The organism is Sporosarcina sp. FSL K6-5500 (genome assembly GCF_038005665.1).
Taxonomy (GTDB): domain Bacteria; phylum Bacillota; class Bacilli; order Bacillales_A; family Planococcaceae; genus Sporosarcina; species Sporosarcina psychrophila.
The window spans coordinates 3,028,358-3,143,700 of record NZ_JBBOTP010000001.1 but is presented as its reverse complement, the minus strand read 5'-3'; the positions used below and the strand labels follow the sequence as shown (position 1 = coordinate 3,143,700).

Here is a 115,343-nt window from a genome sequence, read left to right as displayed (position 1 = left end):
GTAAGGCCCCAAGAATTGTGTATGAATAACAGCAGAAATTCAAACAAAAAGAGCTAACTCGGAATTTTTCATTTCCTTGTTAGCTCTTTCCATTATAATAATCGTTTGTCTATTTCTTCATCATTGAATTTAAAACCAAGTAGTGTATTCATTTTCACTTTTGCTTTATTTTTTATATCTTCATCAATATAAGAAATCACTTTAAATACGGCTGCGGCTATGACCCCGGCATCATCCACCAGTCCGACTACTGGTATGAAATCTGGAATGAGATCGATCGGGAAAATCAGATAGCTGAGTGCACCGACAATAATCATCTTTGTCGATTTGGGAACCTCAGGACTTTTTGCAACGTAGAAAAGAAGCAAGCTATAATAGACTGTTGTCTTCCCCGCCAGTTTCCCGTATTTCATCATTTTTCCCCAAAACTTTTCGTCTGAATAATGGTTTTCTGTTTCCGGCATACTGGACTCCGGATCAAAGTTCTTCAATTTATTTTCGTACTCTTTTTGTTTTTTCATCATATTGAAACCTCCTCAATCGCTGCTCATTACATTAATTCTACACGGAACGACCCTATGTGTCATTCTATAGCTCCAGGATCCCACCCGTAGTTTCTATATAAGTTGGATATATGAATAAACAGCGAAGGCGACTTTCAAGGGACCTTCTATCGCCACAGCGGATTCAATAAACTTCATTATTTCAATATATGTATGGTACAACTTCCGAATTAAAAAAGGCTTTGTTTTATTCTTACAAGCCATTATTTCGACTTTCCTAACTCAATTGAACATATGATGTACTACTCTATTGAGAAGGGAAGGACGTATCCAGTGGATTTACCAGTATCAATTGCAACAAAAAGACTGCCCCACGCCTCAAAGGATGTTAAAGTATATTACCCTGTTGTTACCCAATTACCAAATCCCAATGCGCAAAGTACTATTAACCATGCCATCATAACCACTCTGAACAAAATACTAGTCGAACAAAGTTTTTACGAGAAAGACCTCGTGGAATTACTTGCCAACTTCGAGTTAAAGAACAATCAACGCGGTATCCTTAGTTTGAATCTCATCGTCTATTCGTTTACAGGCGGTGCACACGGGATGACTATCGTTAAATCACTGACCTTTGATACAAAAACCGGTAAACAATACGAGTTGAAGGATTTATTCAAAAAGGGTAGCAACTACGAGAAAAAACTGTCGGATATCATAAATCAGCGGATCAAAGACTGGAATATTGAGTTGCTTGAACCATTCAAAGGAATCCGTAGTGACCAGGATTTCTATATCGCTGACACTTCTCTCGTTATTTATTTCCAGCTTTATGAAATCACGCCATACTATTGGGGCTTCCCCTACTTCCCGATTCCAATTCTAGATCTAGCCGATATAATAAAACCCGATGGTCCACTTGACCGGATGATGGCATTCACTTAATAAAGTTAATCTTCAATCAGAGGGGGGGTTCTTCCCCCCACTGATTGTTAGTTTAACCATTCGGGCTTTTACGGGCAGTTGATCCCCCACTTATTCTTCTTGTGTCCTTGAATACTTGAAGTGGGGGTCTTACTGCCCGTTAATGCGGGATAAATCCATAAGAAAACCAAAAATAAAGCCAATTGCCGAAACTTTGATTCTGTTTCGGCAATTGGTTTTATTTCTTATTTATTTCTCTTAACCCGGTACCACCCAAAAATCGCAATCAATCCAGCTATAAAAACAACTCCACCACCAATTAAGACGGTTGATTTCCCATTATCAACAGATTTCACATCTTGTGTTGGAACTTGGCCTTGGCCTAAAATAGCAATATCTTCAGCAGCATTTCCAAGCTCTGTCGTTGGATCGCAAATTATACTCGTAAGCGATTCATCCCCGTACATATCAGATAGCCTAGCATATACCAAATATTCTTCGCCAACGACAAATGCTATGCCGCAATCTCCATCACTACTCCCTGTCGCAATAGCAACTTCCGTTTCATTAATTCCCTTCCATGTTTCTTTCACATTAAATAGGACCGTTTTCCCACGCCTGCCTAACAGCCCGTTATTGTCCTTTATTCCGATAACTTCTCCGCTGAAGACTGCTTGCGAACGTGAATATCCTTTATCTACTGAAGGCTTCATTACACATGAGCAAGCAGCCACAGGTACAGGTTTCAAAAAAAGTGTAAGTAGTAGGACTAAACATAGTAACGGAAACAAACCAAATTTCTTTTTCATAAAAACCCTCCTCGTATTCTTATTAGTCCGTTTTGCTGGTGGCAAAGTTACAACTTATCTAATCAGGTCAAAAACCAACCCCAATACATTCCACCCCCGATACCCCTCTCATATATTAGCTATAGAGTTTTACTTTTTAATCAAATCAAATAGAAAATCATTTTTTGTTCCCCTTCATTAACCGAGAAATAAGTATTTACTCATTGTTCTCGGATGAATAAACTCTAGAACTAATGATATATATGATTATTATTACTATTTATAGCAACTACAAAATATTTCCCCGGAAATAAAGTTCTTCATCAAACCATTCAGCCAAAATCACTAAATACATAAAAACATTTACTTTAAAATAAAGTTAATCTTCAATCAGAGGGGGGGCTCTTCATCCCCCACTGATTGTTAGTATAACCATTCGGGCTTTTACGGGCAGTTGAACCCCCACTTATTCTTCTCGTGTCCTTAAATACTTGAAGTGGGGGTCTTACTGCCCGTTAATGCGGGATAAAATCAGAACACAAGAATCTTTATTATCAATAATGTCGCATTTACATTACCGTATAATCAATTTAAGTATGCATATGCGTTGAGTAACCCAAGTTATCCAATAATGACTAATTAATTTTATGATTAAACCACAGATGCTTTTAAATCGCTTTGGTTCGACCGACTACTGCACCGTTATAGGGAATTCTTATTGCGTAGGGTAGTCGACCTCCGTCGCTCCTAAAAGTGACAGTTACACTAAGCTCTAAACCATTTGGGAAGGAGTGAATAACCACTTTCCTCTCCATAAAGGAGCAATTTTGTCTGCCCCTTCTTTATAGCATTTCCTTTTCTGATGTAAGCCAGTTACACTTTCTATATAGCGTCACACTGTTACTAAAGCGGTGGAGCGGACGGAAGTTTCCAAATCATTTCCAGCTACAATTAACCCGTGGTAAAGGTGTTGCTATTATTTCGGCCAAAAAGAGCCGGAAATGTACAAGTCTACTGTAGACTCTCGTTCCTTATGTAAGAATATGGTTAATCAACAAAATTGATAGATTTGAGTAATATAAAGCATTTCCGAAAGGATGAAGAAGAATGAAGCGTACACTTGTAATGAGTGATATTCATGGCGAATTAGAAATGTTTGAACGTTTATTATCCGATGTGGAGTACGATTCTAATCACGATCAACTCATTCTGTTAGGTGATTATGTAGACCGTGGGCCAAACTCGAGAAAGGTACTTGATAAGGTTATCGAGCTGAAATCAGAAGGAGCCCTTGTCCTAAAAGGAAATCATGAAGACTTGATGATCAAAGCCTTGACGACAAACGAGGAACGAGCTTGGAAACATTGGATCAATCGATGTGGCGGTAGCAAAACCTTAGAAAGTTACGGTCTCAACGAAAGTGAGTTTATGATGCAAGATGCAGAGGTATTTGTTAAACCTGTATTGAATTCCAAAATATTGGACAAACACCTTGAATTCATTCAAAATCTGGATCACATTATCGAACGTGACGATTATGTTTTCGTCCATGCAGGCGTTCACCCTACACAACCAATTGCTGAAACAGATCCCTATATATTGATGTGGATCCGCGAAGAGTTCCACACAGGTTATGATGGAGACAGGACAGTCGTCTTCGGTCATACGCCAACTAAAATTTTTCATGAGGATGCGGAAAATCATACTATTTACTTCGGAGATAACCGGATTATTGGTATCGATGGTGGAGCTGTCTACGGCGGGCAATTAAATTGCTTAGAATTACCGAAACGAAAAGTTCATTACGTTAAATGATATACTGTTTACAAATACATACTAAGGAGATCCTCCATGACAATCAAAAAGTATGAAGAACTAGTCTCAAATCGAATTTTCATAGGTGGCGTAGATGCAATTGATGATCTTCTTGCGAATGAAAAAATTGATATTATCTTTGATTTACGTGCAGAAGTAAAAGTTCCACTTTCAAATAATAAAAGTGTACATCAGCCTATTGTTGACGATACCCAGCAACAAGACGCGTCCATTCAAGCTGCTGTAAAAGAAATAACCGATGCATATAAGGCTGGGAAAAATGTGTATTTTCACTGTAATACTGGTCGGGGTAGAGCAGGAACCATTGCCACTGCTACATTATTGGAATTGGGACTAGCGGATTCCGTGGATGAAGCCGAACAGAAAGCGAAAGAAATCAAACCGGCTATTAATATTAAGCCCCAATTTAAAGATGCACTCAAAAGAATTTACGAGAAGTAATTAGATGATAAAAATCACAAAAAATGCCTGACCCTAAAATATGATAGGGCAGGCATTTTTGTGTTATTTTAATTCACTTCTTCTGCTGATTCCTTCTTTTGGATGAAGGCATAATTGATTTTTCCTTCTCAGCTTTCTTCTTCACTGCACGTTCGATCCTCTCAAAACTTCTTATGTCGGCCGGTCTGACCGTAATTGGTTCTTTCTTCAACAATTTGCCCATTCCGATTACAAGTAAAAGGAGAAGAACCGTGAAAGGCAATGCAGCAATAAGTGAAGCAGATTGCAATGCATCCAACCCGCCGGCATATAACAGCACTGCCGCTATCGCTGACATTAGGATTCCCCAAACCATTTTCACAATCAAGGGTGGCATCAAACTCCCCTTCGTTGTCATACTCGCCAGGATGTACGTTGCCGAATCCGCAGATGTCACCAAGAATGTAAAAATCAATAAGATTGCCAAAGCGGACATGAGACCAGTGAATGGCATATGTCTAAACGTCTCGAAAATTGCAGAAGTGACATCAGCGTTAACAGCTTCCGCTATCTTTGTACCGTTGTTCAAATCACTATAAAGTGCTGTCCCGCCCAATGTTGCAATCCACATGCATGCAAACACCGGCGGAATGACCATTACCCCGATGATGAATTCTCGAATCGTTCTACCTTTGGATACACGTGCAACGAACGCCCCAACAAAAGGCGACCATGCGATTGTCCACGCCCAATAGAATATCGTCCAATCCCTGACCCATGTCCCACCTTGATAAGGCTGTAAACGCAAACTGTATTGAATGAAATTCGTTATGTAATCACCGATTGCCAGTGTAAAGGTTTCAAGGATGAATACCTTTGGACCCACGATGAAAAAGAACACAAGCATCGCTATTGCCATTCCTAAGTTAAAGTTCCCTAAATAACGGATTCCTTTATTCAACCCTGAAGCTGCCGACAGCATGTAGCAAATAAAAACGATAATTATAATAATTAACTGTATGCTGAATGTACTTTTAATGTTAAATACAGATTCCAGACCACCAGCCATCTGCAAAATACCGAGCCCAAGCGAAGTGGCAATCCCCATGACTGTAGCAATGACTGCAAAAGAATCAATACCTATCTTCAACTTTTTATTCGATCCTAGCAACGGCTCCAAAGCTGTGGAAATGAGACCATCTTTTTTCTTTCGAAATTGTAAAAACCCGATAACCAAGCCAACAATACCGAAGATAGCCCATTGAGAAATACCCCAGTGGAAAAATGAGTAACCCATTGCAACCCGTGCCGCTTGTTCTGAATGCGGTTCTATGCCTCCAATCGGTGAAGCGAAATAGTGGCTCATCGGTTCCGCTACACCCCAAAAAACGAGCCCTACTCCGAAACCAGCCGAAAATAACATCCCAATCCATGTGAAAAACGGATAATCCGGCCGTTCTTCATCGCCGCCAATCCTGATTGCTCCATACTTACTGATCGCCAGACCAGCTAAAAATATCACTATGATGAAAACAACCAGCAAGTAGAACCAGCCAAAATTCACTGTTGTAAAGTCGTATAATTTATCTGCTACATTTCCAAACTTTTCCGGTAATACCGCCCCCGCAACTACAAGAAACAAGATAACTGTTGCTGAAATTGAGAATACCGGATTTCTCCAAAACTTCCTATCCAAAGAAAACCGACCCCTATTAAATTAGTTAATAACTATATACCCTAAACTACTTCCAATTAAATCGCAAATGAACACTTAAATTTTTTAAAAAGTAATAAGTGCCCTTCCCTTGTTTATCACGATTTGCAGCAAACAAAAAAACATGAATCCCTATGTTAAGGATTCATGTTTCTTTTTCCGATGGATAACCATATAAAGGATAAGGACAGCAAACGCAAGTGCACCCGACACCAAGTAAACGGATTCATATCCGAAATGGAGAGCAATTAGCCCAAGTACAAATGACCCTATCGCAAGGCCCGAATCAAAAAACGTGAAGAATGTAGCGGTCGCATATCCACTTCTCTCATGTTTTGTTGATTGTACTGCAAGTGTCTGGAAGCTCGGAACAAGTGCACCATAACCAAATCCAACAAATGCTCCCGCAATTAAAAAGGATATTGCAGAATCCATGTTTGCCAAAAGGACAAGACCGATAGCAAAAAATATAAACCCGGGTATTATTACATATTGGGGCCCCTTTTCATCGAAGAGCCTACCAGTAAACGGGCGAGTTAATAGCATAACTGCCGCAAACACGAGGAAGAAGGAACTCGCCAATGCTAGGAGTCCTTTTTCCTGTGCATAAATGGATAGGTACGATAAGACACTCGCATAAGACAATGCTATCAAACTTCCAAGGAATGCCACTGGCACTGCCCGTTTTTCAAACAGGTCGCCAAATGACAATTTGCTTTTCACATCATTTTTCACTGGAATAACGCCGGCTGGTGCAGATAGAGATGTTAACACGCCGACAATCATTAATATACTCAGCACGACAAACAATACATCGAATGAATAGGATTGAATGACAGCCAACGCAATTAATGGACCGAGAACAACAGCTAAATTTGTCGACATCGAAAAATAGCCCAGGCCTGCTCCTCTTCGCGTGATCGGCACAATATCTGCCGCAATTGAAAGTGTCGCCGTCGTAATAATACTAAACCAGATCCCCTGTACAAAACGCAACACTAAAAGTCCCGCAAACGGTTGGATAAAATAATAAAGGACTGTACATATCAAATAGAGGGCAAGACCAATCCATAACATTTTTCGTTTTCCTGCAATATCTAAAATTTTCCCTGTAAACGGTCTGACAACAATTGCGGAAAGTAAAAATACTGTCATCAGTAATCCCGCCTCTTCATCTGTTCGGTTCAACACCCCGATTGCATAAAGCGGCAGAGTAGTTACAAGGCCATAAAATACGATAAATACAGATATATTAGTAAAAAACAAACTGACGAATGGTTTTGTCCAAATAGGTTCTTTTTTTTCCAAATTACTCACTTCTTTCATTGTCGAGCTTTTTCAATAATCCTCTTAGTATTACCTGTTCTTCATTTGACAAACCTTTTAAAAATTCATTTTCAAAATGAATAATCGAGGCCTCAATCATAGGAAACTTGGCTACTGCTTCTTCCGAAAGGCGGACTACCTTTTCCCTACGATCCTTCCCTACGTATGTCTTCAGCCATCCTAATTCCTCCAATCGACTCACAGTTCGTGTTATCGTTGGAGCTTCCACATTCAAATACTTCCATATATTTGTTAATATCATTTCCTCATGTTGATGAACACAGTAAAGCACTGTCCATTGTGATGCGAACAGATCATATTCTTTAAGCACTAGATTTAATTCTTTACTTAATAATCGTGTTTTTTGAAATACTTCATGGAATAATGGATTCATATCTTCAACTCCTTTATTTACTTAGGTAACTATTATATTATACTTCGGAATTCGAAACTTGTAAAGAAACAGAACTCAATAAAACAGGCAATCCCTCCTATGGGGATTGCCTGTTTTATCACATTGAGATGTTTCGTGGACCTTTCCATTTCATAGAGACAAATATTGTAATTACAAGAACGATTAGTCCCAAAATAAATGGATACAAAATATGCACGTCAAACAGAAGCCCAGCAAGAAGTGGTCCAAGGACGTTTCCAATGCTCATATATGCATTGTTCATTCCCATCGCAAATCCTTGCTCATTCCCCGCCAACTTAGATATGAGTGTCGTCAGTACAGGCCTCAGTATAGAAGTCGAGAGGAAAATAATCATCGTAACACCGAAAAACATAATATAACTCGGCACAAAGATGGACAGCAAAAATCCAAGTGCCGCAAGAGCAAGGAAAATGTTCAACACGACTGCTTCACCAAATTTGCGAACAATCCAATCAACAGCAAATAGTTGAATGATTACACTGATGATACCTGTTGAAGTTACTAATACAGCAATATCTTTCGGAGTGGCTCCGAACACATTATCTACAAAAAGGCCGAGAACTGATTCATATGCCATTAACCCAAAGCTCATGACAAGCGTGATAACTAAAGGGATAAAGTACGGTTTGTTAAATGACTGTGCAATTTCTTTTACCATTGGCTCAGGTTTTTCATTAGGCACTTCGATTTTCGTATCCATGCTTTCTTCCAACATGAATGCTGAAAAAGCAACGGCTGCGAGTCCTACTATCGCAGATATAAGCAGTGGCATTTTCAAACCAAAATCAGCTAAAAATCCTCCGATTCCAGGACCAATAACAATCCCAAGTGACATTGAAGCAGAAATGAAACTGTTACCTTTGGCACGCTGATCCATTGTTGTGATATCTGCCACGTAAGCAAAAATCGCCGGGATTAATAACGCTGCTCCAACGCCGCCAATAACACGGGATAGATATAACACACCTATCGAATCTGAAAAGTAAAAAACGAACATGGACAGGGCCAAACCGCTAAGTCCTGAAATAATCATTATTCTACGTCCATAGCGATCCGTCCATTTCCCTGCAATTGGTGACATTACAAGCTGTGCTCCCGCAAATATGGCAATCATCAAGCCCGCTGCCGTTCCACCTTGGCCAATTGACAAAAGATAGGCCGGTAATATAGGTATTATAATTCCGAAACTTCCTACTGCAATAAACATATTAATCATTAATATTAGCATTTTCTTTCTTTGGTCTTTGGACAATTTTTACAACCTACTTTCAAATTTAAGCCGACTCCATATTATAATATGGATTGAATGTAAAAGCCAACTCAAAAAACTATTTATTTTCACCATACAATTATTCAAATAGCTGAGCATTTAAGTCCAAACCATAACAATGAACAAGTATTGAATGCAATTGCCCTCTATGATGGTATAGGTGGGCTGTTGTTTCTACTAGCCACTCATACCGGGAGTAGGTCACCCCCCAATATGAAGTTATTTCCATGTGCAACTCTTCTTCATTAAACTCCATAAATCTCTCTTGTAAAAAAGTATAATTACTCAATAATGCCTCTTTAATTTCCTCTTTCGAAATCAATGAAACTGTTGAATAAAATGTAGCCATTTCTTCTTGGTTTGCACCATCAGCAATATAAAAATCCGCTCTACATATTGTGGCAATATGCTCTAATAACTCACCAACGGAATGTTTTGCAGCTGTTGGTCTTTGTTGTAAGTCATGCTCTTCTAAGCAATCTACTAGTTCAACAAGGGAATCAATCGCAACCCTTATTTGATGCAACGCATATCTACAATAATTGTTCATTTTGTCACCTTAATCCGCAGTTTCTGCTGTTAATTTTTGATCGCGCGGTAGCGCCAACCCTACAAGTCCAATAATAGGGAGGAATGAAACAATGATCATCGTAGGATGAATACCAATACTATCCATCATTATTCCGATGATAACCGAACCAATTGCTCCCATACCAAATGCCAGTCCAACAGTCAGCCCTGCCATCGTTCCAATTTTGCTTGGTACTAGCTCTTGTGCATAAACAACTGTCACCGAAAAGCTTAGCATAATGAAAAAACCAATTAACATCAGTAACACTGCCACAGCCCATAATGGAACATATGGAAGTATTAAGCATAACGGTATCGGCACTGCGAGCGAAAGTACAATGACATTTTTTCTTCCAAGCTTGTCTGCCATCGGTCCGCCAAAAAATGTGCCGACTGCCCCAAGTGCCAAAAACAGGAATATATAGAGTAATCCTTCTTTATCTGATACCTCATATTTATCCATCAAATGAAATATGAAAAAGCTTGTAATATTCGTAACGTAAAATGAACGGGCGAAGATGATGACAAGAAGTAAACCAAGTGCTATCCCTATTTTCTTTTTCGTTAAGTTACCAATCGATGAGAGAAGGACTTTCTTACGATTGTTTAACTTCTCCTGTTCCAACTGCTTTTTATACCAGGCAGATATTTTCATCAATATAAAAATACCAAGTGCTGCAACAAGCAAAAATAACGCTGCCGATTTTTGACCATACGGAACTAATATGAACGCACCAATCAACGGTGCAAGTGCCTGTCCCGAGTTTCCACCCACTTGATAGATGGATTGGGAAAGTCCACGCTTCGATCCTGCAGCCATAAAAGAGACTCGTGATCCTTCAGGGTGAAAAACGGCGGAACCAAATCCAAGTAACATGACGGAAACGATTAATAACCAGTAGGTTGGAGCAAAAGCGAGCCCCCCTATTCCAATAAGCGAAAACATCATTCCGAATGGAAGCGCATAAGGTTTTGGCTTCCGGTCACTTATATAACCGATGACTGGTTGTAAGACTGATGCCACCATATTCAAAGCAAAAAAAATGAATCCAAGTTGGGTAAAGCTAAACCCCCTCTCTTTTACAAGAACAGGAAACATTGCTGGAATCACAGCTTGAAGCGTATCGTTTAACAAATGGCAAGCACCAATTGCAAACATAATTGGATAAACAGGATTTCCTAATGCAGATGATTCTTTTACTGTGGTCATTTGATTCTCACACTCTTTCCCTGACAGTAGTAACTTAATAGACCAAGTATATCGCATTTTCCGAACACTTGAATGTTTAATATAGCGAAAACAATGATTTTATCTACTCATGTCGATATACTTATTAAGTAGCTATTTAGTATGGATAGAAAGAGGCGATCTTTTTGAATATACACGACGCGATTAAGACACGGAGAACTATTCCGCTAGTCAGTGATCAAGCTGTACCAGCAAATCTTATTGAACAAATTATTGAGGCGGGAACTTATGCGCCGAATCATCATAAAACCGAACCTTGGCGTTTCTATGTACTTCAAGGCGATGGCAGAATGAAATTAGGTAAAGTGCTTCGTGAGATAACGATTTCTCAACAGGAAGATCCTCTTTCGGAAAGTAGTATCGTAAAAATTGAACGAAGTGAACGGAATCCGCTGCGTGCACCTGTCATCATCGCGGTCGGAGTGGAGCCAAGTGAAAAAGAAAATGTTATTTTGAAAGAAGAGTATGCTACTGTCAGTACCAGTGTCCAAAATATGCTATTAACCGCACATGCTCTCGGTCTTGGTGCAATCTGGCGAACAGGTGCAATCTGTTACCATCCAAAAGTAAGTGATTTTTTCGGACTATCTACTAAAGGTGAGATTGTTGCATTTATCTACCTAGGATATCCTGAAATTGAACCGAAACCGTTTAAAAGGACCGATTTTAAAGAGTTCACAACTTGGATTAATTAACTAAAACACGCTCATCAAATTTACTTTGATGAGCGTGTTTTAGTTAATATAATTTTTATACTTGATATACTTAGTATACCTGCATATAATAAAGTTATCGAAAGAAGAGGTGATACTTATGAAGGTTTGTCCTTATTTGGAATCGTGCTTTGAAATATTAGGCAGGCGTTGGAATGGTCTCATCGTCCATTACTTATCGAATTGCCCAAACTTTACGGCACACTTTTCTGATATGAAACGTGATTTGAATGATATTACCCCACGGTCCTTATCATTAAAGCTAACTGAACTCGCCAATTATGGCTTGGTTGTGAAAGTAGTAACAGAAGGCACCCCCGTCACCATTTCATATCATCTATCCGACAAAGGACAGCAGTTAGCAATTGCCCTCCAACCTGTCCATAAGTGGGCACAAGAAAATATCGATTTGGAACTGACAATTACAAAATAAAGAAATGAGGAATTAGAATGAAAAACAATATGATATGCGATTTAGAAACTGGCGTATGCGGACCTGGTGGAGAAACAGAAATGCAATTCATCGATCTCTCAACACCTAAAAAGAAGGTCGACTTATATTACGTAACGGATCCAATTTGTTCCCATTGTTGGGCACTGGAACCCGTTCTCCGAAAATTTGAGGCGCAATATGGCCAATACGTCAACATGCATACATTGATGGGTGGATTATTGGAAAACTGGAACGGCTTTGCAGACACTGCAAATGGCATCAATAGTCCTGCCGATGTCGCTGAGCATTGGAGAGAAGTCGGTGAGCATTCTCGTATGCCGATTGACGGGACTCTTTGGCATGATAATCCGATCGAATCTTCCTTCATTCCTTCTCGTGTATTTAAAGTGATTCATAAGCAAAGTCCCGAAATCGCCAATATATTTTTACGCCGCGCACGCGAAGCCCTCTTCGCTTTCAATCAAAACATTGCGCAAGATGACATATTAATCGATCTTGTCAATAAAGTTGGCCTTAGTGGAGTAGAAATCGTCAAACAATCGAAACTGCCGGAAGCTGAAACTTCATTGCAAGAAGACTTTCAACTCGTTCATCAACTAGGCGTCCGTGGATTCCCAACTATCGTCATGTTGAATGAAGAGAAAAAAGGCGTCAAGATTGTCGGTGCACGAGCACTTGAACAATACACGGAGGCACTTCAACAAATGCTGCCCGGGGAAATTTTGCAACCAAAACAACAATCAAGTTTGCAGTCACTTATCCAACAAGAAAAACTGTTGTTCTCACGTGAAATCGAAGAATTTTATGCAATTAAAGAACAAGATGTTAAAGCATTCGTAAGTGATCAATTGGTCAATACCGATTATAAAACGAAGGAAGTTCTTGGCGAAAAATATATTTCGATCATCGGTTAATGTATACGATGGCAAGCTAGGCATATCCTGTCCGGCATGCCATCGTTTTTCATTACACGTCATTCAATGATTCTAATAACCCAGACTACTGTAGAATAGAATTTATCATACAGATATAAGGAGGATTATGATATGAACATATTAATCGTCGGAGCAGGAGCAATTGGCGGATATTTTGGAGGTAGGCTCTTGGAAAAAGGAGAGAACGTTACTTTCCTTGTACGAGCAAAGCGCAAAGAAATGCTTGAAAAATCTGGCTTAAAAATTGAAAGTGTCAACGGGAATGCTAAGCTCGCCCCGCGAATGATTACATCAAAGGATATTGGGGATAAATTCGATTTGATCCTCATTTCTACAAAGTCCTATCACCTTACCCAAGCAATCAATGATATACGTCCATTTGTAAAAGAGGACACGATTATTCTCCCCCTCTTGAATGGCGTCGGGCATCTCGAACAACTAATCAAAGCTTTCGGAGAAGATGCCGTCATCGGTGGTCTTTGCTTCATCGAAACGACACTTGACGAACATGGAACCATATTACAAAAAAGTCCGATCCATCAGCTTATTTACGGCGAAAGATCTGGGGAGATCACACCTCGTATGGAAAAACTGAAAGCTGCTTTTGAAGGGGCCAACGCTTCATGTGTGCTAAGTGAGCAAATCAATCAGGAAATGTGGCATAAATATTTGTTCATCACTGCACTATCCGGTATTACATCACTGATGGAGTCACCCATAGGACCAATTATGGAGTTGGAAACCGGGCGGAATACTGTTGCTTCACTGTTGGAAGAACTCGGCGCAATTATGAAGAAAATCAATGCACCGATACATGATACTATCACGCAAGAACTGTATACCAAAATTAGTGATATGCCATACCTTATGAAATCCTCGATGCAGCGAGATATAGAAAAATCCCTTCCGCTAGAATCCGATCATCTGCATGGTTTATTATTGCAACACGCGAATACACATGACGTCCCAACCCCGATACTGGAAACGATTTATACGAAGTTAAAGATTTACGAAAAAGAAAAATGACAGAAACAAGACCGGGTGAATGGAAACCCGGTCTTGTTTTGTATGTCCCCTTTCGTTATTCAACTCTAAACTGTGGTCAAATCATTCACATACATATCGATTATTTCTGGATTGCTTTGAAAAACATATCCGCCGGACTTATTTTCCACCGACAATTTGGCAACACTTTAATATACACATACAAGGGCGGAAGGGATTGAATACTTTCATGTTTGCTTTGAATGGAGATACTTTACTTTATTATTTTCCTCTCCTATTAGTTTTAGTTACGTTTGAATTGTCGCTATCAGTTTATAAATCCAGTGATTCACAATGGACTACCAAGCTCGCGGCCGGAAATTTCTTTGTTAATCTTCTATGGATTGCTCTCCTTTTATCTATTGTATTTAATCCTAATTTGTTCACTCCTGAATTTGTACCGTATATGGTGGAAATCTACGACAGTACTGCTGAGAAAATCACTTTAATAATAAACTTAAGTAAGACTGCCATCGTATTAGCGGTCATTGTGACAAATTCAATTGATGTTCACAATGCGTTCAATAATATCGGAGTTAAAGAAGAAACGTAACAGAAGTATATTAATAAAAAGTGATACGGAGTTTGAAATGGATTCTTATTACAACACGTGCTTAAGATTGAAACCCCAGTCCTACTACTGAGAACAATTTACACAAAACCGAAGACTTTCTAAAGGAATGCTGACAGAAACAAGACCGAGTGAAATGTACACTTGGTCTTGTTTCTGTCTTCTCTTTAATCACAATGAAGAATACGTATTTTCATTGCCCTTTTCTATGCATTTGCGGATTTTAATACAATCAGACTTGTTGTAATACCAACCATAATCACTGTCGTAAACGACAAGACTAGATGAACAGAAGGTATTAATAAGCTTCCCATTGTGACAATCAATATATCAATGCAAAAGATCATAACACCTGGATTAATGGACAGTTTCCTTGCAATCATTTGTGCTAGTAAATCGGTTCCCCCAATACTAATATCAAGGCGAAGCATGATACCCACCCCAACACCGATAAATATCCCTCCACATATTGCACTTATTAGAGGACTAGTTACCAATTCCCTTCCGATCATATTCAATGGATATAATAAATCCATGATTAGGGATGAAAGCAACATGCCATGGATTCCGTTGTAAAAAAAAGAACGGTAATACTTCCAAGCAAGCATAAAGATTGGGATGCTTACGATAAGAAATGTAAGCCCCACTTTGACACCCATCGCATAATGGATAATTAGACTGATACCAATCGCACCACCATCCAACAACCCAAATGGAACAAGAAATAAATTTACACCGATCGCGACTAATAAACTTCCGATAAATAGCGTTAGCGCCTTTTGTAAAATGTACACAGGACCCCACCTATTTCAAATACTTTATAGATGTATATGCCTGTCTCAAGCATTTCTTCACTCAGTTACGACAATTCGTTATAGTAAAAAACGTAAACAGGAATTAAATCCTTCTTAATTGAGCAGAGTGTGGATGAGATCCCTGTTCAAAACGTATTGTCCTACGATTTACTATGCACACGTTTCATCATATTAAAGAGGAGGTTATCAATTGTCAGACGATCTATTCAATAACAAATTGAATGAAGAACAAGAAGATACATTGACGAATAGACAGGGACATCCTGTTACAAACAACCAGAATCTAAGAACAGTCGGCAATCGAGGTCCTGCTGTTTTAGAAAACTATGATTTTCTAGAAAAAATCAGCCACTTCGACAGAGAACGTATTCCTGAACGTGTTGTCCATGCACGTGGTGCAGGCGCGCATGGCTATTTCGAAGCCTATGGAACAGCTGGTGACGAACCCGTTTCCAAGTATACACGCGCAAAACTTTTTCAGGTAAAAGGCAAACAGACGCCTGTATTCGTCCGCTTTTCATCCGTTATTCATGGTGGACACTCGCCTGAAACACTTCGTGACCCTCGTGGATTTGCTGTGAAATTTTATACAGAGGACGGTAACTGGGATCTCGTTGGAAATAATTTAAAAATATTCTTTATCCGTGATGCGATCAAGTTCCCCGATATGATTCATGCTTTTAAACCAGATCCGATTACGAATATTCAAGACGGCGAACGCTTTTTCGACTTTTGCGCCAGCTCTCCCGAATCGTTCCATATGGTGACATTTGTTTATTCGCCCTGGGGCATCCCTGCCAATTACCGCATGATGCAAGGCTCCGGTGTCAATACGTATAAATGGGTGAACCAAGAAGGCGTTGCAGTACTTGTCAAGTATCATTGGGAACCGAAACAAGGTATTAAAAACTTAACCCAACAACAAGCAAGTGAAATCCAAGGGACAAGTTTTAATCATGCGACACAAGATTTACATGACGCGATCAAAGAAGGTGATTATCCTGAATGGGAGTTGCTTGTCCAAATTATGAGTGACGACGAACATCCAGAACTCGATTTCGACCCGCTCGATGATACGAAATTATGGCCTGAAGATCTGTTCCCATGGTTACCTGTCGGAAAGATGACCTTAAACAAAAACCCTGAAGATTACTTCACTGAAGTTGAACAAGTAGCATTCGGTACAGGTGTGCTTGTCGATGGTCTTGATTTCTCTGATGATAAAATGCTTCAAGGACGGACTTTCTCCTATTCCGATACGCAGCGTCATCGCGTTGGCGCCAACTATTTACAGCTACCCATCAATTCTCCCAAAAAACGGGTAGCAACGAATCAGAGTGGCGGACAGATGCAATATAAACTTGACAGAGCTCCGGGTCAGAATCCTCATATTAACTACGAGCCATCGATCTTAGGCGGTTTAAAAGAGGCTGAACAAGACGGAATAGAATACACTCCTTATATTGAAGGTAAACTTGTGCGAGAGTCCATTGACCGACAAAGCAATACAAAACAAGCCGGAGACACGTATCGCAATTTTGAAGAATGGGAACGAGCAGATTTAATTTCAAACTTGGTGTCAGACCTTTCAAATTGTGACCCACGTATTCAAGTTAAAATGATAGCTCTTGCGGATGAGGCGGATGAAGAATACGGACGTCGTTTACGAGAAGGCTTGGCACAAGCCTCAACAAAAGGATCGAGTCAGAAGCCCCTCGGAAATAGAGATGGCGATAAAGCCCCTGATGAAGCAGTGGCGAAAGGTCATGACGCCGATCCATATTAATAAAACAGCTCACTCAATGGAGTAAATCCATCTAAGTGAGCTGTTTTATTCTACTGAACTTGAATTAGTAAGCTTTGCTTATCGTGTACCTACATTTTAAAAGTATCGAAATACTTTTCTTACCGATCTACTCTTTTAAAATAAAGATAAATTTTCTCTAATTTTTTTGTTTGTTTTCCTTTTAAACTTTCCATATTACCAAATTCAAAAAACTTCACTCTTTTGATTCCTACAAAACTAAACAGCGCTTTTTTCATCAATATTTTATGTGCATTATTCAACCAGAGAAGTGGATATTTTGTAGGGCCCTTCATAGTCGATACACATACAACTGACTTTCCTTTCAAAAGTCCTTCTGGTAGTAGTCCCTTCTTATCCCTGTAAGCAAAATTCGCAGAAAATAATTGATCAATGTATCCCATAAGCATTGCTGGAGGTCTTCCCCACCAGATTGGATAGACAAAGACAATCTTATCAGCCCAAGTAATTTGTGTTCTATATTTTTCAATGCGAGGATCACGATACATATCACGTCTTCGTTTATGTTCACTAAACACTAGGAGTGGATCAAATTTTTCTTCATATAAATCTAATACCTGTAACTCCTTTATGTTCGGATTTTCATTACTTCCTTTGATAATTTTTTGTAAAAATGCATAATTTAAACTTTTGTGATTTGGATATGTGTATATAACTAGCGCTTTCATAACGCACCCCTTTTACTTATCATATGACAAGTAAATAATAGCACTCTCTTCTTTTTGTTGTCAAATGATAATTGTATTAGGACAATGTTTTTGATATCTTGTGAGTAAGAGGTGAGAATTATGGACAAAAAAGCTCTTTTTTATAAATGTGTATCATTTACAACTTCTGTTCATCGCGTGACACACGAATTAACCAAAAATACCAAATCAGATTCCGTCACACCAGTTCAATATAATATTCTTGAGTATATAGCCGTTAGTCAACCTGTTACTCCTAGTGAAATCAGTGATTGTCAGCATATATCTATGCCAAACACGAGCCGTGAACTGAAAAAATTAAGCGAAAAAAATCTAATCGAAAAATCAAGTGATACCGAAGATCGACGAAAACAATATATTCGCCTCTCAGAAGATGGGGAAACCATGATGAACGAGTCTTTTGCATGTGTAGAATTTCGTTTCCTAGATCGAATACAAAATGCTTCAAATGAAGATTTAGATGCTATTAACCAAGCATTAGATATTCTTCAAAAAAAACTATTTTATTAATAGACATGAACTACGGTTTAATCCTCTCAGAGGTAATGGGAGAACAAATAATGGATTAAACAAAACGATTCACCTGGCATAAAATTGGGGGATCGTTTTTTAATAGTATACAAGCACACGTGTTGATAACCAAAATAAACCAAAAAACAACTTAATCAAACACTAGACGTCCCGAGTACGGTTGCTTTTAGATCGCTTTGGATTGAATGACTCCTATACAGGACCGAGATATCTTGATCTATAGGATGCGCATGGTGGTCGTTCATCCGTCGCCCTCCAAAGGCACAAGTACACGAAGTACTAAAGCTTTTTGGGACGAAAGAAATTCAACAGACGTGGTATAGAAGATGAATTTTTCATATTAAAACTTGGCAGATTCCGATATATATCATAGATCATCCGTGTTTAAGTAACAGATTAATTCGTTTCAATTATTTCTTTAATGATTGTCGCTAAAATATCCGCTGCTCTAAATTCTTCTTCCAATGTATTGTCTATCCCGCCTATATTCATTAATACTGACTCACCAATGAGATCCTGATTGTAAGTACTTTGTGCCTTACCATTCTTAACTATTACCCCTCTCGAAATTCCAGGGTATTTTTGCTCAATTATAGCGTGTAGTAGTTCTGCGAAATCCACATTTTCATCGTAATTCTTGCTTGTTCGAGACACTATTAACGCCACCTTTGCATATTCTTTTCCATTAGCGATGAAGGTGCTATCTTTTCTTGCTATGGAATCCCTGTGAATATCAAATACCATCTTTACAAATCTCAATGATTCTGTCTTCCAAGTTTTCTGCATCAAGCAAATATATCCCCCCTCATTTTGTCATACAACCATTATTCGTTTAAGCTACCGAAAAGGTTACATGTTTTTTTGAAAAGTTCCTCCAACTACTAGTGTTGATTTTCTCCTTTAACGAGTAGAGTGTATTTCTATGTTAGATAGCTAAAAATGATCTGTTAATAGAGATTAAGATACATGATAGAAATACATTCCAGCGTTTAAAGTAAATTTATCAAACAATTTCGATGAAGGGTTTCACTATATTTAATGAAATGAAAACCGTCAAATCCACTTTAGCACTGTCTAAACTTAGGGCTTCGGCATCCCCTTTCAAGTCTATTTTCATTTACTTCTTTAATTACAAAGAAGTTCCATCTATTTCCTTCTTTTTATTTCACATCAAAAAATATCTTTGTTACACTATATTAATAGAAAGTTCTATTTGGGGGTACTCAATATGAAATTGTTCATCAAAAAAGTTAAGCCTATTCTACTACATCCAACCACCCTGATTTTGACCTTACTTTTCTTAAAAGTGATCGCATTTCGTGTCGTCGTTTTTCATAACAAATCTGTCTTCCATATTGCACTCATTGAATTTCCACTATGGGCATTCTTACTTTCACTCATCGTACTCATCGTAAAGAAACGGACATGGACCGGCATCTTCGTATTCAATACGATATTGTCTGTATTATTTATCGCCATTATTTACTACACGCGTTACTTTTCAACAATTCCATCCTATTATGACTTACAGCAACTTTATCAATCGAATTCTGTAGGAGGGACAGTCGGTCTTCTAAGCAAGCCCTATGATTTCCTCTTTTTCCTGGACCTACTATTTATCCTTCCAATTGCATATTACTATAATGCCAAAAAAATAAAATCTTCAGCTAAAGTAACTAGACAATTAGCGATTCTATTTGGAAGTATTGGTCTTATTACAACACTACTAGCTTTTAGGCAACCACTTATTGACGTTTCATATTTCGCAAAAGAGAACGGCTATTTACAATCGCAAGCGGTGCAAGTTTTCACGCGGAGCTTCGGTATCGCGCTAGCTTCTGATGTTAATTTATCAGAACAAGACGTGGAGAAACTCAAAGGGAATGACTACGTTCCCGCAAATGAGCATAATTCCTACGGTATTGCTAAGGATCGTCATGTATTCGTCATTCAGGTCGAGTCATTACAAGGCTTTGTGATCAATAGAAAAGTGAACGGACAAGAAATTACACCCTATTTAAATGCCTTATTGAAAGATAGTACATATTTCGATAACGTATACCAACAAATCGGGGCGGGCAACACTTCTGACGCCGAGTGGCTTATGCACACGTCCATTTACCCTGAAGGTATGGATCCGACTGTCAATGTCATTAATGGAAAGCCAGTCCCTTCTCTACCTCGAACTTTACAAAGGAATGGCTATGGTACAGCCACTTATCATGCCGATGACATTACCTATTGGAATCGTGAAAAACTATATCCAGCACTCGGTTTTGACTACGTTTATACCAACAAAGAAATTCCAGCAGAACAAGAAATAGGATTTGGACCTGCGGATGAAGTACTGTTCGATTTTGCTACTAAACAACTGCCCATGCAATTTAAGAAACATGAAAAAATATATTCAAACATCATTACACTGACAAGCCATACACCGTTTGAAATGCCTGAAGATCTTCAATATCTAGTATTACCGGATAGTTATGACAGCACATATGTCGGCAATTATCTTCAATCAGTCCGCTATACAGATGAGCAAATCGGAATATTCATTGATACATTAAAAGAGGCGGGCTTATATGATAATTCGTTGATTCTAGTCTACGGGGATCATTCGGGTGTTCACGGGGCTCCTGTCACAAAAGATGATGAGGCTATTCTTTTAGATCTACTCGACCATCCTTATAACCTACAAGACCGTTTTATCGTGCCGGTCATTTTTTCAGGAGGCGGACTTTTCTCCGGAGAAACGATTAGCCACTTAGGCGGACAAATTGATCTGATGCCTACATTATTAAATTTACTCGGAATAGAACATGATGCACAGATGATAGGTCACGATTTATTTCATTACGAAAACAATTTACTTGGCATGCGTTACCACCTGCCAGGCAGCTCCTTCATAAACGATGACACATTGTATGTCGCACCAAGCGCTAAATTACCTGCTATCCTCTACAACTTGGAAACCATGAAAGAGAAATCTCGGACAAATAAAACACAACAATCTATCGACAACGCCTTAAAAATCATGCAACAATCCGATCAAATCTTAAAATCGTATAGCAATCGAAAATAATAGAAAACGGGTTATCTTTAACGAAAGATAACCCGTTTTTTCATTCTCTATCCTCAAAGAAAACAATGCGATTGCTAAATGGATCAATAACTGTCAGTTCCTTCGTTTGCCATGGAGTTGTTTCAAGACCTGGACGTGCGAAGTTATATTCTTTCGAGTGAAGCACTGCATGGAAGCTTTCGATATCTTCAATCTCTATCCGAATAGCAGCCCCCGGACTACAATCCCCGTGATGCTCTGATAGATGAATGATACAATTTCCGTTTGAAACCTGCATATACAACGGCAAATTATCCTCGAATCGATGCTCCCAATCTAATTTAAATCCCAAATAGTCAACGTAAAATTCTTTTGCTTTCTTCACATCGAATATACGGAGAATCGGTGTGACACGTTTACCATTCATATAATACACTCCTCGCTAATCCATAAAGACATTTAATATTACTATATATGTTGAACAAATGAATACGGCGTATGCGCTTTACAAGGGCTTTTGGGAGGCCCCTGAAAAAGCATTAGTACTTGGAATGGTTTAGAATTCCCACTAATATCGCTTCGACGCTTTGTGGATGCCTCCCGCGATAAGCCTGAAAGAAGACCACTTGGGAGGGATTGAACTGCATCCCTCCTTAGTCTTATCGCTCCGGCTACCACGAAGTCGCGCCTGCGCTGGATGGTCTATGTGAGAAAGAGCTTTTCATTATCTACGATGAAATCTGCAAGCTGGGGCACGTCTTTATTGACTATAAGTAGTATCAACTAGTAATCAACTTATAATCTCAGCATATACATCTCGAAATTACATTTCTCTCGATAATGAACACCCTAGCGCAGGCGCGGTAAAGGGGTCGCTGAAGCCGTAAGACTGGGTGCGAAGCGCTAATCCAGGCTTACGGCGAAAGGCATCCCCAAAGCGCCAAGCGTTCTACAATCCAGACCCCGAATTAATACTCTCTTATTTTGAGCGCAACGTCAGATTCAATAGGATTCTTTAATTCAACATATATAGACTACTTCTATATAAATGAAGCTCCGTCTGACAATCGGACGGAGCTCCACATGTATTTAGTTACTTTATAAAGTTAATCTTCAATCAGAGGGGGTTCTGATCCCCCTCCGATTCTTCTTGTGTCCTTAAAGACTCGATGTCGGAGTCTTACTGCCCGTTAATGCGGGATAAATTTCTTAAAAGCAAGTACTGCATTATGCCCGCCAAAACCAAAGCCATTTGAAATCGCATAGTTTATCTCCATTTTCACAGCTTCATTTGGAACATAATTCAAGTCGCATTCTTCATCTGGATTTTCGTAATTGATAGTAGGTGGTGCAATATCTTCCAGTATACTTTTAAGCGTTATGATTGCTTCAACCCCACCTGCCGCACCAAATAGATGTCCTGTCATCGATTTGGTTGAGCTTACCTTTAACTGATAGGCATGAGAACCAAAAGTAGCTTTAATGGCTTTCGTTTCTGATTTATCGCCCTCTGGTGTGCTCGTTCCATGCGCATTAATGTAATCAATATCAGTCGGATTAAGTCGTGCCATTCCTAAAGCTAATTTCATCGCTCTTGCTGCTCCATCAAAATCCGGGGATGTAATATGATAGGCGTCTGTTGTTGAACCGTAACCCACGATTTCGCCCAGGATGGTTGCTCCCCGTTTTTTAGCATGATCATACTCTTCAAGTACTAAAATTCCTGCGCCTTCCGACATAACAAAGCCATCACGCTCACGATCGAAAGGGCGGCTCGCCTTTTCAGGTGAATCATTTAAAGTAGACATGGCTCTCATTCTTGAGAAACCAGCAAAAGATAATGGATTTATTGAAGCTTCTGCTCCCCCCGCTACGATAGCATCGGAATAACCATGTAAAATATTCAAGTATGCTTCACCTATTGCGTGGTTACCTGTTGCACAGGCAGAAACTGGCGAAAAGCTCGGACCTTTAAAACCATATTTAATAGCTATAATACCTGCCGCCATATTACTAATCATCATTGGTGCCATAAATGGAGAGACCTTTCTTACGCCTCTTTCTAGTAAATGTTTATGATTTTCGAGTACAGTGTCAATTCCACCAATTCCAGATCCAACGTAAACGCCTATTCGCTCCTTATTAACGGTGTCCGAATTGAGTGCTGATTGGTCTAACGCTTGTTTTGCCGCTGCATAAGCGTACTGCGCAAACAAATCATATTTCCCCAATTCTTTTTTATCAAAGTATTCTTCCGCTGGAAAGTCCTTTATACGCCCAGCAATCTGTGTGTTAATTTCTTTGAATTCATCGTCCTCAATTTTTCCAATCCCAGATTTACCTTCTTTAATATGATTCCAAAACGTATCTACATCATTTCCTAGTGGCGATACGACTCCATATCCCGTTACAACAACTCGACGTTCCATATACTAATACCTCCCATAAAATCGTCATGTATTCACATATTCCTAACTCCATCATTTCCATTTACAAGCAGTTTTAATTGATCAATTACTATTGAATACAAATATTCTCCTACTACACGTCTATATTGTAGCGCACCTTTAATACTCGATATTAGAAGAGCGGCTAATGCCCCTGTATCATGTGTTAGTTTTCCTTCTTCCTTTAAAACATCAAGAAGCTTTTTTAAATAGTCTATTTCCATTTGACTCAATTGTTGTACACTCTCTTGCATAGCGATCGGTAAAAAGTTATAGTCTGCTTGTAAAGATGATATCGGGCAAACTTCATTGTTACCAATCTGATTAGCTCTTCTTGAAATAAACTCCCATGGTTTATCTTCACTGTTTATTTGAGCTTGATCAATGTTCAAATAAGATTTTTCCAGACCTTCTTTTAACTTTATACAAACGGCTAGACCTAAATCCTCTTTCTTCATGAAGTGATAATGAATGCTAGCTTTCGTTACACCAAGTTCCTTAGCCAAGTCGTCATAACTAAAAGACAAATAGCCCTTTTCTCGAATATTTCTAAGTGCTAGCTCAATGATTTGTGATTTTCTATTTTCCATAACCAAATACTAACTTACTAATAGGTAAGTGTCAATTGACTCTAGTTCTTACACCATATATTACAAAATCGAGTAGAGTGAACGAATCAGAAATTTGATTCGTTCGTCCCTCTCACACCACCGTACATACGGATCCGTATACGGCGGTTCAATAATTTGAGTGTACAAACTGGTACTTCACGGATATATCCATATATCCGAGTTGTGCCAGTTTTCTATCTGTTAAAGACCTATGAAGGATATAACTGGAAGAAATCCTCCAGTAACCCTTTCGGGTATTTGACCATTCAAAGGCTTTTCGCTCTTCGGTACCTAGTTGAATTAGATTTTTACATTTCGTTCGTGGGTTTTTCCACTGTTTCCAAATGTATTGCCTGATTCGTCGTTTCAACCAACCGTTTAATTCATTCATAAAGCTTTTCATTTCACCAATACCGTAGTAGTTTATCCACCCCGTCATTAGCTGCTTGATTTGCTTGAATAGAACTTCAATGCTTCTCCCTCTGTTCCGCTTTGTTATTTTCTTCAACTTTTGCTTCACAGTAGATTTCGCCTTTTGATGTGGTCGAATTTTGACGCCGTTTTTAGTTGCCAATAGGCAGAACCCTAGAAACTTTCGTTTCAGTGGACTTCCTACCGCACTTTTCTCACGATTTACGGTTAATTTTAGTTCGCCTTCAAGGAAGTTGGTTGAACTCTCCATCACTCGATAACCTGCCCGTCTACTTTTGACGTAAATATTGCAGTCATCCGCATAACGGACGAATTTGTGCCCACGTGTTGTGAGGAGTTTATCGAATTCATTCAAGTAAATATTACTTAATAGCGGCGATAAGTTCCCCCCTTGCGGGGTTCCTTCTTCGGATGCTTGAAATAAACCGTTTACCATAATACCGCTTTTGAGATATTGGCGGATAAGACGTAAAACACGCTTATCTTGAACCTTTTCCTCAATATAGTGCATAAGTTTATCGTGGTTTACTGTGTCAAAATAAGCTTTCATATCCATATCTACAACATATTTGTATCCTTGTTCGTAGTACGACTTCGCTAGGGTGATAGCTTGATGTGCACTACGCTTTGGACGAAACCCAAAGCTATTATCGGAGAACGTAGGGTCAAAAATGGGTTGTAAGACTTGATTGATTGCTTGTTGAATCATCCGGTCGATTACAGTTGGAATTCCTAGTTTTCTTACACCACCGTCTGGTTTAGGAATTTCAACCCGCAACACGGGTTGCGGGCGGTAAGTTCCGTTATGTAATTTCACTAGTAATTCTTCCCTGTGCTCCTTCAAGTATGGGAGTAGCTGGTCATAGGTTATACCATCTGAGCCTGCGGCTCCCTTATTTCTGACAACTTGTAGGTAAGCTTGATTGAGATTATTCCTTGAGAGGATTTTCTCAAACAGATGTACACCATTTTGATTGTTCAGTTCACCATGGAAATTACTATGCACTCCGTCATACCCTTCATGTTCCACATTATCTCTCTGACGGTAGCTAGGTTTCCCTATTTTCTGCGGTTTTCGCAATTTCCACACCTCCTTGTATCCTCAAAATTATTATTGTTCAGTCCTTCATGTCCTGTCAGTGAACACTACTATGACCTCTGCTGACTTCTTACGATTCATCTTCATGTCACCACAGAGATTGCACTGGTTCGTTATCATTTAACTTGCACTGTGCCCTCGTAAGACCTCCCCCGGTAAGAGCGAATACTTTCCTCCCATGTAACTGCTAGATTTACTGTATAGGTTTCGGGCAGTATTGGACTTCGGTTTGTCATGCAACCTTATCCGACCTAATTCAGCCTTCTATCTAGTTTCTGTTCGTCAGTTCAGGAGTTTGCGTCCGACTTCCTTCAGCCACTACCTCACGATAGCCACCTTGTCTTTCGCTAACAGTTCCTACTGCCAAGCCTGTAGTGGACTTTCACCACCGAGTATTCGCCCATGCAGGGCGCACATGAAAAGCCCCTATCTAGGTTAAGATAGGGGTTTAGTTTATTTAAAAATCAAAGTTATCCGGATCTGGACCCACTCGGTGATTCTGATTCAAACTATCAATCCGTTTCATATCATCCGCTGTTAATTCAAAATCAAAAACTGTTGAATTTTCAGCAATACGATGTTCTTTCGTGGATTTCGGAATTGTAATAACGCCATTTTGTAGATCCCAGCGTAAAATAACTTGGGCAATTGATTTACCATATTTATCGGCGATTTCCTGAAGATCTGTGTTGTCGAGTAATTGTCCTGCCATGAGTGGAGACCATGCTTCCAATTGAATATCCTGTTTTCGGCAAAAATCACTCAATTCTTTCTGCGTCAAACGTGGATGGTACTCCACTTGGTTCACCATTGGTTTAATTTCCGCATCCTTCATCAAATCCTCAAGATGATGAATTTGGAAATTACTTACGCCAATTGCTTTAACCCGTCCTTCTTTATAAAGTGTTTCTAGCGCTCTCCATGCCTCTTTATATTTTCCTGCCACTGGCCAATGAATAAGGTATAGATCTAAATAGTCTAAACCTAGTTTCGTTAAGCTCTCTTCATAAGCTGCAATTGTTGATGCGTAGCCCAACTCTGAATTCCAAACTTTTGATGTGATAAATAAATCTTCTCGCGCAATACCTGTTTCTTTAACTGCCTCACGAATACCTTGTCCTACGCCAACTTCATTGCCGTAAATCGCCGCTGTATCGACACTGCGATAGCCATGTGTAATCGCAGTTTTCACCGCATTTATTAATTCTTGACCCTCTTCCACTTTAAATACACCAAGGCCAAGCCAAGGCATTTTCACACCGTTATGCAACATTGTTGTCGATTGTAAGTTTTTCATTATTTATGTCCTCCTATTTTTTAATTAAAGTTGTGTTGCAGATTATACGTTTCCAATCACCCCCTTTAGGTTAGATTAATCCTTTGCTGATCTTTTCTTTCTAGCGCCCGACTGACGCCTGTTAGTATGGCTGCAATCAGTACCATTGCCCCCCCGATCCAAGCCGTATGAATGAGCCCAATCGAATCAGTAACCACTCCACCTACGTAGGCCCCCATCGCGATCCCCGCATTAAATGCAGCTATGTTCATAGCGGAAGCAACATCTACTGCACTTGGGACAAAACGTTCAGCTAACATGACGACATACACTTGAAGTCCTGAAACGTTCATGAATGCAAACAATCCCATGAAAAGAATTGTTACTAAACCCACGACCTTAAATGGTGCCGTAAATGTTAATATGAAAAGCACAATCGCTTGCGCAATAAACATATAGAACAGCGAGCCAATCGGGTTTTTATTTGACAGCTTCCCACCAATCATATTACCAATTGCAATCGCAATTCCGTAAACAAGTAAGATGATCACGATGGTTCCTTGTTTAAATCCTGTTATCGTCTGAAGCAACGGAGATAAGTACGTGAATACAACAAATGTTCCTCCGTATCCCAGTGCTGTAATTGTCAATACTAGCAATATCCGGCTATTTGTTATGAGCTTAACTTGATCTCGAATCGTTGTTGGAGTACTTTGACGTAAATCGGATGGAACAAGAATACTATTCGCAATAAACCCTATAATCCCTATCACTACGATTGCCACAAAGGCAAAGCGCCAACCAAACTGTTGTCCAATAAATGTCCCAAATGGAACTCCTGTAATAGTAGCAACCGTAAGTCCTGTAAACATGATTGAAATCGCACTTGCTCTGCGATTCTCTGGAACTAAATCAGCAGCGATTGTCGACCCAATTGACATAAACACACCATGTGCAAACGCTGAAATGACACGGGCCATAAGCAAAACCGTAACACTTGTTGCACCCGCCGCAATCCCGTTTCCTATGATAAAGACTATCATAATCCATAATAACAATGTTTTCCGTGGCATTCTTGAAGTGAGCGATGTTAAAATTGGAGCACCTATCATTACACCTAACGCGTACAGGGAAACAGTTAGTCCTGCAGTCGTCACCGATATATCTAAGTCTTGGGAAATCAGAGGCAAAAGCCCAACACTAATAAATTCTGTTGTTCCGATTGCAAATGCACTAACAGCTAATGCAAGTAGTGCAAACATACTTCTCTTTTTATCTAAAGTCACTTTTTTCATCCTTTCTTTTCCTTTGTTGTATGATTGAATTTACAAAGACCACAATGAATACCTCGTACAATTCATCTGCAAATGTTAGTATGAGTCACAGGGATTAAAAAGAAAAGTACGCACTTTTAAGTACTATAGGTACCAAAAAGTTATATAGGTACTTTTAAGTACCCATTAGTAAGGAGGATGAGCATGACAAAAAAGAAGTATAATATATCCGTTGAAGCGACATTAGAAGTGATCGGTGGAAAATGGAAATGTGTCATTCTATGCCATCTGACACATGGTAAAAAACGTACAAGTGAATTGAAACGTCTTATGCCAGATATCACGCAAAAAATGCTCACGCAACAATTACGTGAGCTAGAAGCAGATGGCGTTATTAACCGGATTGCTTACAACCAGGTTCCACCGAAAGTAGAATATGAATTGAGTGAATACGGTTTAAGCTTGGAGAGTATATTAGATTCGCTATGCGCTTGGGGGAACGTACATATTATGAAAGTATATGGAGATAAGTTTTCCGTCCTAGAAGAGGGCATTTTAAACGATAAACTAAAGTGATAATCCATATTAATTGAGCGTAGGTCCCTTAATAGGGGAAATCAAAGCGGATTTTAAAGAAGCACTGGTGTCTACCCCTTTATGCAGAAAAGAGTGCCTCTCACAATTGTTTGTGAGAGGTGTTTTTGCTTACTTCACCTTATACAAGCCGAACCATCATTATGAAAGAGTAAAGTTCTTTACTGCATTTCATATAATTTGTTAAATAAACCAACTGCTGCCACCGCCCCGTTAGCTGAATAAGAAATATTACTATTGGTACACTAAATTACCTGTTAGTTGAATAAGAACAGAAACACTTACATAACAATCGCGCCCGCTTGCGGAACAACTTTATCGACGTGATTACATATTTCACTGGCAGGATGTCAAAATCCATCAATTATTGGCCCGATAACTAGTAATTACCCATAATTTATTTGATTTTCTCCGCCAACTCTAAAATAATTCCCTCTGGCCCACTGCAGTAGCATAACTTATAACTTTCTTCATAGTGTAGTATCTCACTAAAGATTTTCGTACCTTTCTTTTTCAACTTGGCAACAACAGCTTCAATATCTTCAACAGCAAAGGCAATATGCCGAATACCCGGGGTATTTGCAAAAGGTTGCTGAATTTCTCTTTCATCTGACGGATTATAAAATTTGATTAGCTCTATCCATACTTGACCGTCTGGTGTCCCTAATCCTACACATGCTACTTTAACGTCATTAAGCCCAAATACCTGATTTATCAACTCTCCTTCCATTTCCCATTCCCCTTGCACCTCAAGGCCAAAATCGAGAAAAAAATCTTTAGCGGCAGTGAGATCATTTACGATTACACCCACATGATCTATTCTATGGATTTTCAAATCTCATACCTCCTTTGTTCCTGTTATTTTGCAATATCTTGTATTCTTGATAAGTTTGTTTGTAATTCTAATTCGCTAAAAACAGAAAATATCCTTGTTCAATAAACTGGACTGATTGTTCAACTAACTTGCTTCTTTAGTTCAAGAAGGAAAGCTTTACAGTTGTTCCACTAACCACCCGTTAGTTTAAGTGAAATTCTTCATGTAGTTAAAAAAGTGACGCTATAATTAATTCTAAACATTAATTTTAACCGTATATAACGTTCTCTAAGTGAATAAATAGCTAATTCCAAAAAAACCGAAATATTATTAGCGATACAAATGATAAAAAGGTAATTAAAAGTGATGATAAAATAAAAGTATGTTGAATAGGGTAACTTATTTTTTCTTTCATTGTAGTTACTCATCATACAAATATCAGCAAAAACCTCATTGTTTTCTCATTGAACTAAATAATCAAATATCAACAGCGTAAATTAAACAGAGCTTTTTCACTAAGAATAAAACTGCCATGTTATAAGTAAAAAGATTAATATAACAATAGTAACGATTGATAGAAGATAAATAGCCCTCTGTAATTTCATTAGAGTTGCCTTTTTCCAATTAACTAGAATGAAAATAATAAAAACAACACTTAAAATAGTTAAAACATAATTAGCAACTATTTGTGGGAATACTTCAAAATATCCTCGATCACTATTACTCAACATCCTAATTACTAATAAAATTATATTTACGATAAATGCTGTACCAACAATATTTAATAGGTAAACCCATTTTCTTATTTTTATAGAAGGTTTTTTTCTTCTCCGATTCAAAATACTGATTACGATTAAAACGAATGGGGAAGCAATAAAGTATACTAAACAATAAATGAATAATACAGCACTTATTGTTAACCAAAATATATTTTTATCTAAAGGGAGATAATCTGAAATCGATGTAGAAATTTGTTTAACTTCACCATCCTCTATAGAAAAATAAAGAACATTTGTAAGAATAAACATAGTACTACCTTTTGTCATTTTATAAACATTTGGATATGTTTGGACGTAATTAGCTTTCATACCTACCAAACTTACTTCAATTTCGTTCGCATTTAGTGATTTCACTGTAAGTGGTAGTAAATAGTAATACAAATTTAAAAATCCACTTTTCATTCTGCGAGTAGTAAGATACGTTCCTTCTGTGATTTGTGAGTTTGGTAAGTCCGCCAATTTTACTCCATCTATCTCTTTTTCTCCAACCAATTCCTTTGTCAGTCCATAGGAAATATCAGACTCTGAAGCTTGATTCGTTAATATTATTACTGCAAAGTTATCTTCAGGGACGATATGAAAATTACTTGAAAAGGAAACTGTATTTCCACCATGTGTTAATCCTTTAAACTTTCCATCATACTCCCAAAAACCATGTGCGATACCAGGGACATTTTCATTAATAGCATAACTTTGCGAAAGCATTGTAACTAGCGTATTTTCATCCTCAAACAAAACGTTTTCATTTTCGGATTGTGGCATAAGTGCCATTGCAAACTTAGCTAAATCTGGTGCTGTTCCATTTATTTCACCGCTAGGATACATGGACATATAGTACGGTGTCGATAGTTTGAAATCTCCTTCTTCAATAAGCTCATATCCATTTACTTTGTTTTTTGTTATCTGCCCATTTCTCCCTGAAGACAAATATGAAGTTGAATCTAGAATACCTAATTTTTGAAATATATGTTCATCAACATATTCATTAAAGTCTTGTTCTGTAATTAATTGAACTATATATGCAGCTAGAGAAGTTGAATAATTAGAATAAGCAACGACTTTACCTGGACGATATACTTGGTTTGGCTCAGCAATTTTCAATCCTTCTTCTAAAGATTTTACACGGTATTCGGTAGCATATCCCGTGTCAAAAATATTTTCCTCAAATCCTGCAGTGTGATTCATCAAATCCAACATAGTGATAGGGTCATCATATGTTAGTTTTGTTAAAAATCCTTTTGGTAAATATCTGTTTATATCTTCATCTAAATCTATTTTTCCTTGTTCGACTAATTGCATGACCGACACCCAGACAAACAATTTACTTACTGAACCCCATTCAAAAACAGCAGTATTCGGATTTATTTTAATTTGGTTTTCAATATCTCCATAACCATATCCTTTTGATAAAACAACTTTATTATCTTTCAAAATAACAATGCTCGCACCCGCAGTTGTTTCACCAATATATTCATGTGCATAATCGTCTACGAAACGTTCTACATCGGATATTGAAATTCCAGATGGTGTTGTAAGTTCATTAGCATAAATTGTTTCGGTAAAAAACAAAGATAAAGCTATTATTAATATAATGGAAATTTTTTTATTCATGCGGCACCCCCTTGTAACCGCTATACTAAAATAGACAGTTTTCGCTCGAATACCTTGAACACTTTCGCCAACAATCATGCCATCTAGTAAGCTAGGATTATTAGTTTACTGGAGGTAAGGACTTGGAGGAAAAGTTAGTGTTATACATCGAGATTCAGCAACTATACAAACGGAAAATGAAGATTGCACAGATTGCAAAACATTTGAAAGTAACGCGTGGAACTGTTTATAAGTATTTGAATATGTCATTTGAGGAAGCACAAGAATATTTGGGGAATCCTTTGAAGAAACCTAAGAAATTGGATCCCTACAAGGATTGGGTTGTCGCATGGCTAGAAGAATACCCACATTTAAGTGCAGCACAAATTCAAGATTGGTTAATCGAGCGCTATCCTGATTTGGTAATCGGAGAAAGCACAGTTCGTACCTATGTAAAAGAGATCCGTGAGATTTATCAAATTGAGAAAAAAGCGATTGTTAGGCAATATGAGGCCGTTCCTGAACAGCCGATGGGCAAACAGATACAGGTGGATTGGGGAGAAACAAGACAGAAAACGACGACGAAAAAAGAAGTGAAATTATACTTCATTGCCTTTGTTTTAGCACATTCGCGGTATAAGTACATGGAGTGGCAAGACCGACCTTTCACTACGAAGGATGCCATTCGTTGTCATGAAAATGCCTTTCGCTTTTTTGGTGGTCGTACGGAAGAAATTGTGTATGACCAAGATCACTTACTATCAGTCAGCGAAAACGCTGGGGATATCGTGTTAACAGCAGAATTCCAAGCGTATGTAAAAGATCAAAAGTTCCGTGTTCATTTATGTCGAAAAGCCGATCCTGAATCAAAAGGAATGATTGAAAATGTAGTGAAATACATAAAGGGAAATTTCGCAGACAGCCGTGTTTTTAAAGATATTGAGGACTGGAATGAACGTGCGCTCCAGTGGTTGGAACGCACAGGAAATAAAAATGTGCATAACACAACAAAAAAGAGCCCAGTCGAAGTGTTTCTCGTCGAAAAGCAACACTTAGAACCAGTCTCTTCACTACTTTCAAATGAAAGTACACATGCATGTATTATAACAAGAAATGTAGGCAAGGACAATACGATTCGCTTTGCGTCCAACCGTTACTCAGTTCCATTAGGAACTTATGGAGTATCACCAGAGAATCAGGTTGTTTTAGACATACAAGGTGAGCAACAAGATACGTTGGTTATTCGTAAGCAGTCAAACGGTGAAGTGCTGGCCGAACATCAAATTAGTAGCGAAAAAGGAAAGCTTATTCAAAATCGTAATCATACCCGAGACCGTTCTAAAGGAATTGAAGAGTTAAAGAAAACCGTCATTTCATATTTTGAAGAACAAGAAGACGCATTGATGTATGTGGACGAAATTTGTATGAAATACGTGCGTTATCGTAGAGATCAATTAATAATTCTACAAAAGGTGATTAAAGAAGAACCCGAATGGATTGATTCAGCACTTCAAAAGTGTATGCGTGAAAAATTATATAGTGCGAATGACTTTAGAGACGTAGTGCGTTACTTGAAGCAATCGAATCTAGAGGAATCAGCCCTACTCCATGAGCAACAGAATGTTTCGATGACTCCAACGAATATTCAAGTAGAAACACGCCCCTTAGAAACGTATACACGAATTCTAGGAGGGATTGTCTCATGAATAAAACGGTGAAAGACTTACAAAATCATTTTCGTCAGCTACGGCTTTCAGAAACGGCAGAGGAGCTCCCGCAGCTCCTTCGCGAAGCTGAAAAAGAATCATGGACTTACTTAGAATTTTTGGAAGCTATCACATCATTTGAGCTAGGCAAACGCGAGGAAAAAAGTATAGGACGTCGTATTAAATGGGCGCGCTTCCCCTACATTAAAACGTTACAAGAATTTCAAGTAGAGGAGCAAACAGCTCTTACATCTCGTCAACTGACACAGTTACAAGAGTTCAGCTGGTTAGAGCAGCAATACAACTTAATCTTATTAGGCCCACCTGGTGTTGGCAAAACATTTCTAGCGATAGGGTTAGGCTTAGAGGCTATTCATAAAGGGTTCCAAGTGTACTTTGTGACAATGGGAGAATTAATTCAGCTTCTGAAAACCCAAGAATTTGCGCATAAATCGCAGGTTCAAATGAAACGACTTCAAACATCTGATTTAGTGATTATTGATGATTTAATGTACATGGCAATGGATCAGCGTGAGGCAAATCTATTCTTCCAGCTCATCAATTATCTATACGAACGAAGTTCGATTATTCTAACGTCGAATAAGAGCCCAGAACAATGGACGGAGTTAATGGGGGATCAAGGGATTATGACAGCCATTCTAGATCGGCTGTTACATCGTGTCGAAGTGATTCACATGAATAGTGATAGCTATCGAATGAAAAATAGGCAGCATATATTTTAAGCAAAAGTGTTCATTTCAAACGAGCAGAAACTGTCGTTTTGACCTTGACGGTTACACCCCTTACAATAGGATATATTAGCCAGTTATGGAATAGTGTAACCGTCAAGTAGAATTGAGCAGTTTTCACAAATTAAGTTTGATCAATTTTCCACAATTAAGTTTGAGCACTTACTTCGGGAAACAAAGTCTTTCTGTACTTCATACGCATACTTTCTTCGTCTTCTCCGAAGGAAATCACCTCACTTCGATGTAGAAGGCGATCCAATATAGCGGTTGTCAGTGAGGTATCTCCTAAAAATTTACCCCATTCATTTGGACCCTTATTCGAAGTTAATATAAATGCGGTTTTATCATACATGTCATATATAAACTGGAAAAACAGGCTTGCTTCCTTTGGATCTACAGTCATATACATAACATCATCAATAATTATTAAATCTGATGTTGTAATACGTTTATAGCGTGTCTTTGATTTACTAACGTAATCACGGCTTTTTAAAATATATATTAGTTCTCCCATTGAAACGAAGGTCACTTGATATCCATGTTCAATAGCCAAAGTGCCTAGTCCTACGGACAAATGTGTTTTGCCTGTCCCAGGTGGGCCCATTAGAATTAGGGTAAACATCTCTTCAATCCAATTTAAATCTTTTAATAATTTAAACTGTCTATCGCCAATCGCATTTTGTTCTTCCAGTCGATAATCTGCCAGTGTTTTTGGATAGGGAAAGTCTGCCCATTGCATTAGTCGATGAATGGTCTTTTTTTCTCTGCACACCATTTCATGGGTAAGGAGTTCATTAATAAACTCGTGATAAGTCCAACTGCCCGATTCTGCATTACGCAAAAGAGCGGGAAGCTCTTTTGCGGTTTCAGCGAGTCTCAGGGTTCTACATTTTTCTTGTAATAGTTCAATAGGAGAGGTCATGACCTTTTACCCCCAGATAATAAATCGGTGTAGTAATCTTCTGATCGTTCTGCTGCCTTATATTCTTGATATTTTGGTGAATTGGTACTTACTTCTTTTACTTGCGTCTGTGATTCTTTATGTAGCGTGAAAGCGACATCTCTGAAGTCATTAGCACTAATCATATGCAAAGTTTTCACAGTTTCCAGCGCTTCATTTATATGCTCTGGATGATTTCGAATGACCATTTGTAATACTTTCAACTGGTCTAATAAGTGTCTTGGATACTTCTTATTCAATTCATCTAAAAACCAACAAATCAATTCTTTATTAGAAAACCTAATCACAATTTCGTCTCTCAATAGCGTTTTCTTTGGACTTGGTTTCTTATGATGAGTTGGATCATAAACTAACTGTCCTTTCGAACTACAGAGTAAATGTCTCGCGATTATTGCTCCAGATGTCTGTAATCGAATATTTAGGTGGTCATCTGCGGTTACTTCTAAATATGCCATGTTTTTAGTTTTCGCATCGTACGTACCTGTAGGTACGGAATAACGATTGGATTCAAAGCGTATGACATTGTCCTTTTGAATTGTTCTTGTTATACTTTCTATTAGGGAATTCTCGAAAGAGAATTTTGAAGAGACTTTTCTTAAGTGCAGTTTTTCGACTGTATGCACTTCAGAAGGTCTTTTTTTTGTATTATGATGCACTTTGTAGTTTCCGGTTCTCTCAAGCCATTGAATGGCTTGTTGATTCCACAAATGGATGTCTTGAAATTCACGATTCTTCATGAAGTTATGCTTCACGAACTTGACGACTTGTTCTATTTTCCCTTTTGATTCGGGATCGCTTTTTCTACATAAATAAATAGAAAATTTTCTTAGTTTACGGTAATTATCAAATTCCTTGGTAAATAATAAGTCACCCGCATTTTCACTTACAGCTAGTAAAGCATCTTGGTCATATACCATTTCTTCAGGCATGCCTCCAAAAAACTCAAAAGCATTTTCATGACAGCGGACTAAATCTCTTGTATGGAAATGTCTATCTAAGAATTCAATGTACTTATACCTAGAATTGGATAATACAAACCCAATAAAATAAAGCCTTCTTCTCATTCCGTCATTACAAGTCACCAAATCTTGACCGAAATCTACTTGTGCTTGAAAACCCATCGGACTATCCGGAACTGCTTCATAAACTCTTTGTTCAGACACTTTCGGTATATGGTATGCAGTACGTAACTCATTCACATAATTCCTAGTAGTATTCTCCACAATATTATCTTCATTCAACCCCTGATTCTCTTTCAACCAGTCGTAGACCTGGGCACTACTCATATCAGGGTATTTCTTCAACCATCCAACAATGACATCCCTGTAGGGATCCAACTTCTTTTTACGTGATTGTAAGGAGACTAAATAATCCTCAAATTCTTCAGATGTACTCTTTAGATATTTAGAAACGGTATTTCTTGAAATGTCCAACTTTCTCGCAATTGCCGACTTAGAAAAGCCCATTTCGGATAACTCGCAGATTTTCATATAAACCATGATTTTCTTCACTCCAGTTTCCTCACTTCCTTTTACACGTTTAGTATAAAGGAAGTGAATTATTTAGAGGGAAACTGCTCAATCTTATTTGTGGAAAACTGCTCACTTTAGTTTATCGTTTACAAATAGACGGTATTTCATATAAAAAATTATATAATGATTTTAGGTTGTTGCGTTAGAGGACGGTTTTTTCGAAACGATTTAGTGGATATGCTTTTATTAAACCTTCCCACAGACAACTAGATAAATAAAAAGACCGTCATTAGACGATCTGCTGTTGTTCAACTAAAGCAACCCGTTATTTTAATAAAAAATATTGTAATACTACTAAAATAACTTCCCTATTCAGTTAGATAGTTCCCTAATTCGAGTCTGCTTTTTCTTTCTTTCCAATGCTATACCCAAGTACAATACCTAAGATAAGGGAAATTAATACATCCATTTCAAAACCTTTTGTTATCAAACTTAATACTACCGCTGTCACAACTGCCCCTAAGATTGCTAATAATAAATTTTTCACAAATCGCCCTCCCTCAACCGCGTAGGTTTAAATTGTTTTAATATTATAATTTTATACTAACATTTATTTATTATAGTTGAAATGTATTATTCAACTATACTGCTCCTTATGTTGAATAATAAAAGGGTGCTTAACCCCTAATTGAAGTAGAGCACCCGTTAGCCATACATGTAGCGCAAAATCAGCGCTACATCACAGAGGATGAAAATATATGCAGAACGGGTATTGGATACTACGGCTTGTGAAGAAGGTCGATGAACTATGGTGCCATTGAGCCCATCCGTTAGTCGGACTCCAACGACCACGGTGCGTCACAGACTGTTGCCCCAATACGGGTAGCACTTATGGGAGATTAATCCTACTCTGGTTATTGCACCAGCCTGCCTTTATTCTCTGAAGAATGGAGTTGGTTTCTGATTAACTTTCAACTTAATATAATCATTTTGAAGGCTCAGCCTTTTTTTAAAAAAACTTTTTCCGAGCTTTTTTTGTTATACAGTTTTATAGATTTTGACCGTTTTTTAATTTTCATGGGAGTCCAATAAATCATTTATTTCTTATGAACTTTTACATAAACACTTCCAAATATTTCATCTCCTTTATAGGCATCTAACTTCCACATTCCACTTTTAGGGAGCATCATATTTGTTGGAGAGTGCTGATCTGCACCATTATTAGGACTAAGATTAGAATTATCTCTTTTTGGTACAATTATTATTTCCTCATCACTGTTTTCGTGAGTTCCTAAAACCTTAAAGTCACCAATTAACTCATCTTTATTTCCCCAAAAGTGCCACATATATTTTTGTACTTTGTTTGGATAAAATCTGATACCTTCACTATCATCGTAAATAAAACCCAAACGTCCCTCTTCCCCAATCATTGTGTAATTGTCTGATTCAAATAGAGGACTTTCATTCCAATTGTGTTGAATAACTTCTTCTTTTATCTGCTCTTCGTCATTACATCCTGCAATTACTAACGACAAAATTACTGTGCAGATTAAAATTAATCTTTTTTTGAACATAAACATACCCCTCCATCTTTTCATGTTTATTCCAGCTAAACTTCAAGTATCATTCATTGAACTAGTCGAGTAGAAGGAAACCTCTCTACCTTGCGATAGATTGTGTTCCTCCCCCCTGACAGAACCATGCTTGCGCTATTTACGCACACGGCTCCTCCTAGTCACTATTTAAAAAATATAGCTAATCTCTTTCGCTCAGATTTTTCTAATTCAGCTATCCTTACTAGTTTTGTTTCCATTTAATATCCCTACCTCAGTGTGTAGTAAATGTGTCCCTAGTAAGGGTGATAACTTGGTAGCAGCCTTTCCTCCATCGGCATTACCCAACTTCATTAGTACTACGCTGCTATCCGACTCCCTACAACGGCATTTGGCTTCCCTGCTTATTATTGCTTGTACACCATACTCATCTATAAGCAGGAAAGACCGGTAGGGTCTCCCGAGTTGCCGTATCATATCAATGTATGACGTGCCAAGGTCTCTGACTCCAGAGAGGTTTTATCCTTCTTGCCTTTAACGGAGGATAAAATGTAGCTTTCTGCCGCAGGTAAGGCATCAGCCCTCTCGAATGACTAACATTATGGAGCTCAATCCCTTCAACCAGTTGGCTTTCGGCCCGCCACCTAACTGTCTACGCTTAAAGGCTACTTTACCAGTAGCCCTCCAAGACTCGCTACGAGTGAATGGCTAGTTCTTTCTCGACGGGAATCCCACCCGCTATATGATACGACCTAGGCTCGGCCGCACAAGCACCACGTTAGTACAATAAGAAAAAATATTCTCTTTTTTACCAATTGATTAATTACGTTGTCGATACTTCCCAAGTGTTAGATGTTCCCACTCTTTATAAAGTTGCTCTTTCGAAAGTATCTTCCAAGGATTAAACATCGTTTGTCCATGTTTATTGAAATATAATTCTTCCCCAATATAATAAGCTGCATGTTGAATGATAGCATTTTCATCTTTCCAAATTACAATGTCCGCTTGGTGTAGTCCTTCATCTAGAAACTCCTCATAGTGATACTGTTTCAATTTTTCAAGAAATGTTTTTTGATGTATCCATTCATATATAAACCACTCTTGTTTCCCTTTTGAAATAGCAAACAAAACTGCTGCTAAACAATTTGCACCTTGAAAATGACCAAAGGTATTGGCAAATGGTTTTAGAAAACTAGGTAAGGACTTTGGTGATTCCTCATATTCTCCCTTATCCCACCATTCATAAACCACTGTTGTAAGTAACTGTTCTTTAAATGACTCGTCAAGCTTTTCCCACATGGAACGCTGAATGACAACGTGCCCATTCACCACATAACTTGAAGGTATTCTTTCTGTCTCATGTATAAATGTAACAGGTAGTACAAGCCCTCTTTCACTTAGCACTTGTGAATTTAAAATTAATTGTTTTTCCTCTTCAGATATGCTTTCAATCCATTCTTTTTCAGCTATGATTACGTATTGAGCGTTCTTTATATTCCAGTACTCATAACCATTTACATAATTTACTTGTCCATACGTACTGTGATTATAAAACTCATCTATTGGCATTAATAACACATCTGTAAAGTCAATTTCATTATTAAGAAGTTCTTTCGTTATGAAAAATAAGTCTTTTTCTGGTACATAACTATCCATCCATGAAAGTAAGTCCTTTTTTGTCGGTTTTATTTTCATTATGTATTCCTCCAAGTTAAGTTTAACTGCACATTGTTTGAATAACTCTACTTACATTAACTATTATATCTCTGCAATTGAAATTCCTTTTCATGTTCTACCTCCTCATATGAGACTATGTTCAATGAAATAGAACAAAAATCCTTGTTCTACTAAACTGCCCTGTTAGTTAAACAAGACGGGATTTTTACCGCGTATAATGTTCTCTAAAAATTAATTTATACTTCGGCTTAAAATCAATTTCAATTGTTTGTGTGATGAAATCGTCATTCAGAAGCATTAACAGTACACTTGATAGGTCTTTTTTATCTGCTGTTATTTCAAATTTATCAACTCGCTTTAAATCCATGAGTGATATCAATTGATTGGGAGCCCGTTGGGTTACTTGTATTTTTACTTCACCGTAAGAAGGAGAGAGTGTAACAATGAAGTCTTCCTCCCCATTAGAAAATCGATATGTTGCTCTATTATAAAAAAAATCTAATGAAGTGGTATCTAACAATGTAGGTTCACACTCAAACAACGAAAGTAAATCGTTTTCTTCTGGATATCCATGCACTTATAATCGTCACCTTTCTACTCCATATTTAACATTTCCTTATTCCAGTAACCTGCCCCGTTAGTAAAATCACTTATTATGTCTATAATTCTATTAAATCGGTAATAATCCCTTTAATCTTACTTTTTAGGGGGAATGGAATTGTTACTGTCAAAAGCATGGTCTTCGTTTGAAGCTGATAAACGAATAGAGGGTTTTTCGCCACAAACATTGAAGGCCTCTCAGTTACAGTCTTTGCTACTAATTGGTTATTTTAAGGATGTAGAGATGGAATTTCTTGATACAAATCAACTGAAGGAATATCTTGCTATATCGGGCAAGCATTTAAAACCAGCCAGTCTTTCACATCGTATCCGCTTTATGAAATCGTTTTTTCGTTGGTCTCATGAAGAAGGATACATGAGTAAGAATCCAACTTCCAGGATTAAAGAACCCAAAGTAGGTAAGCGGATACCCAAGTATTTAACCGAACGGGAGATTGAACACCTTCGTGAATCCTGTCATTCCCCAATGGAAAAAGCGATTTTTGAATTCATGTTTTCTACCGGTTGTCGAATTGGAGAAATAGTTGCGATAGAAAAGAACCATATTAATTGGTCTAATCAATCTGCGATCGTAAGAGGAAAAGGGGATAAGGAAAGGGAAATTTATTTTAATACACGTTGCGACATATGGCTTAAACGCTATATTGAAAGCCGTAATGACAATAATTCTGCTATCTTCGTGACAGCAAGGCAGCCACATAAAATGAGTGTCGCCCAAATGCGATACATCATCAAGCGGATTTCAAATCCTGCTGAAATCAATAAAGGGATTCATCCACACCACTTTAGACATAGCTATGCAACTCATTTGTTGAATAATGGAGCTCCTAATGAAGTCATACAAAGTCTTATGGGGCATGAGAAAAGTGAAACTACAAGGATATACGCTCAATTAAGCGGAAGGTTAAGGAAAGAGTATTATCAGAAGTACTTTTAAATGTAAAAGGAGCAACGTCTTAAAAGACGTTGCACTACTTGACTAAAGCACTCCGTTAGTGCAATAAGCGACATTAAAATAAATCACCCATACTTGCTACTATTCCAATAAATGAAAGGGCGAACACTAACAATATCAATAAAGTTATAATAGGGGCTATCTTCTTCAGAAAGCCTTCTTCTTTGTTTTTAAACGCCGAATAGCTAAGTGTCAGACTAAGAACACCCGCGATAATGGAAGTGAAAAATAATATTTTTAGAAGTACAACCAGCGAGCCTTCAGGCTCTTTTGGTGCAATTGCATAAGAAGTAAGAATAGTTATTGCACAAATAATACTTAATACGGCAGACCACTTGCTATATTTTTTATTCATTGTGTTCCCCCTAATTTTCTAAATCATACCATTTATTTGATTTCAGTATCTTAATTAATATGAAAGTCTTTTGAACTAAACTGTCCCGTTAGGCATACATGTAGCGCAAAATCAGCGCTACACCACAGAGGATGAAAATGTGTACAGAACAGGTATTGGATACTACGGCTGGCGAAGAAGGTCGATGAACTATGGTGCCATTGAGCCCATCCTTTAATCTGACTCCAACGACCACGGTGCATAACAGACTGTCGCACTCTATACGAGTAGCACTCACGGGAGATTAGTCCTACTCTGGTTATTGCACAAGCTTGCATTTATTCTATGAAGAATGGAGTTGGTTATTGATTAAATTTTAACTTAATATAAACATTTTGAAGGCTTAGCCTTATTTTTAAAAATTTTTCTGAGCGTTTTTTAATTTTCATGGGAGTTGAACAACTAGGTTCCCAACACACCAATAGAAAGTGTATCAAAAAAGCAAAACGAAAAATCGTTTTGCTTTTTTGATATTAGACCGTCTTGTATTTTGTAAGCATTGAAATAGCTGTGCCAATAAGCGAACCAATTATAATGCTAATAAACATAAAGAAAAAACTCATTGATGCCCAGCCGTTGTCCATTTTGAAAAAGCTTACGACAGCGATTACAAACGATATTCCTGTTAATAAAACGCTAGGTATCCAATACTTGGGATAACTCTTTTTTCGAAGAATAGATGATGAAATGGTAACTATGATGAGTGTAACTAAAGTTATATAAAGAAAAATTTGCAATAATTTTCTCTCCCTCAGGAATTATTTGAACGTAAAATTCCCTATTATCCCTTTAATATACATTAAAATCGTAATGAATTAAACTAATATCCGATAAATCATAATTAATAGTAAATAATACAATGAAAAATGACCCGTTAGCCATACATGTATTGCAAAATAAACGCTACACCACAGTGAATGAAAAGGTGAAGTTCTTATTGAACTAAACTGCTTCGTTAGTATAATTATGTCATCAAATTAATTTCGTTAAATTCTACCGACGATAGCATAGAGAAATGCAATAAATAAAACGCCTAATGAAATGGAAAGTAACGAGATATACTTAATAAACCCTTTTTCTTTCTTAAAGAAAGCAACGATACCAAGTATTATGCCTGTTAAATAGACACCAAATCCAATGAATATTCCCCACCAACCCAAAATAGTAATATTAATCGGTGGGAAAGTCATATATGCAACAAAAATTCCAACGACAACTAAAATGATGGAATACTCACTAAACTTACTTTCCATTTTTTCGCCCCATTTCGTTCTATCTATTTGTTCACCCTATTTAGTCTTTTAATTATTCAACTAACCTCCCCGTTAGTCTGACTCCAACGACCATGGTGCATCACAGACTGTCGCACTCTATACGAGTAGCACTCATGGGAGATTAATCCTACTCTGGTTATTGCACCAGCCTTACCTATATTCTCTGAAGAATGGAGTTGACTCTGATTTACCTATCATCTCAATATAATCATTCTGAAGGCTCAGCGTTTTTTAATTTTCATGGGAGTTGAGTATTATCTTCTTATTACCAATAGTGTTTTCTCGAATATTGAGATGTTATTGATATCAATGTTATTAAGGTTGATAGTTTGGTCAAAATCATAATTTCTTTCTTCTTCCTCTTCTCCAACCCAACAAGTATATAACTCGCAATAATCTCCTTCTTCAATGTATCCATTTAAAAGGTCACATAATGCAAGGAAACTCTCTTTTGCTTCTTTGTTACTTTTTTAAAGTAAGGGTCTTGGTTGTCAGCATCACTGGGTTCTCTTGATAGAACTTTATAATTACTTCACAATTTGCCAATGCTAAGTGTTCTGTAAGCATTCGTGCAAATTCACCGAGTATTTTTCTATGTCCATCTTTAACAGATTCATCAGAGAAATATGTAGCAGAGAAATAGTTTGCACGCTGGTCATCTTCTTCATAAATTAAATATGGAATTTCAAAATCATCAAATGTGGCAGGTCGAACTTCATCTAAAATGGCTAAAGAATAATGTTGACCGCTAACACGAACATCCCGCACTTCAAAGTCCCCTAATCTAATTTTACGTCCCCTTTTAATTTATTTGACTGAGATCAACCTACAAACCACCGAATTGAACGCTGAACGACCTTGCATACGCCATGCACACCAGGTTAACATAACACTCATTCACGGAAGTAGTTGACTCCATTACTCAATAAGAAAAACTGCCATGTAAAGGCAGCCGATTGTGGAAAATGGTTTATTGTCGTCTCACCCAAAAATTCACGACCACCTAGAAAACAACTCGATTTCATAGTGTTTTAAATCAGCTTTAGACAATTTAGCTTTTAAATACTTTTCAACTTCAGGTATATCATTTTTATCATATACATCTATCGATATAACCGGATCAGTATCACCAATTGAATAACTTTGTACTTCATACGTATCCCATAATGAGTTCATAACCTGCTCTGTACTATATGGCTTTTGTTGCGTGTACCAAAATACCACAGACATTACAATAACACTCGTTAAAATTAGTGCTCCGAATTTTCTTTTAACACCCATTTTTTCACCTCCATCATTTGTTTATCACAATCTTGCCCGTTAGCCATAAATGTAGCGCAAAGTCAGCGCTACACCACTAGAGGATGAAAATATATTCAGAACGAGTATTGGATACTACGGCTGGCGAAGAAGGTCGATGAACTATGGTGCCATAAAGCCCATCCGTTAGTCTGACTCCAACGACCACGGTGCATCACAGACTGTCGCACTCTATACGAGTAGCACACATGGGAGATTAATCCTACTCTGGTTATTACACCAGCCTGCCTTTATTCTAGGAAGAATGGAGTTGGTTACTGATTAACTTTCAAATTAATATAATCATTTTGAAGGCTCAGCTTTTTTAAAAAAACTTTTTCTGTTTTTTTTGTTATGCCATTTTATAGATTTTGAGCGTTTTTTAATTTTCATGGGAGTTTAATAAGCGTTCAAGGCATTTACTCAATCAACTTTACTTTTCATACTTTTTATTTAACTCTTCCTTTATATACGATGCCATTTCAATTGGAATTTCAATAACATCTTGAATTAACACTTCCCCCTTTTCAGACGTAACAGGCATTAAGTGTACAAGCAACGTTTTACCATTATCAAAAGTGACTAAAGTAAAACTGTTTATTTCTGCACTACTAGTTGCAGTGCTTCTCACAGTTTCATACATCTCGTTTATACTATCTTCATCGTACCCTTCTTGTACTAAGGATTGAAACTGTGCGTAATTATCTTCAAGTGCATGTTGTTTCATTAAAGAAGAAGTATTTAAAGGACTATATGGCTCCCAAGCCTTATTATCATCCTCACTACATCCAGTTAGGAATATTGTAAGAAACAGCAATAAAAGGACACATGATTTATTCATATATACACCCCTTAAGTATTATTCAACTATCCTGACCTTCAATTCTCCCCACAATTTCGATTGTAATTAAACATTCTGGCCCGATTGTTGAACATAAGTTAAACAACACTCTTCAACTAACCTGCTGCGTTAGATCAATAAGAAAAAAGCTTCCTAAGAAGCCCCTGTTGTTCAACTAAGCACCCGTTAGTTCAACAGGTACGAACTTTCATTATGTAGTAAACAATGTTCCACTTAATGCTTCAATATACCTTTTTGCAGACTTTTGTACAGATTCATTTGCATCTTCTTTTATAATTCGATGAAAAGCGTCATACAGTCTATCAAACTTCAATCCTTTTACCAAGGAGGAAATTTCTTGAACTTTAGATGCGGGCAGTGGAATGAAGTTAGGATAACTATACATAAAACTTACCCATTGACGGTCAGCAACCACTCGGATAACATCACCCGTTAGTAAAATCCCTTGTTGATTGTTGCCGTCTTTCCATTCCAAAACAGCTCCACCTCTAAAGTGTCCTCCTAAACGATGTAGAACGATTCCTTTATGTAATTCAAGAGAGTCTCCTGACCAAAATATGATTTTATCACTTGGTCTCATAACCCATTCTTTGTCATCCTCATGGATATAAATAGGTACATCAAATGCTTCTGCCCATTCCACTTGAGTTGAATAATAGTGAGGATGAGATAATGCTACGGCTTGTATGCCTCCTAATTTATCGATATACTCAATTGTTTGTTTATCCAAATACGCAATACAATCCCATAAGACATTGAATCCTACAGTTTGGATTAAATAAGCTGTTTGCCCAATTGCAAAATTGGGTTTTGTAGCAATACTGTACAAACCATTTGCTTCTAAAAGAATTTCATTTATAAATTCTTTCGATTGTTGCATATTATCTAAAGTTGTCCAGGATTGACCAAAAGAACTAACATATTGTCTCCCCTCTGTACAAATTAGGCATTGTTCAGGCACATCAATTGAACTTTCATATTGAACCCCGCAAGTTTTGCAAATATATTTATTCAAGACCAAACACCCTTCCTGGACTTATCTTAACATTCAATGATATTTAATAATAGAGAATTATTCGGATATAACAGACCCACTCTCGTATCAACCTAAGTAAATCCATTGAAACCAATATTACTATCAATAACATATTAGCAAAAAAGTTAATAATTTTGGCTTATTTTATAATTTTCTACTTAAACTAACCTCCCCGATAGACATACATGTAGCGCAATATCATCGCTACACCACAGAGGATGAAAATGTGTACAGAACGGGTATAGATTGGGACGGCTGGCGAAGAAGGTCGATGAACTATGGTGCCATTGTGCCCCACCCGTTAGTCTGACCCAACGACCACGGTGCATCACAGACTGTCGCACTCTATATGAGTAGCACTCATGGGAGATTAATCCTACTCTGGTTATTGCACCAGCCTGCCTTTATTCTAGGAAGAATGGAGTTGGTTACTGATTAACTTTCAACTTAATATAATCATTTTGAAGGCTTAGTTTTTTTTATTATGCCATTTTATAGATTTTGAACGTTTTTTAATTTTCATGGGAGTTGAACAAGGAACTCGATCACTGAACGGGTTTGTATAGGCCATGCACAGCAGGTTAACATAACGCCGGTTCACGGCAGTAGTTAACTCCATTACGCAATAAGGAAAAGCTGCTCTGAAAAGGCAACCGATTCTTGTTTAACTAAAGCACCCGTTAGTTTGGAATCTACTATTGCTAAAACGTGACATTATCCATTTTTATTTACATATTTAACAAGCAAAAACAAAATTATTATAACAAGAACTAATGAAAAGACAATAGCCAGTATACTATCTTTACCAAATAAAGAATTTAACACAACATCAAAGGATGGAACACCTAACGCATAAAGTAAAGGTAATAAAAAAAGAGTCACTGCTACCCCTGCAATAAATGCAATAACATAGTTTTTCTTTTTCATTAAAACCCCTCCTTGAATAGAAACTTTTCTTCAACTCATCTGCCCCTTTAGTTCAATAAGAAAAAAGGCTTTACTCCTTCTTGAAGTAGTCGAGTAGAAGGGAACCTCTCTACCTTACGGTAGATTGTGTTCCTCCCCCCTCACAGAACCGTGCTTGCGCTATTTACGCACACGGCTCCTCCAAGTCACCATTCACAAAATGTAGCTAATCTTCTTTCTTAAGTCATATATATTCACCTTAACTCTTGGTGAAGGTAACGGATATCTATGAAGAAAGAGCCTGAATTTATCCCAAGTAAAGGATTTCCTCTGACTTCTCCTGTTGAGCCATTTAAACAGTAAATATTGGATTTTGTCTTGAAATTTGTTAACACTTGGCGTGTTATCCGTGATGCAATAGTAGTTATAATAACCTACAAGCGAGCGTTTAAATCTATCCATAATCATATGAATATCTTTATTTCTGTTTTTCTTTAACCATTCTTTAGTTTCCCTTAGTTTTCCCTGGAGTTTCTTCCTGCTTGTCTTCCGTTTCACTCGAAAGTATCCTCGTTTACTCTCCCCACAATAATGTGTAAAACCGAGAAAATCAAAGGTTGCTGGTTTTCTATTTCCCTTTTGTTTTGCATCTTTCTCCGCAAACCTCCCGAAGGGAATAATTTTGGTTTTATCCTCCGCTACTTCTAAGTTAAACTTCTGTAATCTCACCTTTAATGATTGAAAGAATTCCTCCGCTTCGCTTTTATATTGGAAGCAACAAACAAAATCATCTGCATATCTAACTATGTATGCTTGTCCTTTACACTGTTTCCTAACCCTCTTCTCAAACCATAGATCCAGGACATAATGGAGGTATAGATTGGCCAGTATCGGAGATATGACTCCACCTTGCGGTGTGCCTTTATCTGTCTTGTATTTCTTTCCTTCCTCCATATACCCGCCTTTAAGAAACCTACCAATTATTCTAAGTAGGTTAGGGTCAGTAATTCGCAGTTTTAAGAACTCCATCATCCATATGTGGTCAACGTTGTCGAAGAATCCTTTGATATCTACATCTACTACATAATTTACTGATCTCTTTTCAATATAATGATTTAATACCTTCAAAGCATCGTGGCAATTACGATTTGGACGGAACCCAAAAGAGCAGTCTAGAAAATCATTTTCATAGATGGCATTTAGTATTTTTGTAATGCCCTTCTGAACAATCTTATCTTCATGTTCCGGTATACCCAATGGTCTTTTCTTACTGGAGTTAAGCTTAGGAATGTACATTCTTCTTACCGGAACAGGATGATAACTTTTGCTTTTAAGCCTACTTACTAAGTCCACTATATTTTCCTCTAGTGTTTCACTGTATTGCTCTTTAGTTGTGCCATTAATCCCAGTTGCTTTCTTATTAGGTAATTCAAAATGACATTGAGCCAGAGATTCCTTATTTAGTAAATGTGCAAGAGACGTAACTTTCATTCCCGGATCAGATTTTGCTAATTCTGCTATCCTTAGTAGTTTTGTTTCCATTTAATATCCCTACCTCTGTGTGTAGTAAATGTGTCCCTAGTAAGGGTGATAACTTGGTAGCAGCCTTTCCTCCATCGGCATTACCCAACTTCATTGGTACTACGCTGCTATCCGACTCCCTACAACAGCATTTGGTTTCCTTGCTTATTATCGCTTGTACACCATACTCTTCTATAAAGAAAAGACCGGTAGGGTCTCCCGAGTTGCCGTATCATATCAATGTGTAACGTGCCAAGGTCTCTGACTCCAGAGAGGTTTTATCCTTCTTGCCTTTAACGACGGATAAAATGTAGCTTTCTGCTGTGCTTAAGGCATCAGCCCTCTCGATTTACTAACATTATGGAGCTCAATCCCTTCAACCAGTTGGCTTTCGGCCCGCTACCTAACTGTCTACGCTTAAAGGCTACTGTTACCAGTAGCCCTTCAAGACTCGCTACGAGTGAATGGCTAGTTCTTTCTCGACGGGAATCCCACCCGCTATATGATACGACCTAGGCTCGGCCGCACAAGCACCACGTTAGTTGAAGATAGATTGTACTTTTAGAGCTACTTCTTTAGGTTTAACGTCAAGGATTGATAGTTTTTCTATATCTACCCATATAGGCAAATAGGTACCTCTATCTCTATTTTCATTGGTGTATTCTTCACCTAGTCCAGTACCAAAAGCTCCTTCGACAATTTCAGCTAAGAAAAAGTATTGTGTACCGTTAAACTCAACCTTTGCAAAGCATTCATTAACATTGACTTTTACACCTAATTCCTCAAATGCTTCTCTTTTTGCCCCTGCTTCAGGATTTTCACCTTCTTCAATTCCACCACCAGGAAAAACATAGTAAACAGAACCGTTCCTAATTCTTTTAATCAGTCCAACCTTGTTATTTTCTACAAGCACAACCGAACCTCTATCTCTCACAAATTATCCTCCTTTATTGCATACACTTTATTCAACTAACCTGCCCCTTTAGTTGAAGTGGTATGTCAACACTAAATCAAACGATATTATTAAGGGCTATTTTTTTATAAGCAACTGGACTTAGGTAGCCTAATTTACTGTGCGTACGGATATTATTGTACCAATTGACATAATCGAATAGTTCAAGAGACAGCTGGTCAAGGGTTTGGTAGTGCGTTCCGTTGATTAATTCTGTTTTTAAAATCTTAAATGTTGCCTCTGCCACCGCATTATCATAAGGATTCCCCTTATGGCTAAGTGATCTTTTAATTTTGTATCCACTTAATAATTCATCAATACCAACGTTTTTAAATTCAGAACCACGATCTGTATGAAATAAGTTCACATTTCCCAATGGGGATTTAACGGAATCGAAGGCACGCTGAACAAGAGCAGCGTCTTTTTGTGCTCCGACGCTCCACCCTACAATTTCACGATTGTATAGATCGATTAAGAAACAAACGTAACTCCAGCGGTATCCTACTTTTACGTATGTTAAGTCGCTTACTAACACGGACATCTCTTTGTCCACTTCAAATTCTCGATTTAATACGTTTCGAACAGATTCTTCATTTGGTCTTGTCGCCATTGGTTTATAGGAAGGTTTGGTGTATTTTGATTGAAGTCCAAGTTCGCTCATCAATCTTCCAATTCGGCGTCTCGAGATTGTAAGGCCTTCTGTCTCTTTATCTAGTTCTATTTTTAGTTTCCGAGTACCATAAACGTGTCGGTTTTCATTGAAAACCTTAGCGATCTTTTCTTTTAATACGCGTTCTTCTTCCTGCTTTACTTGTTCTTTTTGAGCGGATACTTCAGTGTCATAATAGAAGGTGCTACGCGCAATTTTTAGGACTTTGCACATTGCTGATACCGAATAGTTGTGACGGTTTTGTTGAATCACATCTATTTTCGTCCCATGATCAGCGCTGCTTGCTTTAAAATATCTACTTCCATTTCTAGTTGCTTATTTCTCTTCCGTAAGGCAATCAATTCCTGTTCCTCCGGAGATTGATTATCTTTCTCTAAGAAAGAACCAGACTGCCTAAATTGTGTAATCCACCTATCAAGAGCAGATGCGGTTAATTCATATTCTTTGACAATATCTTGTCGGCTTTTTCCGTTTTCATATAGGGCTACCACTTGTTTTTTGAAATCTGTAGAAAACGTTCTTCTTTTTACGGACATAGTAGATCTCCTCACTTCTTGTGTATTATTCTACTAGCCCTTAATTTAATTGTCCAACTAAGTGTAACCTATCCAGAAGAAGAAAAGAGAGACGCATGTTAAACAATCGCACTCGATTGTTTAACAAAGACAAAGTGATCATCTGGGTCCCACACGTGCTGCTCATCAGCAATGTATCCACGCAACCATAGGTCTCCCTTAATGCGTCTGAGATAGAAGCCTTTAGGGAAATTTTCTTCATCGTTAAGTGTCTCCGAGGCTACTGTGATGGATCCATTTGGGGCTTGATGTTGCCGAGAAGGTTTGCCTTCAGGTTGATCCAGATATCCGAGTCTCAGATAAGGTCCAAGCTCTAACGGACACAATTCTAAACCAAGGTGATTTGCTCTTTCGAAGATTTTGGTTAAAGTGTCTCCCTTCGGTAAACCAAGGTCACGTACGGTGAGCTCAACTGTCTCTAAAGAGAACGTTTTAGCAGAAGTTGTAAAATAATCATCTGTGAATAGCTTTTCTCCTAATTCATTCATCAAAATAGAATATTGTTGCATTTTCTGCATTAGTTGCGATTTAGTAAGACCACCTACTTCTACCGTTCTTGCAATGGACAGACATTCAGGATATATTTCCTTATTTTTGATGTTCATTTATTGTCCCCCTTCTAAGTCTTCCATTACATATAAATATATTCCGTTAAATGGCCCGATTGTTGAACACAAGTTAAACAACACTATTCAACTAACCTGCTTCGTTAGTTCAATAAGAAAAAGAGCCTCCTAAGAAGTGCCTGTTGTTGAATTAAGCACCCGTTAGTTTAATAAGAGCATAGACGCTTATTAAACAATCGCACCCGATTGCGGAAAGAAGAAATCTTAAGAAACTGGACTTCTTTAGTAAATAAAACTAGTTCAAACGACTTTGAATTTAACAAAATACGGTACGAATAAAGAGCCAATACTAAGTATTGCGAGTCCTACACCCAGCGTAGCAAAAAAGTTATTAAAAGGTGAAAAGAAAATAATGAAAAGAAGCATTGGCAAACCAGTAAGCGACACAAAAATCAACCTGCCTGGAATAGTTATTTCATGTTCCACACCACAATTATCACATTTAACTGGTTTATATACCCAACCCAAAAACGCTTTGTAAATTTTACTCCAGCTGAAAGACATATTACAATTTTGACATTTCCGCAATATGAACACCCCTTATTCGGCATTATGGTCCGTTTGTTGAACAAAGGTTAAACAATACTCTTAAACTAACCTGCCCCTTTACTTTAATACGTTTGAAACGAATTAAAGTTCCAATTTTGATTATATTTTCCATATGAAAATTTCAAAAGTCCATTTTTTCTTATTGAACTAAACTGCCCCTTTAGTTGAATAAGAAAAAAGAGCTGCCCAAGCAACCCCATGATCTTTAACTAAGCGCCCGTTAGTTGAAGAATATCTTTATGAATTTGTAGTAAATTTTAAATGTTTATCACCTAAGATAATAATGTTTATATTCCATCTTGGGTGCATTACTAAATTATTGTTTTCATCAAATTCTAAAGCCATATGAATTTCATCATCTTCAGCTGTAAGAATAGCCATTCTTTTATTTTCAATATCTATATACGGTTTTAAACTTTCTACCATTTCTATTTTCCAATCAAAAAAGTTCATTATTACACCTCCATTTTTCATAACTATATCAATATTACCTATAAAAATATTTTAGCCAGGTCTTATTGAACTAACCTGCCCTGTTAGTTGAACAAGGAATGTATATTGCATGCACACGAGGTTGACATAACGCCAATTCACGGAAGTAGTTACCTCCATTACGCAATAAGAAAAATACTTTACTCAATAAGAAATAGTCCGCAGTAGACACCTACTGCGGACTATTTCTTAGGTTTATCATTACATCATATTTGGAATAAATACTTTCATGAATAGGAAGTAGCCTAGAGCACCAACGACTAAGGCAATAAGTATTATTACAATCGGTAAAGATTTAGTTTTCATAGTTTCCCACCTCACCTAAATTTTAACAGGGAAGGTTCTGTATTGATACTATATTGTTAAGATTGACTATGCTGGCGGGTTAGTTGAAGAAAGAATTCGAACGCTGAACGAGTTTGTATGCTGCATGCACTGTAGGTTTACATAACACCGATTCACGGAAGTAGTTAACTCCATTACGCAATAACAAAAGCTGCGCTGTAAAGGCAGCTTTTAAATTAAACCCGTTAGTTTAAGTGAATCTTTTCACATTTTTAAAAGCTTATTTAGTACAGGAGCTATTTCTTATTCTGCCTCAGCTCCATTTGAATACAGTTCTTTCTCTACTTGTATCCATGCTTTTAAACCACTTCTTTCTGGGTATGATTCGATATAATGCTTGTTCTCTTCTAATAAATCAATAGCCTTTGCTGTTAAACGAGCAGGATTTAAATAAAACCTTTCATTCACTCTCAATACTCTTTCTACATATCCTTTTTGTTCAAGGAAAAGGATGAAATTCTCAAACTCTATTTGAGTTAATCCATAATCAGATGCACTAGGGATAAAAGCTTTCTCGTGGATTTCTTTTAAAACACTATAACCTACTCTCATCTATACAAGCCCCCTTAAAACAATAATTTCTGTAAAAAATGCGTTAATCTTTCTTAAATCAACGCACACAGTTAGCTTAGCAAGAAACATTATTAAGTTCCTTAAGTAAAAACTCCATAATCTTTTTAGCAACGGGATTCACTCCATGAGATCCCACAAAATAGCGATTCGATTACTGAGTGGGCTTGTATCCTCTATACACAGCAGGTTTACATAACGTCAGTTCACGGAAGTAGTTAACTCCATTACGCAATAAGAAAAAGCCACCCTGTGAAGGCAGCCGATTGTGAAAGTGGTAGTTATGACTTTTGAATAAAATAAGGTCCAAGCCCTGTTTCATGCGTTATAATAAATGTCCAATTATTTTCCGAATCCATAACATAGATGTCACTGAAATTAAGATCCCAGCGATCGTATGGCAAATCTTTCACTTTAAGATTTATAGCATTTTGAACTAAAAACGCTTCATTCGTGAATTCATAAAAGATTGTGCATTGATTCTTTTTTTGCCTTTCAAATGCTTTTATGGCCACTTCCTTTTCGAGGCATTCTGTTTTTTCATAACTACAAAGGTGCCATAAAAATGAATTCAAATATATTTCTTTTTGTTCCTCTTTTGTTAGATGACCAGCAAAGTTTTCAAGCCACTCACCTCGTAAATAGCGTCCCCACTTCGGTATTTCCAACACCTTTAATTCTTTATTTTGCATTCACTTTAACCTCTCTCGCAAATATCAAATGCTAATTACCAAGCTTGCCCAATTTTAGACCTTCTTGTATTTCTTGTTCACCTAATGCACCTTAATATATATTTTTTCATCTAAGTACTCTCAATCCTGGGATAGGTACATCAGATTACTTAAACTTAAATTAGAAATATCAAACCCAGAATTTATTACATTTAAGATTTTTTCGTAATCTTCTACCTCTAAATCTAACGGAAACTCCTCAAATAACTCTGGATTAACAGTATAATTTACTTTCAATGCACAAAAGTCTTTTCTATCCACTAAACCACACGCAAATTCCCGGAAAATTTCTTGATCATCTTCGTTTAAAGTTTCGTCTGACAATACATCAATTTTAATTAGATTTCGATACTCTTCAATATCTTCTAGATCTATATATTTATATGGATCTAATTTCATTTCCTCTTTACCTAAGGGTCTTCTTAAATCTTCAATAATTAAATATCCCATAGATAAACCACTTTTAAATAATAAATAGATCTCCAAGTCTCTCAATCTAATTTCTCTATTATATGAAATCATAATACACCCCCTATGTTAACTTATTATATTTCATGGAAGGATTTAAACAGTCTTGTATGCTACATGCACACCAGGTTAACATAACGTCACTTCACGGAAGTAGTTAACTCAATACGAAAAAGCTGCCCTAGAAAGGCAGCCGAATCTTCGTTAAAGCATCCGTTACTTAAAAATCGCGCCATTTATTGTGGTACTCATCAAGTGAAATGTTAAGCTTTCAGAATGCAATCATCTTGAATCTTATTAATAAAAAATTCATGTTCTTCATCTACACTTATAACTATTTGGTTACCAAGTGTTATTTTCATTGGAAAAATTTTAGATTTCTTTTCTGAGAACAACCATTTTCTATCTATGCTTGTTAAAAGAATAAAAACGCCATTATTACTATCTTGCATGAAGCTTAAAGAAGAATTAGTAACTGGATCATTGTCACTATCAAAAATGTTAATTTCTTTAAATTGTTTACCGACCATTGGTGCATCTTTTACAGTTAAACCAATTTCACTGATATTCAAAATGCTATTTACTGAAAATGAAGATTCGCTATTTGGATTCTCATTAGATCGAGCAATGAGTTCGACTATATTTCCTGCTGGGTCTTCAAAATAGCAAGCCTGTGCAGGCCAAAATGAAAAATATGCCTCGTCTTCTCCGTCTTCTAATAAAAGCGTTGTTTTTCCTTTCAACCATTCCTTTGCTTCCTGAAATTGATTGGCGGGAATATTAAATGCAAAATGATAATACGGTTCCCCTGCCACTTTTTCATTAGTAAATTCTAAAATACTTGTTCCTATTTGAATTTGAAATCCATTTGGATTCTCCCCACAAATTGAAAAACCTAATTGTTGCGTATAAAATTCTTTCATCATTTCTAATTTATTTGTTTGTAAAGACAGTAACTTTATTTCCATAATAATATCCCCCTTATAAATATCTGCCTTTGTATGAAGAAATTCCACCCTTTACTTAGCTAACTTGATATCAAAATTGAAAACACTTACAAATAATAAGATTATTTGTAAGTTTCATTTAAATTGCACGTGATATTTTTGCATCTACAACTAATCTGTCCGTTAGTTGAACCAAAAACTTGAATAGCTCCACGGAATCAAGCCTGAACAAGCTTGTATACGCCATGCACACCAGGTTGACATAACACCAATTCACGGAAGTAGTTAACTCCATTACGCAATAAGAAAAAGCCACCAAGGCAGCCGATTGTTGAACTAAAGCACCCCGTTAGTTGAGTGAAAACGCTAATTTTTTTCTACCTTTTTCACATAGTCAATTAAAAAAAGCTTTTCAGTAATTTGATGCTGTCCCACTTTTCTATATCCTAATTTCTCGTAAAAATGATGGTTTCTTGTGTTTAAATAGGGTGTATCTAAACCCCATTCAATAGCAGAAGGGAACTCACTTTCAATCAGTTCCATAATCTTGCTTCCAAGACCTTTATTTTGATATTCGTTAGATAAAAAAATTCTATTTAAACGGTATTTGTTTTCTTTTAAATCACGAACATCTGCCCCACCAATAATCACGTCTCCAAGCCAAATGGTGTAATGAAAGAAGGCTTCAATTTTCCTAAGTAATCTTTCAATAGATTCATTGACTGGGTTGGTGTCGTAGTCTTCATACCTTTTTAAGTCCTCCGCAAAAGCTTCAGTTTGTATTTCTAAAAGTCGTCGTGCTTCAACTTCTTTGCTTCTCTTGATAGTTAAGTCCATTAACTTTACCTGCTTTCAATTTATTGTTCTAACCTGCCTTGTTTTTTGAACGACTGAATAGTCAGTCGTTTGGTATAGTTTAACACATTTACAAATACTGGTGTATCGTGACGATATAGAGGATTGGTACTTGAATTAACAGCTATGTAATCTATGACTTCTTGTTGCCTAAGGGACTGAATAGCAATGCATACAAGGCGGTAGAGTGATTGAGCTTTTCTATGTGTGTGCTGAATGTACCTCAACGTCACCTTATCGAAAATCAATCACCGTTAACGCAGGCGAGAAGCCCGATGTGAAAGCGACAAAAGGATTTAATGCTATGAGGTCATTAGAAGGTAAATAGAAGCGAGATAGCAAGAATCCTTCTAAGGAGAAGAAGCAACTAAAGGCAGTTGCAATGGAGCATAGAGAGCCTTTAGCTGATATGTATTTGGAACATTGTGAGGAACTGTTTAGCGTATTCCAAGAGCCTTCAATCGCTTCACAGGAGCTTGTATTGCCTGTGTGGTTAGAACAGGTTGATTCAATGCAACCACTAGCATGTGAGTGTGTAAGAGCATAACAAAAGGACTTGTATATATGAAGATTAATCATAAACGCAAGTCCTATTCTTATTAAACTAGTCGAGTAGAAGGGAACCTCTCTACCTTGCGGTAGATTGTGTTCCTCCCCCCTCACAGAACCGTGCTTGCGCTATTTACGCACACGGCTCCTCCTAGTCACCATTCACAAAATATAGCTAATCTCTTTCGCTCAGATTTTGCTAATTCTGCTATCCTTACTAGTTTTGTTTCCATTTAGTATCCCTACCTCTGTGTGTAGTAAATGTGTCCCTAGTAAGGGTGATAACTTGGTAGCAGCCTTTCCTCCATCGGCATTACCCAACTTCATTGGTACTACGCTGCTATCCGACTCCCTACAACGGCATTTGGCTTCCTTACTTATTATCGCTTGTACACCATACTCTTCTATAAGAAGAAAAGACCGGTAGGGCCTCCCGAGTTGCCGTATCATATCAATGTGTGACGTGCCAAGGTCTCTGACTCCAGAGAGGTTTTATCCTTCTTGCCTTTAACGATGGATAAAATGTAGCTTTCTGCTGTGCTTAAGGCATCAGCCCTCTCGATTCACTAACATTATGGAGCTCAATCCCTTCAACCATTTGGCTTTCGGCCCGCCACCTAACTGTCTACGCTTAAAGGCTACTGTTACCAGTAGCCCTCCAAGACTCGCTACGAGTGAATGGCTAGTTCTTTCTCGACGGGAATCCCACCCGCTATATGATACGACCTAGGCTCGGCCGCACAAGCACCCGTTAGTTCAATAAGAATGCCAGTTTTTCAAAGTGTTTTGACACATCGTTTGTATTGGTAATAGGTAAAAAATGATAACTATTGGGAATACGTTCTACAGTCGCATAATTATTTGATATTAGAAAACTATTTATTTTTTCTTCTTCCGAGTTATCTTTTCCTTGATCAGCTAGTAACAACAAAACAGGAAATTCCTTAGTTTGCTGAATACAATAGTTTGTTTCCACAACAGCTTTTGAGAGAGTGTTTAATGCATTCACGTTACTATGATGAACATAAACTCCGTCTTTTCGAATAAAGTTTTTAAGTAAATAATTTTCAAACAATTCTTTACTGCTAGATGGTAGCTTATCCATTGAATCAACTTGTTGTTTAATAGCCTTCTGTAAATCCTCGAGCTTTTCTATGATAGGAAGTTCAATTTCACCTATTTCAATTTCTTTGTAGTCTCCAATAAAATAATAACCTCCGTCCATCAATGTTAAAGAATGAACAGATTCAGGATATTTTTTATAATAGCTTTGTATAATCCATACCCCAATTGAATTCCCTATAAAATGAGCTTTTGAAACTGATAATTTATCTAATAGATTATTTATATCAACTACATATTTTTCAATCGAAAAGTCTTCATGGAAAGTATAGTTATTATGCCCTGGTAGATCAATTGCAAGAAAACGGAATTCCTTTAAACTTTCTGCTAATGCTTCAAAAATTTCCTTTCGTTCACCAAGTGCTGGTATAGCGATAATGGTTTCTCTTGTATTTTCTTGATTGTACTCTACATATTGTAACATTTAGTATGCCCCCTTTATGTCCCACGGTTTTGATAATTCCCAGGTTAATAACTATTTCGGCGCTCTTCCGATAACACCTGCTTATTGAACTAACCTGCCCCTTTAGTTTAAGTACAATTTTTCACAATCTCAACTAAACACTAACATAAATATCCAAACTCCTTTAAGGTGATGTTCAATTAAATGGCCCTTTCATGAAGAAAGACGCCCTTTTCATTTCAGAAAAGCTCCCTATTGTTGAAGATTGTTATTAAAAAAACCGTAAACCTTTAGTTGAATAAAAAACACAATATCGAAAAAATTCTTCTACCTTATCGTTCCATTCATCGAATTTTGATTTGCTAATAAATTAAATAAAAAGTTGTTTCATTTAGAATTCATATCAAAGATTAGACGTGGTAAACTGAATCTATGGTGTAATTTTGAAAGTAGGTTCTTCAATGGAATTTGTCATCTTTTTTATGATTGGAATTATAGGTAATGTTGTCGGTACATTGGTTGGAGGAGGGGGACTGATTAGCTTACCCACTATGTTACTTATGGGGTTACCCGTGCATTCAGCAATCGGTGCAAACAAGGTTTCCAATACTGTCAGTTCACTCTCAAGCTTTCTTGTCATATTAAAGAGAAAAGAAGTTTCCTCGAAAGAAGCATTATTAGTCCTAATGTTTTGTCTTGGAGGAGGTATTTTAGGTGGACTCATTGCTTCCTTTTTAAGCGGAAGTACCCTAACGATTATTGCAATCATTTTATTAAGCTTTGCATTTGTAACTTCCTTCATGAATACAGGTAATTTTGATGGAACTGAACAGTTTCATGCAAATAAAAAATCAGGAACTGCACTAATTGGTATAGGAATGTATGACGGAATGTTTGGGCCAGGAAGCAGTACACTTGCGATGTATTTATATGCAAGCCAAAAAATTGCCTATATCCGAGCAATTGGCTTAGCAAGAGTTGGGGTTTTTGCAAGTTGCTTTGGTTCTGCCATCACTTACATATCAACGGGTAAAATTTTCTGGCCACTTACCATAGCATTAATGCTTGGATCCATTATTGGTGCACAGTTCGGAGTAAGATTAGCTCATAAATTAAAAACGGAACATGTAAAACCACTTCTTAGATTAGTAACAGTTCTATTAATCTTACAAATGATTGTAGATTACTTTAATTTTTAAAAGTATCTTTTTTGAAGATACTAATTGAATTACAATTCTAACCAGGCAAACAAGACGTCCATCACATTTTTGGATCGACGCCTCCTCCTTGATTTAAGATAATATTTAAAGGGGTTCTAAAAAAAAATTAAAATTCTATTCAATTTATTCTTCAACTATCCTGCCCCGTTAGATCAAGAAGAAAAAAGGCTTTACTCCTTCTTGAAGTAAAGCATCCGTTAGTTTAATAATATTGCTTCTGATTAACATTTGGAAATTTATTATTATAAATTTTGTTCCAAATTTTTAAGGCACTTGGATAACAATTCTTAATTGAAGGTATTCTACTTCTACTCCTCGAAAACATTTCATCAAAGACCTCATGTATCACTACAGCTAATTTTTCAACAGATGCAGTTGGTAATAGCGATACAATGCGACTTATTTCTGGATCATATTCATCCTCAGATGAGAAACTTAAAAAGTTCATCGGGTCCCAATCATTAATTACTTCTTTTACAATTTGGTAGTGGTTCATAATATCCCTCTTTTAATATTTATTTTTAATGATTTATTCTACAACTTTATTTATCTAAGCTGCCCCCTTAGGTGAAGATGAAAAGCAATAGCTGTGTCAAACCTAGCCTATAAAACTTGTTCTTGTTCAAGACAATCCGTTAGGTGAATAAGGTTTCGTTGAATTGTTGAGCAGGTATCGAATTCGTTAGACTATTGCATTTTTAAACAAAGATGCAAGGTTTTCTACTAGTTGAGCTTTAGTGAGATCATCGTGATATATACGATAAACTCTTGTCTCGTCTGAGTTTAGTTTGACATATATAGGGTCGCCGCTACCGTGCGAGCAACTAGCTAGAAAAACGTATCCATCTTTTAACGCAGATATTCCAGGTTCAAATTCAGTGCTTTCTTCAATTATGTCGTCAACACCACCACATATCATATAAGTAATTCCGTCATAATCCTCATCTGGCTCATCTTCTTGGACCCCAAACTCCGTATCAATTAAAGGAACGGTTGTATAAAGTTCGATATACCAATTTGGTAACTTTATCTTCAATTCTTTTTCTAATTTTGCTATGTCACTTCCGCTTACTGTTTTACCAACAAAATCGGGATATTTCTTCTTAATTCTATCGATCAGTCTTCTGGCTTCCAAAGTAATTTCATTATTCGTCACAATTTAATACCCCCATAAAGACTTCACTTAATTCAATGTGTATGCACACATGTTTACATGCAATTTTAAAGTCAGTGACTTTTATTCAGCTCTTTTCGTTTGAGCATTAAACTATCATAACCAAAGACTTAAAAGTTCCTGATTAAACTAGACTGCTCCGTTTGTTCTAGAAGAAAAAAGAGCTGCCTAGGAACCCTTTGGTCTTCAACTAAACCAGCATCCGATAGTTTAAATACCTTCTCATTTACAAATCATCATAAGTAAATCCCGTTACAGAGAAATTGCCATACTTGATTACATCTAGCACCTGGTCAAGCAATCTCGTTCTAGCTTGCTAAACACGTAGTCTTGCATCACGACAAAAAATATACCTTTACAATTTCCACACCAAAATATCATTCCAATTATTTCTATAAATTCAGTTTACACTCAACTACTTCAATAAGTAAGTCCTTTTCAATGAAACACCCCTTTAGATAAACATCTAAAGGGGTAAAACGTCGCATCTTTTTTATAAACATCGCGGGTTTATTTTTAATCCACAGCGGCATCGTAACATAGAATTATGTTAAAAAATTCCACTAAAGCAAATTCTACTTTAGAGGACATTTAGTATGGATTTTTTTCATACTACACTTAATGATTTGTTTATTGATAACATAATTAAATCCATCTACCTACAATCGGATAATTGTACTTTTCGTCATTCAGTGCTTTTACAATTGCTATGATCGGCACAATTAACCACATTAAACCAAATCCAATTAGCAATGGAATCCCGATAATTACAATAATAAGTATCGTAGAAACAACAATCAATGCTCCCATGACCAGTTGGAATAAGATTGCTTGTATCGCCATCCTTTTGACCTCTAAATCATCAATAACTAGATAAATGATAAACGGTACCAAAAATGGCATAAAGAAAGCACTGGCATGAATTAACACTTTTAATCCTTTATTCTCCATATAATAACCCTCCCAATCTTTTTCAAGTATTTTATTATACGAATAATCGGGAGAGAAAATTCATTTATTTCAGCTGAAGCTTGTCGTACAATTCATTGATTTTATCCATATCCACTTTTTCATGCACTTCATCTGACACACTATATTTTTCTTTTAGCGTTAAAATCCGCTTTACACTCTCATTAAGCCGCTCTTCTGTGATTTCCCCTGTTTCAATAGCCTTAATGAACGCATTCAAAGTATTTAGTTGAACTTCATAATCGCGAACTACAAGTAGCTGATCACTTCCCGCGATGAAGGACTGAACTGCCGCTTCTGGGATTGTATAGTCATTCGCAATCGCCCCCATCGTCAGATCATCCGTTATGATGACACCTTCAAATTTCATTTCGTTGCGAAGTAATCCCGTGATAATAGCTTTAGACATTGAGGATGGATAATCAGGGTCAAGTGCTGGAAATAAAATATGAGCGACCATTACAGCATCGGCACCTTCTTCAATTGCCTTTTGAAATGGAACTAGCTCTACGTTACGAAGTGCTTCCAAAGTTGTTTCCACTTTTGGCAACGCCTTATGTGAATCAACAACCGTATCGCCGTGCCCCGGAAAATGTTTAACGACAGGAATAATGTCATTGTCCATCATTCCATGCATCGTCGATATGCCTAGCTTAGCGACTTGATAGGGATCCGATCCGAATGAGCGATTCCCAATAACTGGATTTCTCGGGTTACTATTAACATCCAATACAGGAGCAAAGTTCATGTTATAACCGAATTCGTTAAGCACTCCAGCTAAATAGGTGCCTGCGCGGTAACTCACCGATTCATCATTGAGTTTACCAATTTGCGCACTTGTGGGCAGTTTAGGGATACCGACGGGCAGTCTGGAAACACGTCCTCCTTCTTCATCGACAGATAGGAATAGAGGGATTTTATTATGTTCATTTGCTTTTTTAATTCCATTAATCAGCTGTAGCATTTCATTTGTTGTCGCTACATTTCTTCCCATAATAATAACCCCACCAACATGATAATTACGGATGAGGTTATCCATCTCACTAGAAAACGAGGTACCTTCAACGCCAATCACTAGTAATTGCCCGACCTTTTCTTCCAATGTCATTTGGTCAACCATTTCTTCTACCTTTGATAAAACAATCTCCTCCTTTTTGGGTGGTTCTGTAATCGGCGAGTTTGTTACATCTGTTTCTTTATCCTTATTTTTTTGTGTAAATTGAGAACATCCCGACATTAATAAAGTACAACAAGCGACGAGAAAAATGAACTTATAATTACGATTCACTGTCACTCCCCTTTTCTTATTACTTCATTTCCACCGATCAATCGCAGCTTCAATATTACTAAGCGACACTGATCCCTTCTGCATAGGGGGTGGGCAAGATTTATTGTATTCAGCTATTTTCTCGTTTGCTTTTTCTATTCGTAATTCCAACTCTGCTGCAGCATCTGCACGTTGAATAGCTGTAATTGCGATTAATTCATCGCGAATTTCATGCTGTAGATTTAACCAATGTGGTTTATATCCGGCATCTTTAGCGATTCGCTGAAAATGCTGGAACGTATCACCCGAAAAGTACTCTTGTGATAACGGTTTCCCATGGCCCGCTAAATTATCCATGCCGCCTTTTTTGGTATATTCTTTTAAAATATCCCCGATTAGATCGTTGTATGGTGGGTTTAATTTATCGTTGCTCATACCCATTCACTCCCCCTCCTTTATATTTTTATAATTTCATTTTTTCCAGATGTATAATCCAGTTTCATTTGTTCCAATTCGATTTTCATCTTTTCAGTTTCCATGATAAAGTTTTGCTGTTTTAGTTTTTCTAGTTCAATCTCATCCCTCATGAATTCCCCTTTAATTTTCACGATTCTTCTTTGATGATCCGTAATAATAGCAATGATTGGCACACTCATCACAAGCCCAACAATAATAACTCCCTCTAGCATTTCAATCGCCCCTTAGTCATGTAATTAATTCAATTGTACATTATTGCAATTGTCTGTCATACAATTTCAATTCATTTTGTTTAACTTTCATAGGCTACGATGCGAATAGTTGGGTATACTTCCATAATACATTGCAGGAAATGGGGTTATCCAATTGAAGTTCACACTTGAGGAAGCCGTTAAAAATTATGCACTCCCGTTTCAATCTGATGCGGATCTTTCAACAATAATCGAAGCCATAGGTGATGCAAAAATCGTCTTATTAGGAGAAGCAAGCCATGGGACATCAGAATTCTACACAGTCCGGGCTAAGCTGTCCAAAATGCTAATTGAACAGAAAGGGTTTTCAGCCATCGCGGTCGAAGGTGATTGGCCGTCCGCTCAGCATGTTAATCGCTATATAAAAGGATATAGCGAAAGTAAAGATGATGCACACGAAGTTTTGAAAGCTTTCGGCAGATGGCCGACGTGGATGTGGGCTAATGAAGAGGTTGCGGAGTTTGTCGACTGGTTGAAAATGCATAATGACAAGAGGATTCCCGATCAAAAAATCGGATTTTACGGAATCGATATGTATAGTCTCTGGGAATCGATGGAGGAAATTATCCGTTACTTAACAGAATTCAATCCCGCGGGTGCCGATCTTGAACTAGCTAAAAAGGCTTTTTCCTGCTTCGAACCTTTCAACGGTATGCCAGACCATTATGCAATTTCCACAGCTCACTTTTCACAAGTTTGCATTGACGAAGTGAGTGATTTATTATCGTCCATTCGCTCGCACAATAAACACTATAAAGACGATCAGGAAACCACTTTAAATTTAAAAGTGAATGCACTCGTAACTAAAAATGCCGAAAAATATTACCGTGCCATGCTCCAAGACAACGCACTTTCCTGGAATATTCGTGATGAACATATGGTTGAAGCGATTAATGAAGTAATGAATCATTATGGAGAAAATGCAAAGATCATCGTTTGGGAACATAATACGCATATCGGAGACGCCCGTGCAACAACAATGCAGGAGGACGGAATGCTCAACGTCGGTCAATTACTGCGAGAACAATTTATGAAAGAAGATGTCTATGCAGTAGGATTCGGAACGCATCGGGGCACCGTCATCGCGGCTGAACAATGGGGAGTACCTTTCGAGAAAATAGAAGTCCCTCCTGCTCGTCAACATTCATGGGAAGATTTAGTACACAAGTCTGGCGCTTTCAATAAACTATTCGTTTTCAATGAAGATAACCGACACTATTTCACCAGCTGGATTGGCCATAGAGCAATTGGGGTCGTCTACAACCCTGAATACGAGAAATTTGGAAACTATGTACCAACTCAAATCGGAAATCGATATGATGCTTTTATATTTATTGATCAAACAAAAGCACTGGAACCGCTGAATCTAGGGGTAACGGTTACTGATATATGACATTATGATAGCGGAAGAATAAAAATCGTGGTTGATGAATTAATCACGATTTTTATTTCCATTTTAATAGTGTAGTTGCTGAACCCAATTTAATTAGTTTTCTCTTTGATTGTTTTCAACAATATCTTTAAATATTGCTACTTTATTGTTCCAAAACTGTTCGTAGAAAGTAAGCCGTGTTTGCAATTTCCGCAGTGGCTCTCCAAACGATAGACATTTTCACGTCCCATTTTTCGTGCAACAACGAGTTCGGTTTCATATCATCTATTATTTTATAATTCATAAAAAAGCTGACTGCACATAGCAATCAGCTTTTCACATTTATTTACTCCATTACTTATTTGCGAATGTTGCTGGCATGATAACAGCAACGACTTCTCCTGTTGCAACAACTGTGTCATCCGCAAATACTTCAACAGATACCTTAAACTTCTTCGGATGAATTTCTTCCACTTTTCCAACCGCTTTTAACAAAGTACCTTGTTTAGTTGGTTTCATATAATTCACGTTTAATGACGCTGTGACGAAACGTGGTGGTTCTTCTCCACTGCCTGGCTCATGCCCATTTTTCCGGTGCAATGCAAGTGCGGCCGAACCAGTCCCATGACAATCGACAAATGATGCGATTAGACCGCCATAAACAAATCCTGGTATCGCAATATGCTTCGGTGACGGTTCATAATAGGTTACAGTTTCTTCCCCTTGCCACCACGTTCGGAAATGGTAACCATCTTCATTTAAGCGCCCACAACCAAAACACCAAGCGAAATCTTCCGGATAGTCATCTTGAATTGCATGTACTACTTCATTATTCATATCCCTTTTCCCCCATTCCACATTCCTACGTCATCATTATAACATTCCGACAATCTATTCATCCTCTAAAATATCTTTCAGAAACTTTTCACGATGATCCAGGAAATATTTTGTGATCTGATAGTGCTCAGTCATTTCATATTCGGTTTCCTTTATTTCTCCATCATCAAAACTCAAGATTGTCGCATCAGGATAGCCTAAAATTATGGGCGAATGCGTTGCAATGATGAACTGGCAATTTTCTTCCCGGACAAGATCATGCATAATACGCAGAAACGACAGCTGCCTTTGCGGTGATAATGCGGCTTCCGGCTCATCGAGTAAGTAAATTGCCTTTCCATTGAATCGATTTAGAAATAGTGACAGAAATGATTCACCATGAGACTGATGATGAAGTGATCTCCCTCCGTAAGCATGATAGGAGCCATCGGGTTCTTTTGCCATTTCATCAACGTGTGAAGCAAAATGATAAAAAGATTCAGCCCGTAAAAAGAATCCGTTCGTCACTTTCGGCATCCATGACAAGCGAAGATAATCACTTAATGCACTTTCAGACTCATCTACTGCATATGTATTGTTTCTACCGCCACCCGCCGAATTAAACCCGCATAAATCCGCAACTCCCTCAAGTAATGTCGATTTCCCTGAACCATTTTCCCCAACAAAAAATGTAACACTATTCGTTAAATCCAACTCCGTTAGCGACTGAATTGAGGGTATAGAAAATGGATACTCCTCCTTTGAAAGTGACTCTTTATGAAGAAGCGTTATTTTTTTCAAAAACATTTGATTATAACCCCTTTCTACTAATTTCCCCGTGTGATTCTGCATAGATTATTAATGTACAAGCATGATCCCGTACATCTTCATCCGCGTATACTAAAGAAATGAATTACAGGAGGAATAGAACATGAAAATAAGAGCACTATTATCGATTGGCATTATGATTATAGGCACATATGCAATGACTCAACTTTTCCTAGGCTACGACAAGAAAGAGGTTACGAAGGTTCTTGGCACCACGGAATCTCAGTTTAGTGTAATGACCTTTTCGGAACCATCCCTTTCAGGTTCCTCCCCCAAAATTTGGAATATAAGTGATGAATCTGAAATTGAAAGCTTACTTGAATTCCTTCAAGATTATCATGTCCGAAAATTAAAACCTGAAAAAATTAATAAGGTTGATGATATCAATCAGTTCATTATTAATTTAACAGATAGTAATGGAGACAACTTTAGCATTATTGTAAATGAAGATCTAATCATCCAAAACTCTTCACTCTATTACGAAGTAGTTGACGGTCCACTAGATGTGGATTGGATTGTTCATTTTCTCATCAGCAATAAAATTTAACCTATCCAATACAGGGGGCAAGATAGTCATTCTATTCTTGTCCTTTTTAAAAAGACAATAAAATATAAGTTTTCTCCTTGAGCATTGTTTAGACTCAAGCGCTTTTCTTATATGTTTATTTAAGTTGATCAATCAAAAAAATAGCTATCATTAATATGAACAAAAGAAATATGGTATAGATTTGTAGAATCCATTGTTTTGAAGGTTTATTGAATTACCAATCCATAAATCCTCTCACCATAGATACTAAAATCAGATAAGGTCCAAAAAAATAAACAAAGTTAAAATTTTCATACTTTGTAGCTAGAGTCACGGAGCCCATGATAGAACTAATAACAAAACCAATCATCAGGATTGCCAACGCGAAAAATTGAAGACTTTTTGCGCGATCATCCATAGTATTTGTCTTCTTTGTTATATGCAGCTTTCTTTTCAGAAATCGCTCTCCCAGCCACACTGCGATAATTAACACAATACCAATGATAATTAGTTCTTTCACTTTTTCTTGTACCCCATTCTTGAAATGAACTATTATAGTGAACAAATGATTCGAAGGCACCTAACTTCATAGCGAAATCAATTGGTTTCATTATTTCAACATATATAGACTGATACTCTTAACTAATTTGTTGTTCTATATTTATACTTACGTCTATATTCCTTAGAAGTTTCACATTTCGTATATACTTATGGGAAGAGTATTTTAAAGGAGCTAACTAACATGGAATTTAAAAACATCGATGAACAAGTCATTCAAAAATATCAACAAGATGAGCAGCTAATGATTCGGTTGTTTGTACAATGGTGTGCTAATAATGAAGTGAACCCGCATGAGTTATATAGCCGTGCATACCCAGACCAACAAGAAAATGAGACGATGAAGAAAATAGTTGAGGAAGCTAAATTTGAAGAAGAAATCGACATTGATAACGAAACAATGCTGGATGTCCTACAACTTTTCGGCAATGATGATCTTGCTTTTATCCTAACAGATGAAATCGAACGTCTTTCAAAAAAGCAAAAATAACACATACTATCTGAAAGTTGTCAAAAAAGGGATTTGTTTTTTTACTTTTACCCTATTCTACTATATACTATTATTTAGTTCGACATCCGTAATAAAAGGGAGAGATTAGATTGGTAAAGAGTATGCCGCTGCGTTCAGAAGTAAAGACAGAAGAAACATGGAATCTGCAAGACCTTTTCAAAACAGAAGAGGAATATGATGCTGCGATAATTGAATTGGTAAAAGAAGTCGATGCATTTGCCGAAAAATTCAATGGCAACATTAGAGATGCTAAATCAGTAATAGAGGCATTGGAAGGCTTTGCGGCTGTTTATGAAAAAGTGGTTCCTGTTGGCACGTATACGAGTTTGTCATCAAGTACAGACCAAACGGATGACGAAGCACAAATGCGCTCAAGCAAGTTTGGTTCCACTGCCGCGAAAATAAACAGCAAACTATCATTCGTCAACAGTCAACTTTCTGAATTACCCATTGATGTTTTGGAAGATGCAATGAAACAGTCAGGTGATTTTAAAAATTACTTGGAGAAATTGATTCGCAAAAAAGAGTACCAATTGCATCCTGAAGTTGAGAAAACTTTAGCTGCCTTCTCTTCCACATTTGCCGGGCCATATGGCTTGTATAACACGACAAAAATGGTGGATATGGCATTTGATGATTTCGAAGTCGACGGGAAAAGTTATCCGTTAAGCTATGTGTCCTTCGAAGGTGACTGGGAGGGCGAAACGGATACCGCCAAACGCCGTGCTGCATTCGATGCATTCTCAGCTAAGTTAAAAGACTATCAACATACAACTGCAAAAACATATGACATGCATTTACAAACGGAAAAAACAACAGCTGACCTAAGAGGGTATAATTCGATTTTCGATTACTTATTATTCACCCAAGAAGTCGATAAATCCATGTATGACCGTCAAATTGATTTAATCACAAAAGAACTTGCACCGCATATGCGAAAGTACGCGAAACTTCTGCAAAAAGTCCATGGACTTGATAAAATGACGTTTGCCGACTTGAAAATCTCGCTTGATCCAACATACGAACCAAAAATCACCGTAGATGAATCGAAGAAATATATTGATGATGCCCTTGCTATAATGGGTACTGATTACATGGAGATGGTGGATCGTTCATACAAAGAACGTTGGATTGATTTCGCTCAAAACAAAGGTAAATCAACAGGAGCATTCTGTTCCAGCCCTTATGGCAACCATCCATATATCCTTATTTCATGGACAGGTAGTATGAATGATGTATTCGTCTTAGCTCATGAATTAGGGCATGCGGGTCATTTCTACAATGCAAATCGAGAGCAAAACGTATTCAATGCACGCCCATCCCTGTATTTCATCGAAGCACCTTCGACGATGAATGAAATGCTCGTGGCTAACCACCTATTAGAAAACTCAAATGATCCGAAATTCAAGCGTTGGGTCATTTCATCAATCGTTGCACGCACGTACTACCATAACTTTGTAACGCACTTACTAGAAGCTGCCTACCAACGAAAAGTCTATGAACGCATTGATGCAGGCGGAAGTGTCAACGCCGGTGTATTGAACAACTTGAAACGCGGCGTGCTTGAAGAGTTCTGGGGAGATGATGTGGAGATTAATGAAGGCGCGGAACTTACATGGATGCGTCAGCCACACTACTACATGGGCTTGTATCCATACACATACAGTGCTGGACTCACAATCTCCACTCAAGTATCTAAACGTGTCCTTGAAGAAGGTCAGCCTGCTGTCGATGAATGGCTCGAAGTATTGAAAGCTGGTGGTACAAAATCCCCTGCTGAACTGTCAAAAATGGCAGGTGTCGATATTACAACAGAAAAACCATTGCGTGACACAATCGCTTATATCGGTGATTTGATTGATCAGCTAGTTGTGTTGACGGAAGAAATTGAGGCAAACGAAACGGCTAACGTTTCACAATAAAAAAAAAGCGCAAGCGCCTGTTCAGAGGCGCTTGAGTCTAGACGTGAAATATCAGCTTTCGCAGGTTATCCACTGTCCAGATTTTATAATTTCCTAGGCAGGAAGAACAAAAAAAGCTGACGTAACCGTAATGGTCTCGTCAGCTTTTTGACGTTGCTAGTTAGATTTTACTTCATCCACTCTGGTTTACCAAAGCCTTCAAAATCTGAATCAATTACTTTTTCAAATTCTGCTGATTCTACTATTTCAATAATATCTTTAGCAAATTGCTTATCAATGTTTTCCGTTTTTACTGCAACTACGTTTCTGTATATATCAAGCATGTCCTCTAGTGCTAGCGCATCTAATAAATTCATACTTGCAGCCAAGGCAAAGTTTCCAGGAACTGCCGCTAAATCAGTACCGTCAACTGAACGTGGAAGCTGACCCGCTTCGATTGGCTGAAACACCAAGTTCTTCTTATTCATTGTTACATCTTTTTCAGATACTTTTAGCACTTCTGCATTTGGATCTAATTCAATTAGACCTTCATCCTGTAACACTAAAAGGGCGCGGGCTCCATTAACAGGATCGTTTGGAATGGTAACTTTTGCTCCATCCTCAATAGCTTCAATTGTCTTAAATTTATTCGAATAAATGCCCATTGGAGCTGTTGGTACGATAATAAGTGGTGATAATTCAGCTTCCGTTTCTTTAACGACATTTTCTAAATAAGTCGTGTTTTGGAACAGGTTTGCATCAATATCGCCACTTGCCAGGGCATTGTTCGGCTGAATATAATCACTAAACTCAATTAGTTCAACTTTATATCCCTTTTCTTCAAGTCCAGGAATAATCGCCTTTTTCAACATATCACTATATGGTCCAGCGGTTGCACCAATTTTCACAGATTTTTCATCCGAAGCTTTTTCTTTGCCACCACAAGCAGCTAGTGCGGTTCCAACTACAAGTACTAATACAACTAATAGAAACTTTTTCATAATTTTCTCTCTCCCCATCATCGTTTATCAATTACTTTTGAAATCCGATCTCCTGCAAACTGAATTACTTGTACAAATAGTATTAATATCACCACGGTCACTACCATTATTGTATTGTCGTAACGATAGTAGCCGAATCGAATTGCTAAATCCCCGATTCCGCCACCACCAACAACACCAGCCATTGCTGAATAGGCGACTAAACTAATTACTGTAAGTGTCACGCCTTGAATAATACTTGTTTTTGCTTCAGGCAATAGTACATCTTTGATAATCATCCACGGAGTTGCACCAACAGCGATTGCAGCTTCGATAACACCTTTATCAATCTCTCTTAGTGAAGTCTCCACAATTCTTGCGAAAAAAGGGATTGCTGCCGCAGATAATGAAACACTAGCAGCCCCAGGGCCAATCGGAGTACCTACTATTAAAATCGTTAAAGGGATTAACGCGACGAGTAAAATAATAAACGGCACAGAACGGACCATATTGACGATAAAGCCAATAACTGAGTTCAATGCCCGATTTTCTAAAAATAAGCCTTTATCGGTAGTGAACAGCAAAATCCCTAGCGGAAGCCCAATAACAAGTGCGATAACGAGAGAAATACTTATCATATAAAGTGTTTCCCCAAATGCTTTTGTAATATCAGGCATTAACTCTATAACGTGTTGTAAATCAATTCCCATTGTCAATTACCTCCACTTGAGCAGCTCGTGATGACATATAGGCAATTGCCTTTTCTATTTCGTCATCCTCGCCTTTTAGTTCCATCAGGAAAGTACCGAGTGGCCTTTCTTGAATATATTCAATGGAGCCGTGTAGGAAATTACCTTGTATAGTAAATTGCTGCACAGTATCTGAGATAATTCCATCGCCTGCGACATCACCTTTAAACATGACTTTGACCAGTTTGCCCGTGCACTTGCTCAAAATCATTGACGGCACATCAAATGACACAACACTACTAATAAATTCTTTCGTCAATTCTTCTTGAGGATCTGAAAATATATCATATACTTGTCCTTCTTCAATCACTTTTCCATCTTGCATAATTGCCATGCGATCACAAATTTCTTTCACGACATTCATCTCATGTGTTATTAGAACGATTGTAATCTTCAATTCTTTATTTATTTTCTTCAACAGCCTTAAAATAGATAGCGTCGTATTTGGATCTAATGCAGATGTTGCTTCATCACACAGTAACACTGAAGGATTATTCGCTAGTGCTCGGGCAATACCTACCCGCTGCTTCTGGCCACCACTCAGCTGCGCAGGATAAACATCCCGTTTATCAGAGAGGCCAACCATTTCTAGTAAGTCCGTTACCCGAGCGTTTATTTTATTGGCAGGCGTTTTGGCTGCCCGTAAAGCAAATGCTATATTTTCATATACTGTCTTTTGGCTGATTAAATAAAAGTGTTGAAAAATCATTCCTATTTTCAGACGTGCCTGACGGAGATTATTCCCCCGTAACTTCATCAAATTTAATCCATCTACTAAGATCGTTCCGCTCGTTGGTTTTTCCAACAAATTTAGACAACGGATAAGAGAACTCTTCCCTGCACCTGAGTAACCTACGATTCCGAAAATTTCTCCTGTGTTAATGTCGAGTGAGACATTATCAACACCAGTCACGATTCTCTCTTTTGTTTTGTATACTTTTGATACGTTTTGAATTTGAATCATGCAATTCTCCTCTTTCTATAAATAGAAGTACGAAATCTCAGATGTCTGACCATATAAAAATGCTTCTCTCATATATGAAAGAAGCACCGAAAATAAAAAGGTTTCAGCTCATCTTTCAGAATGAAATTCACTCTGTAGGAGTTAGCACCTTCCTTACATTACGCAAGGGGTTGCTGGACGTCATCGGGCCTATCCCTCAGTCTCTCTTGATAAGTACCATTATGTAATTATTTTGATTGATAAGTTTCATATTAGTATGTCTCAATAAGATTGTCAACATAATATGTTCTGATATATAACAATTTATTATCATTTTCATTTCATTCCATGTATACTGACAATAAGAAAAGCGGAAGGCGCCGTCTAGACGCGACAGGCATAAGTCAATCCAGGGGAAGGCAGTCTAAGAGCGCGACGTCCTGTCGCAACGACTGCATACCTGCATCCTTGCAGGCACGACGTGGCGCTCTTTGCCACATAGCTGGATTGCTTTTCAAGGAACCTAGCCTAAGTACGCCGCGTCCTGCGGCAATGGCTAGGTGACCCACTTCCTGTGGGCCTCCGAGCGGCTGGCTCCTGGAGCTAGACAATAAGAAAAGCGCAAGCGCCTTGGTAGACCCGACAAGCGCTGGAGTCTAGACATTGCTCCAAGTGAAAAACTTATACTATCTTACTCTTTTACAATAAAGATTGGATTACATAGAAGAGAGGTTATTACATGGCACTATCAAATCGACTCAAGAACCTACCACCGCACTTTTTCGCATCACTTGTTCGAAACGTACAAGAAGCACTTTCTGAAGGACGCGACGTTATTAACTTGGGGCGTGGAAATCCCGATCAACCGACACCTCCACATATTATAAAAGCACTCCAAGAAGCAGTCGAAGATCCAACAACACATGGATACTCCCCTTTCAGAGGGACTGCCGAATTAAAACAGGCTGTTGCTGACTTTTATAAACGAGAATACGATGTTCATATTGATCCTAAAACAGAGGTAGCGATTCTATTTGGAACAAAACCTGGATTGGTCGAGTTACCCCTCGCGATTATGAACGAAGATGAATTACTTTTATTGCCGGATCCGGGATATCCCGATTATTTATCGAGTGTAAGCTTAGCCAATATTAAATACGATTTAATGCCATTACTTGCAGAAAACGATTTTTTACCTGATTACTCTGCTCTTTCCGATGAACAAAAGAAGCAAGCAAAATTAATGTATTTGAACTATCCAAATAACCCAACAAGCGCAACAGCCACACTTCCATTTTTCGAAGAAACGATTGCTTTGGCAAAAGACAATGATATTGCAATTTTGCATGACTTTGCCTATGGTGGAATCGGTTTTGACGGTGCGAAACCTGTCAGTTTCCTGCAAGCAGAAGGTGCAAAAGAAGTTGGAATTGAAATGTACACATTGTCAAAAACGTATAATATGGCGGGATGGCGGGTCGGTTTTGCCATCGGTAATGCCGATATTATCGAAGCAATCAGCTTATTGCAGGATCATTTATTCATAGATATATTCCCAGCAATTCAGCGCGCAGCAACAGAGGCATTATCGGGAAGCCAGGATTGTGTGGATGAGCTCGTTTCACTTTACGAAAGCCGCCGGAATGTCTTAATTTCCGAATGTAAACGAATCGGTTGGGATGTCATCGCGCCCGCTGCATCTTTCTTCGCTTGGTTACCTGTACCAGAAGGATATACAAGCGAATCATTCACCAAGTTACTATTAGACAAAGCAGACATTGCCGTAGCACCGGGCCATGCTTTTGGAAGGTATGGTGAAGGGTATATACGTGTTGGCTTATTGGAAAGTGAAGACCGTTTAAAAGAAGCAGTTGCACGAATTGAAAAACTCGATATTTTTTCACGATAAAATAATTTAATTTGAATTTCATATCAAAAAAGCCAGGAGTTTTCTATTCTTGGCTTTTTTGACATGAAATATTCTTAGTTCGTTAGAAACATTGAAAAGAGCGAATATCATTTGGACTTATCACATGATGGATCCAGCCACGCCTTCTTCTCTGTACTTTCCAGCTAGTTATTGTGATTGTTTGTGTCATATTTATCTTCTAGTTTCGGAATTAATTTTTCCCATATCAGATATTTTCATATAAATTTCGATCAACTATGTGATTCAGATTTCCTATAAAGATCACACCTTTTTCATTTCAAGCTAAATCCAATCTGTATAGAATCTGCAATTCTCTTGTAGCCGATCTCTTGGTAGATTTTATTTGCTGTCGGATTCATCAAATCAGTGTAAAGCACACAAAAATCATATTTTTTTAGAAGTTCCTTTGTTCCAGCTGCTACCATCGTCCGCGCGTAGCCTTTCTTTCGCTCTTCCTTTGGTGTAAATACAAGGGAGACAGTTACGCCATGATTTGTCGGTCGGGCTTTTTTCATCATGGAAACTACTTTGCCATTATCCTCCCACAAAAATACTTCCTGTTCGGCTACAAATGATGCAACTCGACTTTTCACATCTTCCACTGCTGTTAGCGGAAGTCCTGCATCTTCCTCAAACAAGTTGAACCACATCTCAATGAGTGAACAATCATCCGTATTTGCCAAACGCCAAGAGCCTGGACTGTGTTCAAGTGTTTCATCTATATTATCTAATCGATACAATCCCTGGTCCATCATCAATTGAGGATACACACTTGTTTTCACTTCCCATTTCTTACTGAAGAGGAATGCCCACGGTTTTAAACCTATGATGGAACTAATTTCAATTTTAAGTTCCAATAGGTTTCTTATTAACAAATCCATACATTCTTCCAAACGGCTTTCATCCGTAAAAATTAGGTTTAACGGATGTGGATAGGTCATTTGAAATAAGGCTAGCACCTGCCCCTCCTCTTCAATCGTCGCCATAAACGGCTTCTCGTATCGGCCAGCTTTAATTGCCTGCAATACACCGAAAAAAAGACTGTATACATCTTCCCTTTTACCTAAAACAGGTTCAGCTTTCAATGCAAATTTTTGCACATCTTGATAACGTCTAAACTCCATCCCCACACCCCATTCACATAAAAATAATAAACATCGAAATATTATAACAATTCTACCACATTTAACCTATATGCTGTGACTCTGATTGAAATCCATTGGTTAGTGGAAAGCTCTCCTTATTGCACTGGAAATTATAAAGCTTCCCTGGGGATAATCTGCAAATGGGCCTAGAATGTTGCCACAGGTTGTGGTGTACTAAGGCTGCGTTCTTCTGTTACAGGCGCTTCCTCTTTTTTTTTGCAAATAAACGTCAAAGTGAGCTGAAAATAATGCCTGTCTTCTGTCCAAAAATGTTATTGGAGGAGCCAACCCCTGATCACCTTGTAAATTGCCAGGAATGCGGCCTTTATGAACAAGGGACACGGATGGTATGGGGTGAAGGTAATCCAGCGGCCCCGATTATGATTATTCTTGACAATCCCGGAGCACGTGAAGATCGTGAAGGCGAGTCATTTGTTTGTGGAACGCGGCAAACGCTACAAGAAGTTGCAAATGAAGCTGGCTTGAAAATAGATGATCTGTATGTCACTTTTATACTAAAAAGGAAGCCCGTTCGAGCATACGACAAAGAATTAGTACGTCAAATTTGTATGAGGCATTTAGAACAGCAGCTTACAGAAAAAAAGCCTACTCTCATTCTTTGTTTAGGAAATGTAGCCGTTCAGTCTTTTTTTCAAAATCCTGAAGCCGAAGTGAAGTCAATGCGGAGTAGTTGGCACGATATACGTGGATTCCAAACAGCGGTCGCCTACCATCCACTTGCAGTTAGACGACGTCCAAACTTACGTAACTTATTTTTGGAGGACTTGACTTTCGTTGCGGATCACTTTCATTCTTTAAACCTCTAGCTACGATATGAAGTTTTTGCAATCCAATATTACTATTAGAAAAAATATTTATGTTTGATAAATTAATCAGATATGGTAGATAGAATTCAAAAAAACAGGACACGCAATTAAGCATGTCCTGTTACCAACTCAGATATTTGGTTGTTTTGAAGTATTCAATATTTCTAGTTCTTCTTTACTTCCAACGTGATCAAGTTCTTTATTTTTTTCAATTTCATGCATGTCAAGAACGTGTTGGGTAGGTGGGATTAATAGACTTATTACGATAATTGTCACTCCAGAAAAAATCACACCTGAGAAAACAGGCGTTAGCCACAATTCGCCCAACAAGCCCAAAAACCCATCCGATTGAATTTTCGGCCCAGGAACGTGAGTAAGTGACGTAATAATATAATATACGAGTCCAACAGATATACTTGCCCATACAGCCGGAGTACTTACCCGCTTCCAAAATGGGCCTAAAACGATTGGCCAGAACAATGTAACAAATACAACATCCCACGCTAAATAGGCTAAATCAATAACTTTTTGAGCACTTAGAGCCAGGATTAAACCTAACAAAGCGCTTGCAAGAATCACCATTCTGGAAAAAAACAATAGTTTTTTGGGATCAGGATTCTTATTAATAAAATCTAAATAAATATTTTTAGTAACAATTCCTGAGGTTGCTACATAACATGCCGCAACAGTTGACATACCCATCGCCGCCATCGCTGTTAAAAAGATAGCAGATAAAATAGGAGGGAAATAGCCTTGTGCAAAAACAAGCATCAATGTTTCGGGATTGGAACTGTTCGGATAAATAGATTTAAAAGCTTCCCCTAACATACCAGGTATCCAACTAATAGCGATGATTACTGAACCTGCAATAATCATACTCAGCTGTGCGACACGCGGACTTTTTGCCGCTGCAACACGCTGACCTAAGTCCACTGCTGGAATATCACCAAGAGCTAAAACTAAATAGAGTGTCCAGAATTCAACTCCACCTCTACTAAATAATTCATTTACATTCCACCAATCAGGGTTAAATGTAACATCGGGATAATAGAATAAAACAAATATGGTTATCCCGAGGATTCCGGCTACCGCTAGTGCCCCTTGAACAATTTCGGTGTAAGCGACAGCCCATAAGCCTCCAATAACGGAGTAGAGTGCCGTTAACGAAACAAATAATAGTGCGGCTGGAAGGAAATCGATTTGGAAAAGTTGTTGGATAATATAAGTACCCCCAACAGTGAGAGCTGCGGCATTGAAAATACCAAATGCTACCGCCATCACGATTCCCGTGTATGCTCCTAATCTTTTACTACCATATCTCAATCCGTAGTAGTCCGCTAGTGTCCATCCTCTTAATCTTCTTAGGGGCTTAGTCCAGATTAATGCTCCTAAAATCATACATGTACCTAGGCCGCCCATTGTTGCGGACCCTTCAAAGCCTCCACTTGTATAACCCGAGCCGACAGCAGCAAAAAAGAATGGAGCTGCTAATAACGCGGCAATTAAACTCCCAGTTACAACGGATAACGGCATACTCCAGCCCGCCACAATTAAATCTTCAGCAGTTTTGACGCGCTTATATCCTTTATAGCCAATGTAATAAATAAAAACTAAATATACACAAAATACGATGATATTCATCAATTCAAGTGCTCCTCATCTATCTTTTATCCGTTCATAACTACTCCACCGTTTGGAGTTAGTATTTGACCTGTATAAAAATCCGCATTTTCTGATGCTAAAAATAACACAGTTTTGGCGATTTCCTCAGGTTGAGCCAAGCGCTTTAGTGGATATTTCGCTGACTCTTCCGCGATATAGTTTTCACCGAAAGCTTCGAGGATGCCAGTATATGTTCCACTAGGCGCCACAGCGTTGACCAATATATTCGGTGCCAACTCTCTTGCCAAAGCTTTTGTAAAAGCATTAATACCGCCTTTTGCCGCTGAATAATGGGTGAATTCTTCACACCCAAGACTTCCTATATCTGAAGAGATGTTAATAATTTTACCTTTATTTTTTTCCTTCATTCTTTTCGCCGCTTCTCGGCAATTATAAAAGTTTCCGTAAAGATGAACCTTTATCATTTTGTCCCACTGCTCATCAGTTAAATCTGTAATAGGAGCATTCTGTGCAAACCCGGCATTGTTGACAAGAATATCTATTGCTCCTAGCTGGTTGTCCATATACTGAAACATATCCTGCACTTGTTTAGAGTCAGATACATCCGCACAATATTTTAGTGCATTCACGCCATGGTCCTTCGCTTGTAGACGAACTGTTTCCGCCTCTTGATCGCTGCCAATATAGTTTATTAAAATATTTGCTCCCTGTTCAGCAAAAGCTAAAGCAATTGCCTTGCCTATCCCCATACTAGAGCCTGTAATGAGAACATTTTTACCGGTAAGCTTTAAATCCATTAATCTTCACTCTCCAATTTAAAGTTTGTAATTAGGGACTGCAGCTTCTCCGCAGTTTGGCCTAATGAAGCAGATGCTTCTTTCACTTCTTGCATCGACACCAATTGTTCTTGTGTAGCTTGTGAGACATTCAATGAAAACTCGGTAGATTGTTGAGATGTTTTCTTAATATTATTAACGGATGCGACTACTTCTTCAGAGGATGCAGAAATTTCTTGAGATGCAGCAGAAATTTCCCGGATTTGATCTGCGACTTCATCTGCAGATTGTACAATCCTTTTAAATATCTCGCCTACTTCATTCGTATAATCCATTCCCACTCTTACGTCTTCTTTTCCTTTTTCCATCACGGTTACAGATGCATTAGAATCCGTTTGAATCATATGAATTAGTTGGAAAATCTCTTTAGCCGACTGAGATGATTGTTCAGCTAAACGCCTTACTTCATCTGCAACGACAGCAAATCCTTTACCATGCTCACCAGCTCTGGCTGCTTCAATAGCAGCGTTTAGTGCTAACAAATTTGTTTGCTCTGCTATAGCAGTAATAATGTTCACAATGTCGCTAATCTTATTAGAATTAGCATGTAAACCATTAATAGTTTCCTCTATTTGTTCTACAGATGTATTAATTAATTGCATTTGATCAATCACCTGTTGGACAACCTTATTTCCTTGTTCAGCAGCAATTGAGGCTGTCAGAGACGATTCAGAAGCCGTATTGGCTGAATCAGCGATTTGTTGTATGCCACCTGCTGTTTCTTCCATTGCAGCTGCTGTTTCTTCAGTCATCACCAAAGAAGTTTCAGCATTTTGAGCGATATTCTTCATTTCTTTCGAAACGTTTGTTGAACTAATATACGATTCTGTCGCATTCATAGTTAGCTGATTGGCTGATGATGCAACGTGATCAGATGTATTTCTAATGTTTAATATGACATGTTGCAAATTTGAAACCATTGTTTTTATCGATTGTGAAAGTTGTCCAACTTCATCATTTGTAATCTGGAGATCCACATCGTTCAATTCTCCATTTGCCACTTGGTCTGCAACAATGACCACTTTTTTAAGTGGTAATAGAAGCCGATCAATTGTAAAATACAGCAATACTAATAAGATTGAAATTCCGATTACTGCAATAATAATCTGTTTTGTAACACTTTTTTTAATGATGGTATCAATATAATCCGCAGAGTAATCAATTCCTAACACTGCAATTGTATTTCCGCTTTCATCTTTAAGAGGGCTGAAAACTGTTCGCCATGATCCGAATGAGTCCTCAAAGATGCTTGTTACCTCTGATTGATCATTTTTAATTGCGAGCTTAGCAGTATCTACATGGACAGGAGCAAGATCAGTAAACAATTCCCCCGCTTCATACGCTTCATTCAAATTTTCCGTATAGCCGATAGGAGTGACACCATTATCCTCCATCTCCCATATATAACTCCAAAACATGATTCCCTGTTCTTCCCTTATGCCATCCAAGGTACTTTGCATTTTCAAAAATTCAGGATCGTCTTCCCCTTGAACTTTCAATAGACCATCTATATCTTTGGAATCTAGGTTCATGGCTGTCAATAAGCCAACACTTTTTAACTCTTGTTCTAGGTCATTTTCTAACTGGCCGTTCAATTGAGAAATACTTTGTGTCGTTAGAACAGTAAAAAGTGCTAAAACAATAATAGAAACTGTAAGTAAAAGCTTATACTTTAATGACATGTTTTTAAAAAAACGCATAATAATTATTTCCTCCTCTTCAATTTTTGTATCTTTCTTTACACATAAAAAAAGGCCCATTTCACAATGAAATAGGCAAATAAAAAAACTAGACTATTATCTAGCGTTTCTTGAGCAGCTCAGCCGTCATAGTAATAATTACTTTAGACCTGTAGCTTTGCGTCCCTACTTTTCAATAGGTTTGCCTATAACTATCAAAAAATATACCACATAGTCTAATAGATGGCAATATGAAGTACCAAAAGATTCATAGAGTAGTATAGTGACACCGCTTAATGTCCTGCTTTCAAAACACCCAAACTAGTATATAGTCATTGGTTAAAAAAGAAAAATAGTGCCTTTACTCCCCCGACCATATTTATTTTCCGCTGTTTTAAATTGTTACATCAAATTCTTTCCAAGGATAGCATTGCTGGAAATTTCAATATCAAAAGTATTCTCATTTCTGGCAACTTCAACCTTTATTCTTCCAGGTAAGAAGCAATGCCTGATATGCTATAGAAAGGTGCTGCTATGAAAACGCTATATAAAAATGCGAATAGCTTGCTCGACCTATCTATTTGTTTATCCTGTTTCATCAGATCTATCTTGCCCTTTTACTATTGAGCATTTTTACTTTTTTCCACTAACCTGTCCATTTGGTGCAATAAACAACAAATTACATAATTCAACATTTCAATAATCAATTTGTTGTTATTGCTTATCGTCAAAAATTATTTCTATTTCTGTTAAACAAAAGTTTCAGATACTGAAAATTTCACAACCATTTTTCCGTGCAAAATACTTTTTTGGCACCTGTATCTAACTTCACTTGTTTGCCAATAGCTAATGGATGCATTGGATGGGTGTGGCACGTATCGAACTCAGCTAAAATGGGAATATCCATCCCATCTAATTGCTCTATCAGTAAGTCCAATGGCTGCTTGCCAGTACCTAAATCATCATACTGTTCATGTTTACCTAAAATAATACCAGCAACTTTATCAAAAAAACCTTGCACTTTTAGCATTGCAAAATTCTTCTCAACAATTGAGGCATTTTTCATACAATCCTCAATTAATAAAATATCGCCTTGTTTAATTGTAGGGAAATAAGAAGAGCCAATAAATCCATACATCGAATTCACATTGCCACCTATTAATCGTCCTTCTGCAACACCACTATGTCCAGTCACCCACTTATTATTAAAAAGCGTTTTCTCTGTCGTTTTTTCTAACCAGTTCACAGGCTCATCAGACCAAAATGGAGACATTGGCACTTCATAAGGTAGCTCTGTCTCTTTCATAAAATATTGTTCGAAATATTGATAAGTATCATTTACTAGTGGTTCAAATTCACCGAACGAAGGTATTAAAGCAGGTCCATAATATGTTGAGATACCTGTTTTTGCATAAAGGGCGAGTAAAACAGCCGTTGCATCAGAATAACCAACGACTAGCTTTGGATTTTGCTTAAATGCTTCATAATCAATATATGGCAGCATGCTATTAGAGTTCGTGCCACCAATTGTGGACATAATCATCTTTATATTCGGATTTCTTAATAGCTCATTTAGTTCATCTGCGCGTGCTTTAGGTGAACCAGAACGATAAACATCAGACTGTCCTGTCAATCTACCTTCTACAATAACAAACCCTTTTGATTCTAAAAATGCTTTTGCACGTTCAAACCGTTGCAACGCAGTAACAGTTGCGGGTGAAGATGGTGTGAATATACCGATTGTATCTCCCTTTTCTAATCGTTTCATCATTAATTATCCCCTTTTTTCATAATTTAGATAGCCCAAAAAACTTAAGAATTTTCAATTTAATAGTGAAGTATACAACTTTAATCTTGACTTATAATCACGAATACTTGTTATTATACTCCATCTATTTAATAGTTTCTATTAAATTTCAGAATAATCCATTTCCTAACATCCGATTCACTATATAATCATAGCTTCCACTGTTTTTTAATTCCTTTGCTAAATCAAGGTGATTTTTCTCGTTTTGTGCTTTGCTTTCTTCCCATTGTCCAGTTATTGCATGAAAATCGTATAGAAGTCTTGCTGTATCACCTAAATCATGCAAACCTTTCATGCTCGGTATGTCTAAATGAGGCAAGGTCTTATAGGATAGTTCGCTAGCAAAATATATTAACTCCTTTTCCAGTGCGTAAAACAAGTTATATACAATTAATTAAGTATTTCTTCCCACTCGTCTGAGCATACTAACGGGCAAGGCTTATACAGCATTGTTGCATTATTCATGCATGCAACATTCCTAAAAAATTAATGCTTTTAACCATTGTTTATGTAAAACTTTAAGGAGGATATTTATTGTATGTATGATGTTGTTATTATTGGCGGTGGTCCGTGTGGCTTATCAACGGGTCTTGCTCTACAAGAAAAAGGACTTTCTTATGTGATTATTGAAAAAGAGGCGATTGTCAATTCCATTGTCAACTGTCCATTACACATGACTTTCTATAGTACTTCTGACCGCTTAGAAATCGGCAACATTCCATTCCTATCTCAAGATGTCCGTCCAAATCGAACTGAACTATTAAAATATTATCGTCTTGTAACTGAGAGACAAGAAATTAATATTAAGTGCTATCAAAAGGTTAATTCTATTTCAAAGAATGCAGCATCCTTTACTGTCCACGCAGAAGATCGTAATGGCAACACCATTCCTTACGAAGCGAAGATGATTGTTATTGCAACAGGAATTTTCGATACGCCAAGACAACTAGGTGTAGACGGAGATAATCTAGCGAAGGTATCACATTACTATAAAGAAGGTCACCTCTATTATGGACAACATGTTACAGTTGTGGGTGGTAAAAATTCAGCAATTGAAGCTGCTATTGATCTTTATCGTAATGGGGCCAAGGTTACACTTATCCATCGTGGAGAAACTGTCTTAGAAGGCATTAAACCATCGTTGTTATTAGATATGCGTAACCTTCTTAAAAAAGGAAAAATTGATTTTCATCCCAATTCCAGTATTGCTGCTATCGATGAATCAACCATTCGCATAAACTCTTCTGACGGAACAGTTACACTTCAAAATGACTATGTATTTTCCCTCATCGGTTATCAACCCAATATCTCTCTGCTTCAAAGCATTGGAATTCAAACTGACCTCTCTTCATTAGTTCCTTCCTTTAATCAAGAGACATATGAATCAAATGTCAAGAACGTTTTTCTTTCTGGCGTTGTAACGGGTGGCATTACAAATCGTGTTTACATTGAAGACGGACGCTTTCATGGCATGAAAATTGCAAATGAAATTGCACAACGTCTGTCCTATGTTCAAAGTAACTTATGATGTTAAAAGCTCACCAAATCACAATGAATGTGACTTGGTGAGCTTTTTTCAATTACAGACGATTTAAATTTAAACTATTTATGATCCCCTAAATAATAGGCTATCAGGCATATTATTTTATTATTCAATTCCATATCCTATTACTTTCCCTTCCACTTGGCTTAATGATAAAGGTCCGAAGTGACGGCTGTCTATACTTCTCCACCACTGGTCCCCCAGCACAAATACTGTGCCTTCTGGTACTAAAATGGCTTCCATGCTTTCTTCAAAATCTTCTTCAGTCATAGAGGAATTTTGAGAATCGACTGTTTCAAAATACTTTTCCTTATTCATTCCTCTTACGGTTGGAAATGAATAAAAAGACTCTAGTTTCATTTCATCAATATATAGCTGACCCTCTCTAATTTCAATTCTCTCTCCTGGTAAGCCCACAACTCTTGATATATAATTCCCTGCTAGATTTAAATTTGGATTTCCATTTGAATACTTCGGTGTTGCAAAATAAATAACGTCCCCGCGTTGAAAGCCAGAGACTCTTGGCTCTACTACAATTCTTTTTCCAGTACCTATTGTTTCATAATCGTGATTTCCTTTGTCCATATTATCTATTCCGTATTCTACAGTGATCATATTTGACTCTACTTCGACCATCGGAATTTCAGGGACGGATTGATCATCAATGATTGTTTTCTGACTTTCAACTTCAGATGTATACTCTTTAATCGTCATCATTAAAAATAGTCCAACAGCAAAGATGGCAAAGCTAGAAAAAATTAGTGGGAGCATGTTAAATTTCTTTTTTCCACTTTTAGCAATGACTTTCTCCAAGCTAATCATTCGATCAGTTTCTAATCTATCAACATCCTTCAACTCGTTAAACTCACCATCAAATTCATCGAAGTCATTCATCCGTTCTCCCCCTCCATTCTGTACATTTCTTTTTTCAGCGCAGCAAATGCCCGCACCATTGTTGATTTCACCTTTGTCTCAGTCCACCCTAAGATATATGCTGTTTCTTTGATCGAGCTTTCGTTGATTTTCCGTAAAATAAGGACGTCACGATAGGTTGGCTTCAAACTAGCTAGCGCATTGGACAACCTTACAGTCATATCCTTTTTCAGTAATTCATCTTCCAGCGAAAGATTGCTTGTATCCACATTCAGATCTTTATCAAGACTGAAAAATCGAATGATCCTTTTCCGCCTGAAATGATCATACGTAGCATTTCTAGCTATCTTCAATAGCCATGTCAACATACTAGCTTGTTTATTAAACGAATGAATATTTTTGAACGCTCTATAAAAAGTTTCTTGGGTCAGATCTTCCGCCAACTCCTTCTGACGGACTTGTAAAAAGATATATCGATAAATGCGATCACTATATTCTACATAAAGCTGTTCTAGACTTTTCTCCACTGCCCCTCACCCTTACTAGACGAACTACTTTCAAAAAGGAGTCGGAAATATGAAATAATGTGCCTGCTTTACTTACAAGTGGTTATAGGTTGACTCATCCCAACAGTTTTGACGATTGCTATGACAGTTCAAGCTTACACTGACAGTTTTAATGGTTGCCATGACAGTTCGCGTACTTACCATTACAGTTTCATCGATTGCCATGACAGTCCAAGCTTACACTGACAGTTTTAATTGGTTGCCATTACAGTTTCATCGATTGCCATGACAGTTCAGGCTTTCACTGACAGTTTTAATGATTGCCATGACAGTTCGTGTACTTGCCATTACAGCTTCATCAATTGCTATGACAGTTCGTGTACTTGCCATGACAGTTTCATCAATTGCCATAAGCTATGGCAAAATGCTTGTAGAATTAAATATCAAAAAAGACATGCACCAGTTAGATGCACGTCTTTTCCTATGTATCGCGGGTTATCTACCAAAGCATCGGTTTTTGAACCATGAGCCAGAGCATGATTAGCATAAGGCCGATATAGAGCCATGAAGTACCATTTAAACGATCAAGTATCTTATTTTTATCAGCATCTGGATTCTTAAATCTTCGTAGCACAACCGTAAATCCTCTTGCTAGGAAAACTCCAGATAATAGCAAAACAGCAAGCGTCATGATTACCCATGACGTATACCATGGCCAAGGTCCAAATACCAATAGAAGGACACCCGTGTAGACGAGAACATGTCCTGCATGCATGACCAAGCGAATGATGACATTGATAATAGACAAGTAGACTTGCTCAATGTCCGTTTCAACGCCACGCACTCGCTTAATAATCGGCATCAATAGAAATAATGGACCTATGGCAAGGACAGCACTGATAACATGCAAAAAGACAATCGCGCCATAGATTCCTGAATTCATTCAGAACATCATTTCTCTACTGGGCTATATTCATGCACCCAAACACTCATCGCCGGTAACCATGGCATTTTATCATGCATCGCGAGAATAGATTGTTTGTATTCTTCCATCGTTGTGTAACCTTCTTGTTGTGCATGTTCGTCCGTCATTTCGCCGAGCGTCTGTGAATAAATTGTATCTACTTTAAACTCTTTACCGTCGAGTACCATAATTTCACCAAGATCTGCATAAACACCATTACGGCGAGTAGCTGTCTTTTCGCCATTCAGCACTTTTTTAACATCTTTGGGTATCGTAACTAGCTTTTCAATCGTACACGTTTTTTTAGGTAGTACTACATTTGATTGTTCACTCATGTAAATCGCCTCATTTCATAAAATAACATCTCCTCTATCATAACTATTGTTAACAATTTTAGCGAGGTTCTCGATCTGAGACAAAAAAGATAACCAAGCGTATCGGCTATCTTTTCGTATATTTTAGTTATGAAATTAAGTTCAAAAACTGTCGGGTTCGTTCTTCTTTTGGATTTGTAAATAGTTCGCTCGGTTTATTTCGCTCAACTACTTTTCCATTATCTATAAAAATAACTTCGTCGGCTGCGTCTTGTGCAAAACGCATTTCGTGTGTAACGACAACCATGGTCATTCCTTCATTGGCAAGATCTTTCATGACCTGCAGCACTTCACCGACTAATTCAGGATCTAGCGCAGATGTAGGCTCATCAAACAGCATTACTTTTGGTTCCAATGCCAACGCCCTTGCAATCCCTACCCGCTGCTGCTGCCCCCCTGATAGTTGAAAAGGATAGAAGTCGAACTTATCACCTAATCCAACCTTATTTAACAAGTTCTCAGCTTTTTTCCGTGCTACATCTTTAGCTTCTTTTTTTACGATGACTGGCCCTTCCATCACATTTTCAAGAGCAGTCTTATGAGGAAACAAATTATAATTCTGAAACACCATACCTGTTTCACTTCTAAAATAGTCAATTTCTTTTTTTGCTACACGTTTAGAAAAGTCTGCTTCGTGGCCATCAAGGGTTATAGTCCCGGCTGTCGGGACTTCCAGTATATTCAAACATCTAAGCAGTGTCGTTTTACCAGAGCCTGATGGACCTATGACAACTACGACTTCCCCTTTATTCACTTCCAAATCAATTCCCTTTAACACTTCAAGGTCCCCGAACTTTTTATACAAGCCTTTTATTGAAATCATAGTTTGCACCTTCTAACAGTTGTTTTTTCAACTTATCACTTAGCCACATATCGATCCAGCCGATGTTCAATTCTGTCTTGAATTAAGGAAAGGATAAAACAAATGAGCCAGTAGATAATCGCTGCTTCAGTATAAAGTAATAAAAACTCATAGTTTGCAGAAGCGATTTCTTGAGCCCTTCTAAACATTTCTGTCACTAAAATAAGCGATGCCAGCGATGTATCTTTCACAAGACTAATAAATGTATTCGATAAAGGCGGGATAGATACTCTCGTTGCTTGCGGTAGAATGATTCGCCTAAGCGTTTGAGTATAGTTCATGCCAATCGTATGTGCTGCCTCCCACTGTCCCTTCGGTATCGATTGTATTGCTGCGCGAATTACTTCTGAAGCATACGCCCCTACATTCAATGAAAATCCGAAGACGGCGGCTGGAAATGGATCTATAACTATTCCGACCGTTGGCAATCCGAAAAACAAAATAAATAGTTGTACGAGTAAAGGCGTTCCACGAATTGCAGATACATAAATTCTTGCGATAATTTGTAGCGGCTTGCTTGTTGATATTCTTCCTAACGCAGTTAATACTGCAAGAATAATTCCAAAGAAAAAAGAAAGAAACGTTAAAGGAAGCGTATAGTAAAGAGCTCCCTCCAGCAATGGCCAAAGGGATGTTAGGGCAATATCTAGAAGTCTTTGTACTTTCTCTGGGTTAGCTAAAATATTAGTTAAGGACATCTTCACCAAACCATTTCTCGGATATTTTTAAGTATGTTCCGTCTTCAATCATTGCATTTAGTGCTTTATTTACTTCGTTAACAAGTGTTTCATTACCTTTTCTAAACATTAAACCACTTTGTGAAACGTCATCTGCTGTCGCCACAATTTGGACAGGTGCATCTGGTTTATGCTTCATAAAGTCTAAGTAAGATAAATTATCATTTATCGTTACATCTACACGTTTGGAATTGATGAGCTCAATAGCTTGGTTAAATCCTTCAACACCCACAATTTCAGCCTCGTAAGATCTTGCAGTGTCTGCATAGTTACTCGTTAATGACTGCGCAGACTTTAACCCTTTAATATCTTCAAAGCTTGTCACATCTTTATTACTAGTATTTGTAATGAGGACTGCAGATGATGAAATGTACGGTTCCGAAAAGTCATATTTCTCAATACGGTCCTCACGAATCCCTACTTGGTTTGCAATCATATCGAACCGTTTAGAGTCAAGCCCTGCGAAAATCGCATCCCATTGCGTTTCTAGAAATACAGGCTCTACCCCGAGTCGTTTCGCTATTTCTCTTGCGATTTCAACGTCAAAACCTGTAAGTTCCCCTTTCTCATCATGGAATGTAAATGGTGGATATGTTCCTTCTGTCCCGATTGTTAACTTGCCTTCATCCTGTATTTTCACAAGTAAATCTTCCGTTTTCTTTCCTGAATCACTGTTTCCTTTAGACTCTTCACTACCACTTGTATTTCCTTTATTAGCGTTTCCGCATGCAGCAAGTAATATGATTGCTGTAAATAGTAGAATTACGCGTAAACTAAATTTCTTCATACCCATTCTCCTTAATTCATATTAACTTACTTGGTTATTAGCATCATACAACATTGTATGCACTTCGTCAAAAAATAGTTTCCTCAAAAAACCTTTCCTTTATTCTTTATACCTCGGAATCCCTAAAACTAACCACATTATTCACTCTACTACTACATTTCCTTAACTAACATGTACGCGGGTGTTGAAATATTAAAAAAGGCACAGTTTCCGGATAACCGAAAACTGTGCCTTCTATTTATCAACGATTATATCTGTTTCAACAAATTCGCCATCTCAATCGCTGCATTCCCTGCATCCCATCCTTTATTGCCGGCTTTCGTTCCCGCACGTTCAATTGCCTGTTCAATCGTGTCTGTTGTCAAGACACCGAAAATAACCGGGATGCCTTCCTGCAGATTGATGGCCGCGACCCCTTTAGCCACTTCATTACATACATAGTCGAAATGCGGTGTTGCTCCGCGGATAACTGTACCAAGTGTGATAACTGCATCGTACTTACCGGAAGCCGCCATCTTCTTCGCTATTAGCGGAATTTCATAGGCACCTGGCACCCAAGCAACCGCGATATCACTGTCGGCTACTCCGTGACGAAGCAATGCATCTTCCGCTCCGCTTAGTAATTTTCCTGTAATGAATTCATTGAACCTTGCTACCACGATTCCAACTTTAAGCCCTGTTCCAACTAAATGTCCTTCATAAATTGTTCTCATCATTATTCCCCCTCAATTATGCAATAAGTGTCCCATTTTATTTTTCTTTGTTTCCATATAAATTTTGTTCTCCACTTTAACAGGCATTTCGATTTGAATGCGCTCTGTTACTTCTAATCCGTGTCCCGCTATTCCAGCAATTTTACGCGGGTTGTTCGTCAGAAGATGAATCGACGTTAAACCGAGATCCCGCAGTATTTGTGCACCGATGCCGTAATCTCGAAGGTCATCCGGAAATCCTAATTTCTCATTGGCTTCAACAGTGTCGTATCCTTCTTCCTGTAGCTTGTAGGCCTTCATTTTATTGACGAGACCTATTCCACGACCTTCCTGACGCATATAGAGTAAGACGCCTCTTCCTGCTTTTTCAATCTGCGCAAGTGCAGCTTGAAGTTGCGGACCACAATCACATCGACATGAGCCAAAGACATCGCCTGTCAAACATTCCGAATGAACGCGGACGAGTACATTTTCAGCGTCTTCGATATCGCCTTTTATCAAAGCAATATGTTCATGCCCTGTTTCTTTTTCAACGTAAGCTACTGCTTTGAAATCTCCAAAATCTGTTGGCAGATTAATATCTACAATACGCTCTACAAGTTTTTCATTGAGGCGGCGATAAGCAATTAGTTCCTGAATTGTTAAGATAACAAGATCAAATCGTTCAGCTATCTCTTTCAACTGTGGACCTCTCGCCATTGTCCCATCGACGTTCATAATTTCACATATGACGCCGACCGGTTCTGCTCCCGCGAGCTTCGCGAGGTCTACAGCAGCTTCTGTATGACCAGAGCGCTTTAGGACGCCGCCAGACTTCGCTATTAGCGGAAACATATGTCCTGGTCTTCTAAAGTCTGTTGGACCTGCTTCAGTCCCAAGCATCCTTAAAACTGTTTCCGACCGTTCAAATGCTGAGATTCCAGTATGGCAATCCGCATGATCAATGCTAATCGTGAATGCAGTTCCGTGCACATCACTATTATTTTCTGTCATAAGTCCGAGTTCAAGCTGTCGCGATTTCTCTTCGTCTATCGGCACGCAAATCAATCCACGGCCTTCCGTCGCCATAAAGTTAATCATTTCGGGTGTAGCGAATTCACCAAGTGCAACAAAGTCACCTTCATTCTCTCGGTCTTCGTCGTCTACGACAATAATTGCTTTTCCTTTTTTTAGTTCTTCAATTGCTTTTTCTACGGTAGAGTACATCTGCTTTGCCCCCTTAACTGAGGAATCCACTGGCGATAAGGGTATCCATTGTTAAACCGCCAGTTGGATTCTCTTTGTCTGTAGTTATTAGCCGTTCTATATATTTCGCGAGCATATCGCATTCTACGTTCACTCGATCCCCAGCCCGTTTTCGGCCGATGATTGAGTCACCTTGCGTGACTGGAATTAATGAGATGATAAAACTAATACTCGTCACACCAAATACAGTAAGTGATGTTCCATCCACAGTTACTGAACCTTTTGGGATAAAATACTTCAATAATTTAGTTGCGATACTGATTTCCATATAGATTGCATTTTCTTTTTGTCTAACCGAAACAATTTCGCCAGTGCCATCGACATGTCCACTGACTATATGTCCGCCGAAACGACCATTCGCCGCCATCGCACGTTCTAAGTTAACTGGACTTCCCGTACGCAATGCTTGAAGCGTTGTCGCTTTAACAGTTTCAGGCATGACATCAGCTGTAAAATGATTGCTCGAGAAATCTGATACCGTCAAACAGACACCATTCACCGCCAGACTATCGCCTTTTTTAACATCGCTAAGCACTTTGCTACAACGGATTGATAGTTGCAAAGAATTCGCCGCTGGCCTAACCGCTGAAACTGTTCCTACTTCTTCAATAATTCCAGTAAACAACTGCTGTCAATCCTCCTTCAGAAACCTGGCGCCATGCTGAAATCGTCCCCTATTTGTCGCACATCTAAAAAACGCAAGGATTCGCCTTCTGCAATCAGGTTCCAAGTATCATTCATGAACAATGAAGAACCGTTGTCGATTAATTTCGGAGCCATATACAAATACAGTACATCTGTGAGACCTTTATTGATTAAACTGAAATGAACTTTGCTACCGTCTTCAACGAACATTGTCATGATTTCTTTATCAGCAAAACGTTTTAAAACTTCATTCAAAAAAGATACGTTTTCTGAAATCCTTTTAATTGAAACTAAAGGATGTTCAAAAAAAGTAGTTTCAGAATGTGTTGAATCGAGAGTAAAAATAACTGTTTCTATAGCGCCGTCTGTAACAACATTCGCTGATTTGGCGTCCTGAGATGCCGGTCTAAATTAATTCGAATTGGATTCTTTCCACCATGGGGCAAACGGGTGGTGAGGAAAGGGTTATCGTGAAGTACGGTTTGTACGTCTACCAAAATAGCATCATGGGTATGGCGGAGGTGATGGACATCGGTTCGTGATGCAGCCGAAGTAATCCATTTGCTGTCCCCGTTCTGCGTTGAAAGTCTACCGTTAAGAGTTGCGGTGGCTTTCAAGGTAACGTATGGTTTCCCGTATCTGATGAAATGAAAAAATGCTTGGTTTAACTGCTCTGCCTCTTCCTGTAAAATGCCGGTAATGACTTCAATCCCAGCAACTTTAAGAAGCCCGATTCCCGCTCCATTGACGGAGGGATTCGGATCGATAGACGCAACAAAAACACGTTGAATTCCAGATGAAATAATGAGATCTGTACACGGAGGTGTTTTCCCAGTATGGGCACACGGTTCCAGTGTCACGTATAGATCCGCACCAATAGAATTCGCACCTGCCATTGCCAGCGCATGCACTTCAGCATGAGGTGTCCCAGCTTTCAAGTGCGCACCCGTCCCTAAAATCCGGCCGTCTTTCACACAAACAGCACCAACAAGTGGATTCGGCGAGGTTTGTCCTTGTGCACTACGCGCCAGTTCAAGAGCAAGTCTCATATAATGTTGAGGGTCCATTGGCATTCCCCCTTTCGTTTTTTGAAAGGGCAGAGCCTGCAAGCACAGCACGCATATCCAAACAACTTCTCCCATCCAGACTATAACTGTCGGTGCCGGAATTTCACCAGCTCCACCGCCTTCCAAGCAAGGAAGGACGGGTCACGGACTGACGAGCTATGCTCGATCACCGCCGGTAAGGAATTTCACCTTGCCCCGAAGAGTTTGTTTATACGTGCCGACTTAAAGTTATCATACTGCTGCCATAAAATCAAAAAAGACTCAGTCTGTTTGAACAGAACTGAGTCTTCTATGTATGATGAAATAAGAATACCATTGCATTTTCAACATATAATAAACCCGGAAAACCACTGCGAATTGCAACGTTCTTTCGGGTTTATTATCCTAGTGCTCGCGCTTTAATAACACTGACATTCTATTATTTATTTCTTCAAGTCTTCAATTGAATTGATGTCCATATACTTCGGTACCACTAAACCAATCTTAACGCCTTCCATATTGACGCCAAGTTCTTCGAATTTACCTTCGAATTTATCAGCGTATGTTTTAGCTGTAATTGGCAACCAAGCTGCAAGTGATGCATCTGCACTACCGTCAGCTACCGCAGTCCATAGCGGGCCTAATTCAACTTGTGTCAATGTAACCTTAAAGCCCATTTCTTCCAGAACAAGTTTCATGACGTTATGGCTTGCGATTTCGCTGTCCCATGCTGCATAAGCCAGTTTAATTTTATCGCCGTCCACCTTCTCCACACCATTTGTCCATTCTGCCACTAACTCTTCGTTTGCATCGATCCAGTTTCGTGCCGCTATTTCTTCTTTTTCACCTTCTTGTATCGCTACCATAACTTCTCCCATATCTTCCTCAGTCCATTTGAACTGTGATAGGATTTTATGTGCTTCTGGTAAATCTTCTTGCAGACCAAGTCTCCCGATTGTACGGATTTGTTCTTCTCCACCATACACACCTTTTGGATCTTCAAGGTATTTCAAATCGAATTTCATGAATTTCCAATGTGGTGTCCAGCCCGTTATGATGATTGGCTGTTCTTTGTCATATGCTTTTTTTAGTGAAGCTGTCATAGCTGCGCCTGAACCTGTTGTCAACTTCCAATCTGTAAGTTCATATTCTACCAGCGCTTTTTCAGTAGCCTCCATAATTCCTGCACCTGGATCGATACCCGTAATCTTATAGTCTACTGATTCGCCAACTGTTTTCGTGGAGTTTCCGTCTGCTTCATTCTTGTCACTGCCACATGCAGCAAGTCCAACTGCAAGTAGAGCAACTGCCCCAAGTCCCAATACTTTTTTTGATAATTTCATCGTCTAATTCCCCCTTATTTTTTCTTTCCTGCGCGTTTCGTGATGCAATAAATGATTGCTACGATCCGGTACCAATTGTGTAACAGCCATTGAAGCAATAACTACCATGAATAGGAAAGCACAATACTTCCATTTCACTTACCTTTTTGCCGTTCAATTTGTGTAGATACTGTTCATTCTGCATTCTCAGTTCGAAGCTTATATCATAAGAATCACACTCAATAAAACCCGGAAAACCGCTGCATATTACAGCGTTCTTCCGGGTTCATTGTCCTAGTTATTACGCTAGCTAATGCAAGTCTTATACTATTAGAAAAACGATTTACGTTTAAATAGAAGTAGAATTCTGTTGTTTATTTCTTCAAGTCTTCAATCGAATCGATGTCCATATATTGTGGTACAACAAGACCTACTTTGACACCTTCCATATTGATGCCAAGCTCTTCGAATTTACCTTCGAATTTATCAGCATATGTTTTATGTGTTAATGGCATCCAAGCTGCAAGCGATGCATCTGCACTACCGTCAGCAACTGCAGTCCATAATGGACCTGCTTCAACTTGTGTTAATGTCACTTTATAACCCATATCTTCTAAAACAAGTTTCATGACGTTATGACTAGCGATTTCACTGTCCCATGCAACGTAAGCAAGTTTGATCTTGTCGCCGTCCACTTTTTCAACGCCTTCAGTCCATACAGCCACTTTTTCTTCATTTGCTTCAACCCATTTTTGTGCTGCCGCGTCTTCTTTTTCACCTTCTTGAATAGCTACCATTATTTCTCCCATATCCTCTTCAGTCCAGTTGAACTTCGATAAGATTTGGTGCGCTTCTGGCAGATCTTCTGCTAATCCGATTCTTCCGATTGTACGGATCTGCTCTTCCCCACCGTACACACCTTTTGGATCTTCAAGATATTTCAAATCGTATTTCGCAAATTTCCAATGTGGTGTCCAACCTGTAACGATAATCGGTTGCTCTTTGTCATAGGCTTTTTTCAGTGAAGCTGTCATTGCCGCACTTGAACCTGTTGTAAGATCCCAATCTGTAAGGTCATATTCTGTAAGCACTTTTTCAGTAGCTTCCATGATACCTGCACCTGGATCGATACCTGTAATCTTATAGTCTACTGATTCACCAACTGTTTTCGTGGAGTCTCCGTCTGCTTCATTCTTGTCACTGCCACATGCAGCAAGTCCGACTGCAAGCAGTGCAACCGCTCCAAGTCCTAATACTTTTTTTGTTAATTTCATAGTTTAGTTCCCCCTTGTTTTTTCTTTCCTGCGTGTTGCGTGATGCGATCTAAAATGATTGCTACGATAACGATGGACAATCCGGTTTCAAAACCGACACCCGTTTTCAGTTGTGTAACAGCTCGGTAAACTTCTTCACCAAGCCCTGGCGCACCAACCATCGATGCAATAACGACCATCGATAGGGAAAGCATAATACTTTGATTGACACCCGCCATAATTGTCGGTTTTGCAAGCGGAATTTGTACTTTGCTCAATCTCTGCCAAGTTGTAGAACCAAATGCTTCTGTCGCTTCGATTAAATCTTTCGGAACTTGTTCAATTCCAAGCATTGTCAAACGAATTGTTGGCGGCATTGAGAAGATAACAGATGCCACAACACCTGGGACGACCCCAATGTTAAAGAAGAATATAGCTGGCAATAAATAAACGAATGCCGGCATGGTTTGCATCAAATCCAATAAGGGATTGATGATTTTTCTTGCTGTCGCTTGTTGTGATCCCCAAATACCGACTGGAATTCCGATTATCAGCGCGAAGAATACAGAGGTGAGTACGAGCGCTAGCATTTGCAGCATCGGGTACCAATAGCCCAAGTAATCGATGAACAGCAAGCCGAACAATGTGAATATGGCAATGCGGCGAGTAGATACAAACCACGCAAGCAAGGCAAATAACACGGCAAGTAAAATAGATGGCACGATATCGAGCAATTCCACTGATCCTTCAACTATTCCTTTGAGAAAATCTGAAATTCCGTCAAACACTGTACCGAAAGTTAGTACGAGCCAATCGACTCCATTGTCAATCCACTCCGCAAATGGCAAACGAGGTAAATATTTATCCATTTATCTTCGCCTCCGTATCCGTTTGTTCATCGGAATCGAAAGTTCCGTTATTATTGATAAACTGATTATCACCTGATAATGCACCAATCAATGCACCACGAATAATAATTCCCTGAAGCTTGTTATTTTCATCAACGACAGCAACTGGGATAACAGCTGTCGATACGATATCGAACAGATCGATTAGCACGGTATCCAGAAGGATCATCGGAAGGTCGGTAATCATTATTTCTTCAAGTGTCTTCCCTGTTTCAATAGCCGAACTCGCATCTTGGGCCGTGACCGCACCTAAAAGACGTTTTGCTTTATCGACAACGTAAATTGAAGATATCCCAAGTTGTTTCATCATTCGAAGAGCTACTCTCGCTCCACGGTCGATTTGAACCGTCTCTGCTTTTTTCATAATATGTCCCGCTGTCAATACTTTAGATAGATCCACATCTTCAACAAAGCGTTCTACATATTCATTTGACGGACTCATCAATATCTCTTCGGGCGTACCCACTTGAACAATTTCCCCGTCTTTCATCAATGCAATGCGGTCGCCTATACGTAGTGCCTCATCTAAGTCATGCGTAATAAAAATAATTGTTTTCCCCATATCATTATGAAGTTGCAATAATTCGTCTTGCATATCTTTGCGGATTAACGGATCAAGCGCACTGAATGCTTCGTCCATCAGCAAAATATCTGGTCCATTAGCTAGCGCTCTCGCTAAACCAACACGCTGTTGCATGCCGCCGCTCAACTGGCTAGGGAATTGATCTTCATATCCTGCAAGTCCGACTAGTCCTAAGGATTCTTTAGCTTTGACTTGACGTTCCGCCTTCGCTACTCCTTGGATTTCTAAGCCATACTCCGCGTTTTCAAGAATCGTCTTGTGGGGAAAGAGTGCGAAGTTTTGAAATACCATTCCAATTTTCTTACGCCTTACATTACGAAGTTGTTCTTTATTCATCCCGACGATGTCCTCACCGTCTAGCAGGATATTGCCCATTGTTGGGTCAATCAGCCTGTTCAGCAATCTAACAAGCGTTGATTTTCCGCTACCTGACAATCCCATAATGACAAATATTTCACCTTCGTACACATCGAATGATGCATTTTTCACCCCGACTGTTGCGCCGGTGGCTTTCAAAATCTCACCTTTTGTTTTTCCTTCATTTAGAAGCTGGGAAGCCCGCTTCGCATTTTTACCGAAAATCTTCGTGGTGTTTATCACTTCGATTTTCTTACTGGCAATCTGATCACTCATACATACACTCCTTATATTTTCAAAACTGACGAATGTCTTCTAGTATAGCTGTCTTTTTTTTGCATTACAACCGTTTTCTCAATTTAAATGGTTTGTACAGAAAAAACTGTACAAACTTTTATTGCTACGAATTGCTTTTTAAGATAGGATATAATACGCTATAAGAAATGAGCTGGATCGGTTAATAAATGCCGGTTATAGTGGAGGGAAGACGTTGTATGAACGGTAATGAAAAACTTGAAAAAGCTCGTGAGCGGATTATTGAATCCATCGCACAAAATATACATCTTTATGGTCTTACACCTTCTGCTGGAAGACAGTATGGCACGATGTTTTTTCATAATGAGCCGTTAACATTGGATGACATGACAGAAGAACTCGGGATGAGCAAAACGAGCATGAGCACATCTGTCAGAGCACTATCCGATTTGAAGTTAGTGGAACGCGCTTGGAAAAGAGGGGTCCGAAAAGACCTTTATCAAGTGAAGGATGATTGGTATCAAAGCTTTATTGACCTATTTTCAATAAAGTGGAGAAGATCTGTTTCCTTTCATTCAGCCGCAATAAGAAGATCTTTGGCTGAACTGGAAGGACTAGTGAACGATCCCGCGATAGATGATGAATTGAGAGAAGAAGTAACTATAGATATTGAAAAATTACTATACCTACGTGATTATTACGAGTGGCTCGATCGCCTTGTTGATGCTTTTGAAGATCATGATATTTTTAATCTCGTGCCAATTAAAAAGCCTGAACAGGATACGCCAAATAAGTGAACATAAGAAAAGCGGAAGGCGCCTTGGTAGACATGAAAAAGACGGCCAGTAAATAACTTGATCACACTATGGGCGCGCTACGTGTATGATTTATTTTAGATTGCTTTGGATTGAATGACTTCTATAAGATTACCGGGATATCTGAATATGTAGGGATGCGACTTTGTCGCATCCCTACATATTTTTTCGGTAATCGTATGGTGGTCCTTCATCCGTCGCGCTCCAAATACATTAGTACACGAAGTGCTAAAGCTTTTTGGGACAAAAGAATAGACGATTGTCTACCTGGATAAAAGCCGCCAAAGATGTAATTTTGGCGGCTGATAATTTCTATATGGTTTTTTCTTATTTATTTTAAAGAAGTGTCACTTTCTATAAGACATCACATGGATAGATGCATAATCTCTGCTAAAAGTAAGCGAGGAACAAATTGTACAGGGTACTAGAGTGCTCGAAATGGTCCAGTCAAAATGGATTTTCCAAGCCTTACTCACCAGTGTTTTATACAAATAAATGGTTAATCAACAGACGTGTCTTCTTAACTGTCTATCACATTTTTTTAATACGATTGTATCCTTTTTCCCCATATGGCTGTAACTCTTCTACCCACTTATCCAACTGCTTCTCAAGGATTTTACTTTTACTAATCCCCTGCCAATCCTTTTCATCAATCGTTTCAAGTATTTCAATTTCAAAATTGTCTTTTCCATGTTCATCCCAATCGGTTTGTAGTTCTTTATTTTTATGCCCGCCGGTAGTTAACATGAATTTTAATCCGTTCAATGTTTTGAAATTCGGTGTCGAATTTACAAATAGCTTCCCGTTCTTTACATTCTTGATTTGAAATATTCCATAACTCGGTTTATCTTCTTTCGCTTTCAATTTCATTTCTTTTTTAAAATCCATTTCATCGACATCTCCTTTTTCTAGACTTTGCACAAGGCGATATGCACTTCCTTCAGCATTACGCGTTAACACATCACGGTCGACCATCTCCCGCCGTAACAGCATATAATCTTCGAAGATCGTCACCAAAATCGCATTGACTTCACCTTCTGAATACACTTTATTCGGTTTGAAGAGCAACGCAATTTCTGCTAACAGGCGATTTTTTTCTTGCTCTTTCATACTTAGTGTTTTCAAACGCCCATCCTCCTCAGAGAAATAGCGCGCTAATTCTGTTGAAGGTTCAAATGATTTCTCATTCGGCTTATCGATATTCGGTTCATCTGTTACGATTTCTTGTTGCCGTTTCACTAAATTCATGAGAGCCAGCAGGTTTTTTGCTTGTTTTTCTTTTTTGCGTAATGAAAAACGATGATTACGAATCGTCGACATGCTTCCGATTTTCAGTTCCTGTTGAATTTCTTTATCTGTCTTTCCTGCGTAAATCAAAGAAAGCAATTTCGACTGTTGGTCGGACAGCCCCGTCTGTTCCTTACCACCTGAGAGTAATCGTTCAAAAACACTACCATGCGTCCTTTCAATATGATGTTCCATATAACGCCAATCTGTGAAAAGTACATCTCCTACAGGATAAATGATTCCTTTTTCAACTTCTTCACCACATAATAAGCAGCGATAATAGCGATTCTCTTCGATGTATCCCTTTTCCATAACTTCTACCGAGTAATCTAGTGACATATCCACTTAAACATAAACACCTTTCACTTTACATTAGTTTTATATAAACAAATATACATTTTATCTACGTTTAATACAATCTTATTTTTCCATATAAATAAAACCGCACTCCATAGAGCACGGTTTTTGAACATCTTAGCATTCTATTTTATTACAGTTGTATCTAACTCAATTTCTACATTTCCTTTGATAGCACGACTAATCATACAGGACGTTTCAGCTTTTTCCGCAAGCTTGTGTGCCAGTGCTTCATCCTTTTCAGTTGCCTCCTTTTTCAATACGATTTCTGGTTTATGAATAATCTTTTTATATGTAATAACACCGTTCGTTACATCGACAACACCAACTGACTCCATCGTCAAGGCGACTTTCTCCAATTTACTTCGCTCCATCATAGCCGCAAGTGTAATAATATAACATGTCGCCGCTGCACCTAGCAGCATTTCATCCGGATTTGTACCAATTCCCGGCCCGTCCATTTCGGTTGGAATTGAAATCTCCGTCTTTAAATTTCCCGCATCGATTGTTCCTATATCATTCCGTAAACCTGGCCAGTCAGCTTTTAAATGGAAGTGATGTTGTGCCATAAGAAAAGTCCCCCTTTGACTATTTTGTTTCTTTCATTATACAGGTTACTATCCGTCGATTCAGTAAATCAAATTGAAGTAGTGAATTGATTGGCGTTAACCAACAGTTTATTGGAAAGAGAAGATAACTCTGACCCCGTTTTTTCAACAGCTTGCATCGCTTCAAATTGTTCCTGAAATGCGCGCATCATTTGAGCTGCATTACTTTTATTTTTTTCGGAAACATTTTCTACTTGTTTCGTAGATGCCTCCAATAACGGTAGTCCGCTTTCCAACGAGTTCAAGTGATCTTTCATAACAAATAACCTTCGATCCAATACCTTGATTTGATCTGCAGCGGCCTTGAAATTCCCACTATTTTCTTGTGTAATACTTTCAAAATTTGTTGCATCTACTTGCATCTCTTCTATATTCAAAGTAGTCCTATCAACGGATTGTTCCATTTCTAAAATAGTACCTTTAATTTCTCCTGTAGCGTTAGCCGATTGCTCCGCTAATCGTTGGACCTCATTTGCTACCACTAAGAATCCTGCTCCTGCTTTTCCAGCTCTAGTTGCTTCGATTTTCGCATTTAATGCAAGCATACGCGTTTGGTCAGTAATGCTATCAATGGTGCTAACTACACTAGAAACGGACATGAACTTTTCATGTAAGTCATCAATCGTTTGAATGACACTTTCCATACTTCGGAAGAAGATTCTCATCATTTTTGCTGCCTCGATTGTCGAAGTCTCTCCTGTTTTCACGACTTGTTTTGTAATCGTTGACTCATGAAAAACTTCTTCCATTTCATTAAACAACGTAGCCATTTGAACTTTCATCTGCTGGAAGGCTTGCTGCTGTGTTGCTGATACAGAAACCGTCTCTGCAGCAATCGTCTCCAACTCTGAAACCTGAGCATTCAAATAATCATTTTTTGTCAGCAGTGCAGTTGAGCTGACGTTTAAATGACTTCCAGTCTGTGCTAGTTGTATACTAGTGTTTTTTATTTCCACGAGCATATAGGACATACTTTCAATCATCATCTTGAAGCTTTTAATGAGCGATTGGAATTCAGGTGTAGAAGATTGAATCGCCAAATCGACTCCTAAATCCCCTTCCCTGACCATGCGCATTTTTTGTTGCAATACAATTATCGGTTTCGTCATTCGGTGAATCGTCGGCGCAATCAGTAACAATGCGATGATTAACGCAATTAGGATCGATATCAAAATTTGGGTTCCCATTTCTTTCGTATCCGCCAAATAATCACTGTCCGGAACGACAATAATAAATTCCCCGCCTAACTCTTGAACACGATAATAGCTGATAGTATGCGGATTTCCTTGGATTGTTTCATGTAAAATACCTTTACCGTCTTGTTTGATTTTCTCCACAATTTGATTGGACAAACTCAGATTCGTATTTTTACTAACCGCAAAGGGAATCAGTTGATCATCTTTTGAGTAAAACATCGTTGCATTATAACCATCTTGAGTTAAGGATACATGCTGCCTCTTAACAACCTCTTCAAGAGCAGACATAAAATTTTCCTTATTCCCGATATGTATCAACATCAATGTTTTCGCTAGATCATTGACAATTGTCACCTCTCGTTCCAAATGGGAAGAGACGAGTTCAATAGTGCTTTTCGTCATTTTTTCATACGCTGTGAATCCTATTGTAACCGTGGATATTAGCAGGATTGTTAGAATTGCGAAAAGTAATCGAGTTTTAAATGTGATGTTGGTAACTCTAGAAGATACATTCGTCCAGTTTACTTTTCCAAATCTTATCTTCTTAACGCCTTCTTGTGCCAATCGACTCAATTTAATAACCACCTCACAGGAATTTATACTCAATTTTCTCATATACGTGTAAATTTCCTGTAAAGAGTGTGTAAATTTTCTGTATAGAATTTTGAATGTCTTTTTTATATGAACGAAAAAAAGCTATTCACGATGAATGTGAATAGCTTTTCGTACTGTTATGCTAACGCTTTTGCCAAGTCTTCAAGTAAATCTTCCACATCTTCAATTCCTACCGAAATGCGTACAAGACCATCTGTAATCCCTAGTTGCAATCTGCGTTCACGCGGAATTGACGCATGTGTCATGCGTGCAGGTATAGAAATCAAACTTTCAACTGCTCCCAAACTTTCCGCAAGCGTAAAGTAGCGCAATTTTGCAAGCAACTCATCAGCTTTCTTTTCGCTTCCAACATCGAACGAAATCATACCACCGAAGCCGGTCGCTTGCCTTGTCATCAATTCTCGGCCCGGATGTGTTTTAAGTCCCGGATAATACACTTTCCCCACTGCCGCGTGTCCATCTAAAAACTCCGCGATTTTCTGCGCATTCACATTATGCTCTTCCATACGAAGTCCGAGCGTTTTTATACCGCGAATCAATAACCATGAATCCTGTGGCCCAAGAATAGCGCCCACCGAGTTTTGAATGAAATGTAAATCCTCTGCAAGTTTCTCTGTTGCTACCACGACAAGCCCTGCTACGACGTCACTATGACCTCCGATATATTTCGTCGCACTATGCAATACAATATCTGCGCCTTGAGCGATTGGTTGTTGAAAATATGGGGTCATAAACGTATTGTCGACAATTGTGAGCAATCCCTTTTCTTTTGCAAGCTTAGTAACAGCTTCAATATCCGTTATTTTTAACAGTGGATTCGTTGGGGATTCCAAGAAAATCGCTTTTGTATTTTCTTTAATTGCTTCATCCACTTTCGTGATATCACTAGAATCAACGAATGTTGCCGAGATGCCAAAGCGATTTAATACTTTCGTAATGACACGGTATGTTCCACCATATACATCGTCTGTTAGAACAATATGGTCACCTTTACTAAATAACATTATAACCGAACTAATCGCTGCCATTCCGGAGCCAAAAGCAAAGCCCGCTTTTCCGCCTTCTAAATCGCTAATTAATACTTCTAGCGCATGACGAGTTGGGTTACCTGTACGTGAATATTCATACCCGTTAAATTGACCGACTGTCTGTTGCTTGTACGTACTTACTTGATATATGGGTGTGGAAACTGCACCTGTCGTTGCATCTCCAACAATACCGCCGTGGATTAATTTCGTTTTTGCACGCATGAATTATTCTCTCCCTTTAAATAGATCATAGATGTTCTGACTTAAATAACGCTCACTGGAATCAGGAAAAATGGTAACAATATGGCTTCCCGCTTTCGCAATTTCAGCTTCACGTAAAGAACCATAGAATGCAGCGCCAGAAGAACTTCCAACGAGCAACCCCTCATTTTTCGCCAATGAACGCAATTGCATGAACGCGTCCTCGTCGCTAACTGTATGAATGGCATCAAAATACGTTGGGTCCATGTAGTCTGGTAAAAACTCCATTCCAATTCCTTCTGTTACATGAGATCCTGCTGCTCCACCGTTGAGTATAGAGCCTTCAGGTTCCACGACAACTGTTTTCACACCCGGGTTGCGTTCTTTCAAAAACTGCGAGGTCCCCATAAATGTACCACCAGACCCCGCTCCCGCAACAAAAACGTCGATTTCCCCATCTAAATCACGCCATAATTCGGGTCCAAGTGTTTTCATATACGTCGCCGGATTTGCGGGATTTGAAAACTGTGATGGTGTAAAAGCACCGGGTGTTTGTAAAACAAGCTCTCTCGCTTTCTCAATCGCACCTCTCATGCCTAGTTCGGTTGGTGTATTGATGATTCCAGCACCAAGTGCACGCATAAGTGTTTGTTTTTCTAAACTAAACTTTTCTGGAACGACAAATATCACATGATAGCCTTTCCCAATCGCTGCAAGAGCCAAGCCGATACCCGTATTTCCCGCCGTCGCTTCAATAATTGTTCCACCTGGCAACAAGCTTCCCGATTGCTCTGCATCCTCAATGAGTGTTAATCCGAGTCGATCCTTTACGCTTCCTCCTGGATTTAGATACTCTAGCTTCGCGAATATCCGACAATTATTTGGAATATGAATACGACTAATCTCAACAACCGGCGTGTTTCCAACTAATTCTTGTACACTACCGTAAACTTTCATTACACTTCCTCTTTGTACACATGGCGCCATTCATCTTTTTTCGCAAGCATATTTCCCGCTAACACTTTGGCACCTTCCAAACTATGGTTTGCGGCCCACCCACATTGCACTTCGTTACACGCTGGCACTTCCGTCGCTACGAGTACATCTCGCAAAGTGTTTTCTAAAATGACTAGAATTTCTTCGTAATCATCATGATTGATAACAGATAGATAAAAGCCGGTTTGGCAACCCATCGGACTAAGATCAACAACTTTATCAGAATGATTTCGAATGTTCTCCGCCATTAAATGCTCGATGGAATGTAGTGCATCCATTTTCATAAACTGTTTGTTAGGTTGTGTGAAACGTAAATCGTACTTATACACTTCATCACCATGACTTCCCTGTTTCGTCCCTGCTAAACGCACGTACGGTGCCGCAACTTTCGTATGATCTAAGTTAAAACTTTCAACATTCAACTTTTTCATCGTAGTCTCCCCTTATTTTTTAGTCGCGTCCATTAGCCAGACAAAATCGTTCAATTGTTTAAACGTCACTTCGAATCCGGCTTCTAGAAATAGTTTCAACAATACGGGCAGTACTGTGTAATATTCACGTTCTAAATCGTCTGCAACATTATGAAAATTCCTTGCCCGCTCCTTATCTATCTGAGCCTGCTTTGCATCTTCCGTTATAAAAATGGTATCGGCAAAGACGACTTTTCCATTTATCGGTAACAACTGTGCATACTTCTTCAGTGCAATTCCTTTTTCTTCATCTGTTAAATGATGAAATACATATGAACTTGCGATTGAATCAATTGTTATACCATCAGTTTCAAAATCAATTAAATCCCCGTCTTTGACCTCAATTGAAGGAAATCGCTCTGCCGTTAATCGCCGCATCGCAGTGTTCGGTTCAATGCCAATTACTTGATGGCCGGCATCTATTAATTTTGCTGTCAGATTTCCCGTCCCTGTACCGAATTCAAGAATAGTTCCAATAACTTTGCTTGTGACAGCATTTAGAATCTCGTCATAGCCTTCAAATACATCACGGTATTCAGGATCCTCCCCAGCAACTGATGCGTCATACAAGTGAATCCACTCATCAAAAATATCGATGAATTCGCGTCCCATAACAAAACTCCTTTTTTCAAGTATATTATTCCAAGTTGTTTACTATGGTATAGGCGTAATATCAATATTTATACCACACCCCATATAGAAATGCCAATAAAAAAACAAAACGGAGTCTTATTCGCCTGTATCAATCGCTCCCCCATCATTTCGTAAACCGTGCCCGCACGCTATTTCCCATTTGCTCATATAGATAGATGATAACAAACAGTTGCAGGGGGAAATAAGTATGCAATGGATATCTATATTATTAATCGGTATTGCTGCAAACATTGATAATTTAGCAATAAGTGTTTCATACGGCTTAAAATTAAAAAGAATTCCTTTCCTATACAATTTCATTATTTCTCTTATTTCTATTGCATTTGCATTCTTCTCCATATCAGCGGGGAGTTTTTTATCCAATTACTTTTCACAATCAATGGCTAACTTCACTGGTGGCTTCTTAATTACCATCCTTGGTATATGGTTTATAGCGCCATTGCCATTTTTCATTAAAAATAAATCCATTCAAACAGAAGACAATAGCCCCGTATTTCTAGGTTTAGAACAACCAATGAAAATCACTTTAAAAGAATCAACTTTTTTGGGATTTCTACTTTCCTTAAACTGCTTAACAATTGGTTTTGGGGCAGGTATTACAGGCTTCTCTCCGCTTTTCACTTCAATCTCAATTGGACTATTTTCACTGATTTCAATTTCTCTAGGTATTAAAATTGGTAATACAATTGGCAATACACTATTCGGCAAGTACTCATCTAAAATCGCCGGACTTTTGCTCATCATAATCGGCATTTATGAAATGTTTTTCTAATAGTACTTACTCAATTTCGCATAAATAAATGTAAAAATCATAACGACATCCCTATTCGCAAATGAGATAGTCAAATCAGTATCCATCACTATAATGGCACCAGTTTTACCTACCTTCTCATTCAACATTACCTTCTTTTCTTATCGAAGTTTTCAGAAACATATGGTACACTTAAGACCACTACTTGAAAACGCTTACATTACTTATCAGCTTCAAAAGGAGGGGTTTTATGGTGCTCGTACTCCAACAACGACAGGAACAGAATCTGTTAATGACATTCGAGTTAAGACAAGCAATTGAAATACTTCAATACTCGACGTATGAACTTGAACAATTTATAAGGCAACAAGAGCTTGAAAATCCGATTATCGAACTGAAAGAAAAAAATACATATGAAGAGAGAGTGAATCAGCGGACATCTACTTTTGGTTCTTCCGAGATGCCGGAGGATCTATTCCAGTGTACTGAAAGAAACATGCGGGACACACTATTCGATGACGCAAAATTCATTTATCCAGACGAACACATCCAAAATTTGTTAAAGTATCTCATTTATAATCTGGATGACAATGGCTATTTACGTGTTCTTGGTAAGGATCCAGATTTCTATCTAGAATTTGATGAATTTGATATTGATAAAGGAATTCTTTTACTTCAAGAAGTGGGTCCAGTAGGAATTGGGGCTAGAGACTTAAAGGAATGCCTGCTCTTGCAAATTACATACACCTATCCTGAACAAAAGTCAGCTGCCTTTTTAGTAGAACATCATTTAAACTTGCTTGCTGACCATAAATGGAATGAAATCGCCTTACAAATGAACATCGAAATGAGGGAAGTAAAAGAGCTTTACGATTTCATACAAACGCTTAACCCGAGGCCAGGCACATTTATTTCCAATTTCCCAACTGAGTATTTAACTCCTGACATTATTGTCGAATCAAAAGATGATAAATTAGTTTTCCATCTGAATGACGGCTATTTACCAGCTATTCATGTCAATAAAGAGTACACGCAACATCTTCAAACGAAAAATGATGTATCAAAATATATCCATACTCAATATAAAAATGTAGAATGGCTTCTTAGCAGTATTGAACAGCGCCGAAATACGATTATTAAAATTGTGCAAGTCCTGTTAGATAGACAGGAAAGTTTTTTTATAAATGGACTCTCTTCATTGAGACCATTAACGCTAAAAGAAGTAGCTGATGAAATTGAAATGCACGAATCAACTGTCAGCAGAGCGACTACCAACAAAGTCATTCAGACCGCGTTCGGTTCTTTCGACCTTCGAATTCTGTTCACTTCGAAGTTAGAAACTGCGGACGGCACTAGCATTTCTCAAACGAAAGTGAAAACACTTTTGGAGAATTTTATAGCTCAGGAAAATAAATTCAAACCCTATTCTGACCAAAAAATAGCAGAATACTTTAATCGCGAAAAGGGCATCACAATCTCTAGGCGAACAATTAGTAAGTATAGAGAGGAGTTAAATATACCTTCCTCCAGCAAACGTAAAGATATTCAAGTATAATTCACAAAAAAAAGCACGGAGAGTACTTGACTTATTTGTCAGGTACTCTCCGTGCTCATTTTAGTTAACTTCTATCGCATGTTCTTCATGTTCATGTAATTCTTTATCGTCTTTTACGTGGATTTGAATTTTGTGCGGACCTACTTGTGCAAATGTGTATGAAGCTGTATATTCACCGGCAACTAATTCTTCAACGTCGACCCAGTCGTGTTTGTCCGGATTTTCTTCATTCCAAATTTCGTAGCGTACTTGTGCTTTTTCAAATGGTTTTCCATCAAATTGCAGGTGAACGACAAATTCAGTAGATTCGCCGGACTTCATATTTTCAGGTTTCATGAAGTGCATCGAAAATCCTTCTGCATGCCCATGTTCGTGTTCAGCTTCGCCTTCAATGGCTTCTTCATAATTCCCGCCATTACCTACTGTCACTTCTTTTTTCGGCATTGTGTGCAAACCTCTTGCTGTTACATGCACTTGAACGTGGAAAAGACCGTCATGCTCAAAAGAAGTTTCTGCTGTGTACAAACCGTCTTTGTCATTCGTCGATTCAACCTTGAAACTTTCGTCTTTTTTTCCTTCTTCCCATACTTCAAATTCAACTTCATCAGCGTCATCTACTTTTTCATCGCCCTGTGTAACAACTGCTTCCATTTTTATAATACCATTCACATCAACTTGTTCTGTCACTGTTAGCTTCACATCCAGCGGTAGAGGTACTCCTGTTTCGTCCACTTTTACCGCTTCTTCTTTACCGCATGCTGCCATAGCGGCCAGCATGAATAGCCCCACTAACAAACCAAATTTCCTTTTCATCAAGATTCCCCCATAGTCGTTTTACTTAACGTAGTTCCTTATGTTCGTTATGATTATAATAGATAAGTTAGAACTAAGTGTGAACTACCGCGCTTCACATGATTTTCACATTTATTAGAGAAAATGAGTACAATGAGCAACCTATAATTGAAATGAGGTTTTATCTTGAATTCATCCACCATTATGATTATAGACGATGAACCACAAATGAGGAAACTGATTCGAATGTTCCTCGAAAAAGAAGGTTACACTGTCGTCGAGGCAACAGATGGGATCCATGCACTGTCTTTAATAGACCAAACAAATCCACAGTTGCTACTAGTAGATGTAATGATGCCCTTCATGGATGGCTTTACATTCGCCAAAGAAATAAAGCGGACATCGACAATCCCACTCATCTTTCTATCAGCAAAAGGAGATGAATGGGATAAAATACAAGGTTTAAAGCTTGGCGGCGACGATTATATTGTCAAACCATTTTTACCGGGAGAGCTTCTTGCAAGGATTGAATCCGTTCTTAGACGATCTTATCAAAATATACCTGTGGCTGATACATTAACTGTCGGGCCACTCGTAATCGATAATGGAGCACATACAGTGTCATTGAATGGAAAACCCTTATTATTAACATTAAAGGAGTTCGGTATGCTTCATGTGCTTGCTAAAAATAAAGGTCGCGTCTATTCAAGGGAACAACTGCTGCACATCGTCTGGGGTGAAGAACATCAAAGTAGCGAGCGTACAGTCGATACACATATCAAAACGTTAAGACTTAAAATGGGTAATAACGGTGATCTAATTGAAACAGTTTGGGGTATCGGCTACAAATTCGAGGTGTGAAGATTGAAGACACTTACATTAAGCAAGAAAATAGGTATAGTCCTGATTTCCAGTATCGGGTTTACAATTCTTTTTTCCTTTTTCTTCATCCATTATCTCTATTCTGAATTGTATTTGACAAGTATTGAAGAATCCATTGTCTATCAAGGAAAAAGGACGGCTTCTCATTACCATTACGGGGAATTAAGTGATGAAATCATCGATAAAATCCAATGGTATAACATCGTGTCAGAATATGAAATTATCGTAGTTGATAACTTAAAGGATCTCACTTCCTATTTCCCTTACGAGGTCAATTATGAAACACTTGTCGATGCAAATGACATGGCTGAGTTGGAAAAAGGAGCCTATGTATTAAAAGAGGGATTCGTAAAAGAACTTAACCATGAAATTCTAGGCGCCATTTTTCCAATCAAAGGTGAGAACGGACTTATCGGTTTCATCTATATTTATGTTCCACTTGCGGCAGTTCAAGATGTATTTCGGGGAAGCATTCCAATACTTTTGATCGTTGGTTGCTTATTTTTCTTCATACTCTTTTTAGTTGTCAATCGGACTTGGCATTCTTTATTCAAACCGTTGCAAGATCTTCAGCGACTTTCTTTTGAAGTATCTAAAGGGAACTATTCAAACCGGATTCAAAGCGAAAGGGACGATGAGGTCGGCCAATTGACGAAGGCGTTCAATTTGATGAGCCTTTCACTTGAACAACAGGAAGAACGAAAAAAGGAATTCACGTCAAACATCGTGCATGAACTCCGTACACCGCTCACCTATATTAGCGGTTACACGCATGTTCTTAAAGACAAAATATATTCATCGCCCGAAGAAGCACAAAGCTATTTGACAACGATTGAAAAAGAAACAGATCGACTGACCAAATTGATCACTGATCTTGTGGAATTAAATCATCTTCAAGAAGATTTGTATACAATTGACATTCAGCCTATTGCCATCGCGCAATTATTAGTAGATACAGTTGGTTTGTTCACGATTCATATTGCAGAAAAAGAATTATCTCTCGAATTGACTATAGAAGAAGAACTTATTCTAACAGCTGATCCAAAAAGAATTCAACAAATTTTTTACAATACCATAGACAATGCCGTGAAGTATTCCGCCACAAACGGAACCTTGGCAATTGAATTAACGAAAAAAGATGCTTTCCTTCAATTCCGAGTGACAAATGATGGAATTCTTATTGACGATGAAGATCTAGAGCGAATTGGCGATCGTTTTTTCAGGACAGATAAAGCCCGGAATCGGACAACCGGTGGAACAGGCTTAGGGCTCCCTATTGTCAAAGAAATCATCCGACTGCACAACGGAACTTTCGAGATGACTAGCGACACCATGACAGGAACAACCGTAACGATTCGATTGCCCGGCTTATCTATTGATGAACAAGAAGAGGTGTAATTTGAAAAACATATGCTATCTGTTTATTCCCCTTGTCATTGCAGTCTTGCTTTCCGCTTGCAGTTCTGTACCTCATAGTGGAAAGGAAATAGTCCCATTTTCTTATACAGACCAAAATGGACAGCCTTTCGGTACAGATGAACTAACGGGGAAAGTCTGGATTGCTGATTTCGTCTTCACAAAATGTAAGACCGTCTGTCCCCCGATGACACTAGAGATGGCGGATTTGCAAAAAAAGTTCGAGGATGAAGGCGTTCAAGTCGAATTCGTATCATTCACTGTCGATCCAACAATTGATTCACCAGATGTGTTAAATGAGTACATCCACCAATTTACGGACGATGAAAAGAATTGGCATGTATTAACGGGATATACACAGGAAGAAATTGAAGCTTTCGCAAGGGATCAATTTCAAACAATTGTACAAAAACCTTCCTCATCCAATCAAGTCATTCACGGGACTAACTTTTATTTGATTGATCAGCAAGGCAGTATTGTGAATGAATATAATTATGTAGATGCATCCTATGTCAAGGAAATGATGAAGGATATCAAAAAGATTCAAAGATAATCACATGTGTTGATTAACCAAAAACAACCCGTAAATAACTTAATTAAACAGCAGGAGCTTCGTGTACATTAAATTTGGATCGCTTTGGATTGAAAGGCCTCTATACGATTATCGAGATTTCTTGATGTGTAGGGATGTGGCCTCGTCGCATCCCTACACATCGTTTTTCGATAATCGTATGGTGCTTATTCATCCGTCACACTTGCGCCTCGGTAAAGATGTCATGACTAGTTCGCCAAAAGCGGACCGAAAATGATTCAGTGAAAATGGGTTTTTTCAAGCCTTTCTTACCTGCTCTTTATGCAAGAAAATGGTTAATCAACAGACGTGAAAGATAATAGACAAAAACACCTCCTAGGCTTATCCGCTTTGGAGGTGTTTCCTTGTTAGCAATACATTCATTATTTCTTCAAACGACTCTTCATAAAACTGATAACAACTGGCAGAACAGACACAAAGATAATTAATAAAATAACAGTGGAAAAGTTATCTTTAATGATAGGAATATTCCCGAAGAAATAACCTGCAATCGTACAAATTCCTACCCATAGAATTGCGCCTACTACATTATAAATGAAAAAGTAGCGATAATTCATACGACTAGCCCCTGCAACAAAAGGTATAAATGTACGAATGAACGGCATAAAGCGGGCAATCACTATCGTTTTACCACCGTGTTTATTAAAGAATTTCTCTGCTTTATCCATTTTTTCTTGATCAATGACTCTACCAATTAAGCTATTAGGCTTGATCGCTGTCCCGACCTTTTTACCGATTTGATAATTTACAGTATCCCCAATGACAGCTGCAGTAAAGAACACAATAAGGAGAAGTACAATGTTAAATGCCCCCATTGCAGCAAGAGCCCCACTTGCAAATAACAAAGAATCACCTGGTAAGAATGGGAAAATAACTAATCCTGTTTCAACAAACACGATTAAGAATAATAGTACATATGACAGCGAGCCGAAATTTTGAATAATTTCAACCAAATGCTCATCAATATGTAATATGAAGCTGAATATGTTTTGAATAATAGTCATACATAGACTCACTTTCAATAGTATTTGTCAGATTCATTGACGGAAACAACCTTATTCATCATACTTGTTTCTTTGATAGTTGTCACGTAACAGAATAAAATAGCGATACACTTACATAAAAGCGCAAGGCGCCAAAAAGAATAGCAGGCATAGTCGATTAAGGGGAAGGCATTCTAAGATCGCGACGACTGCATTCTTGCAGGTACGACGTGGCGCTCTTTGCCCGGGAAGGATGCAGTTCAATCCTTCCCCGCTACATGCCTCACATCTTTTGGGCCTCCGTGCGGCTGGTGTCTAGAGTCTAGACACCATTCTATGTCAAACAAACTTATACTTTCCTATATTTGAAGAATGCCCCCCCAATGATTTCAGGGAGGCATTACTCATACTATTATTTACGTCTCCAAAGCATCAACATCATCGCCGTAATAAAAGTAAAAGCAATGAGTGCCAAAAAAGGAATCGTTACAAAACCAAACCAATTAATATATTGTCCCGAGCATGGAACCCCGCTCGTACACGTACTGAATTCTTGCAATGAAGGCAGTTTCTGCAACGCATAATGATAACCAGATAGAAGCATGCCTATGACTGACATCGGAAGTACGTACTTATATATATCGCGGTCATTTCGATAAAATGCCATGCCAAGGAACAGAACTAGTGGGTACATAACTATTCGCTGATACCAGCAGAAAGTGCATGGTACAAAGCCCATACGCTCGCTAAAAAACAAACTTCCTACCATCGCTGTAATCGATGCTAACCAGGCAAGGAGGAGCGGTTTACTTACCACTAGCAGCCGCCTCTTCCACCATTTTTGTGAAATCATCTAACGTACTACCCGTAAATTGTTTTCCACTTATAAAGATTGTTGGTGTGGAGGATACACCTAGGTTATTGGCCGTTTTCATATCTTTCTCCCAAGCTTCTTTCCCCTTGCTTTCACCAAATGACTGCATTACTTTATTCGTTTCTTCTTCAGTTGCCACTTCCGCTAAAACCTCTTCCAAAAATGACTCCGTATATAAGTCCTTTTTTTCGTAGGTTAAATCTTCTGGTTGCTTACTAAATAATAATTCATGGAAAGTCCAAAACTTATCATTCCCTAATTCTTGATAAACCGTTTCTGCAAATTGAGCGGATCGATTTGAATCGATGTTTATAAAGGAATAATTCATAAAGTAAAACTTGGCTTTCCCAGTTTCAACTAACTCCTTATAAATAACCGGAAAAAGTCTATCATTGAAATCTTTACAACTTGGACATTTATAATCACCAAACTCAATAATGTCAACTGGTGCTGACTCTTCA

117 protein-coding genes, 1 pseudogene and 3 riboswitches (2 of these 121 running past the window's edge) are annotated in these 115,343 nt (G+C 38.2%); of the genes and pseudogenes, 30 read left to right on the top strand and 88 right to left on the bottom strand.

All coding sequences use genetic code 11. The annotated features are described in order from the left end of the window. Positions 1-29: the final stretch of an SAM hydrolase/SAM-dependent halogenase family protein gene (locus MKX62_RS15145; RefSeq protein WP_067207381.1), read on the top strand. It extends 832 nt beyond the left edge of the window; only the last 29 of its 861 coding nucleotides appear in the window; the start codon falls outside the window, past its left edge; its stop codon occupies positions 27-29. 63 nt (positions 30-92) lie between these two features. Here the strand turns inward: MKX62_RS15145 and MKX62_RS15140 are convergent, their stop codons facing one another. After that, positions 93-524, bottom strand: a complete 432-nt coding sequence (locus MKX62_RS15140; RefSeq protein ID WP_231885788.1) for a YkvA family protein — start codon at positions 522-524, stop codon at positions 93-95. 312 nt (positions 525-836) lie between these two features. Here MKX62_RS15140 and MKX62_RS15135 point away from each other — a divergent pair, with 312 nt between their 5' ends. Next, the gene (locus tag MKX62_RS15135) at positions 837-1,448 is read left to right on the top strand and encodes a DUF3298 and DUF4163 domain-containing protein (RefSeq protein ID WP_067207378.1); all 612 of its coding nucleotides are present in this window, start codon (positions 837-839) and stop codon (positions 1,446-1,448) included. 224 nt (positions 1,449-1,672) lie between these two features. Here MKX62_RS15135 and MKX62_RS15130 read toward each other — a convergent pair whose 3' ends face one another. Further along, complete coding sequence (locus tag MKX62_RS15130) at positions 1,673-2,236, bottom strand: hypothetical protein (protein WP_067207375.1); 564 nt, start codon at positions 2,234-2,236, stop codon at positions 1,673-1,675. Positions 2,237-3,322: 1,086 nt separating this feature from the next. Between MKX62_RS15130 and MKX62_RS15125 the strand changes: the two genes are divergently transcribed. Together MKX62_RS15125 and MKX62_RS15120 are read left to right on the top strand one after the other, a co-directional pair. Beyond that, positions 3,323-4,030 (top strand): metallophosphoesterase family protein, encoded by a 708-nt coding sequence (locus MKX62_RS15125; protein ID WP_067207372.1) that lies wholly within the window; start codon positions 3,323-3,325, stop codon positions 4,028-4,030. Between the two features lie 36 nt (positions 4,031-4,066). Then, positions 4,067-4,492 carry a protein-tyrosine phosphatase family protein gene (locus MKX62_RS15120; protein WP_067207369.1) on the top strand — a complete coding sequence of 142 codons (426 nt, stop codon included), beginning with the start codon at positions 4,067-4,069 and terminating at the stop codon, positions 4,490-4,492. 73 nt (positions 4,493-4,565) lie between these two features. Here MKX62_RS15120 and MKX62_RS15115 read toward each other — a convergent pair whose 3' ends face one another. The 6 genes from MKX62_RS15115 to MKX62_RS15090 form a co-directional block, all read right to left on the bottom strand. After that, on the bottom strand, positions 4,566-6,167 hold the full coding sequence (locus MKX62_RS15115; RefSeq protein ID WP_340741781.1) for a BCCT family transporter: 1,602 nt from the start codon (positions 6,165-6,167) through the stop codon (positions 4,566-4,568). 150 nt (positions 6,168-6,317) lie between these two features. Beyond that, positions 6,318-7,502: an MFS transporter gene (locus tag MKX62_RS15110; RefSeq protein ID WP_335339521.1), complete on the bottom strand. Its 1,185-nt coding sequence runs from the start codon at positions 7,500-7,502 to the stop codon at positions 6,318-6,320. Then, positions 7,495-7,905 (bottom strand): MarR family winged helix-turn-helix transcriptional regulator, encoded by a 411-nt coding sequence (locus MKX62_RS15105; RefSeq protein WP_067207359.1) that lies wholly within the window; start codon positions 7,903-7,905, stop codon positions 7,495-7,497. Before MKX62_RS15105 ends, MKX62_RS15110 begins: the two co-directional genes overlap by 8 nt. A 118-nt stretch (positions 7,906-8,023) precedes the next feature. After that, the gene (locus MKX62_RS15100) at positions 8,024-9,199 is read right to left on the bottom strand and encodes an MFS transporter (protein WP_067207357.1); all 1,176 of its coding nucleotides are present in this window, start codon (positions 9,197-9,199) and stop codon (positions 8,024-8,026) included. A gap of 97 nt (positions 9,200-9,296) precedes the next feature. Further along, a complete protein-coding gene (locus MKX62_RS15095) occupies positions 9,297-9,767 on the bottom strand; it encodes a DinB family protein (protein WP_187047250.1) in 471 nt (156 codons plus the stop codon). Positions 9,768-9,776: 9 nt separating this feature from the next. After that, positions 9,777-10,997, bottom strand: coding sequence for an MFS transporter (locus MKX62_RS15090; protein WP_067207351.1), 1,221 nt, complete (start codon positions 10,995-10,997; stop codon positions 9,777-9,779). A 164-nt stretch (positions 10,998-11,161) separates the two neighbouring features. Here MKX62_RS15090 and MKX62_RS15085 point away from each other — a divergent pair, with 164 nt between their 5' ends. The 5 genes from MKX62_RS15085 to MKX62_RS15065 all read left to right on the top strand — a co-directional run bounded on the left by MKX62_RS15085 (position 11,162) and on the right by MKX62_RS15065 (position 14,735). After that, positions 11,162-11,731 (top strand): nitroreductase family protein, encoded by a 570-nt coding sequence (locus tag MKX62_RS15085; RefSeq protein WP_067207350.1) that lies wholly within the window; start codon positions 11,162-11,164, stop codon positions 11,729-11,731. Between the two features lie 118 nt (positions 11,732-11,849). After that, positions 11,850-12,182, top strand: coding sequence for a winged helix-turn-helix transcriptional regulator (locus MKX62_RS15080; RefSeq protein ID WP_067207347.1), 333 nt, complete (start codon positions 11,850-11,852; stop codon positions 12,180-12,182). Positions 12,183-12,199: 17 nt separating this feature from the next. Continuing rightward, positions 12,200-13,117 (top strand): DsbA family protein, encoded by a 918-nt coding sequence (locus MKX62_RS15075; RefSeq protein ID WP_338652999.1) that lies wholly within the window; start codon positions 12,200-12,202, stop codon positions 13,115-13,117. 132 nt (positions 13,118-13,249) lie between these two features. Continuing rightward, complete coding sequence (locus MKX62_RS15070) at positions 13,250-14,164, top strand: ketopantoate reductase family protein (protein ID WP_067207340.1); 915 nt, start codon at positions 13,250-13,252, stop codon at positions 14,162-14,164. Positions 14,165-14,360: 196 nt separating this feature from the next. Further along, the gene (locus MKX62_RS15065; protein ID WP_067207337.1) at positions 14,361-14,735 is read left to right on the top strand and encodes a hypothetical protein; all 375 of its coding nucleotides are present in this window, start codon (positions 14,361-14,363) and stop codon (positions 14,733-14,735) included. A gap of 224 nt (positions 14,736-14,959) precedes the next feature. Here MKX62_RS15065 and MKX62_RS15060 read toward each other — a convergent pair whose 3' ends face one another. After that, positions 14,960-15,547, bottom strand: a complete 588-nt coding sequence (locus tag MKX62_RS15060) for a YitT family protein (RefSeq protein ID WP_067207335.1) — start codon at positions 15,545-15,547, stop codon at positions 14,960-14,962. Between the two features lie 211 nt (positions 15,548-15,758). On the opposite strand from MKX62_RS15060, the gene MKX62_RS15055 reads away from it, so the two are divergent. Continuing rightward, complete coding sequence (locus MKX62_RS15055; RefSeq protein WP_222618009.1) at positions 15,759-17,354, top strand: catalase; 1,596 nt, start codon at positions 15,759-15,761, stop codon at positions 17,352-17,354. A gap of 119 nt (positions 17,355-17,473) precedes the next feature. Here the strand turns inward: MKX62_RS15055 and MKX62_RS15050 are convergent, their stop codons facing one another. Continuing rightward, positions 17,474-18,061 (bottom strand): NAD(P)H-dependent oxidoreductase, encoded by a 588-nt coding sequence (locus tag MKX62_RS15050; RefSeq protein WP_340741780.1) that lies wholly within the window; start codon positions 18,059-18,061, stop codon positions 17,474-17,476. 120 nt (positions 18,062-18,181) lie between these two features. On the opposite strand from MKX62_RS15050, the gene MKX62_RS15045 reads away from it, so the two are divergent. Continuing rightward, a complete protein-coding gene (locus MKX62_RS15045) occupies positions 18,182-18,610 on the top strand; it encodes a MarR family winged helix-turn-helix transcriptional regulator (protein ID WP_067207326.1) in 429 nt (142 codons plus the stop codon). A gap of 417 nt (positions 18,611-19,027) precedes the next feature. On the opposite strand, the gene MKX62_RS15040 is transcribed toward MKX62_RS15045, so the two are convergent. Further along, positions 19,028-19,417 (bottom strand): stage II sporulation protein P, encoded by a 390-nt coding sequence (locus MKX62_RS15040; protein WP_340742589.1) that lies wholly within the window; start codon positions 19,415-19,417, stop codon positions 19,028-19,030. A 442-nt stretch (positions 19,418-19,859) separates the two neighbouring features. Between MKX62_RS15040 and MKX62_RS15035 the strand changes: the two genes are divergently transcribed. Next, complete coding sequence (locus MKX62_RS15035) at positions 19,860-21,713, top strand: LTA synthase family protein (RefSeq protein WP_340741779.1); 1,854 nt, start codon at positions 19,860-19,862, stop codon at positions 21,711-21,713. A 40-nt stretch (positions 21,714-21,753) separates the two neighbouring features. Here MKX62_RS15035 and MKX62_RS15030 read toward each other — a convergent pair whose 3' ends face one another. From MKX62_RS15030 to MKX62_RS15005, 6 genes are all read right to left on the bottom strand, one after another. Further along, the gene (locus MKX62_RS15030) at positions 21,754-22,119 is read right to left on the bottom strand and encodes a glyoxalase superfamily protein (RefSeq protein WP_340741778.1); all 366 of its coding nucleotides are present in this window, start codon (positions 22,117-22,119) and stop codon (positions 21,754-21,756) included. A gap of 763 nt (positions 22,120-22,882) precedes the next feature. Further along, positions 22,883-24,121, bottom strand: coding sequence for a beta-ketoacyl-ACP synthase II (gene fabF, locus MKX62_RS15025; protein ID WP_340741777.1), 1,239 nt, complete (start codon positions 24,119-24,121; stop codon positions 22,883-22,885). A gap of 32 nt (positions 24,122-24,153) precedes the next feature. Further along, a complete protein-coding gene (locus tag MKX62_RS15020) occupies positions 24,154-24,729 on the bottom strand; it encodes a TetR/AcrR family transcriptional regulator (RefSeq protein ID WP_338653005.1) in 576 nt (191 codons plus the stop codon). A 148-nt stretch (positions 24,730-24,877) separates the two neighbouring features. Then, positions 24,878-26,263 carry a group II intron reverse transcriptase/maturase gene (gene ltrA, locus MKX62_RS15015; protein ID WP_338652480.1) on the bottom strand — a complete coding sequence of 462 codons (1,386 nt, stop codon included), beginning with the start codon at positions 26,261-26,263 and terminating at the stop codon, positions 24,878-24,880. A gap of 475 nt (positions 26,264-26,738) precedes the next feature. Beyond that, positions 26,739-27,578: an aldo/keto reductase gene (locus MKX62_RS15010; RefSeq protein ID WP_399631516.1), complete on the bottom strand. Its 840-nt coding sequence runs from the start codon at positions 27,576-27,578 to the stop codon at positions 26,739-26,741. 65 nt (positions 27,579-27,643) lie between these two features. Then, positions 27,644-28,819 (bottom strand): MFS transporter, encoded by a 1,176-nt coding sequence (locus MKX62_RS15005; RefSeq protein ID WP_370569996.1) that lies wholly within the window; start codon positions 28,817-28,819, stop codon positions 27,644-27,646. Between the two features lie 216 nt (positions 28,820-29,035). Between MKX62_RS15005 and MKX62_RS15000 the strand changes: the two genes are divergently transcribed. Next, the gene (locus MKX62_RS15000; RefSeq protein WP_067207314.1) at positions 29,036-29,407 is read left to right on the top strand and encodes a winged helix-turn-helix transcriptional regulator; all 372 of its coding nucleotides are present in this window, start codon (positions 29,036-29,038) and stop codon (positions 29,405-29,407) included. Positions 29,408-29,822: 415 nt separating this feature from the next. Here the strand turns inward: MKX62_RS15000 and MKX62_RS14995 are convergent, their stop codons facing one another. Both MKX62_RS14995 and MKX62_RS14990 read right to left on the bottom strand, forming a co-directional pair. Beyond that, complete coding sequence (locus tag MKX62_RS14995; RefSeq protein ID WP_067207311.1) at positions 29,823-30,260, bottom strand: VOC family protein; 438 nt, start codon at positions 30,258-30,260, stop codon at positions 29,823-29,825. Positions 30,261-30,754: 494 nt separating this feature from the next. After that, positions 30,755-32,629 (bottom strand): serine hydrolase domain-containing protein, encoded by a 1,875-nt coding sequence (locus MKX62_RS14990; RefSeq protein ID WP_340741776.1) that lies wholly within the window; start codon positions 32,627-32,629, stop codon positions 30,755-30,757. 137 nt (positions 32,630-32,766) lie between these two features. Between MKX62_RS14990 and istA (MKX62_RS14985) the strand changes: the two genes are divergently transcribed. Both istA (MKX62_RS14985) and istB (MKX62_RS14980) read left to right on the top strand, forming a co-directional pair. Next, entirely contained in the window at positions 32,767-34,314 is a 1,548-nt protein-coding gene (istA, locus tag MKX62_RS14985; RefSeq protein WP_340742587.1) for an IS21 family transposase, read from the top strand. Continuing rightward, the gene (gene istB, locus MKX62_RS14980) at positions 34,311-35,057 is read left to right on the top strand and encodes an IS21-like element helper ATPase IstB (RefSeq protein WP_338655207.1); all 747 of its coding nucleotides are present in this window, start codon (positions 34,311-34,313) and stop codon (positions 35,055-35,057) included. The genes istA (MKX62_RS14985) and istB (MKX62_RS14980) overlap by 4 nt, the downstream gene beginning before the upstream one ends. Before the next feature lie 154 nt (positions 35,058-35,211). Here the strand turns inward: istB (MKX62_RS14980) and istB (MKX62_RS14975) are convergent, their stop codons facing one another. The 6 genes from istB (MKX62_RS14975) to MKX62_RS14950 form a co-directional block, all read right to left on the bottom strand. Next, entirely contained in the window at positions 35,212-35,985 is a 774-nt protein-coding gene (gene istB, locus MKX62_RS14975; RefSeq protein WP_338656273.1) for an IS21-like element helper ATPase IstB, read from the bottom strand. After that, positions 35,982-37,535: an IS21 family transposase gene (istA, locus tag MKX62_RS14970; protein ID WP_338655197.1), complete on the bottom strand. Its 1,554-nt coding sequence runs from the start codon at positions 37,533-37,535 to the stop codon at positions 35,982-35,984. Before istA (MKX62_RS14970) ends, istB (MKX62_RS14975) begins: the two co-directional genes overlap by 4 nt. 349 nt (positions 37,536-37,884) lie before the next feature. Further along, on the bottom strand, positions 37,885-38,043 hold the full coding sequence (locus tag MKX62_RS14965; RefSeq protein WP_156475985.1) for a hypothetical protein: 159 nt from the start codon (positions 38,041-38,043) through the stop codon (positions 37,885-37,887). A gap of 550 nt (positions 38,044-38,593) precedes the next feature. Then, on the bottom strand, positions 38,594-39,070 hold the full coding sequence (locus MKX62_RS14960; protein ID WP_340741775.1) for a hypothetical protein: 477 nt from the start codon (positions 39,068-39,070) through the stop codon (positions 38,594-38,596). A 798-nt stretch (positions 39,071-39,868) separates the two neighbouring features. Next, positions 39,869-40,744 (bottom strand): hypothetical protein, encoded by an 876-nt coding sequence (locus tag MKX62_RS14955; protein ID WP_340741774.1) that lies wholly within the window; start codon positions 40,742-40,744, stop codon positions 39,869-39,871. 187 nt (positions 40,745-40,931) lie between these two features. Further along, on the bottom strand, positions 40,932-41,303 hold the full coding sequence (locus tag MKX62_RS14950) for a hypothetical protein (protein ID WP_340741773.1): 372 nt from the start codon (positions 41,301-41,303) through the stop codon (positions 40,932-40,934). A gap of 141 nt (positions 41,304-41,444) precedes the next feature. Between MKX62_RS14950 and MKX62_RS14945 the strand changes: the two genes are divergently transcribed. Further along, a complete protein-coding gene (locus MKX62_RS14945; protein WP_340741772.1) occupies positions 41,445-42,284 on the top strand; it encodes a tyrosine-type recombinase/integrase in 840 nt (279 codons plus the stop codon). A 73-nt stretch (positions 42,285-42,357) separates the two neighbouring features. On the opposite strand, the gene MKX62_RS14940 is transcribed toward MKX62_RS14945, so the two are convergent. From MKX62_RS14940 to MKX62_RS14850, 19 genes are all read right to left on the bottom strand, one after another. Further along, positions 42,358-42,657 carry a hypothetical protein gene (locus MKX62_RS14940; protein WP_340741771.1) on the bottom strand — a complete coding sequence of 100 codons (300 nt, stop codon included), beginning with the start codon at positions 42,655-42,657 and terminating at the stop codon, positions 42,358-42,360. Positions 42,658-43,682: 1,025 nt separating this feature from the next. Next, positions 43,683-43,949 carry a hypothetical protein gene (locus MKX62_RS14935; RefSeq protein ID WP_187047233.1) on the bottom strand — a complete coding sequence of 89 codons (267 nt, stop codon included), beginning with the start codon at positions 43,947-43,949 and terminating at the stop codon, positions 43,683-43,685. A 483-nt stretch (positions 43,950-44,432) separates the two neighbouring features. Then, positions 44,433-44,738: a hypothetical protein gene (locus MKX62_RS14930; RefSeq protein WP_187047232.1), complete on the bottom strand. Its 306-nt coding sequence runs from the start codon at positions 44,736-44,738 to the stop codon at positions 44,433-44,435. 225 nt (positions 44,739-44,963) lie between these two features. Beyond that, entirely contained in the window at positions 44,964-45,251 is a 288-nt protein-coding gene (locus MKX62_RS14925; RefSeq protein ID WP_187047231.1) for a hypothetical protein, read from the bottom strand. A 451-nt stretch (positions 45,252-45,702) separates the two neighbouring features. Next, positions 45,703-46,110, bottom strand: a complete 408-nt coding sequence (locus MKX62_RS14920) for a hypothetical protein (protein ID WP_340741770.1) — start codon at positions 46,108-46,110, stop codon at positions 45,703-45,705. A 211-nt stretch (positions 46,111-46,321) separates the two neighbouring features. Then, on the bottom strand, positions 46,322-47,146 hold the full coding sequence (locus tag MKX62_RS14915) for an MBL fold metallo-hydrolase (protein WP_340741769.1): 825 nt from the start codon (positions 47,144-47,146) through the stop codon (positions 46,322-46,324). Positions 47,147-47,881: 735 nt separating this feature from the next. Continuing rightward, entirely contained in the window at positions 47,882-48,094 is a 213-nt protein-coding gene (locus MKX62_RS14910) for a hypothetical protein (RefSeq protein WP_340741768.1), read from the bottom strand. A 192-nt stretch (positions 48,095-48,286) separates the two neighbouring features. Beyond that, positions 48,287-49,615 (bottom strand): group II intron reverse transcriptase/maturase, encoded by a 1,329-nt coding sequence (ltrA, locus tag MKX62_RS14905; RefSeq protein ID WP_340741767.1) that lies wholly within the window; start codon positions 49,613-49,615, stop codon positions 48,287-48,289. Between the two features lie 517 nt (positions 49,616-50,132). Beyond that, a complete protein-coding gene (locus MKX62_RS14900) occupies positions 50,133-50,528 on the bottom strand; it encodes an NUDIX hydrolase (RefSeq protein WP_340741766.1) in 396 nt (131 codons plus the stop codon). Positions 50,529-50,604: 76 nt separating this feature from the next. Beyond that, a protein-coding gene (locus MKX62_RS14895; protein WP_340740522.1) for an IS3 family transposase occupies positions 50,605-51,752 on the bottom strand; the annotation gives its coding sequence in 2 pieces (ribosomal slippage) (positions 50,605-51,506 and positions 51,506-51,752; 1,149 coding nt in all). A 98-nt stretch (positions 51,753-51,850) separates the two neighbouring features. After that, the gene (locus MKX62_RS14890; protein ID WP_340741765.1) at positions 51,851-52,396 is read right to left on the bottom strand and encodes a helicase; all 546 of its coding nucleotides are present in this window, start codon (positions 52,394-52,396) and stop codon (positions 51,851-51,853) included. Between the two features lie 261 nt (positions 52,397-52,657). After that, on the bottom strand, positions 52,658-52,945 hold the full coding sequence (locus MKX62_RS14885) for a TIGR04104 family putative zinc finger protein (protein WP_340741764.1): 288 nt from the start codon (positions 52,943-52,945) through the stop codon (positions 52,658-52,660). A gap of 258 nt (positions 52,946-53,203) precedes the next feature. Continuing rightward, positions 53,204-53,419 carry a hypothetical protein gene (locus tag MKX62_RS14880; RefSeq protein WP_187047221.1) on the bottom strand — a complete coding sequence of 72 codons (216 nt, stop codon included), beginning with the start codon at positions 53,417-53,419 and terminating at the stop codon, positions 53,204-53,206. Positions 53,420-54,046: 627 nt separating this feature from the next. Beyond that, positions 54,047-54,355 (bottom strand): hypothetical protein, encoded by a 309-nt coding sequence (locus tag MKX62_RS14875; RefSeq protein WP_340741763.1) that lies wholly within the window; start codon positions 54,353-54,355, stop codon positions 54,047-54,049. Between the two features lie 299 nt (positions 54,356-54,654). Further along, complete coding sequence (locus MKX62_RS14870; RefSeq protein ID WP_340741762.1) at positions 54,655-55,065, bottom strand: DUF4275 family protein; 411 nt, start codon at positions 55,063-55,065, stop codon at positions 54,655-54,657. A gap of 120 nt (positions 55,066-55,185) precedes the next feature. Then, the gene (locus MKX62_RS14865; protein WP_340741761.1) at positions 55,186-55,626 is read right to left on the bottom strand and encodes a hypothetical protein; all 441 of its coding nucleotides are present in this window, start codon (positions 55,624-55,626) and stop codon (positions 55,186-55,188) included. A gap of 209 nt (positions 55,627-55,835) precedes the next feature. Next, a complete protein-coding gene (locus tag MKX62_RS14860; RefSeq protein WP_340741760.1) occupies positions 55,836-56,540 on the bottom strand; it encodes a VOC family protein in 705 nt (234 codons plus the stop codon). A 345-nt stretch (positions 56,541-56,885) separates the two neighbouring features. Beyond that, a complete protein-coding gene (locus tag MKX62_RS14855) occupies positions 56,886-57,356 on the bottom strand; it encodes a GNAT family N-acetyltransferase (RefSeq protein ID WP_340741759.1) in 471 nt (156 codons plus the stop codon). Positions 57,357-58,674: 1,318 nt separating this feature from the next. Then, on the bottom strand, positions 58,675-59,469 hold the full coding sequence (locus MKX62_RS14850; protein WP_340741758.1) for an alpha/beta hydrolase: 795 nt from the start codon (positions 59,467-59,469) through the stop codon (positions 58,675-58,677). Positions 59,470-59,909: 440 nt separating this feature from the next. Between MKX62_RS14850 and MKX62_RS14845 the strand changes: the two genes are divergently transcribed. Beyond that, on the top strand, positions 59,910-60,647 hold the full coding sequence (locus MKX62_RS14845; protein ID WP_187047204.1) for a sulfite exporter TauE/SafE family protein: 738 nt from the start codon (positions 59,910-59,912) through the stop codon (positions 60,645-60,647). Positions 60,648-60,870: 223 nt separating this feature from the next. On the opposite strand, the gene MKX62_RS14840 is transcribed toward MKX62_RS14845, so the two are convergent. The 6 genes from MKX62_RS14840 to MKX62_RS14815 all read right to left on the bottom strand — a co-directional run bounded on the left by MKX62_RS14840 (position 60,871) and on the right by MKX62_RS14815 (position 64,767). Continuing rightward, a complete protein-coding gene (locus tag MKX62_RS14840; protein WP_340741757.1) occupies positions 60,871-61,164 on the bottom strand; it encodes a hypothetical protein in 294 nt (97 codons plus the stop codon). Between the two features lie 186 nt (positions 61,165-61,350). Beyond that, positions 61,351-61,824 carry an SMI1/KNR4 family protein gene (locus MKX62_RS14835; RefSeq protein ID WP_340741756.1) on the bottom strand — a complete coding sequence of 158 codons (474 nt, stop codon included), beginning with the start codon at positions 61,822-61,824 and terminating at the stop codon, positions 61,351-61,353. Between the two features lie 663 nt (positions 61,825-62,487). Further along, entirely contained in the window at positions 62,488-62,793 is a 306-nt protein-coding gene (locus MKX62_RS14830; protein WP_067207281.1) for a DUF4870 domain-containing protein, read from the bottom strand. Positions 62,794-62,857: 64 nt separating this feature from the next. Continuing rightward, positions 62,858-64,099 (bottom strand): beta-N-acetylhexosaminidase, encoded by a 1,242-nt coding sequence (gene nagZ / locus MKX62_RS14825; protein ID WP_340741755.1) that lies wholly within the window; start codon positions 64,097-64,099, stop codon positions 62,858-62,860. A gap of 24 nt (positions 64,100-64,123) precedes the next feature. Beyond that, the gene (locus tag MKX62_RS14820) at positions 64,124-64,519 is read right to left on the bottom strand and encodes a DnaJ family domain-containing protein (protein WP_340741754.1); all 396 of its coding nucleotides are present in this window, start codon (positions 64,517-64,519) and stop codon (positions 64,124-64,126) included. 14 nt (positions 64,520-64,533) lie between these two features. Then, the gene (locus MKX62_RS14815; protein ID WP_186669805.1) at positions 64,534-64,767 is read right to left on the bottom strand and encodes a hypothetical protein; all 234 of its coding nucleotides are present in this window, start codon (positions 64,765-64,767) and stop codon (positions 64,534-64,536) included. A 154-nt stretch (positions 64,768-64,921) separates the two neighbouring features. On the opposite strand from MKX62_RS14815, the gene MKX62_RS14810 reads away from it, so the two are divergent. Then, positions 64,922-66,199, top strand: a complete 1,278-nt coding sequence (locus MKX62_RS14810; RefSeq protein ID WP_340741753.1) for an erythromycin esterase family protein — start codon at positions 64,922-64,924, stop codon at positions 66,197-66,199. A 333-nt stretch (positions 66,200-66,532) separates the two neighbouring features. On the opposite strand, the gene MKX62_RS14805 is transcribed toward MKX62_RS14810, so the two are convergent. Together MKX62_RS14805 and MKX62_RS14800 are read right to left on the bottom strand one after the other, a co-directional pair. Then, the gene (locus tag MKX62_RS14805; protein ID WP_340741752.1) at positions 66,533-67,015 is read right to left on the bottom strand and encodes a PaaI family thioesterase; all 483 of its coding nucleotides are present in this window, start codon (positions 67,013-67,015) and stop codon (positions 66,533-66,535) included. Positions 67,016-67,069: 54 nt separating this feature from the next. Continuing rightward, positions 67,070-67,801: an AAA family ATPase gene (locus tag MKX62_RS14800; protein WP_340741751.1), complete on the bottom strand. Its 732-nt coding sequence runs from the start codon at positions 67,799-67,801 to the stop codon at positions 67,070-67,072. Positions 67,802-67,925: 124 nt separating this feature from the next. Here MKX62_RS14800 and MKX62_RS14795 point away from each other — a divergent pair, with 124 nt between their 5' ends. Further along, positions 67,926-68,369 (top strand): hypothetical protein, encoded by a 444-nt coding sequence (locus MKX62_RS14795; RefSeq protein WP_067207247.1) that lies wholly within the window; start codon positions 67,926-67,928, stop codon positions 68,367-68,369. Between the two features lie 214 nt (positions 68,370-68,583). On the opposite strand, the gene MKX62_RS14790 is transcribed toward MKX62_RS14795, so the two are convergent. Further along, a complete protein-coding gene (locus MKX62_RS14790; RefSeq protein ID WP_187047189.1) occupies positions 68,584-68,868 on the bottom strand; it encodes a DUF4181 domain-containing protein in 285 nt (94 codons plus the stop codon). 222 nt (positions 68,869-69,090) lie between these two features. Between MKX62_RS14790 and MKX62_RS14785 the strand changes: the two genes are divergently transcribed. Together MKX62_RS14785 and pepF are read left to right on the top strand one after the other, a co-directional pair. After that, on the top strand, positions 69,091-69,396 hold the full coding sequence (locus tag MKX62_RS14785; RefSeq protein WP_340741750.1) for a hypothetical protein: 306 nt from the start codon (positions 69,091-69,093) through the stop codon (positions 69,394-69,396). Between the two features lie 110 nt (positions 69,397-69,506). Continuing rightward, on the top strand, positions 69,507-71,339 hold the full coding sequence (pepF, locus tag MKX62_RS14780; protein WP_187047187.1) for an oligoendopeptidase F: 1,833 nt from the start codon (positions 69,507-69,509) through the stop codon (positions 71,337-71,339). 167 nt (positions 71,340-71,506) lie between these two features. On the opposite strand, the gene MKX62_RS14775 is transcribed toward pepF, so the two are convergent. Genes MKX62_RS14775 through MKX62_RS14765 form a run of 3 tightly spaced genes read right to left on the bottom strand, consistent with a single transcriptional unit; the run spans position 71,507 to position 74,011 of the window. Then, a complete protein-coding gene (locus MKX62_RS14775) occupies positions 71,507-72,319 on the bottom strand; it encodes a MetQ/NlpA family ABC transporter substrate-binding protein (protein WP_340741749.1) in 813 nt (270 codons plus the stop codon). A gap of 17 nt (positions 72,320-72,336) precedes the next feature. Continuing rightward, positions 72,337-73,008, bottom strand: coding sequence for a methionine ABC transporter permease (locus MKX62_RS14770; RefSeq protein WP_067207239.1), 672 nt, complete (start codon positions 73,006-73,008; stop codon positions 72,337-72,339). After that, positions 72,998-74,011: a methionine ABC transporter ATP-binding protein gene (locus tag MKX62_RS14765; protein ID WP_340741748.1), complete on the bottom strand. Its 1,014-nt coding sequence runs from the start codon at positions 74,009-74,011 to the stop codon at positions 72,998-73,000. Before MKX62_RS14765 ends, MKX62_RS14770 begins: the two co-directional genes overlap by 11 nt. 105 nt (positions 74,012-74,116) lie before the next feature. Further along, positions 74,117-74,227, bottom strand: a riboswitch (SAM riboswitch). Between the two features lie 502 nt (positions 74,228-74,729). Here MKX62_RS14765 and MKX62_RS14760 point away from each other — a divergent pair. Further along, positions 74,730-75,899, top strand: coding sequence for a pyridoxal phosphate-dependent aminotransferase (locus tag MKX62_RS14760; protein WP_187047185.1), 1,170 nt, complete (start codon positions 74,730-74,732; stop codon positions 75,897-75,899). 293 nt (positions 75,900-76,192) lie between these two features. On the opposite strand, the gene MKX62_RS14755 is transcribed toward MKX62_RS14760, so the two are convergent. Continuing rightward, positions 76,193-77,044 carry a GNAT family N-acetyltransferase gene (locus MKX62_RS14755; RefSeq protein ID WP_187047184.1) on the bottom strand — a complete coding sequence of 284 codons (852 nt, stop codon included), beginning with the start codon at positions 77,042-77,044 and terminating at the stop codon, positions 76,193-76,195. 269 nt (positions 77,045-77,313) lie between these two features. Between MKX62_RS14755 and MKX62_RS14750 the strand changes: the two genes are divergently transcribed. Beyond that, positions 77,314-77,892, top strand: a complete 579-nt coding sequence (locus tag MKX62_RS14750) for a uracil-DNA glycosylase (RefSeq protein WP_445683553.1) — start codon at positions 77,314-77,316, stop codon at positions 77,890-77,892. A 129-nt stretch (positions 77,893-78,021) separates the two neighbouring features. Here MKX62_RS14750 and MKX62_RS14745 read toward each other — a convergent pair whose 3' ends face one another. The 5 genes from MKX62_RS14745 to MKX62_RS14725 all read right to left on the bottom strand — a co-directional run bounded on the left by MKX62_RS14745 (position 78,022) and on the right by MKX62_RS14725 (position 84,132). Continuing rightward, entirely contained in the window at positions 78,022-79,533 is a 1,512-nt protein-coding gene (locus MKX62_RS14745; protein ID WP_340741746.1) for a sodium:solute symporter family protein, read from the bottom strand. Positions 79,534-79,559: 26 nt separating this feature from the next. Then, complete coding sequence (locus MKX62_RS14740) at positions 79,560-80,312, bottom strand: SDR family NAD(P)-dependent oxidoreductase (protein WP_187047182.1); 753 nt, start codon at positions 80,310-80,312, stop codon at positions 79,560-79,562. After that, positions 80,312-82,051 carry a methyl-accepting chemotaxis protein gene (locus tag MKX62_RS14735; protein ID WP_340741745.1) on the bottom strand — a complete coding sequence of 580 codons (1,740 nt, stop codon included), beginning with the start codon at positions 82,049-82,051 and terminating at the stop codon, positions 80,312-80,314. Before MKX62_RS14735 ends, MKX62_RS14740 begins: the two co-directional genes overlap by 1 nt. A gap of 110 nt (positions 82,052-82,161) precedes the next feature. Next, a riboswitch (cyclic di-GMP riboswitch) is annotated at positions 82,162-82,247 on the bottom strand. Positions 82,248-82,808: 561 nt separating this feature from the next. Beyond that, a complete protein-coding gene (locus MKX62_RS14730) occupies positions 82,809-83,798 on the bottom strand; it encodes a S66 family peptidase (RefSeq protein WP_340742586.1) in 990 nt (329 codons plus the stop codon). Between the two features lie 148 nt (positions 83,799-83,946). Further along, entirely contained in the window at positions 83,947-84,132 is a 186-nt protein-coding gene (locus tag MKX62_RS14725; RefSeq protein WP_340741744.1) for a hypothetical protein, read from the bottom strand. Positions 84,133-84,375: 243 nt separating this feature from the next. Between MKX62_RS14725 and MKX62_RS14720 the strand changes: the two genes are divergently transcribed. Then, on the top strand, positions 84,376-85,365 hold the full coding sequence (locus tag MKX62_RS14720) for a YpdA family putative bacillithiol disulfide reductase (RefSeq protein WP_340741743.1): 990 nt from the start codon (positions 84,376-84,378) through the stop codon (positions 85,363-85,365). Positions 85,366-85,485: 120 nt separating this feature from the next. Here the strand turns inward: MKX62_RS14720 and lepB are convergent, their stop codons facing one another. The 15 genes and pseudogenes from lepB to MKX62_RS14645 form a co-directional block, all read right to left on the bottom strand. Continuing rightward, positions 85,486-86,274, bottom strand: a complete 789-nt coding sequence (gene lepB / locus MKX62_RS14715; protein ID WP_340741742.1) for a signal peptidase I — start codon at positions 86,272-86,274, stop codon at positions 85,486-85,488. Further along, the gene (locus MKX62_RS14710) at positions 86,271-86,780 is read right to left on the bottom strand and encodes an RNA polymerase sigma factor (protein ID WP_340741741.1); all 510 of its coding nucleotides are present in this window, start codon (positions 86,778-86,780) and stop codon (positions 86,271-86,273) included. The genes lepB and MKX62_RS14710 overlap by 4 nt, the downstream gene beginning before the upstream one ends. Positions 86,781-87,258: 478 nt before the next feature. Continuing rightward, positions 87,259-87,702 (bottom strand): hypothetical protein, encoded by a 444-nt coding sequence (locus MKX62_RS14705; protein ID WP_067207205.1) that lies wholly within the window; start codon positions 87,700-87,702, stop codon positions 87,259-87,261. Positions 87,703-87,710: 8 nt separating this feature from the next. After that, a complete protein-coding gene (locus tag MKX62_RS14700) occupies positions 87,711-88,058 on the bottom strand; it encodes an ASCH domain-containing protein (RefSeq protein ID WP_067207202.1) in 348 nt (115 codons plus the stop codon). Between the two features lie 127 nt (positions 88,059-88,185). Then, positions 88,186-88,920, bottom strand: a complete 735-nt coding sequence (locus MKX62_RS14695) for an amino acid ABC transporter ATP-binding protein (protein ID WP_067207201.1) — start codon at positions 88,918-88,920, stop codon at positions 88,186-88,188. A gap of 35 nt (positions 88,921-88,955) precedes the next feature. Next, positions 88,956-89,657 (bottom strand): amino acid ABC transporter permease, encoded by a 702-nt coding sequence (locus MKX62_RS14690; protein ID WP_067207199.1) that lies wholly within the window; start codon positions 89,655-89,657, stop codon positions 88,956-88,958. Next, on the bottom strand, positions 89,644-90,483 hold the full coding sequence (locus MKX62_RS14685; RefSeq protein ID WP_340741740.1) for an amino acid ABC transporter substrate-binding protein: 840 nt from the start codon (positions 90,481-90,483) through the stop codon (positions 89,644-89,646). The genes MKX62_RS14690 and MKX62_RS14685 overlap by 14 nt, the downstream gene beginning before the upstream one ends. A gap of 248 nt (positions 90,484-90,731) precedes the next feature. Beyond that, the gene (ribH, locus tag MKX62_RS14680) at positions 90,732-91,196 is read right to left on the bottom strand and encodes a 6,7-dimethyl-8-ribityllumazine synthase (protein WP_067207194.1); all 465 of its coding nucleotides are present in this window, start codon (positions 91,194-91,196) and stop codon (positions 90,732-90,734) included. Positions 91,197-91,208: 12 nt separating this feature from the next. Further along, positions 91,209-92,402 (bottom strand): bifunctional 3,4-dihydroxy-2-butanone-4-phosphate synthase/GTP cyclohydrolase II, encoded by a 1,194-nt coding sequence (locus tag MKX62_RS14675; RefSeq protein WP_340741739.1) that lies wholly within the window; start codon positions 92,400-92,402, stop codon positions 91,209-91,211. 13 nt (positions 92,403-92,415) lie between these two features. Then, positions 92,416-93,066, bottom strand: a complete 651-nt coding sequence (gene ribE, locus MKX62_RS14670) for a riboflavin synthase (protein ID WP_340741738.1) — start codon at positions 93,064-93,066, stop codon at positions 92,416-92,418. Positions 93,067-93,083: 17 nt separating this feature from the next. After that, positions 93,084-94,135 (bottom strand): annotated as a pseudogene (ribD, locus tag MKX62_RS14665) (bifunctional diaminohydroxyphosphoribosylaminopyrimidine deaminase/5-amino-6-(5-phosphoribosylamino)uracil reductase RibD). Between the two features lie 77 nt (positions 94,136-94,212). Continuing rightward, positions 94,213-94,360: riboswitch (FMN riboswitch) on the bottom strand. A 215-nt stretch (positions 94,361-94,575) separates the two neighbouring features. Next, positions 94,576-95,475: a glycine betaine ABC transporter substrate-binding protein gene (locus MKX62_RS14660; RefSeq protein ID WP_340741737.1), complete on the bottom strand. Its 900-nt coding sequence runs from the start codon at positions 95,473-95,475 to the stop codon at positions 94,576-94,578. Positions 95,476-95,828: 353 nt separating this feature from the next. Beyond that, positions 95,829-96,728, bottom strand: a complete 900-nt coding sequence (locus tag MKX62_RS14655) for a glycine betaine ABC transporter substrate-binding protein (protein WP_340741736.1) — start codon at positions 96,726-96,728, stop codon at positions 95,829-95,831. After that, the gene (locus MKX62_RS14650; protein WP_067207181.1) at positions 96,725-97,576 is read right to left on the bottom strand and encodes an ABC transporter permease; all 852 of its coding nucleotides are present in this window, start codon (positions 97,574-97,576) and stop codon (positions 96,725-96,727) included. Before MKX62_RS14650 ends, MKX62_RS14655 begins: the two co-directional genes overlap by 4 nt. Continuing rightward, a complete protein-coding gene (locus MKX62_RS14645; RefSeq protein ID WP_340741735.1) occupies positions 97,569-98,831 on the bottom strand; it encodes a quaternary amine ABC transporter ATP-binding protein in 1,263 nt (420 codons plus the stop codon). The genes MKX62_RS14650 and MKX62_RS14645 overlap by 8 nt, the downstream gene beginning before the upstream one ends. Positions 98,832-99,049: 218 nt before the next feature. Here MKX62_RS14645 and MKX62_RS14640 point away from each other — a divergent pair, with 218 nt between their 5' ends. Then, the gene (locus MKX62_RS14640; RefSeq protein ID WP_340741734.1) at positions 99,050-99,607 is read left to right on the top strand and encodes a GbsR/MarR family transcriptional regulator; all 558 of its coding nucleotides are present in this window, start codon (positions 99,050-99,052) and stop codon (positions 99,605-99,607) included. Positions 99,608-100,156: 549 nt separating this feature from the next. Here MKX62_RS14640 and MKX62_RS14635 read toward each other — a convergent pair. From MKX62_RS14635 to MKX62_RS14605, 7 genes are all read right to left on the bottom strand, one after another. Next, the gene (locus MKX62_RS14635; protein ID WP_340742585.1) at positions 100,157-101,251 is read right to left on the bottom strand and encodes a DUF2087 domain-containing protein; all 1,095 of its coding nucleotides are present in this window, start codon (positions 101,249-101,251) and stop codon (positions 100,157-100,159) included. A gap of 143 nt (positions 101,252-101,394) precedes the next feature. Beyond that, positions 101,395-101,838, bottom strand: coding sequence for an OsmC family protein (locus MKX62_RS14630; RefSeq protein WP_340741733.1), 444 nt, complete (start codon positions 101,836-101,838; stop codon positions 101,395-101,397). A gap of 68 nt (positions 101,839-101,906) precedes the next feature. Next, positions 101,907-103,646, bottom strand: a complete 1,740-nt coding sequence (locus tag MKX62_RS14625) for a methyl-accepting chemotaxis protein (RefSeq protein WP_340741732.1) — start codon at positions 103,644-103,646, stop codon at positions 101,907-101,909. Positions 103,647-103,804: 158 nt separating this feature from the next. Beyond that, positions 103,805-104,938: a bifunctional cystathionine gamma-lyase/homocysteine desulfhydrase gene (locus MKX62_RS14620; protein WP_067207156.1), complete on the bottom strand. Its 1,134-nt coding sequence runs from the start codon at positions 104,936-104,938 to the stop codon at positions 103,805-103,807. A gap of 3 nt (positions 104,939-104,941) precedes the next feature. Next, on the bottom strand, positions 104,942-105,874 hold the full coding sequence (locus MKX62_RS14615; RefSeq protein WP_187047168.1) for a PLP-dependent cysteine synthase family protein: 933 nt from the start codon (positions 105,872-105,874) through the stop codon (positions 104,942-104,944). Next, on the bottom strand, positions 105,874-106,344 hold the full coding sequence (locus tag MKX62_RS14610) for an S-ribosylhomocysteine lyase (RefSeq protein WP_340741731.1): 471 nt from the start codon (positions 106,342-106,344) through the stop codon (positions 105,874-105,876). Before MKX62_RS14610 ends, MKX62_RS14615 begins: the two co-directional genes overlap by 1 nt. A gap of 12 nt (positions 106,345-106,356) precedes the next feature. Then, entirely contained in the window at positions 106,357-106,995 is a 639-nt protein-coding gene (locus MKX62_RS14605) for a class I SAM-dependent methyltransferase (RefSeq protein WP_340741730.1), read from the bottom strand. A gap of 229 nt (positions 106,996-107,224) precedes the next feature. Between MKX62_RS14605 and MKX62_RS14600 the strand changes: the two genes are divergently transcribed. Continuing rightward, on the top strand, positions 107,225-107,809 hold the full coding sequence (locus tag MKX62_RS14600) for a manganese efflux pump MntP (protein WP_340741729.1): 585 nt from the start codon (positions 107,225-107,227) through the stop codon (positions 107,807-107,809). 229 nt (positions 107,810-108,038) lie between these two features. After that, entirely contained in the window at positions 108,039-109,343 is a 1,305-nt protein-coding gene (rpoN, locus tag MKX62_RS14595) for an RNA polymerase factor sigma-54 (protein WP_340741728.1), read from the top strand. 60 nt (positions 109,344-109,403) lie between these two features. Here the strand turns inward: rpoN and MKX62_RS14590 are convergent, their stop codons facing one another. Further along, complete coding sequence (locus MKX62_RS14590) at positions 109,404-110,156, bottom strand: FixH family protein (protein ID WP_340741727.1); 753 nt, start codon at positions 110,154-110,156, stop codon at positions 109,404-109,406. Positions 110,157-110,321: 165 nt separating this feature from the next. On the opposite strand from MKX62_RS14590, the gene MKX62_RS14585 reads away from it, so the two are divergent. The 3 genes from MKX62_RS14585 to MKX62_RS14575 are packed head-to-tail and all read left to right on the top strand — an operon-like array spanning position 110,322 to position 112,986. After that, the gene (locus tag MKX62_RS14585; protein ID WP_231885784.1) at positions 110,322-110,996 is read left to right on the top strand and encodes a response regulator transcription factor; all 675 of its coding nucleotides are present in this window, start codon (positions 110,322-110,324) and stop codon (positions 110,994-110,996) included. Positions 110,997-110,999: 3 nt separating this feature from the next. Next, a complete protein-coding gene (locus tag MKX62_RS14580) occupies positions 111,000-112,415 on the top strand; it encodes a sensor histidine kinase (protein ID WP_340741726.1) in 1,416 nt (471 codons plus the stop codon). A gap of 1 nt (position 112,416) precedes the next feature. Continuing rightward, positions 112,417-112,986 (top strand): SCO family protein, encoded by a 570-nt coding sequence (locus MKX62_RS14575; RefSeq protein WP_445683534.1) that lies wholly within the window; start codon positions 112,417-112,419, stop codon positions 112,984-112,986. A 401-nt stretch (positions 112,987-113,387) separates the two neighbouring features. On the opposite strand, the gene MKX62_RS14570 is transcribed toward MKX62_RS14575, so the two are convergent. The 3 genes from MKX62_RS14570 to MKX62_RS14560 all read right to left on the bottom strand — a co-directional run. Further along, the gene (locus MKX62_RS14570; RefSeq protein WP_187047160.1) at positions 113,388-114,029 is read right to left on the bottom strand and encodes a VTT domain-containing protein; all 642 of its coding nucleotides are present in this window, start codon (positions 114,027-114,029) and stop codon (positions 113,388-113,390) included. A gap of 391 nt (positions 114,030-114,420) precedes the next feature. Continuing rightward, positions 114,421-114,825 carry a disulfide oxidoreductase gene (locus MKX62_RS14565; protein ID WP_338653087.1) on the bottom strand — a complete coding sequence of 135 codons (405 nt, stop codon included), beginning with the start codon at positions 114,823-114,825 and terminating at the stop codon, positions 114,421-114,423. Further along, on the bottom strand, positions 114,815-115,343 hold the 3' portion of the coding sequence (locus MKX62_RS14560) for a DsbA family protein (RefSeq protein WP_340741725.1). Its footprint extends 131 nt past the window's final position; 529 of the gene's 660 nt are visible here — the last part of the coding sequence; its start codon lies beyond the right edge, outside the window; it ends in the stop codon at positions 114,815-114,817. The genes MKX62_RS14565 and MKX62_RS14560 overlap by 11 nt, the downstream gene beginning before the upstream one ends.

Coding starts and splice junctions, on each gene's coding strand:
- MKX62_RS15140 (WP_231885788.1), bottom strand. CDS start 524: ATGATGAAAAAACAAAAAGAGTACGAAAATAAATTGAAGAACTTTGAT.
- MKX62_RS15130 (WP_067207375.1), bottom strand. CDS start 2,236: ATGAAAAAGAAATTTGGTTTGTTTCCGTTACTATGTTTAGTCCTACTA.
- MKX62_RS15125 (WP_067207372.1), top strand. CDS start 3,323: ATGAAGCGTACACTTGTAATGAGTGATATTCATGGCGAATTAGAAATG.
- MKX62_RS15120 (WP_067207369.1), top strand. CDS start 4,067: ATGACAATCAAAAAGTATGAAGAACTAGTCTCAAATCGAATTTTCATA.
- MKX62_RS15105 (WP_067207359.1), bottom strand. CDS start 7,905: ATGAATCCATTATTCCATGAAGTATTTCAAAAAACACGATTATTAAGT.
- MKX62_RS15095 (WP_187047250.1), bottom strand. CDS start 9,767: ATGAACAATTATTGTAGATATGCGTTGCATCAAATAAGGGTTGCGATT.
- MKX62_RS15090 (WP_067207351.1), bottom strand. CDS start 10,997: ATGACCACAGTAAAAGAATCATCTGCATTAGGAAATCCTGTTTATCCA.
- MKX62_RS15080 (WP_067207347.1), top strand. CDS start 11,850: ATGAAGGTTTGTCCTTATTTGGAATCGTGCTTTGAAATATTAGGCAGG.
- MKX62_RS15075 (WP_338652999.1), top strand. CDS start 12,200: ATGAAAAACAATATGATATGCGATTTAGAAACTGGCGTATGCGGACCT.
- MKX62_RS15070 (WP_067207340.1), top strand. CDS start 13,250: ATGAACATATTAATCGTCGGAGCAGGAGCAATTGGCGGATATTTTGGA.
- MKX62_RS15050 (WP_340741780.1), bottom strand. CDS start 18,061: ATGAAAGCGCTAGTTATATACACATATCCAAATCACAAAAGTTTAAAT.
- MKX62_RS15045 (WP_067207326.1), top strand. CDS start 18,182: ATGGACAAAAAAGCTCTTTTTTATAAATGTGTATCATTTACAACTTCT.
- MKX62_RS15040 (WP_340742589.1), bottom strand. CDS start 19,417: ATGCAGAAAACTTGGAAGACAGAATCATTGAGATTTGTAAAGATGGTA.
- MKX62_RS15035 (WP_340741779.1), top strand. CDS start 19,860: ATGAAATTGTTCATCAAAAAAGTTAAGCCTATTCTACTACATCCAACC.
- MKX62_RS15030 (WP_340741778.1), bottom strand. CDS start 22,119: ATGAATGGTAAACGTGTCACACCGATTCTCCGTATATTCGATGTGAAG.
- fabF (WP_340741777.1), bottom strand. CDS start 24,121: ATGGAACGTCGAGTTGTTGTAACGGGATATGGAGTCGTATCGCCACTA.
- MKX62_RS15020 (WP_338653005.1), bottom strand. CDS start 24,729: ATGGAAAATAGAAAATCACAAATCATTGAGCTAGCACTTAGAAATATT.
- MKX62_RS15010 (WP_399631516.1), bottom strand. CDS start 27,578: ATGAAAAACTTACAATCGACAACAATGTTGCATAACGGTGTGAAAATG.
- MKX62_RS15005 (WP_370569996.1), bottom strand. CDS start 28,819: ATGTTTGCACTACTTGCATTAGCTGTTAGTGCATTTGCAATCGGAACA.
- MKX62_RS15000 (WP_067207314.1), top strand. CDS start 29,036: ATGACAAAAAAGAAGTATAATATATCCGTTGAAGCGACATTAGAAGTG.
- MKX62_RS14990 (WP_340741776.1), bottom strand. CDS start 32,629: ATGAATAAAAAAATTTCCATTATATTAATAATAGCTTTATCTTTGTTT.
- istB (WP_338655207.1), top strand. CDS start 34,311: ATGAATAAAACGGTGAAAGACTTACAAAATCATTTTCGTCAGCTACGG.
- istB (WP_338656273.1), bottom strand. CDS start 35,985: ATGACCTCTCCTATTGAACTATTACAAGAAAAATGTAGAACCCTGAGA.
- MKX62_RS14960 (WP_340741775.1), bottom strand. CDS start 39,070: ATGTTCAAAAAAAGATTAATTTTAATCTGCACAGTAATTTTGTCGTTA.
- MKX62_RS14955 (WP_340741774.1), bottom strand. CDS start 40,744: ATGAAAATAAAACCGACAAAAAAGGACTTACTTTCATGGATGGATAGT.
- MKX62_RS14940 (WP_340741771.1), bottom strand. CDS start 42,657: ATGAATAAAAAATATAGCAAGTGGTCTGCCGTATTAAGTATTATTTGT.
- MKX62_RS14935 (WP_187047233.1), bottom strand. CDS start 43,949: ATGGAAAGTAAGTTTAGTGAGTATTCCATCATTTTAGTTGTCGTTGGA.
- MKX62_RS14925 (WP_187047231.1), bottom strand. CDS start 45,251: ATGGGTGTTAAAAGAAAATTCGGAGCACTAATTTTAACGAGTGTTATT.
- MKX62_RS14920 (WP_340741770.1), bottom strand. CDS start 46,110: ATGAATAAATCATGTGTCCTTTTATTGCTGTTTCTTACAATATTCCTA.
- MKX62_RS14910 (WP_340741768.1), bottom strand. CDS start 48,094: ATGAAAAAGAAAAACTATGTTATTGCATTTATTGCAGGGGTAGCAGTG.
- ltrA (WP_340741767.1), bottom strand. CDS start 49,615: ATGGAAACAAAACTACTAAGGATAGCAGAATTAGCAAAATCTGATCCG.
- MKX62_RS14890 (WP_340741765.1), bottom strand. CDS start 52,396: ATGAACATCAAAAATAAGGAAATATATCCTGAATGTCTGTCCATTGCA.
- MKX62_RS14880 (WP_187047221.1), bottom strand. CDS start 53,419: ATGAACTTTTTTGATTGGAAAATAGAAATGGTAGAAAGTTTAAAACCG.
- MKX62_RS14875 (WP_340741763.1), bottom strand. CDS start 54,355: ATGAGAGTAGGTTATAGTGTTTTAAAAGAAATCCACGAGAAAGCTTTT.
- MKX62_RS14870 (WP_340741762.1), bottom strand. CDS start 55,065: ATGCAAAATAAAGAATTAAAGGTGTTGGAAATACCGAAGTGGGGACGC.
- MKX62_RS14865 (WP_340741761.1), bottom strand. CDS start 55,626: ATGATTTCATATAATAGAGAAATTAGATTGAGAGACTTGGAGATCTAT.
- MKX62_RS14860 (WP_340741760.1), bottom strand. CDS start 56,540: ATGGAAATAAAGTTACTGTCTTTACAAACAAATAAATTAGAAATGATG.
- MKX62_RS14855 (WP_340741759.1), bottom strand. CDS start 57,356: ATGGACTTAACTATCAAGAGAAGCAAAGAAGTTGAAGCACGACGACTT.
- MKX62_RS14850 (WP_340741758.1), bottom strand. CDS start 59,469: ATGTTACAATATGTAGAGTACAATCAAGAAAATACAAGAGAAACCATT.
- MKX62_RS14845 (WP_187047204.1), top strand. CDS start 59,910: ATGGAATTTGTCATCTTTTTTATGATTGGAATTATAGGTAATGTTGTC.
- MKX62_RS14840 (WP_340741757.1), bottom strand. CDS start 61,164: ATGAACCACTACCAAATTGTAAAAGAAGTAATTAATGATTGGGACCCG.
- MKX62_RS14830 (WP_067207281.1), bottom strand. CDS start 62,793: ATGGAGAATAAAGGATTAAAAGTGTTAATTCATGCCAGTGCTTTCTTT.
- MKX62_RS14820 (WP_340741754.1), bottom strand. CDS start 64,519: ATGGGTATGAGCAACGATAAATTAAACCCACCATACAACGATCTAATC.
- MKX62_RS14815 (WP_186669805.1), bottom strand. CDS start 64,767: ATGCTAGAGGGAGTTATTATTGTTGGGCTTGTGATGAGTGTGCCAATC.
- MKX62_RS14805 (WP_340741752.1), bottom strand. CDS start 67,015: ATGAATAATGAAGTAGTACATGCAATTCAAGATGACTATCCGGAAGAT.
- MKX62_RS14800 (WP_340741751.1), bottom strand. CDS start 67,801: ATGTTTTTGAAAAAAATAACGCTTCTTCATAAAGAGTCACTTTCAAAG.
- MKX62_RS14795 (WP_067207247.1), top strand. CDS start 67,926: ATGAAAATAAGAGCACTATTATCGATTGGCATTATGATTATAGGCACA.
- MKX62_RS14785 (WP_340741750.1), top strand. CDS start 69,091: ATGGAATTTAAAAACATCGATGAACAAGTCATTCAAAAATATCAACAA.
- MKX62_RS14775 (WP_340741749.1), bottom strand. CDS start 72,319: ATGAAAAAGTTTCTATTAGTTGTATTAGTACTTGTAGTTGGAACCGCA.
- MKX62_RS14770 (WP_067207239.1), bottom strand. CDS start 73,008: ATGGGAATTGATTTACAACACGTTATAGAGTTAATGCCTGATATTACA.
- MKX62_RS14765 (WP_340741748.1), bottom strand. CDS start 74,011: ATGATTCAAATTCAAAACGTATCAAAAGTATACAAAACAAAAGAGAGA.
- MKX62_RS14760 (WP_187047185.1), top strand. CDS start 74,730: ATGGCACTATCAAATCGACTCAAGAACCTACCACCGCACTTTTTCGCA.
- MKX62_RS14755 (WP_187047184.1), bottom strand. CDS start 77,044: ATGGAGTTTAGACGTTATCAAGATGTGCAAAAATTTGCATTGAAAGCT.
- MKX62_RS14750 (WP_445683553.1), top strand. CDS start 77,314: ATGCCTGTCTTCTGTCCAAAAATGTTATTGGAGGAGCCAACCCCTGAT.
- MKX62_RS14745 (WP_340741746.1), bottom strand. CDS start 79,533: ATGAATATCATCGTATTTTGTGTATATTTAGTTTTTATTTATTACATT.
- MKX62_RS14740 (WP_187047182.1), bottom strand. CDS start 80,312: ATGGATTTAAAGCTTACCGGTAAAAATGTTCTCATTACAGGCTCTAGT.
- MKX62_RS14735 (WP_340741745.1), bottom strand. CDS start 82,051: ATGCGTTTTTTTAAAAACATGTCATTAAAGTATAAGCTTTTACTTACA.
- MKX62_RS14730 (WP_340742586.1), bottom strand. CDS start 83,798: ATGAAACGATTAGAAAAGGGAGATACAATCGGTATATTCACACCATCT.
- MKX62_RS14725 (WP_340741744.1), bottom strand. CDS start 84,132: ATGAAAGGTTTGCATGATTTAGGTGATACAGCAAGACTTCTATACGAT.
- MKX62_RS14720 (WP_340741743.1), top strand. CDS start 84,376: ATGTATGATGTTGTTATTATTGGCGGTGGTCCGTGTGGCTTATCAACG.
- lepB (WP_340741742.1), bottom strand. CDS start 86,274: ATGAATGACTTCGATGAATTTGATGGTGAGTTTAACGAGTTGAAGGAT.
- MKX62_RS14705 (WP_067207205.1), bottom strand. CDS start 87,702: ATGAATTCAGGAATCTATGGCGCGATTGTCTTTTTGCATGTTATCAGT.
- MKX62_RS14700 (WP_067207202.1), bottom strand. CDS start 88,058: ATGAGTGAACAATCAAATGTAGTACTACCTAAAAAAACGTGTACGATT.
- MKX62_RS14695 (WP_067207201.1), bottom strand. CDS start 88,920: ATGATTTCAATAAAAGGCTTGTATAAAAAGTTCGGGGACCTTGAAGTG.
- MKX62_RS14690 (WP_067207199.1), bottom strand. CDS start 89,657: ATGTCCTTAACTAATATTTTAGCTAACCCAGAGAAAGTACAAAGACTT.
- MKX62_RS14685 (WP_340741740.1), bottom strand. CDS start 90,483: ATGAAGAAATTTAGTTTACGCGTAATTCTACTATTTACAGCAATCATA.
- ribH (WP_067207194.1), bottom strand. CDS start 91,196: ATGAGAACAATTTATGAAGGACATTTAGTTGGAACAGGGCTTAAAGTT.
- MKX62_RS14675 (WP_340741739.1), bottom strand. CDS start 92,402: ATGTACTCTACCGTAGAAAAAGCAATTGAAGAACTAAAAAAAGGAAAA.
- MKX62_RS14660 (WP_340741737.1), bottom strand. CDS start 95,475: ATGAAATTATCAAAAAAAGTATTGGGACTTGGGGCAGTTGCTCTACTT.
- MKX62_RS14655 (WP_340741736.1), bottom strand. CDS start 96,728: ATGAAATTAACAAAAAAAGTATTAGGACTTGGAGCGGTTGCACTGCTT.
- MKX62_RS14650 (WP_067207181.1), bottom strand. CDS start 97,576: ATGGATAAATATTTACCTCGTTTGCCATTTGCGGAGTGGATTGACAAT.
- MKX62_RS14645 (WP_340741735.1), bottom strand. CDS start 98,831: ATGAGTGATCAGATTGCCAGTAAGAAAATCGAAGTGATAAACACCACG.
- MKX62_RS14640 (WP_340741734.1), top strand. CDS start 99,050: ATGAACGGTAATGAAAAACTTGAAAAAGCTCGTGAGCGGATTATTGAA.
- MKX62_RS14635 (WP_340742585.1), bottom strand. CDS start 101,251: ATGTCACTAGATTACTCGGTAGAAGTTATGGAAAAGGGATACATCGAA.
- MKX62_RS14630 (WP_340741733.1), bottom strand. CDS start 101,838: ATGGCACAACATCACTTCCATTTAAAAGCTGACTGGCCAGGTTTACGG.
- MKX62_RS14620 (WP_067207156.1), bottom strand. CDS start 104,938: ATGCGTGCAAAAACGAAATTAATCCACGGCGGTATTGTTGGAGATGCA.
- MKX62_RS14615 (WP_187047168.1), bottom strand. CDS start 105,874: ATGAAAGTTTACGGTAGTGTACAAGAATTAGTTGGAAACACGCCGGTT.
- MKX62_RS14610 (WP_340741731.1), bottom strand. CDS start 106,344: ATGAAAAAGTTGAATGTTGAAAGTTTTAACTTAGATCATACGAAAGTT.
- MKX62_RS14605 (WP_340741730.1), bottom strand. CDS start 106,995: ATGGGACGCGAATTCATCGATATTTTTGATGAGTGGATTCACTTGTAT.
- MKX62_RS14600 (WP_340741729.1), top strand. CDS start 107,225: ATGCAATGGATATCTATATTATTAATCGGTATTGCTGCAAACATTGAT.
- rpoN (WP_340741728.1), top strand. CDS start 108,039: ATGGTGCTCGTACTCCAACAACGACAGGAACAGAATCTGTTAATGACA.
- MKX62_RS14590 (WP_340741727.1), bottom strand. CDS start 110,156: ATGAAAAGGAAATTTGGTTTGTTAGTGGGGCTATTCATGCTGGCCGCT.
- MKX62_RS14570 (WP_187047160.1), bottom strand. CDS start 114,029: ATGACTATTATTCAAAACATATTCAGCTTCATATTACATATTGATGAG.